Genomic DNA, 115,343 nt, shown 5'->3' with positions numbered 1-115,343 from the left:
ATTGATCTTCAGGAATAACCCCAACCAATGGGATGCGCAGGATTTCCAGTACATCTTCCATGCTTAGCATGTCGCCACGGTTTACACGGCCCGGGTTGTAGCGAGTTAACAGCAGGTGTTCTTTAATTGGCGCTTCACCGTTTTCGGCACGGCGAGATTTTGAAGAAAGAATGCCGAGAATGCGGTCTGAATCGCGTACCGATGAAACTTCAGGGTTAGTCGTAATAATCGCTTCATCAGCAAAATAGAGCGCCATTAATGCGCCTGTTTCGATGCCCGCAGGTGAGTCGCAAACGATAAACTCAAAGTCCATATTTTTCAGATCTTCGAGTACTTTCGCCACACCTTCGCGGGTAAGCGCATCTTTATCGCGGGTCTGCGATGCCGGAAGAATATAGAGTTGCTCGGTGCGCTTATCTCTAATCAACGCCTGGTTTAATGTGGCATCGCCCTGAATAACGTTAACGAAGTCATAAACTACACGGCGCTCACAACCCATGATTAAATCCAGGTTACGCAGGCCAATATCAAAATCGATAACGACGGTTTTTCTTCCCTTTTGGGCCAAACCCGTAGCGATGGCCGCGCTGGACGTGGTCTTACCGACGCCCCCTTTACCCGACGTAACAACAATAATGCGTGCCATAAAGGAATTCCTTGTTAAAAGGGCTTAATTCAAAGATTGAACGGAGAGAGCACCACTTGCCAAACTCAGGCGCGCCGCTTTCCCATAATAATCGGCTGGTATTTGTTCACTCAGCCAGTATTCACCCGCTATTGAAACCAGCTCAGCAGCAAGATTAGTACAGAATATTTGTGCATCACGATCGCCACTGGCGCCCGCCAGCGCGCGGCCACGCATCATGCCGTAAACATGTATATTACCATCTGCTATAAGTTCTGCACCGGCACTGACGTGATTGGTGATAATCAAATCACAGTTTGGCGCATAAATGCGCTGACCGGAACGAACCGGGGCATCAATCAAACGCGTTTTTGTGATCGGGCTAACAATTGGTTCAACTGGTGCCGCAACCTCTGCGGGAGCGGCGCTGGAACGCGAACTCTTTTCTTTCCCTTCAGTCAGCAGTGGCAAGCCTGCGCGTTCAATTTCTCTCTTCAACGCTTCGTCTTTACAACCACTGATACCGACTACTCGCAAACCGGAAGAAACTACCGCTTGCTGGACCTTCTTCCAGTTAACTGAACCATCGAGGTTGGCAACATTCACCACCACTGGCGCATTTTTCAGAAAGGCCGGAGCCTGGGATACTTTGTCCTGAAGGGCCTGGAGAATGACTTCGGGTTGTGCATCATGTAAATGAAGCACTGATAAGGTAAAACTGCTGCCTTTTAACTCGATTGGCGTGTTTGACATCCTGGCCTTACTCAATTCAGTTTTATTCCCCACCTGTGTGGGACGATATTCCGAAGTACATCTGGCATGTTATAGTCACAGATATATTCAGGCAAGCCACCATCTGGCGAAAATAGAGTAAAAAAAATGTTTTGTGTGATCTACAGAAGTAGCAAACGTGACCAAACTTATCTTTATGTCGAAAAAAAAGACGATTTCTCACGCGTACCTGAAGAATTGATGAAAGGTTTTGGCACCCCACAATTGGCAATGGTATTACCACTTGATGGGAGTAAAAAACTGGCTAATGCGGATTTTGATAAAGTAAAACAGGCTCTCAAAGATGTTGGCTATTATTTACAATTGCCACCGCCGCCTGAAAGTTTGTTAAAAATGCATCTCGAAAACAGTCCAAAAAAATAAGTTTCAGACTACTGCCGAATCTTTTCTGGGCATAAAGGTAGATGATATTTAGAACAAATAACCGCGGGGAAAAAGATGAATACTCCAGCAATTTGTTTAACCGTCATCACCTTTATGTTGACCAGTTTTAGCGCTGTATCTTCTGATGTACAGACGCAATCCGTTGTTAATCCCTCAGTTGTAAAGCAGCCTGAGACTTCGCCTGCGCCAACAACGCTTGCGCAGCAAGGGCGAAACCCTGCCGAGTTTCCGGCCTTTGTTGAGACACTCAAAGAACAAGCCCGCCTGCAGGGGATTAACGCCAGCACTATCAGCAACGCATTCGCGAATATTCATTTTGTTGATCGGGTCATAAAATCCGATCAGAGCCAGCTCGAAAAAAAAATCATGCTCGATGAGTATCTCTCTCGGGTCATTACACCAGAAAAGATTGAGCAAGCGCGCAAACTGTATCAGCAGCACCGAAATGAATTAGATACTATTAGCACTCGTACTGGTGTACAAAGTCAGTACATCGTTGCTTTGTGGGCGATGGAGAGTCATTTTGGCGAAATTCAGGGTAAAGAGGATATTGTTTCTGCGCTGGCAACGCTGGCATTTGAAGGACGGCGTGAAGCGTTCTTTACCAAAGAGTTGATGGCCGCATTAAAAATACTCGATCAGGGTCATATCACCGTACAAGAGCTTACAGGTTCATGGGCCGGGGCAATGGGCCAGAGCCAGTTTATGCCAAGTTCCTATTTGCGCTATGGTGCGGATGGCGATGGTGATGGAAAAATCGATATCTGGACTAACACCAGTGATGTTTTTGCTTCAACCGCTAATTATCTGGAGACTGAAGGCTGGAAGGCGGGCGGAGAATGGGGGAGAGAAGTCATGCTTCCCGAAGGTTTCGATAGCACACTTGCCGGAACCAAAACAGATCAGGGCAAAACATTCAGCCAATGGCAAGAATTGGGGATCACGTTAAAAGATACAACCACGCCACCTCCATCTACACAAAAAGCCTGGATTATCACGCCTGATGACAACCTGGGGCGCTCGTTCCTTGTCTACAATAATTTTCGTACCATCATGCACTGGAACCGCTCTTATTACTTTGCAATAAGCATCGGCACCATGGCGGATGCGATTGCACAATAACGCTCACTCTTAGGTATTCAGTCGCGATTTTTTTCTCTAGTATCAAAGGTAATTGACACAACGAACGCAGAGGAAAGGCATGTATCAGCATCATAACTGGCAAGGTGCGCTGCTGGATTTTCCGGTCAGCAAAGTAGTGTGTGTAGGTAGTAACTACGCAAAACATATCAAAGAGATGGGTAGTGCAACGCCGGAAGAGCCGGTGTTGTTCATTAAACCCGAAAGCGCATTGTGCGATATCCGCCAGCCGCTGGTTCTGCCACAAGGTTTGGGGTCGGTACATCACGAGGTTGAGCTTGCGATTCTGATTGGTTCTACCCTAAGACAGGCTACAGAAGAGCATGTTACTAAGGCCATTGCCGGATATGGTATAGCGCTTGATCTCACGCTGCGTGACTTGCAGGGAAAATTAAAGAAAGCGGGCCAACCGTGGGAAAAAGCAAAAGGATTTGATAATTCTTGCCCGATTTCAGGGTTTATTCCTGCCAGTGAGTTTAATTGCGATGCGCAAAATACGCCTATTGCATTAAAGATCAACGGCGAAGTTCGCCAGCAGGGCAGTACATCTGACATGATCCATAAGATCGTGCCGTTGATTGCTTATATGAGCCGCTTTTTCACCTTACGAGCCGGTGATGTCATCCTGACCGGGACACCGGAAGGTGTAGGGCCGCTAGTGAGTGGCGATGAACTGGAAGTGTGCTTTGCAGACCGCAGCTTAACCACCCGGGTTCTATAATCAATTTGCCGCCTGAGGGCGGCAATACTTGCATCTGTGGCTCAGACTGTTTATAAGGTGCGCTTGTTTTTTTATTACCGGACAAACATCATGACTACAGCACCGTTCTGGCAGTGCAAAACGCTTGACGAAATGAGTGACGCAGAGTGGGAATCTCTCTGTGACGGTTGCGGCCAGTGCTGTCTGCATAAATTGATGGATGAAGACACGGATGAAATCTACTTCACCAATGTCGCCTGTAAGCAATTAAACATCAAAACTTGTCAGTGTAAAAACTACGAACGACGCTTTGAGTTTGAGCCAGACTGTATCAAGTTGACTCGTGATAACTTGCCAACTTTTGAGTGGTTACCGCATTCATGCGCGTACCGCCTCTTGGCTGAAGGCAAGGATTTACCGCAATGGCATCCCTTGTTAACGGGCTCTAAAGCAGCAATGCACGGCGAACGTATTTCTGTACGCCATATCGCGGTTAAAGAGTCTGAAGTGCAAGACTGGCAGGATCATATTTTAAACAAGCCTGAGTGGGCAGACTAAACCACCAGTCTCATGAGAGAACACAAAAATAAATCGTACAAAACGAAATCTTTATGATAGGGTGTTCTTTCAATAACAAATAAAAGTAGGTTTTTATCCAGTATTTAACATTTAAGTGTCCGTCTTGTGGCGGTTCACAGTATCGCACCTCCCCTTACGATGTTCGAGAAACAAATCCCCATGGCGCTGTTTGTATCTTCTGTAAATCAGGGATGCACCTTCTTCATCGTCCGATGAGTGCGATTCATCAATATAGTGTATCTGCTCGCTAAGAGCATATACCGCTGGTTTTGCTTTCCCCACTTCTGCACTGTTAATATTCTGCCTTCATCACGGAGGAATAATGAAAAAAATAACATTACTAATTGGGGCACTCATTCTAAGCGGCTGTTCATCGCCTGAACCTGTAGCACCCAAACCGCCGCAAGTTATCGGCATGCCGAACCCGGCGTCAGTTTACTGCAAAGACAAAGGCGGTGAATTGAGAACGGTGAAAACCGATCTGGGTGAGCGGGGCGATTGTATTTTGCCCAGTGGCGAGCGAATAGATCAGTGGACGCTTTATCGTCGCGATCACTAATAATAAAAAACCCGCCAAGGCGGGTTTTTGTGTATCTGAATTTTAAACCTTACGGCCGAATAGATCGCGACGTTTTGGTTTGAAAGGTTGAGCAACTAGTACCAACACGGCAATGATGAGGAATATGGCAAAAATTCCCACTAACCACTGCACCATATCCAGCGATAAAAACTCCCACTGACGCACAGAGCAGTCACCCGTTGCCACAAATACTGACGGTAACCACTTATCTAGTGGCAGCCAGCTTGGGAAACGTGCGGCAAAGTCACAAGTCACAAACGGAGAAGGGTGAAGCTGAAGCATGGTATGTTCCCATGCTAATTGCAGACCCTTACCCGCGCTGTAGATCCAAAGTGCAATTCCGGCATAACGCAACGGTGTCTTTGGCGCAATGGCACCGACAATGCCTGCACCCATAACGCCAAATAGTGCGCAACGCTCGTAAATACACATAACACAAGGTTTCAGCATCATGACGTGCTGAAACCACAATGCCACCATTTCCAGGGCAAAGGCTGTTAATGCCAGAAGAAGCCAGGCACCACGCCCACGGGAGCATTGGTTTAAATATCGCAACATAATCAGTATCCCTGCAACATGCGTTGAGTCGGCAGTGTAAACGAATTCGACCCCTGCACCAGTATGCACATCAAAATAACATGCTAATTGAATGTTATTCAGACAAATAAGGTAAACGGGCGTTATACCGCCCGTTAGAATAACTTAATGTGGTATGGCATTCATCAACGGTGATGAAATCCAGCCGGCATGCAGCATCCATTCGGTTGCTGGCACCAGAGTAAATTCAACACCTAACAACCCAACAATGGTCAATACCAGCGTATACGGTAGAGCCATTAGCACCATACGACCATAAGAAAGACGAATCAGTGGAGCCAGTGCAGATGTGAGCAGGAATAAGAAGGCGGCCTGGCCATTTGGTGTGGCAACCGATGGCAAATTAGTTCCGGTGTTAATTGCTACGGCCAGTAACTCAAACTGCTTAAGGTCAATAATACCGCTGGTGAGTGCCGTTTTCGCTTCGTTGATATACACGGTGCCGACAAACACGTTATCGGAAATCGATGAAAGAATACCGTTAAACAAATAAAACAGCGCCAGTTGCGAATGTGGTTCGGCCTGCAATACAAACTGAATAACAGGTGTAAACAAATGCTGGTCAATTATCACGGCGACGACCGCAAAGAATACGGTAAGCAGGGCGGTAAATGGCAGCGCTTCGGTAAAGGCTTTACCTATCTGATGTTCATCAGTCACACCACATAATGCCGTGGCGAAAATAATCACCGAGAGGCCAATTAACCCTACTTCTGCTAAATGGAGTGCCAGTGCAATCACCAGCCAGATACCGATCAATGCCTGAACGATCAGTTTTACACGATCCTGACGTGTGCGCTTTTGCGCACTTTTCGTGTCGTAGTCTTGCAAAATGCCACGCACTTTTTCTGGCAGTTTCTCACCGTAACCGAGTATTTTAGTGGATTCCAATAATACGCAGGTAAGTAAGCCGCAGATAAGAACCGGAATGGTCACCGGGGCCATGCGCAGGAAGAAATCACCAAAGTGCCAACCAGCATTTTTGGCAATAATCAGGTTTTGTGGCTCGCCGACCATCGTCATCACACCGCCCAGCGCCGTGCCTACACCGGCATGCATCATCAGGCTGCGTAGGAACGCGCGAAATTGCTCGAGCGTACTGCGATTATCGGAATCAAGATGGGTGTCATCCTGAATATCACCTTCAAGATCGCCAGTCGACGCGACGCGGTGGTAGATATCATAAAATCCAACCGCCACGCTGATGACCACCGCTACCACGGTAAGAGCATCGAGGAATGCCGATAAGAATGCGGCTGCGATACAAAAAGCGAGAGATAGTAATATCTTTGAACGAATGCCGAGCAAGAGTTTGGTAAACACCAGCAGCAGAAGCTGCTTCATGAAATAGATGCCCGCCACCATAAATATTAGTAGCAGCAGCACTTCAAGATTTGATGCAACTTCTGCACGCACATGGTCTGTTGTTGTCATTCCAATGAACACCGCTTCAATAGCCAGTAGCCCACCAGGAAGTAGCGGATAACATTTCAGAGCCATTGCCAGAGTAAATATAAACTCGGCAACCAACATCCAGCCTGCAATAAATGGACTGATGAACCAAAATATTAAAGGATTAATAACTAAAAAAGCCAGTAAAGTCAGCTTATACCAATTAGGTGACTGACCTAAAAAGTTGCGAAAAAGCGCACGCCCGGTTGACATTTCCATCGTAGAATTTTCATGCTCCAGTTATCCGTAATATGTCAAAGTGCAGGAGAGATGATACTTTCTCCCAACACTAAAACAGGAATATTGCGGATAAAGATAAAGTTGCGTCAATTGAGTTGTTTCAGGTTACTCGTGCATAAGTTATCAATCAAGGTATAGGAATATTCTTTGGTTGTGCGATACCCTGCAAAATTAAACCATGATTCCAAATTTGGCATACCTCGCTGCTACCTGCGCCGCATGGCATCTGGTATGATGAGTCTCTTTAGCAAAACCTGTGTAATGGAAAGCATACTATGGTCATTAAGGCGCAGAGCCCGGCGGGTTTCGCGGAAGAATACATCATCGAAAGTATCTGGAATAACCGCTTTGCCCCGGGAACAATTCTTCCTGCTGAGCGTGAGTTATCCGAACTAATCGGTGTGACCCGTACCACATTGCGCGAGGTGCTTCAGCGCCTGGCGCGTGATGGCTGGTTAACGATTCAGCATGGTAAGCCGACCAAAGTGAATAACTTCTGGGAAACCTCCGGTTTAAACATTCTGGAAACTTTGGCGCGTCTTGATCATGACAGCGTGCCGCAGTTGATCGATAACCTGCTGTCAGTGCGAACTAACATTGCGACCATCTTTATTCGTACTGCTGTTCGTCAGCATCCGGATCAAGCGCAAGAAGTGTTGGCAACCGCAAACAGCGTTGAAGATCACGCTGATGCGTTCGCTAAGCTTGATTACAACATTTTCCGTGGTCTGGCTTTTGCTTCCGGTAACCCGATTTACGGGCTAATCCTCAATGGAATGAAAGGGTTGTATACCCGCATCGGGCGTCACTATTTCTCAAGTCCGGAAGCCCGCAGTCTGGCGTTAGGTTTCTACCATCGTCTGGCAGAAATTTGCCAACAAGGGTTGCACGATCAGGTATTTGATACTGTTCGTACCTATGGGCGTGAAAGTGGTGAAATCTGGCATCGGATGCAGAAAAACCTACCGGGTGATTTGGCAATGCACAGCCGTTAATCTGGCCTTGTCATCACTATCTGTAAAATGAAAAACGCTTCCTTCGGGAAGCGTTTTTTTATGCTTACAAACTATTGAGTCGCGGTGGGCAACGTTCCAGTAACTCAACGCTGCCATCTTCGTTTTGCTGTTCAAGCGTTACATCAAAGCCCCACAAACGATGTACATGCTTGAGAACCTCGCGACGCCCTTTATCTAGCGGAGCACGGTTATGCGGGATATAACGCAACGTCAGCGAACGGTCGCCGCGTAAATCAACGTTCCAGACCTGAATATTGGGCTCAAGGTTACTCAGATTGTACTGCGCAGAAAGCTCAGCACGAATCTTGCGATAACCTTCTTCGTTGTGAATCGCCGCAATTTCCAGATAGTTATTGCGGTCGTCATCCAGCACCGTAAACAGGCGGAAATCGCGCATCAGTTTCGGGGACAGGAACTGGCTGATAAAGCTCTCATCTTTGAAATCACGCATCGCGAAATGCAACGTTTCCAGCCAATCCTTGCCGGCAATATCCGGGAACCAGTAGCGGTCCTCTTCAGTTGGCGACTGGCAAATTCGCTTGATGTCCTGGAACATGGCAAAACCGAGTGCATACGGGTTGATACCACTGTACCAAGGGCTGTTATACGGTGGCTGGAATACCACGTTAGTATGGCTATGCAGGAACTCCAGCATAAAGCGGTCAGTCACTTTTCCTTCATCATACAGATGGTTAAGGATAGTGTAGTGCCAGAATGTCGCCCAGCCTTCGTTCATGACCTGAGTCTGTTTTTGTGGATAGAAATACTGGCTGACCTTACGCACAATGCGCAAAATCTCACGCTGCCAGGATTCCAACAACGGGGCATTCTTCTCCATAAAATAGAGCAGGTTTTCTTGTGGTTCAGAAGGGTAACGACGCGCTTCGGCAATCGTTTTTTCTTCTTCTCGACGTGGAAGGGTACGCCACAACGTATTCACCTGGCTTTGCAGGTACTCCTCACGGCTTTTCTGCCGCGCAGTCTCTTCCTGCAACGAAATCTTTTGTGGTCGTTTATAACGGTCAACGCCATAGTTCATCAGTGCATGGCAGGAGTCGAGTAGGCGCTCCACTTCGTCCACACCATAACGCTCTTCGCATTCGGTAATGTATTTACGAGCAAATATCAGGTAATCGATAATCGAACTGGCATCGGTCCAACTGCGGAACAGATAGTTGTTTTTGAAGAATGAGTTATGCCCATAACAGGCATGGGCTATCACCAGAGCCTGCATCGTAATGGTGTTTTCTTCCATCAGATAGGCGATGCACGGGTTGGAGTTGATCACTATCTCGTAGGCCAGTCCCTGTTGCCCATGTTTGTACAGCCGCTCCGTTTCAATGAATTTCTTACCAAACGACCAATGTGGATAGTTAATCGGCATCCCAACGCTCGAATAGGCATCCATCATTTGTTCGGAGGTAATCACTTCAATTTGATGAGGATAGGTGTCCAGCCGATAGAGTTTAGCAACACGGTCTATCTCAGCGAGGTAGACATCAAGCAGCTCGAACGTCCAGTCAGGTCCATCACTTAGACGTTTAGAATCCTTTGTGGCGGAATCGGTAACAATAGCCATCAGCGCGCCCTCATTGTTGGCGGCTCTCTCTGGATGGAAAGCCTCACTTTCAAGAATAGACAACTCCTGAAACTTAGCTGCCGCAAGCAAAATATTTATGCTTGTCATAATTCAAGTTGCAGGGGTTGCACTCATTCACCCCCGTCACTGACTTAAGTAAGCTCCTGAGGGGCCTAGTTTGCCACCCATCTGCAACTTGAATTATTAAAGTATATTTTCATGTATATCCCGTTAAATTTATAAAAATAAGCATTTTATACTGCTGAAAATATCTTCACGGGTAGGAGATTCTAATTATCACTGTCCTGCTATAACAGGCCACGATGTGAGGAAAGTCACTATAACAAAGCCATATGTTGAATAACATTTTCATCTGAGTTATCAATTTGTAATCAGAAGATTATTCTTTTAGCTAAATGGTGGAATGAATATGCGAGTTGTGGTGCTGGGTAGTGGTGTAGTTGGTGTCAGCAGCGCCTGGTATTTACGCCAGGCAGGGCATGATGTCACTGTTATCGACAGGGAGCCGGGTCCTGCTCAGGAAACCAGCGCGGCGAATGCCGGGCAAATTTCACCGGGCTATGCTGCGCCATGGGCGGCTCCCGGTGTGCCACTTAAAGCGATTAAATGGATGTTCCAGCGTCATGCACCACTGGCGATAAGCCTTGATGGCACACAGTTTCAGCTAAAGTGGATGCTGCAAATGCTGCGCAATTGCGATATGCGCCACTATATGGAAAACAAAGGTCGCATGGTGCGCCTTGCTGAATACAGCCGTGATTGCCTGAAGGAATTGCGCCACACTACCAATATCCAGTACGAAGGTCGTCAGGGGGGCACGTTACAACTGTTTCGCACAGCCCAACAGTATGAAAATGCTGCCAAAGATATTGCAGTACTTGAAGATGCGGGGGTGCCATATCAATTGCTGGAAGCAGGCCGTTTAGCCGAAGTTGAACCCGCGCTGGCTGATGTTGCTCATAAGCTTACGGGCGGTTTGCGCTTGCCGAATGATGAAACTGGTGACTGCCAACTGTTTACGCAAAACCTGGCTCAGATGGCGGCAGAGGCGGGTGTTGAGTTCCGATTTAATACTTCGGTTGATCGTCTGTTATATGAAGGCCAAAGTATTTATGGTGTCCAGTGCGGCAAAGAAGTGGTGAAGGCCGATGCCTACGTGGTTGCTTTCGGTTCCTATTCCACCGGTCTGCTGAAAAACATCGTTGATATTCCTGTCTATCCTCTCAAAGGTTATTCGCTGACTATCCCCATTGCTGATGAGCAAGGTGCACCGGTTTCGACTATTCTCGATGAGACATACAAAATTGCTATCACGCGTTTTGATAAGCGTATTCGCGTAGGTGGTATGGCAGAAATTGTTGGTTTCAATACGGAGTTGCTGCAACCACGCCGCGAAACCCTGGAAATGGTGGTTTGTGATTTGTACCCGCGTGGAGGGCATGTTGAGCAAGCCACATTCTGGACGGGCCTGCGCCCAATGACGCCAGATGGTACGCCAATTGTTGGGCGTACGCCGTTCAAAAATCTATGGCTTAACACCGGACATGGTACGTTAGGCTGGACGATGGCCTGCGGTTCCGGCCAGATGTTAAGTGATTTGATTTCCGGAAGAACGCCTGCGATTCCATTTGACGATCTCTCGGTTGCACGCTACTCCCCTGGGTTCAGGCCAACAGGCTCACAGCGTCTGCATAACGCTCATAATTAAATTCTAACAAGGAGAGGACAATGTCCCGTCCTGTTGTTGCGACGTTGAATCTCAGCGCGCTACGTAACAATTTAAATGTTGTTCGCCAGGCCGCTCCTCATTCGCGAGTCTGGTCGGTGGTTAAAGCGAATGCTTACGGTCATGGGATTGAACGTATCTGGTCATCGTTAAGGGAAACCGATGGTTTCGCGATGCTTAATATTGAAGAAGCCATCCTGCTGCGTGAACAAGGCTGGAAAGGGCCGATTTTAATGCTGGAGGGCTTCTTCCACGCCGATGAGTTGCCGCTGTTTGACCAGTATCGTTTGACCACCAGCCTGCACAGTAACTGGCAGGTAAAAGCTTTAGCTAATGCCAAACTTAATGCGCCGCTCGATGTTTACCTGAAGATGAATAGTGGGATGAACCGTCTCGGGTTTAGCCCTGACCGGGTGCATTCTATATGGCAGCAACTACGTGTTATTCCGAATGTCGGTCAACTTACTTTGATGGCACACTTTGCCGATGCAGAACAACCTGATGGCATAGTTGAACCAATGAAGCGCATAGAGCAGGCGGCTGAAGGTTTAGAGTGCCCGCGTTCGCTCTCTAATTCGGCGGCAACACTCTGGCACCCGGAAGCGCATTTCGACTGGGTGCGGCCAGGGATTGTTCTGTATGGCGCATCTCCGAGTGGGCAATGGTGCGATGTTGCCACCAGCGGCTTGCAGCCAGTAATGAGCCTGCAAAGTGAAATTATTGGTGTACAGAGTCTTAAACCGGGCGATGCCGTGGGCTATGGCAGTCGTTACCGTACAAATACCGAGCAGCGTATTGGTATTGTTGCCTGCGGCTACGCTGATGGTTACCCGCGCCATGCGCCAGATGGTACGCCAGTGCGTGTTGATGGGGTGCTAACGCATACCGTAGGGGCTATTTCCATGGATATGTTGGCGGTGGATCTCACCCCATGTCCGCACACTGGTATTGGTAGCCCGGTCGAATTATGGGGCAATGAAGTGAAAATTGATGATGTGGCCCATGCAGCTGGTACGGTGGGGTATGAATTGATGTGTGCCCTGGCGCCACGAGTACCGGTAGTGACGCAGTTTTAATTGCTTAAATCTCATAAGGGCGGTTTCCCGCCCTTTATCCTGCTTACTCAGTTTCTTCACTCTCGACGCGCACACCAATCTTACGCACCTGGTTATCTTCTTTCTCAGCGACAGTCCAAATCATGCCAGCGAACTCCACCTGGTCACCCACTACCGGCGCGCCGCCTAACATGCTCACCACAAACTCACCCAATGTTTGTTGAGTATCGACGTTATCATCAAGTTCCAGCCCGTAAATGGTCGCGACATCACCAAACTGGGCGCTGGCTTCGAGAATAAAATCACCGAAGAAGCGTTGGTCGAGTGCGACGGGTGGCGACTGGCTAAACATCTTACCCAGAGCGGGTAGATCGCGCTCACGACCAATGACGCAGAGCACATCACCCACTTGCAAACGCGTACGGTCGCCGGGTTGCATCAGAACATTGTCACGGAATAGCGCGGCAATGCGCGTGTCTTTCGGCATTTTCAGATCCCGCAAGGAGGCACCGATGCACCATTTATCTTCGCTAAGCTGATAAACGAACTGCTCCCAAGGATTTTCCGGATGAATATCCAGGCCAACGCGGGATACAGGCCAGCCGACGGGCGGAACCACAACTTTAGCTTTTTTTGCCGCCCAACCGAGCGACGTGCCTTGTAATAACAGCGACACCAGCACCACGAAGAAGGCGACATTAAAGAACAGGCGCGCATTTTCAAGGCCCGCCATCATCGGGAATACAGCAAGGATGATTGGCACCGCGCCGCGCAGGCCGACCCAACTGATAAACACACGCTCGCGCAGGTTAAAACCACGGAACGGAAGCAGGCCGAGAAAAACAGATAACGGGCGAGCAAAGAAAATCATCCAGATAGACAGCAGCAGCGCCGGAATAGCAATCGGCAACAGGTCGGTTGGATTGACCAGCAAGCCCAGTACCAGAAACATGCCAATTTGCGCAAACCATGCCAGCCCATCAAAGTTTTGCAAGATGCCAAAGCGGCTGCGAATAGGGCGGTTGCCGAGCAGGAAACCACAGAGGTAGACCGCCAGAATACCGCTGCCGTTTAGCGCGGTAGTGATACCAAACACCATAATCCCACCGCTTAATGCCAGCAGCGGATACAACCCTTGTGGCAGCGTAATGCGGTTGATCATTTGCAGCAGCAGATAACCGCCGCCGAGGCCAAGCAAAATCCCCAGACCAAACTGCTGGATAATATCCACCAGGAATATCCAGCTTAGGCCGCTTTGCCCTTTCTGAATCATCTCAATGAGCGTGATGGTCAGAAACACAGCCATCGGGTCGTTACTGCCCGATTCAATTTCAAGCGTTGCGCCAACACGTTCGTTCAGCCCTTTGCCGCCCAGAAGGGAAAATACGGCTGCCGCATCCGTTGAACCGACTATCGCGCCAATCAGCAAACCTTCGATGAGATTGAGATTAAACAGCCAGGCTGCGGCCATGCCAGTCAAGCCTGAGGTGATAAGCACACCGACGGTCGCAAGTGATAGTGCGGGGCCCAGGGCTACGCGAAAGGAGCTTGCCTGGGTGCGCATACCGCCATCAAGCAGAATCACCGCCAGAGCCAGGTTACTGATTAAATAAGCGAAAGGATAATTATCAAACGGAATGCCACCAATGCCATCAATCCCCGCCAACATACCAATAGCGAGGAATATAACCAGGATGGGGATACCAAGACGCGAGGAAAAGGAACTCAATAAGATGCTACAAGTTACCAGTACGGAACCTAAAATAAACAGACTGACTATTGCCCCTGCGTCCAAAATTATCTTTCTCCTTTGCGCCTGTATCTATTCGTGTGGAAAATATTAACACGGAAACTATTGATTCATCGTGCTATCTGAGGGGTTGAAACGAATTTTTTTACCTGATTACCGGATGGCCACTGACGGTGAGGCTGGCGGTTTGCCCGTCATGCTGTAGTTCGCCAAAAGCGCCCAATGGCAGAGTGACGGTTTCGGGTTCATGACCAAATGGTAAACCGCGCAGCACGGGAATGGATAACCGCTGCTCTAACATGCGACACATTTCATCGAAATCATAACCGCCGTCGTAGTCACTTAACGTTGCGCCGTTGAAACTACCGAGAATCAGGGCTTTTTGACGCGCTAAAATTCCGGCGTGGTGGAGTTGCAATAACAGGCGTTCCACGCGGAAAGGGTGCTCGTTAATATCTTCGACCACTAAAATGCCACCATCAATCACGTTGAGCCACGGCGAGCCCAACATTGAAACCAGCATGGCGAGATTTCCTCCCCATAGCGTGCCACTTGCCGAACATGCAGGTGTTGGACTCTGCCAGGTTAGGGTAAATTGCGGCTCAGTAATCGCCTGCCAGAAATGCTGCCAGGTAAAGCTGTTTAACTCATCGGCACCAAAATTACCGGCAAGCATTGGTCCGCTAAAGGTAATGGCACCGGTCTGGGATAAGAGGGCTAACTGAATTGCGGTAAAATCGCTATGCCCGCAAATAATCGGTGTACGTTCGTGGAACGCGTGTCCCAGGCTCGAATATTCAATATTTTCAAGCAAACGGGATGCACCATAGCCACCGCGCACCGCCAGAACGATATCGCATTCATTCGGGAGTGCGGATAAATCCTGAATATCAGCAAGTCGTTGGTCGTCAGTTCCGGCGAAACGCTGAAAGCGTCGGGTCACAACGGATTGGTTTTCCACTCGATGGCCTGCGGCTTTCAGGCGTTCGATCCCGCGCGCAGCAGCAGCCTGATTAACACAGAAACCTGAAGGGGCAATCAAACGAATCGTGGACATGGCATTTCCTTGCTGAAAGTGAATTGGTTATCATGCCGTTATCAAAGGTGGTTGTCATCCGCCAGGCGGCGATGAATCAATGTTGTTTACCCCACAGATTTCAATATTCCGGGTAATTTTATAAGGATAGATGCGTGAATATCAGATGGCTCATTGTATTGGTTTTGTTTTTAGCAGGTTGTTCAAGTCATACCACCAAACAGCCCGAGTGGGACCCTACAAAACCGGTACAACGTGCATTAACCTGGATGCCAATAACCGATCAGGCCGCAAAAGAGTGGGGAGTAAGTCCTCGGGTGGTTACGGCGATTATTGCAGTGGAGTCAGGCGGTAATCCTACGCTTGTCAGCAAGTCCAACGCGGTTGGTTTGATGCAGATTAAAGCCTCAACCGCTGGCCGTGATGTATATCGCCATCTGGGATGGGGCGGCGAGCCGTCAACCAGCGAGCTTAAAGATCCGGCGCGAAACATTTCGATTGGCACAGCTTACTTAAGCATTCTGGAACATGGCATTCTGGCTGGTATTGAAGATCCGCAAACGATGCAATATGCGTTGCTGGCTTCTTATGCCAACGGTGCGGGCGCTTTGCTCAGAACCTTCTCATCGGATCGCAAAAAGGCCATTAACGAGATTAATGACCTGAGCCCTGACGAGTTTTACGATTACATCGCGAAGAACCATCCGGCACCTCAGGCACCACGTTATCTGTATAAGGTGTCGCGGGCTTTAAACGCCATGTAACACTTAAAGCGCAGCCGCAAATCCCTGTCACATTTTTCTATGCTTCCGGGGTTTGCGGCTTTGTGGTCTTGATGCAACTCGAATTTTTTAGTCTCAGCCTTAAACTGTCTACTTCACTCGTTCTGCTTTTTCACGCGCCGATCGTTCCAGCGAAAAGATAATGCGCTGCAGCTCGCGCTCAACGGCCGGGTTCACATTCAGGAAGCGGAAACTCAGGCGAGGAGTGCTGATGGTCTGATTTTTGTTGTCGATCACTTTTCGTTCAGAAAGCGTTATCAACTGCATATCAAAATGAAATTTACCCCACTGCACTAAATCTATTTCCACTTGTGAAAAACGCATTCCGGCGCTCAACCCTTCAGGCAGAGGCCCGTCAACTAATGCGCCCATTCCCCCTAATGACAAATCACATAGCCTGAACTGGAATGGAGAACCATTAGAGAGCGTGGTATTGCAAAGGTAATAGGGCTGAAGCGGGGCACTGATGCGAAAATATTCCCGGCGTTGCACAAACCACAAAGCGGGAGGTAGCGGGGCGTGGAATGCGGGTAAGTTCAGGTAATCTATAACTTGCATTTTAGGCATTATAAACTCTACCTTCGCCCCTTCCGTCTCAGCGATGAACTGTATGTTGGTCGCTTTTTGCGCCGACTGATTTTCATGCCCCTGGCTTCCAAAATCCACGATCAAACCATTTGCCGTGACCTCAAGGATCTTGCTGATAAATTGCCCCGATGGCCAGCTCAGACGAACCGGCACTTGGTTTTTATGGAGATCACGTAACACGCCTAATACTGCCAGAGGACTTTGTTTCAGAAACTGCTCGTTATAGTTACTCAAGGCCAGGTCCATGTTGTGGTGTTTTGAAAGCGGTAAGCAAACTTATCGGCAATAATGTAAAAAACTTAAGATAAATCTCAAGGCGTGAAGCGGATAAATTCAATAGCTTAGTGATGCTAGTCACATTTTCCTAACATTTGATTATACTTAGCGTACCGACAGACAGAACTCGCGGCCAAACTGATGCGGATTCTGGCTTGTTACCACACACAATAATGAAGAGGATGTTCAACATGGGTATTCTGGCCTGGATTATTTTCGGTTTGATAGCTGGTGTTATCGCAAAACTAATTATGCCTGGTAAAGACGGCGGCGGTTTTATCGTGACCTGTATTTTAGGGATTATTGGTGCTGTCGTTGGTGGATGGATTGCAACATTTCTTCATATCGGCGGCAGTGTCACGGGCTTTAACTTGCCAAGTTTCCTTGTCGCAGTAGCCGGTGCGATTATTGTTCTGGTTATTTACCGCATGGTTCGACGCTAACTATTCTAGCCATGCCTGACGTTGCCTCGGCGTTTGCTGTACTCACTCCAGTCACTTACTCGAGTAAGTAACTGGAGATTCCTGAGTTTGCTGCCTTGATGCAATGCCAGGTATTCAGAGGATAGGTTTTTAGGTATTTTGTAACGGCCCCATTTCTGGGGCCGTTTTACGTTGACTACTTTTGCGTGAAGAAATCGTTGTACAGCATGTAGAGATGCGCAGCACTCCAGGAGAAATTCGGTGCCCCCTGTTGTGCGCCATTAAGCGGATTATAGTTCTCGCGAATTGGACCATCGCTCATCAGGCCATTGGCGTGGGCAAAGAAACGATTAGCCATCTCCACGGCATCGGCGCGATAGCCATAACGTTCCATTCCTTTTAGCCCAAAGTAGAATTGATCCACCCACACTCGTCCACGCCAATAAATATCAGCACCAAATGCCGGATTCGTCAGTGCGGCAGTCCCCAGTGGCACGTAGGTATTAAACTCTTTCGGATCTTTCATGACCTTCACGACGGCATCCGCATGTGATTGAGTGGCGGCGCCATTAAATAACGGTGACCATCCTTCCGGTCCCTTGCCCCGCGCAACTATTGGTTTGCCTGCACAGCCATTGGCTAAAGGTTTATCTTCAATCCGAATGTCGTAATAGAAACCAGTGGCATCGTCGAACATACAGGTGTTGATATAACTGGCCAGTTTCTTAGCATGTTGACTAAAACGTTGTTCATCTTCCGGTTTGCCGAGAATTTTTGCCATTTCAGCCAGATAGCTGCTGTCACTGTACATATAGCTGGCCTGATCAACAGACTCCTGCAAAAGTGAAAAACCGACAAGGCTCCCACTCGAATCGCGGTTTTCAGCAAACAGCACTTGCCAGTCTTCACGCTTGCCGCCTTTATCCAGATAACGTTGCAACTGGTCAGGGTCGATAAAGCCAAATACGGAAGCATCATCACGTCCGGACTCCCACGAAGCAGCAACCTGAGCCGGAATATCAATGCTGTCATATTTCCCGCTACGCAAAACCCGGTTGTAGTTATCAAGCCCTACCATTTTTTGCTCTTTGCTACCGCGCTTGACGGTAAAGATCATTTCACCTTTTGCAGTGTTATGGGCTTTGTCACGCGTGGCGCCATACTCCGGTACACCATTTCTGTTGTGGTCACGATTACGTAGCCACCAGTCGTGATAGGCCGCCAGATGCGGATACATTTCCTCAAGCCAGCTTTTATCACCCGTAGCTTTGTAGACTTCCATCACAGACCATGCAGCAAGGCTAGGCTTGGTATTGCGTTCATTCCAGTTGCTGCCATCACCGCCACGCTCCGGGCTGGTGTTATAGGCAATTAAATCTGGAACAAAGCCTGCATCCCATGGGCGTAACGGGTCGTCTGTTGGAATCTGCCAGGCGAAGACTGCGCGGATGTTATCTTTTGCTACGTCAGGATTGAAATGTGCCATAGCGTAAGCCTGCTTCCAGGTATCCCACGGCCAGGTCTGGTTGCCGGAAAACCAGCGTCCAGTTACAGATGGTGTGACGGAGTCAAACTTCATCGCACCTGCCACGCCACGCCAGTTTCCATTCAGCGTTTCGATAGCTTTTACTGCCACACGGGTTTGCGCCGCCGTCGCGGCAGGGTTTTTTAGCCCTGATTTCAAATAACCTTCCCACCGCTGTTCGGATGCCGTCAGATATGGCTGAGGATGTTTGAGAATATCGGCGATTTTACTTTGTTCTTTTTGTACTTCAGCAGCTGTCAACAAATGAGAATAAGTGGTGTAGAGGGTGGTTGAGCCTTCAATATTAGCTTTTGCAATAAAGCGGTGGCCGTCAATTTGGGTGCGCATCGGCAGCGTTTTATGGATTTGGTACTGTGATTGGCCAGATGTCATCAGGTTTGAGTCGGCACGTACTTTGCCAAAAGTGACATTCAGACCATCTGATGTGGCATGCAGCGTGCGGGTGTAGCCCGGAAACGCCTGCTCAATGGTTTCATCAGACTGAGATTTTTGCTCCTGAAGATGGTACTTCTCCAGTAACTCGCCATCCCAAACCAGCTCCAGTGGCGCGTCAGTCGTGATTTCTGTTTCCAGCAATGAAGTGCGTGATGTAACAAAGCGCAGCGTCATTTTCACTGTGACACCAGGGGAGGTGAGTGTCTGTATCAATGCCCCTGGAATGCTATATGCCTTCATAGTAAATGCGATTTTCTTGCCATTCTGATACACACTCAGACGGTCGAAATTATTCGCCATAAAGTTGATGTACTCTTCGGTCAGCAAAGCTGGGCCTGGAAAACCACCCATGCCTTCGCTACTTGCTGGCAGCAAATGCCCATGCCAGGCGCCATCATCAAAAAGCGGATTAAAGCGTTGATGTTCGTCGAAATCGTAATCAAGCATCGCGTGCGGCGCACCGGTGCGGTCTATAACGTTCTGGAAATCATAGGCCTTTAACGTGGTGGTGCCGTGTTTTGTTGAATGGCAACCCGCAAGTACAAGCAGCATCGCGAGCGGGGCAAGACGGAAAATTGTTTTCATGATGTATCCTTACCAGTAGAAATATTGCATCACGAATATCGAGTTGCTGGCGTTCGTGGTGTCGTTATGAAGATAAAAACGGCTGTCGAGTGCAGTGGCGAATTTTCCACCGAAGTATTCGTACCAGATACCAAACTGTGCGTAAGAGGTGACCTGGTCTTCGGCGTTATCCATCAGATGCCGCGCATAACTCCAGGCGGTTGAAAGATAAAGTCCTTTAGCCGGTTCAACCATGCCGCTGACCATCATGCCGCTTTCACTGCCAGGGTTGTAACCATCGCCTTTGCCAGTGTGGTGCCAGACTCGCCCAGCGAGGTGTTTACCCTGCAAACCCAGCAAATACATTTGCCCGGTGCCGTCGGTCAGTTCCAACCCGCTCAGCATGGTTAAATCATCAAGAATGTCGTATTGAAGGTAACCGTTGATCATAGCCTGATAGGTATATTTATCTGAATAGCGGTCATATTTACCGAAGTGCAACCACGCTTTGCTTTCGTCGACACGGCTCTCTGGAGCGACTGTGACACTGTAACGTAGCTTGCCAGTCAGGTTTTGTATCTTAGCGGCGTAGGTTAAATCACGGGTATTGGGGATGACATAGCCATATTCCGGTGTGAAATCTCCCCACCATTGCAAATCATCCAGCGATGAATCGTTACGAGCACTTAAAATAAACTCGGTGCCCTTATCGGTGCGGTAACCACCATAAAAACGATTAACCCCACCTTCGAAGCCGCCCCAACTATGATCTGGCACCCAGGCATTACCATGGTTGTCTGCCTGAACCGTCCATCCTTCACCATACAGCAGACCAAACCAGTTACCGTGTTTGACCTCAAGGCCACCTTCGATATAAGTCCCGTCGCTGTACTTATGCTTGTCGTCGCCATTCAGGTAAACACTGCCACCCAAGCCCAATTCACCGTAAAAACGAAAGGCGGTTTTGCTATTATCTGCTGTAAGCAAAGGTGCTTGTGGAGTCTGGCGTTCAGCTGGAACAACACCTTCCGCTGCCAGCAACGCCCCGAACGGCGCGAGCAGTAATAGCAACGGTGCCATAGAGAAAATCTTAACCATGAAATCTATTCCTTGTTGTTATTAAGGTTATCAATCCGTGGGACGCTGATTATATTAGTTAATATTTTACTAAAATATACACTTAAAATGGTAAAGCGATAAGTGGATCACAATGCGAGTAGGGCTATACACGTAGTCGCAATGCCATTAAGCTATTGTTTTCACCTGTTGATTATTGGGATCTTATGGCTACATTGAAGGAAATAGCTCATGCGGCTCAGGTATCTGTGGCTACGGTTTCACGGGTCCTGAATGACGATCCCACACTGAGCGTGAAGAGTCAGACTCGCCAGAAAATCCTCGAAGCGGCAGAGCGGCTGGAGTACAAAGTCCCCAGCGCCAAACGTCAGGCCGGCCAGCGTCTTACCTTTGCTGCCCTTTATACCCATGGGCAAGAGCTGGAAATCAACGACCCCTATTACCTGGCTATGCGCTATGGCATTGAAACTCAATGTGAAAAGTTAGGTATCACGTTGGTTTCCTGTTACGACTTCAAAGGCGATCGCCCGTTGGTTGCAGCCGACGGTTTACTGGTCATTGGTAAACCCCAGCCTGCAACACAGGCGGTGCTTGAGCAGCAGGATTTACCGTTGGTGTATCTCGATGGGGTCACTAACGATCCGCGGTTTGACTGCGTGAGCGTTGATTTAGCAAAAATTAGCCAGAAGGTGATCGATTTCTTTATTTCACGTGGCTATCTGCGTATCGGTTTTATCGGTGGTCGGGATGACCCTGAATATGCCGATCAGCGCGAACAGGCGTTTGTTGATTATGGGCGGAGTAAAAAAGTCGTTCAGCCGCAGGATGTTTACTACGGGGATTTTAGTAGCCAGGCCGGGTACCAATGTGCGATGAAAATGCTTGCCTCATCAGGTGATTATCCACCAGCATTATTTGTCGCGACCGACTCCATTGCGATTGGTGTTTTGCGCGCTCTGCACGAACACGGTATTAAAGTGCCGGAGCAACTGGCTCTGATAAGCGTCAACGATATCCCTACCGCGCGCTTTGTTTACCCGGCACTTTCAACGGTAAGAATTCATTCCGAAACCATCGGTGCGCAGGGCGTTAACCTGCTGATGGAGCGCCTGCGCGATGATCGCACCATCCCGCTGTCGGTATTTGTCCCCAGCTCTTTGCAATTGCGTGACACGGCTACATCTGAATAAAATCAATAATTAATCTCATAAGCCCTGCTGGTTTCTTACATCAGCAGGGCTTTTTATTTATATCGCATGTTGATTTATTGTGATCGCTACGTCATTTAGTAAACTTTAATTTTTAGTTTTACTAAATATTTACTATTGTTTGCCCATACCCACGTAATGAGGATGTTGGCGTGAACAATTGGGAAAACATAGAAAAACAATCTGAGAACCGACTGCCACCGCGCGCCTGGTTCCATGGCTATGACAGTGTTGAAAAAGCAAAAGAGCTAAACCGCGAGCAAAGCCTGGGCTTTGTGTTGCTAAGCGGGAAATGGACGTTTAACTATTTCGACCACCCGCAAAAAGTCCCTGACGCGTTTTACCACCAGCCTATGGTGGAGTGGGGGGAGATCACTGTTCCAGGTATGTGGCAGATGGAAGGCTACGGTAAACTGCAATATACCGACGAAGGTTATCCGTTCCCTATCGATGTGCCTTTTGTTCCCACCAACAACCCAACCGGTGCCTATCAGCGCCAGTTTTCGCTACCGTCCGACTGGTTACAACGCCAGGTCATTATTAAATTCGACGGTGTAGAAACCTATTTTGAAGTTTACGTAAATGGCCACTATGTAGGCTTTAGCAAAGGCAGTCGTCTGAGCGCCGAGTTTGATCTCAGCCCGTATGTGAAGGCTGGAGAGAACTTGCTGAGCGTGCGGGTGATGCAATGGGCTGATTCTACTTATATCGAAGATCAGGATATGTGGTGGATGGCCGGAATTTTCCGCGATGTTTACCTCATTGGTCAGCCACAAGTTCACGTCCATGACTTAACCGTGGTGACGGAATTTGATGAAAACTATTGTGATGCTGAGCTTCAGGTATCGTGCGACTTAAACAATATATCGGCCACACCTGTCGTGGGCTTACAGCTGCATACACAATTGTTTGATGGCGAAAAATGTATTGCTGAACAACGCCTTGATGCACTTAGCGTACAAAACAGTGCCAACTGCCAGTTCTTGATACCGGTAAAACAACCGAAGCAGTGGAATGCTGAGCACCCCAATCTTTATTTACTGCTGCTTACGCTGCGTGATAGCCACGGTGAAATCATCGAAGTGGTGCCACAGCAAGTCGGGTTCCGCGACATCAAAGTGCGCGATGGCCTGTTTTACGTTAATGGTCGTTACCTGAAGTTGCATGGTGTGAACCGCCACGATCACGATTGCCTGAAAGGTCGCGCAGTCGATATGGCGCGTGTTGAGCGTGACATCATCCTGATGAAGCAGCACAACATCAACTCAGTACGCACAGCCCATTACCCGAACGACCCGCGTTTCTATGCATTGTGCGACCAGTACGGCCTGTTTGTAATGGCAGAAACTGATGTCGAGAGTCACGGTTTTGCAAACGTCGGCAATATTAGCCGTATCACCGACGATCCAGCCTGGGAGCAAGCCTACGTTGAGCGTATTGAACGCCACGTTCTGGCGCAGAAAAACCATCCTTCTATCATCATCTGGTCATTGGGTAATGAGTCAGGCTACGGCTGCAATATACGTGCGATGGCTGCTCGCTGTAAGCAACTCGATCCCACTCGTCTTGTGCACTATGAAGAAGATCGCGACGCCGAAGTCGTGGACGTGATTAGCACCATGTATTCACGTGTCTCAATGATGAATGCCTTTGGTGAATATCCGCATCCGAAACCACGCATTATCTGTGAATACGCCCATGCAATGGGCAACGGACCCGGCGGGTTAGCACAATACCAGGCCGTATTTAATCAACACAAAAGTTTGCAAGGGCATTACGTCTGGGAGTGGTGCGACCATGGTTTGCTGGTGCATGACGAGCAGGGACGTGAGCGCTATCAGTACGGCGGTGATTACGGCGACTACCCAAACAACTATAACTTCTGCATGGATGGGCTTATCTATCCGGATCAACGCCCAGGCCCTGGCTTACGTGAATACAAGCAAGTGATCTGCCCGGTCAATATTCGCCCTACGCAGCAGGGTGATGTGCTGCTGGTGGAGAACCGTTACTGGTTCAGCGCACTTGGAGACATCGAGTTCAAGGTTGCGTATCAGGTTGATGGCCAAACCATCGCGCAGCAAATATTGTCACTGCCGCACTTGCTACCAGGTGAAGCCGAAGAGCTGCAACTGACCACACCTGTGTTGCCAGCAGGTGAAGTATTTATCAATGTTGAAATTGTTAAGCGCAGTGCGACAAGCTGGAGTGATGCGATGCACTCGCTTGGTCAGTTCCAAATCTTGCGTCAGCAGGCGGTTTCTCGCGAGTCATTACCACTCAATCAACACAGCGCAATACACTGTGAAACGCAGCAACACAGCCTGGTTATCAGCGGCAATCAATTTGCTCTGACTTTCTGTCGCCTGAGCGGTGAGCTGGTTTCATGGTTGGTAGACGGTGAGGAGATTGTTGGACGTGCACCGCATCTGACCTTCTTTAAACCAACTATCGATAACCACAAACAGGAATTTGAAGGTTTGTGGCAGCCGTATCACGTACACCTGATGCAGCATAATTTCCGCACCATGCGTCATTTCCCGCAAGGTGAAGATATTGTCGTTGAGATTACCAGCACGATTGCACCACCGGTGTTTGATTTCGGTATGCGCTGCACTTATCAGTGGCGCATAACTCCGGCAGGCCATGTCAGCCTGGATTTGTCAGGTACACCATATGGAAATTATCAGGCCATTATTCCAAAAATCGGCCTCGATTTCGGCATCAGCACACGCTTTAAACAGGTGGAATATTATGGCCGTGGACCGGGTGAAAACTACGCTGACAGCTGCCAGAGCAATCTGATTGGCCATTACCGCCAGCCAGTAGAAAGCCTGTTTGAAAACTATCCGTTCCCGCAGGATAACGGTAATCGCCAGGATGTGCGTTGGTTGAGTGTTGAAGATGAAAAGGGTAACGGTATTTTCATCCAGCCACGTAAGCCGATTAACTTTAGCCTCTGGCCATATAGCGCAGAAATGTTGCAACAGGCACAGCACATTAATGAGCTGGAAAAGGGCGATTACCTGACATTAAACCTCGATGACCAAATCCTCGGGCTGGGCTCCAACTCATGGGGTTCTGAGGTGCTCGATTCATTCCGCGTTTACCTCAAACCATTCCACTACGGTTTCACGATGGTGCCGTTCAGTAAAGCGCAGGTGGAGACGGTTGATCTCGCGAAATACGATTTCCAACCGCAAACCAACCGCGTACTTTCTTGATAGGGCAAACGTAATGATTATTTTAAATACCTTAGAAGATTTTAAGCAGATTTATCATGCGGGGAAAAAATGGCAGCGTTGTATCGAAGCCATTAATAACCTCGAAAATATTAAGCCTGATATTTTTTATTCGATCGGTGATTCATTGGTTTATCGCCTTGCAGAAGGCCCAATAAATAATATGGATTTATTTGAAGGGAATCGCCGTTATTTCGATGTTCATTATTACATTGCGGGACAAGAAACAGTTGAGGTTGCAGCGAAAAACGAGTTAACCCCTGAAATGGCCTACAGCGATGAAACTGACCGTGAATATTTTTGCGGGCAGGGCGTTAAACATCAGCTTAAAGCAGGAAACATTATCATCTGCGAAAACCATGGAGCATACCGGTTCTCGCAGGGGAAAGGCGTCAAAAAAATGATTTTAAAAGTCACGATTGAAGAAACGTATTTTCTAAATAAATAGGGTGTTAAACGCCTGACTGGTGTCGGATGGCGCAAGCGTCATCCGACCTACGAAAAAATTATTAAAACTTACCCTACAGTGTGGAGTTCGTATGGCTTCAACAAACAGAAATACTATTGGCAAGTTCGGGTTATTAGCGATGACATTTGCAGCGGTGTTTAGCTTCAATAACGTCATTAATAACAATATTCAGTTAGGTATCGCATCGGCACCGGTTTTCCTGGTGGCAACACTAATTTATTTTATTCCGTTCTGTTTAATTATCGCGGAATTCGTCTCGCTGAACCGTAATTCCGAAGCGGGAGTTTATGCCTGGGTGAAGAGTGCGTTAGGAGGCCGCTGGGCATTTATCACCGCTTATACCTACTGGTTTGTTAACCTGTTTTTCTTTACCTCGTTACTCCCGCGAGTCATTGCCTACGCCTCGTATGCTTTCCTTGGCTATGACTATATTTTCACGCCGTTAACGACGGCAATAATCAGCATTTGCCTGTTTGCTTTCTCCACCTGGATTTCAAACCATGGGGCAAAATTGTTGGGGCCGATGACCTCTGTCACCTCGACGCTGATGCTTTTACTTACGTTCTCCTACATCATTCTTGCAGGGGCCGCTGTGATTGGAGGTGTCGAACCGGCTGACCCAATCAACGTGCAGGCGATTACACCGCAGTTCAGTTGGGCATTCCTCGGTATTATCGCGTGGATTTTCCAGGCTGCGGGTGGCGCTGAGTCGGTAGCGGTATACGTCAATGACGTAAAAGGCGGCAGCAAAGCCTTTGTCAAAGTGATCATTTTGTCTGGTTTATTCATCGGTGGCCTGTATACCGTCTCCTCACTGCTGATTAACGTCTTTGTTCACAAAGCCGATTTGCACTATACCGGCGGTACGGTACAGGTGTTTGAAGGGTTGGCGAATCACTTTGGCTTGCCTACGTCGCTGATGAACCGCTTTGTCGGGATTGTCTCCTTCACCGCGATGTTTGGCTCATTGCTCATGTGGACTGCTGCTCCGGTGAAAATCTTCTTCACCGAAATTCCAAAAGGTATCTTTGGCGAGAAAACCGTGCGCCTTAACGCCCATGGCGTACCGACGCGTGCCGCGTGGATACAGTTCCTGATTGTTATCCCATTGATGCTTATCCCAACCGTGGGTTCCGGTAGCGTACAGGAGTTGATGAATACCCTTATTAACATGACTGCTGCTGCGTCAATGTTACCGCCGCTGTTTATCATGCTGGCGTATCTGAATCTGCGTATGAAATACGATGAGGTCAATCGTGATTTCCGTATGGGCACTCGGATGCAGGGGATCACCATTGTCAGCGTGTTGATTGTTATTTTTACCGTCGGGTTTATCGCCTCCACATTCCCAACCGGTGCCAGCATTATGACTATCGTGTTTTATAACGTCGGCGGGTTAGTTATTTTCCTGGGCTACGCCTGGTGGAAATACAACAAATACGAGAAAGGCCTGGATGCCAGGGCGCGTTATGAAGCGGATACGCCGCTTGCACAAATTGCACTTGAGCGGCAGCAAGAAGGGCGTGTTGAAGTGAGTAACGCAAGTCACGTTGGGTTGTGATTGAAAAAGCCAGCAGCGCTAAGCTGCTGGCTTCATTTATTCGCCGGGGCTAAAACTCCAGCGGATAGATCATTAGCCCGAGGCCCATCAGACAACCACCGGCAATAAACAGATGTAGACGAGGATTGCGGCCACCAAATGCCAGCCCCAGGTTAACAAAGCTTATCGCAAGTAATGTCATTAAAACTGCCATTGGCAACCTCCCGTCTGTTGATTACAAGGATTTTTCCACCACCACCGGAACACTTTTATACGCAGGGGTGGCGCTTTGTTTATCGTGATGGTCAAGGTCGATAAGAATATTGGTTTCCGGGTAATAAGCCCCAACCGCACCCGCAGCCATTTCGTGAATCACTACCGTTAACCCTTCGACCACTCGCTCGTGGCGCACGCCTTCGTGGTTGACGGCTTTAAGATTCACCTTGTCTCCGGCAGCAATGCCAAGCTCTTTTGCCTGTTGCGCATTAATAAACATGACGTCACGACGCCCGGTGATGCCGCGGTAGCGGTCGTTCATTCCGTAAATGGTTGTGTTGTACTGATCGTGGCTACGCATTGTGGTGAGCATCAAGGTGTTTTCTGGCAACAGCGCCTGCTGTGTGTCAGGCGTGTTGAATACGATGAAATTTGCCTTCTCATTTTCGGTGAGCCAGATTCTGTTCGATGCGCCATTCCACATTCTGAACCCCCCTGGCTGCTCAATACGCCAGTTGTAATCGGTAAACCCAGGCACCACTTGTTCGATGGCATCACGAATCAGGCTATAGTCGCCAATCATCTCCTGCCAGTTAACTTTGCTGTGTGGCAGTGTCGCCATCGCCATTCCCGCGACAATGGCCGGTTCGGAACGTAGATGCGGGGAGGCAGGCTTCAGCGCGCCGCAGGAAGCGTGCACCATCGACATGGAATCTTCCACGGTGACGCTTTGCACACCTTTTGCCTGAACATCGCGTTCGGTTCGGCCCAATACCGGCAGGATATAACTGTGTTTTGCCAGCAGCAGATGTGAGCGATTGAGTTTGGTGGTCATATGCACCGCCAAATCAAGTTTGCGCATCGCCGGGAAGGTCACCAGCGGGTCAGGCATTGCCACCGCCATGTTGCCACCCAGGCAAATAAGCGCTTTGGATTGCCCGTCGCGAATCGCTTTCACACTCTCCACGGCGGAGTGGCCGTGTTTACGTGGTGCAGTGAAGCCAAAACGTTGCTCCAGCGCCTGGAGAAAGGTTTCGCCTGGTGCTTCGTTGATGCCTACGGAGCGGTCGCCCTGCACGTTGGAGTGGCCGCGCAGAGGGCAAATGCCCGCGCCGGGGCGGCCCATATTGCCTTTTAGCAACAACAGATTTGCCAGTTGCTGAATATTTTCCGAACCGTTTTCATGCTGGGTGATACCCAGGCCGTAGCTGATAATGGTGGCTTTGGATTGTTCATAGCAGTGCGTCAGTTCGCTGATTTGCGCAAAACTTAGCCCGGACTCTTTGAGGATTCTACTCCAGCTCGTTTTCGCTAAATCTTCTACCAGCTCTTTGAAACCGGCAGTGTGCTCGGCAATAAATGCATTATCGATAATATCCGGCTTGCCGTGCATCTCTGCGCTACGCTGGTGTTCCAGCATCAGTTTCATCATGCCTTTAAGCAGGGCAATATCGCCACCAACGCGCACGTTATACAACCCGCTGCTAAGCGGTGTTGAACCATTGGTAAGCATATCGCCTGGGCTTTGCGGGAAACTAAACTTCTCAAGACCGCGCTCACGCAGAGGGTTTATCGTGATAATTTTTCCGCCGCGCAGTGAAACCTCTCGCAGGGTACTCAGCATGCGGGGGTGGTTGGTTGCCGGGTTGTGGCCGACACAAATGACCAGCTCGCAAGATTCAAAATCCTGGAGAGTGACCGTACCTTTGCCGATACCAATGGACTGTGGCAGGCCAACACTTGTTGGGCCATGGCACATATTTGAGCAGTCAGGGAAGTTATTGGTGCCGTATTCACGGGCAAAAAGCTGATACAGGAATGCTGCTTCGTTCGAGGCACGCCCGGAAGTGTAAAACTCTACACAGTCAGGATCGTTGTAACTACGCAGTTGCGCGCCAATTTCTTCGAATGCCTTCTCCCAGCTAATGGGCTGATAAGTATCGCTTTGGGCATCATATTTAACGGGGTGGGTTAAACGTCCGGCATCTTCAAGATCAAAATCACTCCAGTTCCACAGTTCGCTGACCGGATGTGCGGCGAGAAATTCAGGGGACACACGTTTAGTCGTGGCTTCCCAGGATACGGCTTTTACGCCGTTTTCGCACAGTTCCATTGGCGAGCGGTGATCGGGGTCAGGCCAGGCACATCCTGGACAATCAAACCCTTTTACCTGATTCATCCTGAATATTGCAATCACGCCGCGACGCAGGGCTTTTTGCCCATGAACCGCCAGTGCGCTGCCTTTGACTGCGCCCCAGCCGCCCGCGGCACCGTTGTAACTGCGAATACTTTCAGCGTTCTGTTTCATTTATCTGCTGCCTAAAACGTACCTTCAATTATGCGGGCACCATAGCAAAAAAATGACGCACAACCGGGACGGCTAAGGGGTACGCGGGGGTAAGAGAACTACTACCTGATAGAAAGGGTGAGGGCCGTTTGGGGTTGAAAATCGTGTTTGATTGTTAAAATAAACGGATTAAATATTCCTCTGGAATAATATTGCCACTAAAAAGCACTCCTAAAGTGTTAGTTCCGGGGCGTGCCGATTTGCCATCGGACTTACTCCTTAATTTATTAGCGTGGTGAATGAATTTAACCCATAAAAAAGCCGGTTAGTCTGCACTAACCGGCTTGAGTGACTCAAAATGGTTTAGAAATCGTAACCTACGGTGGCAATCACAGAACGCTCTGCACCCCAGTAGCAATAACCCGTACCGTAACAGCCAGCAACGTAGTCACGGCCTGTCAGGTTGGTGGCGTTAACCTGCACGAAAGCGCCTTTCAAAGATGGCGTCCACGCACCCATATCGGCACGCACCATTGCATCCAGCAGCGTGACAGAAGGCACGCGCAGAGTATTTTCGTTATCCGCCCATTGCTTGCCAATATAGCGTACGCCCGCCCCCAGACTGATACCTAAGTCGGCTTTGAACATTCCCCACAGGCTTGCCATTTGGTCAGGTGTCACATACGGCGTATTGCCGTCGTTACCGTCGATTGCATCCTTAAAGCGCACTTTGTTGTAAGTGTAGCCAGCAATGGTTGAGAAACGCTGATTCCACTGTGAACGCGCTTCCAGCTCAACGCCCTGTGAGTGAACCTTACCTGCTGGCTCAAAGTAACTACCCTGAACCACACGGTTACCGACATCTTTCTGCGTCAGGTCGTATAGCGCAACGGTATACATATCTACTGTGCCAACCGGCTGATATTTCACACCCGCTTCGTACTGCTCGGCAGTGGTCGGCTTGAGCAATTTGCCATCAGCATCAGGCAGAACCTGCGGTGTAATTGCCTGGCTGTAACTGACGTAAGGAGAAACCCCATTGTTAAACGCATACAGCAGGGAGGCACGTCCGCTGAAATGATCATCGGTGCGGTTATCTGTCACGTCACTGTCAATGGCTTCAGCCACGATATGGCTTTTGGTCACCATATGGTCGTAACGACCAGACAGTGTCATATGCCACTGATTCCACTTCATATCATCTTGTAAATAGACGCCAGTCTGTTCGTACTGACGCTTACCTGCTTTGGTCAACAGACCCTGGTTAATAGTGGAGTAAGTCGGGTCGCGTGGATCGTAATAGTAGAAACCGCCAGGGCCGCCAGATTCGCCCGTCCATGGATTCAGGTTAGTGGTGTAAGCGGAATCATCAGAGAGGTTATTGGTGTATTTATGGAATTCACCGCCGAGTACCACTTTGTGGTCCAGTTCGCCGGTTGCAAAATCCGCTTCCAGTTGGTTATCGATGGCGTAAGCGTCGAGCGATGAGGTTTCACCGCTGTAATAACGCATCAGTTCATCGTGCGCTGCATCAGCCCAGCCAATTTGGTAAGCCTGCTTCAGGCCCACATTTGAGTGAGTGTAGCTGGCGTTGGAGCGGAAGGCCCACACGTCATTAAAGCTATGAGCGAACTCGTAACTGTAAATTTGCTGGTGGCGTTTGAATTCGTCATTACCCGGTTCGACATCAGAGAAACCGGTATCAAGTTTGCGTCCGGTAGAAGAATAGAGACTGCCGTCAGACGGAACAGAACCGTGGAAGCCGCCCGATGGATCTTTTTCCAGATAAGCGCGCAGCAACAACGAGGTATTTTCGCTCGGTTGCCACAACACTGACGGGGAGATGGCATAGCGTTCTTCACGCGTTTTCTCATACTGGGTATCGGTATTCTTTGTCATACCGATCAGGCGCCAGGCCCATTCATCATTGATCGCATTGGTATAGTCGAATGCGGTGCCGTTGGTATTGTTGTTACCATACATAGCCCGGACGTGGCCTTCCTCAATGAACTGCGGGCGTTTTGAGGTTTCCATTACCAGTCCGCCAGGAATGGTTTGCCCGTAAAGTGCGGAAGATGGCCCTTTGATAACGTCAATACGCTCAAGGAACCATGGGTCAACCTGCACCACATTGTAACTGCCGCCGTCACTCATCAGGCGCAGGCCGTCAAGGAAGGTGTTATTCACATCACCGCCGTGAAAACCGCGCAGTGCAACTGTGTCATAACGCGTCGCACCGCCAGCAAAACCGGTGAAAGCGCCAGGTGTGTAGTTAAGCGCGCTATTTACCGATAATGCACCCTGATCATCAATTTGTTGACGAGTCACGACAGACACCGACTGACCGGTAGTGATTAACGGCTCATCCGTTTTGGTGGCGCCACGACTGACCGTCGCGCTGTAACCCTGGGTTGGGCTGGTGGAGGTTTCTGTCAGTGTGTCGGTGACAATGACGGTATCTTCCGCCATCGCGTAGGTTGGAGCAGCAAGAGCAAGCGCGCAGAGTAAAGCGGAACGCTTTACGGTAAATGCCAGTTTCATTTAATTATTTTCCCGAGAAGGTCTTTTTGTTATCACCTGAAGAGCCGATCTGTGTCGGAGGGTTTGATATAAATTCAGGCGATCTTATAACGAATAGGAATGCGAATTATTATTGTTATTGTTTGTGTAGGCAAGTGCAAATATTGGCAGGTAGAGAATTAAAACCCATGAAAAGACAGGTGTTTTACAGAAGAGTGCCGACTTTACCAAACCCCCTCCCTGGAGAGGGGGCTGACAAGGTCGGTTGTGGGAGAGTTTTTTCTCCTTCTCCTTGAGAAAAGGAGAAGGTCAGGTTGAAACTATATTATTGGGCTGATGCGGCTTCAATCTTCGTTGTTTCAGTGACAGGCCCCGGTGTCGCAGAAGGCAATTTATCCGGTGTGGAATCGCAGGGCTTCTCTTTACCGCATAACAAATCGAGCATTTTCAGCGTCACGCCGTTGGTCCAGCCAAAACCATCCTGGAGAGGATATTCACCGCCACCACCGCCTGTGCCCGTGCTGGATACATCATACTTTTCTACCAGTTTCTGCTCGCGGTTGTAGGTATGCTGCACATTGGTCATGAAGCGCCAGGTGACTTCCATGGCTAAATCTTTATGCCCGTAATTCTGCAACCCTTCGGTGGCCACCCATTGCAATGGAGCCCAGCCATTGGGTGCATCCCACTGCTGACCCGTTTTCAGATTGGTTGTCGCAAGCCCACCGGCTTTAAGCAGTTGCGCGCGGGTGATGGTTGCCATTTTGTCCGCACGCTCTTTCGAGGCCACATGCACATAAAGCGGGAACAGTGCGGCGGCGGTCAACTGAGAGCGAACAGCGTTAGTTTTGAGATCGTAATCGGCATACCAGCCCTGTTTGCTATTCCACAAATGCGCTTCCAGAGCTTTCTGACGAGCATCTGCCAGTTGCTGGTATTGCGTTGTAGCACTGGTGTCTTTCGCAACAGTGCTGGCGTGCGCCAGCGTTTTTTCCATCTGGAATAACAGGGCGTTTAAATCGACCGGTACGATTGAAGTTGTGCGAATCGAACCAAGTTGTTCTGGGTTATCCATCCAACGAGAGCTGAAATCCCAGCCCGAGGCGGCAGCGGCACGCAAATCACGATAGATTTCTGTCGCCGGCCGATTCGGGTTGTTTTTCGCGGTAGTCACATCATCCAGATAAGATTCAGTACGCGGCGTATCTCTGTCATCCCAGTAGCGGTTGAGGACTGAGCCATCTTTAAGTTTCACTACGCGCAGGTTTTCAGAACCCGGTTGCAATGCATCGCTACCCTGCATCCAGTAGGCGTACTCTTTTCTCAATTGCGGCAGATAAGTGGTGTAGATTTCATCGCCGTTATGGCTGGCCAGCAGTTCAACCATAAAAGCAAAGAACGGTGGTTGCGAACGGCTCAGATAATAACTCCGGTTGCCATTGGGAATATGCCCCCAGGCATCAATTTCGTGGGCAAAGTTATCCACCATATCCTGCACTTTGTCCCAGTGGCCGCTTTCTGCAAGCCCCAGCATGGTGAAATAACTGTCCCAATAATAGACTTCGCGAAAACGCCCGCCGGGTACGACATACGGCTTAGGTAACGGTAGCAACGAGTCCCATTTATCAACGCTGTCTGTGGTGCGCGTTAGCACCGGCCACAGGCTATCGATATGTTCACGCAGCGTCTGTCCTTCAGGGGGAACATATTTTTCACCCTCGCGCGGCAGGGTGAAGTTCACATTCACAAAATGGCGTAAATCGAAGCCAGATTGATTGCGCTGCATGCGGTAGTCCGCAAGGATCATTAACGGATCGTTATTAGGAACCGCATCTGCAAAGGTCTTTTGATCAGGGAATAATTTTGCAGTCTGGACATCAGTAAATAGCGGGCCAAGGAGCACATCTGGTGGTTGGGGCTGCGGTTGTTGTTCGTCAGCCGCCGAAGCGGGCAAGGTAAAAGCGACGAACGCACAACCGATAGCTATTTGAATCGCAAGCAATAAACTACGAGGACGGCGCAAAGCAGGATTTATCATCTATTGTTCTCCTTTTCATGATCGCGTGAAGTTTTAGCGATCAACCCTATGAAAACCTTAGACGAATTTGCGGGCAGTACCAGGTGCCATGTCGCATATTAAAGGAAAGCAGATAATTTACCTGCGGCACTGGTGCTTACCCTTGCGGATTAATTAACCACGTTCCGGCTTTTTCCACAGACAACGTCATGTTCCGCGTCTTATTATTGCCACGCAACGTGATCTGATATTTCCCGGCAGGCAGTTGCAAGAAACCATAACCATTGGCCCCTGGCGTGATTTTTTCTGTTTTGCCATTCACATCCAACTCTTCACCCTCATTCATGCGGACATATACGCGTGCCAGCATACCGTCAGTGGCGGGTACAACAGTTTGAGTTGCCACCGGTTGGACTTTTTGCGCCGCGGGCGTCTCAAGTTTTGCCGTCTCGGCAGTTGGCGTTGCCGAGAAATACCCACCAAAAATGACCGCGCCTATCGCCACGCCAGCCAATAAACTGGCCGCTATCTGCAGTGGCAATTTGTAGCGTTTGCGCAAAGGAGACAGCGGAGTCATCTCGGCATCTTCCAGAGCAACCAACATGGTGCCCGGTTGTTTTAGTGATGTGGAGCCATTGAGGCCGCTCATCGGAATTTCGGCAAGGGCCGCAAATTCAGCAATAGATTGCGGGCGGTCTTCAGGTTTTAGCGCCAGCGCGTGATCTACGGCCTGCAACAAACTGTGGGAATAGCCTTCAGGGCGATTCTTCGCGAGTTTAACGCAAGGGTCCTGAATCGTGCGGGTGACACTGGCTGGAGGGCAGGTACCGGTTATCAACGTATAAAGAATGGCACCGAGCGCATAGATATCAGTCCATGGCCCTAATTGGTTTTCGAGATCGTCAGCGTACTGTTCCAGTGGGGCAAAACCAGGATTAAGCGGCGTTTTAATCTCGTCGCTGTTTTCTGCGTTGGCGCGCAGTGGAGCACCTGCGTTAAGTAGCAGCGGTGCTCCGTTGTCCTGAATCTGAATACTACGCAGGGACAAATCACGATGAATAAATCCTTCGTCGTGCAATGTGGCCAGCGCCCCGCACAACATCGGCAAAATCCTGCGTAACCAGGCATCGTTGATAATTTCGGGATGTTGTTGATGCAAATCTGCAAGCGTCATGCCGCTGGAGTAACGTGTTGCCGCATAGGCGGTTTCGTTTTGCGTCCAGAAACTTAAAACCTGAAGCAGGTTAGGGTGGTTGAATTGCGCAAGCTGACGAGCTGACTGCACAAAGCGACTCATACCGGAGTTGAACGCCTGGCTATCTTGTTTACTGCGCAAAACCAGCTGCATATTATCGCTACGAATGGTCAGCGCACGCGGCATAAACTCATTGATTGTTACCGGTCGTTCAAGTTGATGATCCCACGCTTTATAAACCACGTTGGTATTGGTGGACTCAGTCACTTGCTGAATTTCAAATTCGTCGAAACGGAAACCTGGCGGCAGAGCGTCGGGAAGTTCTTGTTCGTAATCTTTATCAGTCATGATGGCCTTTCTCTACACGAAATCGACGAATATTCACAGGTTATTTCTGGGCGCGCCATGCGCCGACCGCCGGATCACGCAATTGCGGACGCAGGGAGTCAATCAACAGCAAGGTAATAGGTGTATCTGGCGCAAGCCATGCCGACCATACTTTGCGTACTTGGTTTAAACGCGTCTGAATTCCTGCCTCATCAACGGTCATTTCACGCGGAACCTCAACGGCCACAGTACCGGTGGCTTGCCAGCCATTTAGCTCGGCGTTGTAGGGTAAAATCATCCAGCTCTGTGGCGCGTGTTCATTACTGACCACCATGCGCTCATTATTCAGGCTAGTGATAAGCAGGCTGTCAGAATTTGCATCTGAGCTCAGTCCGCTGACAGGGAAACCATGCACGAAGGTCATCACATTACGTTTTTCGCCGTGATTGCCGCTTTGAATGATTTCACTACGTCCATTCAGCCAGCCGCCTTTTTCACATTTCCCGTTGGGGATAAACATTGCCGAAGCGTTGGCGTCACCTTGCCAGAAGGTGCGCAGATGGCAGCCATCCTGCAGCGTAAACTCTTGCCATGGCGTGCGGTCAGCTAACGGTGAATTTTCATCGGAATGCGGCAGTGCGTTTGGTTCACCTGAAACTACCGGCGCAACTATGACTGCCCAATCACTGCTTTTGGTCGCCGTGCCGACGGCCAGCGTCTGGCCTTGTGGATCTTCCAGTTTCCAGCTCACCAGTTGAACAGAGCTACACTGGCTTTCTAGCAGGGTGCCAAGACGCGGCATAAAAACGTTAAGTACAGACGGATTTTTATCGCCATTGGCTACGATTCGTAAGGGGATTTCGGCAGCACACCAGTTCTGTGGCGTGTTGTTTTGCACATCATCTATCCAGACATCGAGCTTTTGCGAAGGAGACTGAACGATACGGTAGTTCCCAGCCCAAACGGTTGTAGAAGCCAGCAACAGCGCCAGACCCGAAAGCCAGAGTTTCATAGAAATCCTTGTTAGCCGAGCAATATTAAATAAAAGGTCATGACACAAAACACTGTGGATTAATCAATAATCCAGGTGCCGCTGTTGGCATTCTGACAGGCTTTGCTGGCATCATCGACGGCAACACAGGTCGTTTTCTTTGAAGCTTTACGTGGGCGTGGACGATCTTTTTTCAGCGTCTGGGCATAAAGTTCACTTTTGACCAGTGCGCGTGCAGGAACATAGCCCAACATTTCTTGTTTATCTTGCTGCGCAATCGCGAGCCATTTGTTCTCGACCTCGCCAAGCACGGTGTAAGTTTGCCCGTTTTCAAGGGTACTTATCACTTTCCCACCAAAATCAGGTTTGCTCAAAATAGAGCCCGGATAGAGTGCCCGATAACTGGCGTTGACCGGAGTGAACTCTTTTGGCGCGGCTACAGCGTAACGGTGTGTGAGGGTGACGCCATTGATTTCACTGGTCACGATAGTATCGTCCGTCATTTTTGGCGGCGGTGCTTTACAACCCACTACAGTGGCAACAACAGCAATGATCAACAGGCTTCGCAATTTCATCGTAACTTTCCCTGAAAATATGATTCAAACCTGGTCGCCGGCAGGAGGTAATGGCGATGAAGAAATCCAGGAATCTGAAGAATTATTCACACTGCTTATACATAGTAACGTTAATTTTACATCGCTTGATTAACAATTCAATGGCGATGTAACTGATTGACATCATTAAGTGTTCAGTATGTCTGGAACTGGCACAGAAGTGACGATTCACAAGCTGAATGTTATATCCTACCGTTAACCAGTGGCATATATTATAAAACATGATTTCAATTTTAGGAGTGAGTACGACGATGGAACCGTTATTGCCTAATATCTGCGATTTTATTGCACATGTTTCGCCACTTAACACGCTCCCGGTGGAGGCGCAAAATGAAATCGCGCGTTCTATCAGCATTAGCTATCTGGCGGTTGGCGAGACACTGCCTTTCGATATTGCGGCTGCTGAACGCTATCTCTATATCGTACGTACCGGCTCGCTTGAGCAGCGCTGGAGTGATGGGGTGCTACGTGCCCGTCTGGGGCCAGAAGACTTGTTTGGATTCACCTTCCTTGAAGGGATTCCCGGTAACCCTGAAGATTGTTACAACGTCACGGCCATTGAAAACACACTGCTATACCAGATCCCACACAGCGTGCTGGAATCGATGCTGCAAAAATATCCCCAATACGCGACACACTTTTCGATTAACGCTCATGAACGCCTGAATTGCGCGATGGGCGTTGTGTGGAGCGATGAAGATAAAGGCATGTTTGTGCGCAAAGTTGCCGATCTGGCGAGTGGTACGGTTTCCGTCGTTGATGCGACAACATCGATACAAGAAACAGCCAGGCAGATGCGCTGGGTCGACCGCTGCTCAACGGCGGTGATCATCGAAGATGATAAAATTATTGGCATCATCAGTGACCGGGATATGACGCGGCGCGTAGTGGCTGAGGGTTTTGATATCTCGCGCCCGGTTAAAGAAGTGATGACCGCAGCGCCTATAACCGTTTCCTCGGGGGATCTGGTTATGCATGCGGTCGCACTGATGATGCGCCATGGTGTCAGTAGCTTGCCGGTAGTGGATTGCCAAAAACCCGTCGGCCTACTAACGGCTTCACATCTGGTGCAGCATCATCGCGTGCAGGCTATTTTCCTGATTGAGCGTATTAACCATTGCCAGTCCGTCGCTGAATTAGCCGTTCTTAAAGTTGAACGCCAGGCAATATTCGAAGCTCTGGTGGAGGGGAATTTACGCAGCGGCGTGGTTGAAATGGTAATGTCGATGCTGATGGATGCCTTCACTCGCAGGTTAATTGAACTTGCCCTTAGCGAGTTTGGCGAGCCACCTTGTGAATTCTCATGGATAGTTGCAGGCTCGCACGCCCGAAATGAAGTTCATGTTCATTCCGATCAGGATAGCGCGATTATTTTGCCCGATAGTGCCGGGCCTGAAGAGCAACAGTGGTTTTTGCGTTTCGCTGAATTTGTCTGCTTCGGTCTTGATGAATGCGGTTATCCATTATGCACAGGCCATTTTATGGCTTCTGAGAGCCGTTGGTGCCAGCCGCTGTCGATATGGCAGGCCTGTATTCGCAAATGGGTCACTAACCCGGAATATACGCAGCTATTGAATGCCACCGTATTTCTGGAAACGCGAGCATTTTACGGCAACACCTGGCTACATGACGCATTCCAGCAGTCGTTGCTAAACGATATTGCGGCTCATCCTGGCTTCTTACGTTCACTGACACGCGACTCAGCCAATACTTCGCCACCGCTTGGTATTTTTAACAATCTGGTGCTGGAAAAAAGTGGCAACGACAGCAAGACACTCAATATCAAACGCTTTGCATTAACGCTAATCATCGACCTGTCGCGTATTTCCGCGCTGGCAGCAGGGTGTAGTGAAACCAGCACCGAAGCGCGTTTCCGGGCCGCACGCGACAAAGGATTAATGTCCCCCGGCGGGTGTACTGACATCATTGATGCTTTTCACTTTTTAACCCGGCTGCGGTTTAATCACCAGTTATCGCAGTTGCGTAAAGGGATAACCCCCGATAACCAGATTGATCCGCGCGAGTTTGGCAGTTTTGAACGCAAGCATCTGAAAGATGCCTTTCGGATTATTGCCCGCCAACAAGAGCTGGCCCGTATGCTGTTTGTGAAGGGGTAATAATGAGTTTTCTGTCGCGTATTTTTCCGCCTTCTCGAATCACCCGTTTGCAGACCGAGCGTGAGCAGTGGCTGCGTGTGCCAGGCCTGAGTTATGCATTAAAACAGCTATTAGAAGCCCCATTACCGGATTTCAACGCGACCGTAACTCATCTTCCCTGGCTGGTGTTTGATTTTGAAACCAGCGGCCTTGATGCCAATACGGATTGTATTTTGTCGATTGGCAGTGTGGTTGCCGAAAACGGGCAAATCGGGCTTGCGAGCGCGCAGCACCACTATATTTCCAGCGGTAATCCGGTGAATGCGCGTAGCGCGATTATCAATCACATCACCCCGGAGATGCTGCGTGATGGTGTAACGCTGGATAAAGCCATGGAGGCATTGTTCACAAGTCTAACGGGGCGAGTGGCAGTAGTTCATGGCCGAATGGTTGAACGGGCATTTATTAACGCATGGATTTTTAAACGTTACGGACGGGAAGGGTTACCCTTATTGTGGATTGATACGCTGGAGCTGGAGCGGCGTCATCAGCAGGCGGCAAGACGTATACAGAATGATTTGCGGCTATCCAGCATTCGCCGCGATTACAATCTTCCCGATTATCCGGCGCATCACGCATTGTGCGACGCTGTGGCAACAGCAGAAGTGCTACTGGCACAAATTGGTGCTCGTTCGCATGGCCATGATTTGCTGTTGAATGCGTTTCTTTGTGATTAATGAAAAACCTGACCTGCTACGCGAGTTATTTGCGAGGTTACATTACTGTTATAATTTAAACCTCAGTCACTTTAATTTCTATTTAATAAAGTTGCAGGTATTTGAGCAGTCGAAACGGGTTCATTCTTACTGGACTGAGACCCTAAAACTGGTAAGCAATTATCTTGCCCGTCAGAACTGGTGCGTTTAACCATTACGCGGGCAGCCAACCAATACTAAATCTTCTCCATAATCCGATATATCATCCAGCGCTTCGCATCTTAGGTTAGTGGAATATTCTTGAGATGGTTTTTTCTCAATTATATATCGCTAATTTATCTGTTTCACCATTCCAAATTCATATTAATTTTAAGCAGAAACAGTTAAGCATATCTGCTATAACAATTGACGAATATTGTTTGCAGACGGTAAAAGTTATCACCTCTGAGGCAATATTAGTCGTTGTTGAATAACTCATTAGTCGCATAACTCAGCTTGCAGATATTCTGAGGTGTGTAACGAGAAGGTTGTATTTACTGAAATAACGACGGGTTTGTTTGTTTTAATAATTAACATCAAATAACAAGTTCTACCGCAACAGGTAGATAATAAGTGCAAAACATAAGCGGAAATAGACCGCGCAACACAATATGAAGGCTTTTATGGGCAAGACAATCATTACTCAATTTTCTTATCAGTTTGCAGCGACGAATGAAGCCGTTGCTCGGGCGGTGGACGGGGATACGTTAACCTTCAAAACACAAGACTGCTTTTCAGGACGAATTGTTGATCAGTCTGATTTAACGACCTCCTTTAACTACGACACAGCCAACCCGGCAACGGGGCCAGTATTCGTCGAAACCGCACAGCCAGGCGATATTCTGGTGGTCGAAATTCTCGATATCCGGGTAGCTGCGCGGGGTGTAGTCACCACCTTACCAGGCTGTGGCCCGCTTAGCGATACCCAGGAAATCCGCACAAAGCCTGTCCAAATCATTGACGGTAAAGCGCTGTTCAATGACCTGCAAATACCTATCGACCCAATGGTTGGTGTGATTGGTGTTGCCCCGGCGAAGGGAGAAGTCCGTTGTGGCTTCCCTGGAAATCACGGCGGGAATATGGACTGCAAACAGATTAAGAAGGGTGCGGTGCTCTATTTACCGGTTCAGGTGGAAGGTGCGTTATTTGCGCTCGGCGATCTCCATGCGGTGATGGGCGATGGTGAGCTATGTGGTACGGGGCTGGAAATCTGTGGGGAAGTGGACGTACGTCTAACGGTTCTTAAAGGTCAGTCTATTCAATGGCCGGTGCTGGAAACGCCAGAAAAATGGTACGCCATCGCCAGTGCTGAACAATATCCTGATGCGCTGAAACTAGCCGCTGAACAAATGCAGGCGCTAATCTGCAAAGCGTACGGCTGGGATCTGACCGACGCCTATCTATATATGAGTTTGCAAAGTGATACTGAAATTTGCCAGGCCTGCAAACCTTGTCTGGTCGATTTGATTGTGCGCATTGGCACACCAAAAAGAAGCGATAAGCCGTTAATTTCCCGGAGTGAAGCATGAAGAACGCATCCGCTGAACCAACGTTGAAAGTCGCTCTGAGTTATAAAGATTTGGTTATCTATGGCCTTGTCTTTATGGTCATTATTGCGCCGATGTCCATTTTTGGTTTTGTCAGTAAAGAAAGTCACGGCATGGCACCGCTGGTGTATGTAGTGGGCGTCGCATGTATGATTTTTACCGCGTTAAGCTATCGTAAAATGTCCCGCCGTTATCCGATTGCGGGTTCTGTTTATGCCTACGTTAATAAAGCCACTAACCCGCATATCGGTTTCCTTGCAGGCTGGCTGATTATGATGGATTACCTGTTCGCACCGGCACTGTTGTACGCAATGACTGCGACCTGGTGCACCGATTTGCTGCCGTTTATTCCAGGTTGGGTATGGGTTGCATTCTTTATGCTGACTAACTGCTGGGTAAATATTCGCGGCATTGAAAATACGGCAAAGGCAGATATTTTCATTTTCAGTATTTCTGCTCTGGCGCTAATTGTCTTCCTGGTTGTCGGCATCAATTATATTGCGCATGGCGGTGGCGTGGGCGAATTTACGATGACGCCGTTCTATCAGCCCAATGTCATTAACCCGCAATTCATTGGTACAGCAGTCACAATTGCAGCGCTCTCCTTCCTCGGTTTTGACGGAATCAGTACGCTTGCTGAAGAGGCTAAAAATCCGACGAAAGATATTGGTAAGGCGATTATTGCCGCGCTATTTATCGTCGGTGGGTTATTTATTCTCCAGTGCTACATCGCAACGCTTATCCAGCCGGACTTTATGAAGATGGATGCGGATAGTGCCTTCTTTGATGCAGCATTCCTTGCGGGTGGCGCGCCACTGAAGATTTTCCTGCTGATCGTTAACATCCTCGCGGTGGGTATTGCCAACACGTTAGCAGCACAGGCTGCGGCTTCACGTATTGTCTTTGGCATGGCGCGTGACCACTTCCTGCCTTCTATGTTTGCCAAAATCCATCCAACCTACCGTACGCCATGGATCAGTACCATTGCTATTGGTGCACTGTCGTTGGTTCTCGGGTTATCGCTGTCGATAGATTTTCTGGCGAAGCTGATTAATTTCGGCGCGATGAGCTCGTTTATCATTTTAAATATCAGCGTAATCTGGATGTTCTTTATCAAAGAGAAACGTCGCAATAGCGTGCGTGAAATTATCTCCAACCTGTTATTCCCGCTGATAGGGACGGCCATTCTGATGTATGTCTGGGTGAATTTCGACTCAGCCACCATGAAGATTGGCTTTACCTGGCTTGTGATTGGTATCGTGATTGGAATGGTTAAGACGCGATTCTATAAGCGTTTACCGAAGCCGGTTGTTCTTTCCTGATATATCCTGTTGCGGTCAGCCCACTGCTGACCGCAGCTTTTAGCGTTACTTCTGAGTGTTAATGACTCCCGCCCGATTAAGAATATTTTCTATCTCAACCTTCATCTCTTCAGTTAACGGCGTAGCCGGTGGCAGTGAATATACCGGGATATTCAAACCGACAAGGCGCAAGGCATATTTCACTGCGTTGTAAAACGGCAAATCCATACTATAAAGCGGCGGTATCCAGGAGAGGGATTGTTGTAATTCAATAGCCCGAGGCAGATCTTGTTTGCGCCATGCATCAAGGATCCCACAGGTCAGTTGCGGGGCGAAGTTCGCGCTGGCGGGGATGCAGCCATCACCACCGAGGATCAATGTTCCCAGCAGGTATTCATCATAACCGGCGAATATCGCAAAATCAGGCCTGTCCGGTTTCACTGCGTGGATGGTTTCACGAATATGGGACAAGGTATCAACGGTATCTTTCAGCCCGACAATATTTGGGCAGCTTAGTGCCAGTTCACGAATAACAGGTACCGGGATAGCCTGGCCTGTCAGGGCGGGGAAGTTATACAGAAGAATCGGCAACTCAAGTGCGCTGGCAATGGTTTTGTAATGTGCGAGCAGATTTGCATCACTTAACGGGTTGTACCACGGGTTGACCACTACCACGCCGCTGGCACCCAGCTTTTGGGCATGAAGCCCGGCATCAATGGTCTGTTGTGTGCCACAGTGGGCAATCCCTATCAAAACGGGCTTTCTACCTGCAACCTTCTTTATACAAAACTCTACAACCTGTGCCCGCTGTGCTTCAGACATATGGGCAAATTCCCCGGCGCTTCCGAGAAAGAACAGGCCATTAATAGGCGATGAGACGAGGTGTTCAATTAAAATTGCCTGTGCGACACCATCAAATTCACCATGGGCATCAAACAATGTGGGAACCGGGGGAATGACACCACTAAAACGAGGTTGCTTCATTAGCTACTCCTGCAGGTTATTGAGTTTATTGTCCGTGAAAAGCTCGTTGGTTTAATGTGCGAATGGCATTAATTGTAGCGGAATGAGAGAATGTGAAAGCCGATCATGTCGCATTACTGAACTGTTGTTTCAAATACGTACATTAATCGTTCGGGGAAAAGGCTTACGGCCATCGGGTGATGATGGCCGTAGGTAAATCGATATGCGCGGTGGTGGGAATGGGTGAACAATCAGTGCTCAAGCATCTCATGGACAACTTGTTCTTTGGACAAATTGTATTGGTAAAACGTCGGCCAGTTATCCATCTCATTTAGTAAGGATTGCTGTGAATCATTACCCATGAATATATGGAAATGTTCGGATTTACGCGGCGAGATAATATGGTCACTAAACTGCACGTATTTAGGTGCTTTTGACTGGCTGTCTTTGCATTCAAACAGATAGCGCACGCCTTTTTTCCCTGAAGTGTAATTCAGGATTTTATGACCAGCGTAAGTGTACTGGCAGGAACTTACGGTGTCACCGCGATGGAATTCAATGACGTTATTCTCAATGCCAATCATATCAATATCCGTGGCATAGCCTTTCTTGTAATACTCTTTATATTGCGCCGCTGTTTTGCTGCTATCTTTGCGCGCTTTTTTCTCCATCACGACATCTAAATCGCCGTTTAACAGATAGGGATTGACTGACTGCCATACGCCGTCCCAATCGCTTAATGCGCGGTCTTTCACCTGTTTATTTTCAAATACGCCTTCGCTGGCTTTGCGCTCTGCTTCAGATAGCGGTGCGCCATGCGAATGGCTGTGTGCCATTGCGCTCGCGCTACTCAGTAACATGCCCATGCCAAGAACCATGGTGGTAATCCGTGCGGTCATCAGTCTCTCCGTTGGTGTTTCAGATAATGAATTGATGTTATAACATAACAATATCGACATTCAATATCTTTGCACATCAAACCGCAGTGGCAGGTCAGTACTTATGCTTAATGATATTTGCCAGACGTATAAATGACGGGAGCATATCGCTATCTTTGATACTGGCAAATCCAACTAATAACCCTTTGGATTTGTGTTGATTAAAGTAATAGCGGGACAACGGCCTGACTAAAATACCCTCTGCATTCGCCTGTTTTACAATCTGCATATCATCTGCGTCAGGCGGGAGTTGAATAATCAGATGCAGTCCGGCATTGCTGTTGAAATAGCCCAGATACTCTTCACCTAAATGCTGCTTAATGAGCTCAACCAGTTGGTTGCGACGTTTGCTATATAGCTGGCGCATTTTGCGAATATGCGCGGCGTAATATCCTTCTTTGATAAATTCAGCAAGGGCTGCCTGAATGACCTGATGGCCGCTACGGTATAGCTCGTTATGCACCTTTTTCAGCGGGGCGGCTAAGGGTTTGGGCAACACCACATAACCCAGTCGTAGCGCGGGATAGAGAGTTTTACTGAAGGTGCCGATATAAATAACCGGGCTGTCTTCTTCAAGGCCCTGTAGAGAAGGAATGGGCTGGCCTGAAAAACGAAACTCGCTGTCATAATCGTCTTCTACAATCCAGCTGTGGAACTCCCGTGCCTGGGAAAGTAATAACTGGCGGCGCGGTAAACTCATTACTGAGCCCAGTGGATATTGATGTGATGGGGTGACGAAAATCAATTTCGGCTTTTCAACCGGAGATGTTTGCGGAACCAGCCCCTGGTCATCGACGTCAAGTGCTGAAATACTCACGGCGTTCATGCGTAAGATATTTTTAATTCCCCAATAACCGGGTTCTTCAATCCATGCATGGTCACCAGGGTTACACAACGTGCGGGTGACTAAATCCAGTGCCTGATGAATACCTTCGGTTATCAATATTTGATCGGTTGAGCATTTTACACCGCGCGCGGTACGCAGATAATCTGATAGCGCCGCCTTTAAATCTTCCAGTCCTCCTACCGCGTCATAAGTCAGAAACTCGGGATTCAAACGCCTGGAAATACGGTCATAAATCTTCTTAAAAGTCCGGTGCGGGAAGCTGTTTACATCGGGTACGCCAGGAATAAAATCCCCCCATTGCGCAGGGCTGGCACTGGCGTTCTCAAGTATTTCAAGGCCGCGAACAGACAGGCTGGAGCGATCTTCAGGCTGGGCGGTTTGGGTTGTTCTTGCAACTTGCGTATTGAGGTTATCAAGCACGCTTTCGGTGACAAAAGTGCCGCTGCTGGTGCGCGTCGAGATATATCCTTCAGCCTGCAACTGCTCATAGACCCGTAAAACCGTATTACGCGACAACACCAGCTCGCTGGCCAAATCCCGCGAAGGAGGCATTCGCGTGGCTGGACGTAGACTCCCCTCAAGAATGCAATTACATATCGCAACATAAAGTTTCTTATGAAGTTTCTCGGCAGGTGTCTGGCTAAATGCCTGCTTAATCACATCTACGGCAAGTGAACGCATTTGGATCCTAATAATAAAACGATTTGGCACTCGATTCAGGTACCAGATACTGTCTAAATGGATCTCGTAATTCAACCTGTAAATCTATTTTGTGTGCGAGGGATAAAAAAATGAGTAATAACGAACTCCATCAACGTCGTCTGGCTGCTACTCCGCGTGGGGTAGGTGTAATGTGTAATTTCTTTGCCCAGACGGCAGAAAATAGCACCATCACGGATGTAGAAGGTAAGCAATATATCGATTTTGCAGCAGGCATCGCCGTGTTAAACACCGGCCATCGCCACCCACGCCTGGTGCAAGCCATTGAGCAGCAACTCCATTCCTTTACGCATACCGCTTTTCAGATTGTCCCTTACGAAAGTTATGTGTCACTGGCGGAAAAAATTAACAAAGTGGCGCCGATTTTTGGGCCAAAGAAAACGACATTTTTCACCACCGGCGCTGAAGCTGTTGAGAACGCGGTGAAAATCGCCCGTGCCCATACTGGCCGCCCTGGCGTGATTGCCTTTAGCGGTGGATTCCATGGTCGTACGTACATGACAATGGCGTTAACCGGCAAAGTGGCTCCCTATAAAATTGGTTTCGGGCCATTCCCAGGCTCCATTTACCATGTGCCGTACCCGTCAGAGCTAAACGGTACTTCGACTGATGATGCGGTGAAAGCCATTGAGCGCCTATTTAAGTCTGATATTGAAGCGACCCAGGTTGCCGCGATTATCTTTGAACCAGTTCAGGGCGAGGGCGGATTTAATGTAGCGCCTCCTGAATTTGTGGCTGCTATTCGCAAGATTTGTAATACCCATGGCATCGTGATGATTGCTGATGAAGTGCAAAGCGGGTTTGCCCGTACGGGTAAAATGTTTGCCATGGATCATTACGAGCATCAACCTGACCTTATGACTATGGCGAAAAGTCTGGCAGGCGGCATGCCACTATCAGGTGTGGTGGGAAGAGCGGAAATCATGGATGCGCCAGCACCTGGCGGCCTGGGCGGTACTTACGCAGGTAACCCGCTCGCGATTGCTTCGGCTCATGCGGTGCTGGATGTGATTGCGGAAGAAAAGCTGTGCCAACGCGCACAAACATTAGGTGAACGTCTGACGAAAACGTTGCTTGATATTAAAGAAAGTTGTCCGGCATTAGCTGAAATTCGCGGGTTGGGTTCGATGATTGCCGCAGAGTTTTATGACCCGGCAACGGGTGAACCTTCCGCTGCTATTGCCCAGCAGATTCAAAAACGAGCTTTAGAGCAGGGATTACTGCTACTGACCTGCGGCCAAAATGGCAACGTGATTCGTTTCCTCTACCCGCTTACTATTCCGGATGCTCAGTTTGACCAGGCATTAAATATTATTAAGAACGCGACGCAATTGTGAGACTACAGATGATTGAATTAAATAATGCAGACTTGCTGCTAACAACTTGTCCGCTTGATGGAGAGTGGAGTCATGCACTGTCTGGTAAAACAGCTCCAGTTTTGAATGCTGCGACAGGTGAGAAGATCGCTGAGGTTCCTTTTATGGCGCAGGCAGAAACTCAGCAGGCAATTACTGCGGCTGAAGTCGCGCAAAAAGAGTGGAAAAAACAGACTGCGGCAAGTCGGGCCAAAATCCTGCACAGCTGGGTGAGCCTGATTCACGAAAATAGCGAAGATCTCGCCCGATTGATAACCCTCGAAGGTGGCAAACCGCTTGCTGAGGCGCGAGGTGAAATTAACTATGCTGCTTCGTTTATTACCTGGTTTGCTGAAGAGGCCAAAAGAGTGGATGGCGTCTTGTTACAGCCTACCAGCGCCGACCAGCGTTTTATCGTCTCCAAACAGCCAATTGGCGTTTGTGCAGCCATTACGCCATGGAACTTCCCGGCGGCGATGATTACCCGCAAAGTAGCACCGGCATTAGCCGCGGGTTGTGCCATTATCGTCAAACCGGCCGAGCAAACACCATTAACCGCACTGGCATTGGCAAAACTGGCTGAAACGGCGGGACTTCCAACGGGGTTGTTGCAGGTCATCACTGGTGATGCAAAAGAGATTGGTGGCGAGCTTTGCCGCAATGCTACGGTTCGTAAACTCAGCTTCACGGGTTCAACCGAGACTGGACGCTTATTGATGGCGCAATGTGCGCCAACGATTAAGAAACTGTCACTGGAACTGGGGGGTAACGCACCGGTTATCATTTTCGATGATGCTGATATCGATCTCGCGGTTAAAGGTATTATGGCGTCCAAATTCCGCAATAGCGGCCAGACCTGCGTTTGCGCTAACCGTATCTACGTACAAAGCGGTATTTATCAGGCGCTGAGCGTTGAGTTGGTCAAAGCAGTTGAGGCGCTGAAAGTCGGTAACGGCATGGATGATGGGGTCACTCAAGGGCCGCTGATTAACGCTAAAGCGATAGAGAAGGTTGAGCTTCACATTAGCGATGCTTTGGATAAAGGGGCCACGTTGTTAACAGGTGGGCAAAAACATGCGTCAGGTGGGAATTTCTTCTCGCCAACGGTCGTGGCAAATGTCACGCAAGAAATGCGCTTTGCCAGAGAAGAGACATTCGGCCCGGTTGCGCCGCTATTTAAATTTGAAACTGATGAAGAAGCTGTGAATTACGCCAATGACACGGAATTTGGCCTCGCAGCTTATATCTTCACCCGTGATGCGAAGCGCCAGTGGCAAATTCCGGAAGCACTGGAATATGGCATGGTAGGCGTCAATACCGGGCTGATTTCCAATGAAGTTGCGCCATTTGGCGGGATTAAACAATCGGGCCTTGGCCGCGAGGGTTCCCGCTTCGGAATTGATGAATACTTAGAGATGAAATACGTCTGCGTGAAACTCTAAACCCTTCAAACTTCGCGCCGCAGCCTTGCTGCAACACGAATTATTTCGCACATCAGGTCGGATTAGCGCAAGCGACATCCGACTTTTCCTCTGATCTTTTCACTCCAGATTGACCCAAAAAACTGCCCATCTGCGAATGTTGCAATCACGCTCACGATCTTAACAATTATGTGACATTAAGCGTATACATATAACATATTATGTTTTATAAAATACGAACACTGCCTGCCCTTATGCCACATAAAGAGAAAAGATATGGAACAGACGACAGACAAAGAAAATCTGCAACATCAGCCAGTTAAAGGCGAGCAATTCAACCGCTCGATAGGGCTGATGTCTAACTTCGCACTGGGATTTACCTACCTATCACCGTTGACAGCGGTTTACTCGCTGTTTGCGCTGGCGGTAACGCTTGCCGGGCCACCGGCAATCTGGTGGATTCTTATCGTGGCTTGCGGCCAGCTGCTGGTGGCACTGGTATTCGGTGAAGTGGCATCTCAATACCCCATTACCGGCGGGTTATACCCATGGGCAAGAAGGTTATGGGGGAAAAAATATGCATGGATTGCAGCATGGATTTACCTGTGGGCTTTAGTCGTCACCATTACCTCTATCGCTGAATACACCTCCACCTTTGTTGCGTCGTTATTTCACTACGCAACCAGCGCAGGCAACATGATGCTCACATCAGTCGTGCTGCTGTTGATAATGATGGGCGTGAATATGTCCGGGACGAAAAATTTAGCCCGTGTCGCCAAAATTGGTTTCTGGTGTGAAATTGTCAGCGTCATTGCGTTAGGTATCTATCTGTTAATATTCCACCGTTCACAGCCATTCTCTGTGGTATTCGACTCGATGGGTGTTTTGGCATCCGATGGTAATTACACCACTGCGTTTATGTCTGCATCACTGATGGGTTTGTTTATGTTCTTTGGCTTTGAAGCCTGCGGTAACGTAGCTGAAGAGGTTAAAAATCCAGGTAAGAAGATTCCAGTCGCCATGATTCTGAGTATTGTCTTCGGTGCAATTTCCGCGGTGATTTCGATTCTGGGTTATCTGCTGTCTTCCCCGGACTTGATTAATATTGTTAACGGTAAAATCGCTGACCCAATCCCAACGATTCTGAACCAGGCGCTGGGTGAGACAGGTGCAACCATCTTTATTGTGGTCGCTATTATCGCCATGCTCTCTTGTATTCTGTCACTGCAGGCTGCTTTGAGCCGTCTGATATTCTCCTTCTCCCGCGATAAGATGCTGCCGGGTAGCGAGTGGATGTCCAAAATCTCTAAACATAGCGTGCCGGATAACGCCATGATTGTGAGTTGTTTATTACCAGTGATTATCTGTGTCTGGGTCTATTTCCAGCCGGATAGTCTGGCGCGTATCACGGCCTTCGCGGTTATTGGAATCTATATTTCATTCCAGATGGTCGTACTGGCAGCGCTGCGCCAACGCCTGAAAGGCTGGAAGCCAGCAGGTGAGTGGACTGTGGGTTCATGGGGGTTAATCGTAAACGTACTGGCATTAGCCTATGGCCTGTGTGGTATTTGGTTGCTGGCACAACCGGCCGCAGGCGAAAGCTTTGTTGACCGTTGGACGGTATTAGTCGGACTGGCAATTGTCATTGTTTCAGGCCTGCTTTACATGTTTATCACTAAGCCGTTTGGCCGTTCGAACGCACCAGAAAACGATGCGATTGAATATGCGCGAAAACTAAACACTGAGCAGAGTTGATATTTAATTTTTGTAGGGTGGATTAATGCTAATCCACCCTACATTTATTTAGCCTGATACAAATTAAAGTAATCGTTCTCAAAAACAATCTTCGCCACACCGGTATCGAGCAAATCACCCACCCGGAAGCGAGGATGCGATGAAAAGACAATTCGGCTGTCTTTATTGGTAAGAATAACTTTATTATCGGCAGCGAAAGGTAATAACTCATCCTCAACACGACTGACCAATAAATCTATTGCAGCCACCCCTAAGAATTGCTTATTAAAATAAACCGGTACGGCACTGGTGATGGTGTAAGAAGTATTACAGATATAGTCGACGTAGGGACCATGAATAAACGCGTTGCCGACAGCGGGAGCTTGCTTAAACCATTCAAAGGTTCTGAAATCCAGACGCTGTTGCGTGGCCTGGTCCAAATCAAGATTCACCTGCTTTACACCATCCGCTTTCTTATACCACCACTCAAGTAGCCAAAACTCTTTATTACTTCCTGAGCCTTCGATATGGCTGGCAAAGCCTGCGCCAGAGCAGTAAATATTACTGTTTAAGGTCGCTTTAATGTGATCCTGAATGGTTTTTCTGACGGAGGGCTCAAGCAAATGCTCCAGATTAACATCCTCAATTTCTGCCAGCGAAGTTTCAATATTGCGGGCAAGCAAACCGGTAGATTCGATGGTGGAGTTAATGATGCTATCAATTTTTTTGGTAAGGGCATGGAGTGTTGTTGTTAATAGCATATTTATGCCTATTTTTATAGTTTGTCAGTTTGCACTGTATTTCAATTTATTTTCTATCAGATAGAAAGTAAACGTATCGATTAGCTTTTTGGCGATGTTAACTGACTCGGATTCATTGTGTGAAGACAGCGTGTTAATTAACGTGGTGTATAGCTCAACAATCTCACGGTGGATATTTTCTGAACGGAACAAAATAGCCACCAGTGACGACCATTCGGACTGCAAAATTAGCTCCTGGTTAGCGAGGCGCGCTGACTGAGAACAGGCGGCTATGGCTAACAAACAACGCATATCAGCCTGAGTGCGTGCTTCAGGTGATGTTGCCAAATTGAGCACTTCAACAAATTCACGCAGGCGAGTGATATCTGCGTTCGTCATACGACGTGATGCCAGACGTGTGCTGTGGCTAATAATAGCGCAATGCATTTCACCTAAATCCGACAAATAATCGGTACTCAGGGTCTTAAATGGATTAAGGGTATTACTGAATTCCCAGACCTGCTCACAAACAAAACTGCCGCCATTACGCCCACGCACGGTGTGAATTAAGTTGTTGGCGCGCAGCGTATTTAGTGCTTCACGAATGGTGATGTGTGAAACCCCCATCATTTTAGCGAGGTCGGCTTCGTTCGGTAATTGCTCATTTGCCTCAAGCAACCCGGTAATAATGGCATTCGAGAGACGCTGAACTATCTGATCGGAACGGCTGGCCTGGCCTATTGGCGCGAATATCACCGCATGAGTAATCATAATTTTCCCTGGTGAGATAATCCTTTAAATAATCCACAGAACATAGCATATAACCCCTTGTTAATGAAGGAAGGCTTAAGTGTTCATGCTGGTTCACTTCAACGGGTGTCGCCTGGTTGAACCCATCCATAGCGCTTGATACTTGCTGCGCAATTGCACATTAAAATATCACGTCGAAATGGGATGTATATCATATTGTTAGTAAAATGTTATTGAACTCGCGCCACATAAAACATATTACATAATATAGTTTATGTTTTAACGAGCGGAGAGCGTGATGAACATCCTGAAGCATTTTATCAATGGGCAATATGTCGCAGGTTCAGAGGATAACCTCTTTGAACTGGTAAGCCCGGTCAACGGAGAGACCTACGCGCTGTCGCCAAGTGCTGGCCGTAGCGAAGTAGAACAGGCTTATAGCGCCGCGAAAAGCGCGTTTGCCGTCTGGAAACATTCCACCCCGTCCCAAAGACAGCTGGCACTGTTAAAACTGGCCGACGCGATTGAACACAATGTGGACCGACTCGCGCAAGCGCAAAGCCAGGAAACAGGGCAGTTACGCCACTTTATTGAAAAGGAAGAGATCGCCGCATCCTGCGATGCGCTGCGTTTCTTTGCGGGTGCGGCGCGATGTCTTGAAGGCAAAGCCTCATACGAATATACCCCCGGTTTAACTTCAACGATTCGCCGTGAGCCGTTAGGGATTGTCGGCCAGGTCACGCCGTGGAACTACCCGTTTATGATGGCGGTGTGGAAAATTGCTCCGGCGTTGGCTGCGGGGAACACCGTGGTGCTTAAACCTAGCGATACAACGCCTATCAGTACCTTAATTCTGGCGGAACTTGCTGCCCCCATTTTCCCACAGGGCGCGTTTAACGTGCTGCTTGGCAAAGCAGAAACCGGCTCTCTGGTGGTATCGAGCCCTGAGGCATCGTTGGTGTCCATTACCGGCTCGGTTCGTGCAGGTTTACAGGTAGCGGCATCGGCTGCGGCTAACCTCACCAAAGCTCACCTCGAACTTGGTGGCAAAGCACCGGTTATCGTTTTTGCTGATGCCGACATTAATAAAGCGGTAGATATCATCACCACCGCAGGCTTCTTCAACGCAGGCCAGGATTGCACATCGGCGACGCGTATTTTGATTGAAGATTCCATTTATGAATCATTCCTCGAGAAGCTGGTAAGCAAAACTCGCGAAATCAAATTCGGTGTGCCTGAAGATGAGAATGCCTTGTACGGCGCACTTAACAGTCGCAATCAGTTAGAGCAGGTTAAAGGCTTTATTAGCCGATTACCGGCGCACGCCAAAATCGAAACCGGCGGTAAGCCTGGCGCAGGCCCTGGTTTTTATTTTGAACCGACGATTATTTCCGGGCTTGAACAACGCGATGAGGCGATTCAGCACGAAGTCTTTGGCCCGGTGATGACCGTGCAGAAATTCTCCTCAGAAGAAGAGGCGTTAGATAAGGCCAACGATGTGGAATATGGCCTGGCATCCAGCATCTGGACCAGCAATCACGGCCGCGCGCAACGGTTCAGTATGCGTCTTGATTTTGGCACGGTGTGGATTAACAACCATATCCCTCTGTGCGCTGAAATGCCTCACGGCGGTTTCAAGAAGTCCGGTTACGGGAAGGACTTGTCATCCTATTCGCTCGATGAGTACACCCGTGTGAAACACATCATGTGCGATACCTCTGATTCTTAATATTAAGGTGATGAAATGAAAGCAATAAAAATTGCCGTGCTCTCCTTTGCTCTATTCTCAAATCTGGCGTTGGCGGATGTCTCTCCGTTAACGGTGGTTAAAGATTATATGTCCGCATGGAACGCCCATGACTCGGCAAAAGCTGCACAATATTTAGCCTCAGACGTGGTTTATTACGATGCAGCAAATGGCACGCCGGTTAACGGGAAGGCAAATGCAGAAAAAGACGTGATAGGCGCTTTTATTAAAGCCGTGCCGGACCTGACATGGAAAATGACCAGTAAGCCAGTCTATGACCACGACACCATCGCCTTCCGCTGGGAGTTTAGCGGCAAAAATAGCGGTGAGTGGGGTGGCAGTCCGGCAACGAACAACCCGATTAAATTTGAAGGCGTCAGTTACATCACCGTCAATAACGGGAAAATTACATGGCAAGGCGATTATTACGACTCTAAGAAATTGGATGAAGAACTAAAACCACAGGCTAAATAAGTAAGGTCTTTTATGTCCATAACCAGACGTGATTTTCTCAACGGAGTTGCCATCACTATTGCTGCAGGGTTAACACCTCTTGACCTTGCCAAAGCTGCCGGTAATGCCCGCGCGGTTATCGGGGAGGATTACTATCCACCACAACTTACCGGGTTACGCGGTAACCATCCCGGCTCATTCGAGATGGCGCACGCAATTGGCCGTGACCATGAAAAATTCAGTACTGACCACCTTCCGATTGAAGAAGAGTACGATCTGGTTATTGTCGGCGGCGGGTTAAGTGGCCTTGCGGCAGCCAGTTTCTGGCACGACCTGATGGGTAAAGAGAGCAAAGTGCTGGTGCTTGATAACCATGATGATTTTGGCGGCCACGCAAAGCGCAATGAGTTTAACGCCGGCGGCAAAAAAATTATTGGCTACGGTGGTAGCGAAGCCTTTCAGTCGCCAACGCGTAACTTTAGTCCGGTGGTAAATGGCCTGATGTCTACGGTTGGCGTCAGTGTTGCGCGCATGAAGCAGAGTTTTGAGGTCAATTTTTACCCGGACTTAAATCTGAGCCGTGGGGTTTTCTTCGATAAAAAGAACTTCGGTGAGACGAAAATTGTCAGCGGTGATCCTGGGCGCGCAGTAGCCGATGATATTCCGCCAGACAGACTCAATGGCCGCAGTCTTGAGGCATTTATCAATGATTTCCCGTTAAGTGAGAGCGACCGCAAAGCGATTCTGGATTTGTACGTCAATCCGCAGGATTACCTGAAAGGGATGTCGGTAGACGAGAAAACCGAATGGATGGACACCCACAGCTACCGGGATTTCCTGGTGGAAAAAGTGGGTCTGAGCAAAATGGCCATCATGTATTTCCAACAACGCACCAATGACTTCTTTGCTATCGGCATCGAAGGCGTGAGTTGTGGTGACGCGCGGACCTGCGCATTGCCGGGAATGGACAAGATGGGCTTGCCTCCGCTTGATGAAGAGTCCCTTGCCGATCTGGAAGAGCCGTATGTCTATCATTTACCTGATGGCAATGCGGGTCTTGCGCGTTTGATAGTCAGGCACCTGGTGCCCGAAGCGCTACCTGGCAACACAATGGAAGACTCCATCACCTCCAGGCTGAATTATCAAAAACTTGATCACAAAGACAACAGCACCCGCATTCGCCTGAGCAGCATTGTGATTAATGCGGCCAATACCGATGATGGCGTGGTTGTGACCTACGTTAACGATGGCAAAGCACATCGCGTCAAAGGGCGTAAGGCCATCATGGCGGGCTACAACATGATGATCCCCTATCTGGTGCCTGAAACCCCGGAAGAGCAAAAGGCTGACTTGCGCCTGAACGTCAAAGCACCGCTGGTATACACCAATGTGGTGGTCAAGAACTGGCATGCATTTACTAAACTCGGTATCCACGAATTCTATTCACCTGCGGCCCCATATAGCCGCGTGAAGCTCGACTATCCGGTGAGCATGGGAAGTTATCACCACCCGCAAAATCCGGATGAACCTATGTGCCTGCACATGGTTTATGTGCCCACATACCCGGGCAGCAAAATGAGTGCCCGCGAACAGTTCCGTCAGGGGCGAGCTTATTTGCTCGGCACCACTTTTGATGCACATGAAAAGATGATCCGCGAACAGCTTCAGGAAATGCTTGGGCAAACCGGGTTTGACCATGAACGGGATATCACTGCGATCACCGTGAACCGCTGGGCTCACGGTTACGCTTATTACGCCAGCGCGTTGTTCGATGACATGGATAAAATGCCGGAAATTATTGAACGGGCGCGTAAGCCTATCGGGCGAATCGCGATTGCTAACTCTGATTCAGACTGGGACGCCTATGCGCATACTGCGATTGACCAGGCGTGGCGCGCGGTCAATGAACTCAAGGCGATGGGATGAGCTGACATGAAACAGACTTTATTAGCTATCGGATGCATTTTATATACTGGTCATGCAGCGGCCATCTCCGCAGGTGAATACATGGCAAAGGTTTCAGACTGTGCGGCTTGCCATACCGCTGAAGGTGGCAAACCGATGGCGGGAGGGAAAGCATTTGCCACGCCGCTTGGGAATATTTACGCCACCAACATTACGCCAGATAAAACTTCCGGCATTGGTCAGTACTCTTATGAAGATTTTGAGAAGGCCGTAAGGCAGGGTATTGCGAAAGATGGCCATCCACTCTATCCCGCAATGCCTTATCCGTCGTATGCCAGAATGTCCGATAAGGATATTCACGATCTCTATGACTATTTCATGAAAGAGGTTCCCGCCGCTGATGTGAAAAATAAAGAGAATGATATTCCCTGGTTACTCTCAGCCAGATGGCCGCTGCATATCTGGAATTGGCTATATGTTGAGGATGCTCATCCCGATAATAGAGCGCTAAAAACTACGGCGCAGGATAAAGAATTACTGGCCCGTGGTGCTTATTTGGTTGAAGGTCCAGGCCATTGTGGTGCCTGTCATACGCCAAGAGGCGTATCAATGCAGGAAAAAGCCTATGATGGAAACAGCGATATTTATCTTAGTGGTGCAACGATTGATGGCTGGTATGCACCATCATTACGAAATATCTCGATGTCATCTGAGGAATTAAAAGATCTCCTGCAGATGGGAAGAAGCCAGCATGGGGCAATATCAGGGCCAATGAGTGAAGTCGTTACGCAAAGTACGCAATATCTTACCGATGGTGATTTAGACGCGATTTCATTTTATTTGCTGAGCTTCAATCACAAAAACTCAACGCCGGTTGCTAAAGATGGTTCAATCAGTTATTCACCGACGGATGGGAAAACACTGTACTCGATGTATTGCTCGACCTGCCATGGTGATGACGGTAAAGGGAAAGATTTTACCGTACCTTCTTTAGTCAATAACTCCATAGTCATGGCGAAAGATCCTGCATCACTGATCTCGGTTATTTATCAAGGTGCGCAAACACCGCAAACCAAGGGTAATATTTCCTTCAGAATGCCAGCATATAAAGATTCAATGTCGGCTGATGAAATAACTAATGTGGTTAATTATGTGAGAGGGAATTGGGGGGATGGTGCGCCACCAATGAGTAAGGATGATGTTACGAAATATAAAAAAGCACAGGAATAATTATTTATTGCCAGAGTGGATAAACTGTTCGCTTATCCACTCTGGCAACCAGAACATTATAGCAACCAAATATTAACGAATTACCTTCCTGCCCTTAACCAATAGCAGGGAAGATATTGACATCTACATCAGTTAAAGTTTTATTTATGGATAATTCTTTAATATCACTGGCTTGTGTGTCATCTTTGGCGTGCATAAGGTTGTGTGGCTCACCATCGATGATGGCAGGGTTCAAGGTATTGGGTGTATAGGCTATAGATTGGCATTTTTTATGAAAAAGTATTTATCGCTGTTTTTTATTATCTGCGCATTGCCAGCATTTTGCATTCATGCCGATGATAGTCTTACGAATATAAAAAAGAATCATCAAATAACATTAAGCTATTCTTATAATGATTTCCCTTTTTCATATGCAGACAATGGCCAACCAATTGGCATGGCGATTGATATATGCCGTGATGTTGTAGACCAGTTAGAAAAAGAGTTAAACATTCCTCATATTAAGATCAATTGGGTTGGGGAAAAGCAGAGTGTAACTTTACAAAAAGTAAAGCAGCATACTGTTGATATGACATGTTCAGCCATTACCCGCACGGATGCCCGCCTTAAAATTTATAATTTCTCTGTTCCCTATTTTATTACCTCTACTGCATTGCTTTCTAAGAAAAGTGAATCTGTTCAGGACGTAAGCCAGTTGCGTGGTAAAACCATTGTGGCTATTTCTGGTGATTCCGCCATTGAACGAATTAATAAACTGAATCGTAAACTGGATTATTCGCTTCTGATGGTGACACAGCCAGATCTGGCATCGGCGTTAGAACTCCTTAAGTCTAAAACCGTTAAGATGTTAGCTACCGATGAGGTTTTACTCGCCGCGTTTAAAGCCAGTGATCCTGAAGGTTACGAAATCAGTCATGTTGATATGGATGATATGGATGTTTATGGCTTAATGATGGCTAAAGACTCTGTTCAGTTAACGAGTCTGGTTAATAAATCATTAGGCGAAATCATCAACAGTGGTAAATACATAGAGCTGTATAACAAATGGTTTATGTCTCCGGTCCCGCCATTACAGCAAAATTTGCATATGCCGATGAGTAAAGTATTACAGCACTATGTGAAAGCAAGCGCGCCAGGCGCGACTTACCGCGCGTTGTCACCTGAGAAGCTGTAGTGTTCGCAGCCTAAATATTAAGTTGTGAGAAACAAAAAATAACCTGCAGAAAGAGTGAGCCAGGGGCCAAAGGCTACTGGCTGGTTTAGCTTTTGGCGTTTTACTACATGCATAATAACCGCCGCCAATAAGCCACTAATAGCCGCAATCATGACTAATTGTGGCAAAACTTCCCATCCTAACCAGGCACCAATAGCCGCCAATAATTTAGCATCGCCACCGCCAAGTGCGGCTTTCCCGGTCAATTTCGCAAAAATGACTGACAACAAGGCAAACGCCAGATAACCGCAGATAGCACCCGCCACGGCATCCTGTAGCGAGACAAAACAATCATTAAAATTGACCAGTAAACCACACCAGATTAAGGGTAGGGTCAGGACATCGGGTAATAACATCGTCCGCGTGTCAATAATGGCAAGTGTTAATAATACGGAGATAAAAAACAAACTCGCCGCAAGCTGTAATCCTGGCGGCCATAGCACGCCTGCAAAGATAAATAACGCCGCGCAGGTTAATTCGACCAGCGGGTAGCGCACGGAAATGGGTTGCTGGCAGCAACGGCTTTTCCCGCGCAACAGGCACCAACTCACGACCGGAAACAAATCACGGCGCAATATCGGATGCTGGCAACAACAACACGCTGAAAGTGGCCAGCACAAATTATAGGTCGGCCGGGAAGGGGCAGGGATATTGAGGGTAAGCAAGGCCTCATCCTGCCATTGGTCGGTGAGCATTTTCGGTAAACGCCAGGTCACGACATTTAAAAAACTACCAATCAGCAACCCCAGAACACCCAACATTGCACTCCAGGCCATGGGGTAGAAAGAAGCCAACTCAAGTAACATCATCACATTCACCAGTCCGACAGTGCCGTTACGCGGAACGTTTGCCCTTCAAACGAGAAAATACTGTCATCAGGTTCAATTTTCATCAGTTTTACTCCCGCACCTACAGCGGCTCCTTCGTGGTAATCGTTGCCGTTAAGATTGATAACGCTTTTACCTGTTTCACTGGAATACACGTGGGCGTTGTATTTGATGGAGGGCATTCGCCGCCGCGCATCTTCGGATAACTGCTCAAGGCCTGGATAGGTATCGTCATTCGCCATTTTTTCATCCGACACGGCGCTGCCCGGTTCTTCAACCTCTGATGATTCTTCCTCTGGAATTGCTTCCGATTCTTCCTCTGGTTCCGCAGGCACAGGTTGTGTCTTAAACGCCAGCGTGTTGCTGACAATACGCCAGGGGAGTGGGGCCTGGTGAGGGACTTCAACTCTTTTGACAGTGGGCAGATTATGCAGGCTGTACCAGCCGTAGCAGGCCGCAGCCCCTGAGAATGCCGCAAAGGTTAGCCCTGAACACCAGGTTAAAATCAGAAACCCTTTGGCTGACAACCTCGAGTGTGGTTTGAGAGTGAGTGACAGGTTCATGGTTTCTCCTGCTCTGTTGTGTTGTTTGCCGTCTGGTCACGGGCAGGAATGGTGCCGTCAAGGGTGGGAATATCCATGCCTGGCTGGTTGCTCAGACGCAATAGTGTTTGCTCTCCTGCAATCCCATCAGCAGGGAGGTGCTGCAATTTTTGATATGCGAGGATCCCCGCCTGAATTTTTGCACTCTTTTCACTCACCGGCGTTTTCAATGCTGTCGTAAGTCTTTGGGCTACCCACTCTATATCTTCTGCCGGGCTATGATTGGTCACATGAGTCGCGCCGCTGGCAGGCATTTGCCAGATTAACGTGGCATCTTTTTGAAAGCGCTGATTAAGCCAGTCCGTTGAAACCTCCCATTCCTGGTTGGCGAAAAGAAGTGATGCCTTGCTACCGTTAATGTGGCCGAGCACCGCAAACCAGTGGCCGTAAGTCTTATCTTTAAGATGCACGACGGCGGGATAATTCAGGGAAACTAACTCACTTAACTCGCCAAAAGTGCGAAAACAGCGCAGCCCTGCGGGGGATATTATCTCGCATGGCGATAGCTCATCCGCACTGTCATAACCCCATGTTGCGCTCAACAACGAAAATGCAGCGCTCTGATTACGGGCCTTATTCACAGACGCTGCAAACGACGCCTGAACCTTTGGGTCCGGGGCAATACTCACCGGAATGTTAACAGTGCGTACTTCCGGTTGCGGCAACCATCCCCACTGTTTCCAGACAAACCCACCAACAACAAACGCAAACATGCAGCCTGCGATAAGGCTGATAATTCCGGGCATTCCACCAATATCTACCCGCCCTGTGACCTTGTGAGCAGCCTGCACGGCATGCGAGGAGGTTATGCGCCAGCGTCTTTCCAGCGCGGCATCCACTAACATTTGTTCACAAAGCCGATTGATAATGCGTGGAATCCCTTTACTGATACGGGTAATGACACTGATGGCACCGCGCGAAAAGATAGGGTGCAAACAGCCCGCTTTTTGCAGGCGAAACCGCACTGCCGCATCCACATCTTCTGTTGACAGCGGTGTGAGGAAATAGCGTGCTGTCACACGCTGCTTTACCTGAACCAGGCGCGAACCGTTAAGGTTATCTTCGAGTTCCGGTTGGCCAATAAGTACAATCGACAGCAATTTTTTGTCGTCAGTTTCAATATTGGTCAATGCGCCTAGTGCTTCAAGCTGGGCCTCGCTGAGATGCTGTGCTTCATCAATGAGCAGTACCGCTTGCTTTCGGCCCCAGTGGTTATGACGTAAAAAGGTCTCCAGATCGGTTTCATCGGGCAAATGAAACGCACGGCAAATTTGCGTCGTGAGGGCGGTAGGGGAATTTAACGGCGCAATCAAATATGCCGTTTCGGTTTCCACGCCCGCATGCAGACAGATATGGCGGGTCAGGGTGGTTTTCCCGGTGCCGGGTGAACCCACAAGAGTCATAAAACCGCCTGATGCAACGGTGCGATGCAGCAGACTCAACGCTTCCCGATGCGCCGGGCCAAGATAGAGATAATCGGGATCGGGTGAAAGCGTAAAGGGTGCCGCATTCAGCGCGAAAAAATCCTGGTACATGGTTCATGTTCCTTTTACGGGCGCTTACCAACGCCCTGATGTTTCGAATGTATAACGGCCCTGTGATTCATGGCCGGCACTTTGCGCCAGTAGCATCAATAATGCGGGGGGGAAAGTCGCGCCGGGCGTGACCTCTCCTTGCAAACGATACTGTTGTTCTCCCTGTAACCTGAGCTGCCCTTTGCTATGGAGTTGTTCGGATGTTTGCGTGATATCGGCAAGCCATTGCTGGTTCACACACTTGATGCGCAGATGGGTATCGCCGGTATTCACCGTCGCGGCGATATCCACCAGGTTCCCATTGCTCCAGCGCACATCGGCCAGCGCCTCAATACAGTTGCGAGGGGTAAAACGAAGCTGGGTCAGATGAGCGCTGACCTCACCACCAAGTTTGGCTGAAAGGCTCATGGCATTGCCCAAAACCGCCGCCGGAAAACGCAGCGTAGCCTCCTGGATACTCCATTCGCCGTTCCAGCCAATAATCCCGCGTCCGTTAACTATGCGAGGATCGGCCAGTGCAATATCTGCCGCGATCTTTCCCTCGAGCAATGCTGTGCTACGCCAGTTCCAGCTAATCGGGCCAACTTGTTGCTTGCCCAACGCTAAGGTTTGCACCTGGCCTTGCCAGAGGGTGCCGCTGACACCCTGTAATGAGACTCCTGATGACAAAGGCAACCAGTCGATAACAAATCGGGCGGGTATCATCAACAGCAGTCCCAGCAGATAACCCAGCACCAATGGCAGCAGCAGATATTGTCTTTTCATGAGTGGCTACGCCCGGATAGCACTAAACGTTCCACTTGCACATTACCCTGGCCTTTATCGGTCAGCTCAACCTGCTGCGCGACAATGCCATACTGGACTTCAAGGGTTTGTAGCCAGTTTGCCAGTGAGGCAAAAGGCAGTGGCGTGGCGTATTTGATCTCCAGCTCGTTGTCGTTTTGCGCCACGGGAGTGGCAGGCAGATGAGCCTGGGTACTGGTGCGAGTTATGACATCGGCCATATTAGTGACTGGCTGTGAAATCGCCGGTTTTTGTCCAATCTCACTTTGCATTTGGGCCAGTTGTGCCTTCATTTGCTCAAGACGTGGCATTGCCGGTTGATGCTCTTTTTGGCGTGTTGGCTTACGGTTGAGATAGACCGTAACCATGCCAGCTCTGGTGTGCTCCTCACCGATGCGTAGTGAGAAACCAGCTGGAATTCGTTGTTCTATAGCCTGTAATGCAATGGCTGATGTGCCGGAGAGTTGTGCCTGCAACTCCTTTTCTGCGGCATTAAATTGTAATGTTTGCACGCGAACAGTAGAGGGAAGCACGCTATCAAGTGTTCGGGCAAAAGGCAGGAATTGGCTGTTTCGCCCCTCCATCTTCTTTTTAAATGCAAACCACGGGTCACTCACCGGTTTACTACCGGGGAAGGCCTGGCGGTAGACAGCTGCCATCTGCTCCTGAATCTGTGATTGCTGGTGGTTCAGGCTAAGGCTCTCGACCCCGCGGACTGCAAGTATCAAAACCAGGCTTGCGGCCAGCAAAAATACCGGCGTTCGCCATACGCCGAAGCTGCCGGTTTTTTTCTTCTGTGGGCAATATGTGCCTTGCAACAGGGTGACGGGCGGAAGATGGACCGCGCGCAGCGGCAGGGCCTGGGTTGAAGTTTGCCACCCGGAAACTTGCGTTGGGGGTAAACAGGCTATCAATTCCTCTTCAAGCACCATGCCTTGCCAGCGCGATTCACGAATCAGATGCTGTTCATTGAGTGGCCAGCGACACCCGCCTACAGTTTGCGGCAGCGCCAAAACATCAGGCAGCATCCGGTTGGCTTGCAAGCCAGCTTCATCCAGCCAACGCAGCCACTCCTGCATTAAGGTGTGTTCCACCGCAGCCAGATGGACTGATGGTGATTCGTGGGCAAGTACTGCCACATGCAATCGGGACGGTTCTTCAACCACCTCATCTTCGAGTAGAAAAGGCAGCGCGTTGCGCGTTTTGCTCGTCAGTCTCCCCGGCAAATTCACGGAACGCAGCACCAAATCGCAGGCTGGCACCAACGCCACCACCTGATTGCCAATGGTGTATTCCTGCAAGCTTGCGAGCGCTGCGGCATCGGTTACTTCGCCGGAAAACAACAACCGATCGTCTGCGGAGAATAGCCACCAGAACATGGGTTGATGTGCATGGCTTGCGAGGCGGATTAATAACGTTTCACTCATGGCCACACTCCTATTTCACGGCTGCGAACGCTAACCTTGCGGTCGCTTGTGCGATAAAAATGGCTGATCATTCGGCTGTGCTGTTGTGGGTTTTCGATGGTGAGTGACGAGACAAAATAGTCACTGTTTACCGTGAGTGAACGGGAGATTTCAGGCCCGGCAATTCGCTCATCGCTACCAGGAATAAGGGCTAAAAATTCATCGACACTTGTCCAGCCCTCCACCGGGCGACGCTTAATCAGCTCGCGGGCTGATTGCACGGACAGGATATTCAGAAACAGAGCTGACAACAGCGGGGCCTGTGGCTCCTCAAGCGTGTTGATATTCACCGCAAGAGAGCGTTCAGGAAGTGCGCAAACTAATGGAGTGAGCATTTGATATAACTCGCCATTTATACCTTTAACGGCACGTAATTCACTCAGGTGTCTCATTGGTTGGTTAGCGGGCAAATAGGGCGGATTAAGCGCCATGTAGTCATGGTCTTCTGCCCCTGATAGCTGCGGGTCACTGTTGGCATCCAACCAGTCTTCTACAGTGGCTGCGAGCTGCCGGGCGCGCAGGTTGTCTACCTCAAGACTCTGTAGTAGTGAGACAAATACGTGTTCGCGATACTGGGCCATGTTGTCCGGGTTATTCTCGTCATGGTTTTGCAGGCTGTTGAGATTAAAGCAGGCTTGCTCATCACGGATCTCAGCACGCAGCGCAACCTCGTTAATCGGCCAGACCTCTTGCTGTGTCGCCCAATACTGCGCGCGGGAGGTTTTTTGTGGGCTATCTAACATGTCCTGATAGAGCACTCGGGCAACGAATGCTTCACCTCCCAGAAGATACTCATGCATCTGTAATTGGCTCAGTAGCGTATGGCTGCGCTGCCACATCTGCCGGTAACGAACCGTCATTTGCGAAGCCAGCAGAGCCATAACAGAAAGCAAAAGTAGGACGACGAGCAAAGCCATACCTCTTTGATATTTCATCGGCCATTCTCACTTGCGGCCAGTAGAAAGCGCCGCGTAACGACCCCGTAATCGGGCAAGTCCAGCGTGACTTCCACCGCTTGTGGCAGTTCGCGTGTCGCCGTCCATTGTGTTAACCAGCGGCCATCGCGGTAATAACGCAGTCGAAATTGTCGCACCGATTTCAGCACCACCGTTTGATTAGGCTCGGTGCCCGGTAGGTTATCCGGGTAACGCCATGTCACTCTTACAAGCTGCGCATCCTGTAAACGCCAGCCCAATTTTTGCAGTTCGCTGCGGCGCAAACGGGCATCGGGGTTAAACCAACCGCTACGGGTAAACATCACACCATCACCTTTACTTTGCAGTAGGCCATCGGCTGCGCTAAACATTGTGCTCCCCGGCGCTCCCGCCTCACGCACGGTACGTGGGAAGCTCTGAGTAAAGTCATTTTCCAATTGCTGCATGGCAAAACTGAGCTCGGTCAGGCGCGAGATTTTCGCCTGGGTCACGGCGTTGTTACGTAATACTCCCTGGAACACCGCCTGAGCCGTGAGGCTTAGCAGGGCGAAAATCACCAATGCGACCAGCACTTCCAGTAGCGTAAAACCACGCTGATTGCCGTTCATGGCTGCCGGAAAAAATAGCTGCGCAATTGAATGCGCGGATCGTCGTTCGGTTTGCTTCGCACCTGGATTTCAACGGCGCGTAACAATGGATCTCGTGTTGTCTCACCCAGACGTTGCCAATACCAGTTACGCCCGGCGAACTGCTCTTTGCCAGAAACCTTTTCCAGTGCTGGCCACCCCCCCGCGAGGCGCAGATCGACCATCTGATTTTCTGCCACCCAACTGCCAAACACGCTCTCTTCCATCGATTGCAGCGCCATCATCTGGCTACTGAGGCTGTTCATTAATGCAAGACTGGCACCGGCAAAAATGACCATTGCCACCATCACTTCCAGTAGCGTCATTCCATGTTGCTTCATGGTGTGGTGTCCGTAGCATCGACCAGCTGCACTTCACCCGCTTCGCTGACAATTAATGTCGCAATGGCTTTTTTTTGCGCGAAGGCGCGCAGTTCAAAAGGGGTGACTTCACCGCCGGGAAACAACAGCAGCTGGGGCTTATCGTCTCGTTCATCTACTGGTGATTCATCAAGCAGTAGATCCTGTTGTGTCAGTTGCAATGTGATAGTTTCGCCATCAGGTTGCTGCATCGTTGATATAGCCCGCCAGCCGCGAGAACGGCTGGAGTCCTGCACCATAAACTGATAGCCGTGAGCCTTGATGCTCAGGCCCAATAACGACCCCTGAGCCATGGCTTCCATGCGTTGTGCAGGAATGGCATCGGCAAGCCGGGCCAGCATTTCACACCCCTGCTTTTGAGGGGAGTTTGCCGGTAACGCCATCACAACCAGACTTGATGCCGTAGCGATGATTGCCACTACCAGCATCATTTCGATAAGCGTAAATCCCCGGTTGCTCGTAGCCAGGGTCATTAGCTTTTGGCTCCGTTCATATCCCAGTTGCCAATATCGTCATCATTACCCGCTTGCCCATCAGGGCCTGCGGAAAAGATATCAACCGAGCCATGCTCGCCGGGGCTGATCAGCTGATAAGCGTTTTGCCATGGATCTTCCGGAAGGCGTTTGATGTAGCCATTCTGTTTGTAATTTTTCGGTACGGGCGCGGCTTCTGGTTTGTTGAGTAGCGCATCTAAACCTTGCTCGGTGGTGGGGTAACGCCCATTGTCGAGGGTGTACATATCCAGCGCATTTTCGAGTGCCACAATATCGGTGACCGCTTTTTGTCGGTCGGCCTGATTTTTATTCCCCATCAGATTCGGCACCACAATGCTGGCAAGAATGCCGAGGATGACGATCACCACCATAATTTCCAGCAAGGTAAAACCTTGCTGCTGAGGCTTATGCATAACGACTCCTTTTCAATGACTGATCATGTTATTTAGTTGCAGAATGGGTTCGAGAATCGCCAGCACGATAAACAGCACCACGCTTGCCATGCTGACCACCAGAAGCGGTTCGAACAGGCTCAACGCGAGAGTCATTTCCTGCTGCAATGCGTTGTCCTGATTGTCAGCGGCGCGAGACAACATGCTATCCAGGGTGCCGCTTCGTTCGCCGGAGGCAATCATATGCAGCATCATCGGTGGGAACAGGCGTGTCTGTTCTAAGGCTGCGCGCAAGGTGCTGCCTTCGCGTACTCGTTGTTGGGCGAGTGTGATGCGTAGGCGGGCTTCCGCGTTTTGCAGCACTTCGCCACTGATCTGCATGGCATCCAGTAGCGGCACAGTGCTGGCATTGAGAATGCTGAGCGTGCTGGCGAAACGGGCGGTATTGGTGGCCCGGCAAAGCCTTCCGGCTATCGGTAAACGCAGCACTAAATTGTGGTAACGCAGACGATTTGCCGGGGTTTTTAACCAGCGACGCCAGTAAAGGGCCGCACAGGTTATGGTGGCCAGGAAAAGCGCGCCGAAACGTTGCAACATCTCGCTGCATCCCATCAGCAGCCGGGTGCTTAGCGGCAGTTCCTGTTTCATGTGGACAAACTGCGCGACCACATTAGGGACGACCGTCACCAGTAAGATGGCGATGACTCCCACGGCTACCAGGGTAAGAACACAGGGGTAAACCATTGCCTGGCGCAGCTTGTTTTGCATTTGCTGGCGCTGCTCGGTGTAATTTGCCAGCCGCATTAATACATCATCGAGATGGGACGACTTTTCACCGGCCGCCACCATGGCACAGTAAAGATCATCAAAGGCGGCAGGGCTTGCAGCCATGCTTTTCGCCAGCGTTTGCCCTTCAAGAACTCGACTACGCACGCTATTAATTACGCGCTGAACCCGGTTTTTTTCCGTCTGATGCGAAACTACATTCAGCGCTTCTTCCAGTGGAATTGCCGACGCCAGGAGCGTGGCAAGTTGGCGGGTAAAAAGGGTTAATTCACTTTTACGCATTCCCGGCGTACGGCGGAATGAAAAATGACGTGAAGTGCTTGCTGATGCGTTAACTTCGCTAATTGAGACAGGCAGTAATTGTCTTTCGCGCAGTTGTTGACGAGCGTGACGGACGGAGTCTGCCTCAAGCGAACCTTGTTTTGACTTGCCTTTACTGTCCAGCGCCTGCCAGCGGAAATCAGCCATGATTATTCTTCCCGGCTCACGCGGAGCACTTCTTCAAGTGACGTCACGCCTTGCCGCACCTTTTCCAGCCCGTCATCGCGTAAGGCCGGGGTACGGGTACGAATAAGCGCTTCCAGCTCATCTTCCGTCGCATCGTGGTTAAGTGCTTTGCGAACGGCTTCATCGATAACGACCAATTCGTGCAGCGCGGTGCGCCCGCGATAGCCTGTGTGGTTGCAGCACTCACCGCCGACCGGTTGCCATAGGTGGGTAATGTCGCGCCCAAAGCCGTAGCGCAGGCGCTGTTGTTCATCCAACAACTGAGGGGTTTTGCAGTGAGGGCAGAGTGTGCGCACCAGGCGTTGGGCAAGCACCGCCGTCAGTGAAGATGCGAGCAAAAACGGCTCCACGCCCATATCCCGCAAGCGGGCAATGGCACCAATGGCGCTGTTGGTATGCAGCGTTGAGAAAACTAAATGCCCGGTCAACGAGGCCTGAACGGCAATCTTCGCGGTTTCGGTATCGCGGATTTCGCCGATCATCACTACATCCGGGTCCTGACGAAGAATCGCGCGTAGCCCTCTGGCAAAAGTCATATCGACTTTGTTATTGACCTGCGTCTGGCCGATGCCATCAAGGTCATATTCGATGGGGTCTTCCACCGTCAAAATATTGCGCTCGTGGTTATTAATTTCAGATAGCGCGGCATAAAGGGTGGTGGACTTGCCCGAACCCGTTGGGCCAGTAACCAGAATGATGCCATAGGGCTTACGCACCAGAGTCGACATGGTTTGCTGCAAACCCGCTGACATGCCCAGATGAGAAAGCGCCAGATGGACAGTGTTTTTATCCAGAAGGCGCAGTACCACTCTTTCCCCGTGGCTGGATGGTAGCGTTGAGACACGGACATCAACGGCCCGACCACCGATGCGCAGGCTAATACGCCCATCCTGCGGAACACGTTTCTCGGCAATATCGAGGCGAGCCATAATTTTGATGCGCGAGATAAATACCGCCGCCAGCTGGCGCTGTGGCTGGATAACCTCACGTAAAACACCATCAATACGAAAGCGAATCGCAAGCCGGGACTCATAGGTTTCAATATGAATGTCAGATGCGCCCAGTTTTATCGCTTCGCCCAGCATGGCGTTGATCAGGCGAATTATCGGCGCGTCATCCTCCATATCGAGCAGGTCCTGCGTACCAGGCAGCTGTCCGGCGAGATCGCTGAAACTCAGGTCATTGCCCAAATCCTCCATTAACTGGCGCGCTTCGCTGCCATCGCGTTGATACTCTTTGATCAGGAGTTGCTCAAACTGCGCGGCGGCGACGGTATTGACGGAAAATGACTGGCGCATTACACGACGTATTTCCAACAGGATTTGCGGCCTGAGTTCGCCATGATGTACCAGCACTGGCGCCTCATCTTGCCACTGCACCAGCACGCCGTGATCGCGGGCAAAGCTAAAAGGGAGCTTTACCCATTTTTTTTCCTCACTCATTGAAGAACCCTCCGCGTGGGCGGGCACCCGGTGTTGCTGGCAGAGTCAGGTCAGGAGAGGGAAGGGCAAGAGGATCGCGATTGAGACGATCGGACTTTTGTTCGTCGCGGAACTGGCGGTATTTTTCATTGGAAACGCCGTTATAACTGGCGCCATCGCGCAGGATGACCGGATGAATGAACACCATCAGGTTTTGCTTACTGGTACTGGTGCTGTTGTAGCGGAACAGATAACCAAGTAGCGGAATATCTCCGAGGATAGGCACTTTGCTGACGCTCTCGGTGGTCTGGTTGTTCAGCAGACCACCGAGCACCACCGTTTCTCCGCTTCTGACCATTACCGCATTGTTGATGGTGCGAGTGTTAAACGTGGCGCCCAGATCGCTTCCGGCTGAAGATGAGTCGACGGAACTGGCAGAGGCAACGCTTGAAACTTCCTGCTCAATATTAAGCAGCACACTTTCACCATCGTTAATCTGCGGAATGACTTTGAGCTTTGTACCTACCGTTTTACGCTCGACGGTGTTGTACACGCTGCCGGTCGTGCTGGCCTGGCTGCCGGTAATAACCGGGACTTCCTGGCCCACGTTTATGGCGGCTTCTTTGTTATCAAGCGTCACGATGCTTGGTGTGGCGAGAATATTGCTGCGTGAGTTGTTGGCAAGTGCGGTGACCAGCCCGCCCCAATTGCCGTTATAAAAACCGGCGGCGATACCGTTAAAACTGCTCAGTAAGGCAGCACTGCCTGAAGACCCGTTTTTTCTATTTTCAGCCGCCACTACCGCGCTTATCGGCAGCCCGGTGCTGGTAAATTGGGTAGCACCGCCGTTTTCGTTAAACCACTGCACGCCGAAATTAAGCGCGTCGCCATCCTGCATCTCTACAATGACCGCCTCAATCAACACCTGGGCGCGGCGAATATCGAGACGATTGATGATTTGTTCCAGCGCCTGCATGGCATCAGGCTGGGTGGTGATAACCAGCGAGTTGGTTTGTTCATCGGCAACAATGGTGACCTCTTTGCCGTTAAAGGTAGTGCTGCTGGCACCGGCACCCGTACTGGCAGGTGCGGTTTCCCCTTTGGCGGGTTGGGATGGCGATGAGTTTGTACCGCTCAGTACCGAAACCAGGTTTTTCGCCTGAGCGTATTTAAGATAAAAAACGCGTGTGTTCCCCTGGTTTTGCTCTTCACGGTCTAGCTGGCGGGCGATAGTGATTAAGTGCTGGCGGCCCTGTGCACTTCCAGAAATAACCACGCTGTTGGTGCGTTCATCAGCCACCACGTTCGGTACCAGACCGCTGCCTTTACGATCGTTTTTATTTAAGCCATTAAGGATTAAACCCATCTCACGTGCAGAGGCGTACTTTAATTTAATGATGTCAGATTGCTGATTACCGGCTGAGTCTACGCGGCGCACAATTTCTGCCAGACGATTCACTACCGCTGCCCGCCCGGTCACCAGCAGCACATTGGAGGACTCGTAATGCACCACATTTCCGGCCCCGGCGTTATCGTTAAGCTGGCGCAACAGTGGCGCGAGTTCTTTCACATCGACGTTTGACGCCGGAATAACGCGCGTCACCACTTCGTCTCCGACTCCTGCATGGTAATCATCCGCCAGCGGAATGGCGGCGGTTTTCGCATTGACGGATTTCACCACCTTCAGCACACCACTGGCCCCAGGCACCACAGCGAAACCGTACACATCCAGCACGCTCAGGAAGAACTGGTAATATTGCTCATCATTGAGCGAGTCATAGCTGCGGACGTTAACGACACCGCGCACGGCGGGATCGATAATGATGGTTTTATGCAGGTTTTTACTGACGATATTAATAAATTCCTGAATATCGGTACTTTTGAAACTGGCGCTGTAATTGGCTCCCCAGGCAGCAGGCAAAAGAGCCATCAGCAGAGTGAGGCTCTGGGCAATTCTTGTTATTTGTAATGACATACCCAACCTTACTTTATTGATAAATCTACAAAAATATTCTTCTCAGCATCATCACGCACAACGGTGATATCAAGCTGCGTTAATTCACTGAGCTGGGCCATAAACTTTGCGGCCTCTTGCGGCGCGCGTAGGTCAAAGCCATTGATGGCGATTGCCAAATCGTTGGGCTGTAATCCACTTTGCTCAAAAAGCGTGGCCTCTTTGCCGGGATTAAGGCGATACCCCTGCATCACGCCGTCTTTATTCACCGGTGTGATTGCCACCATCTCCAGCAATTTTTTCGGCTCTTTCAGTAACTGATTTCTGGCGGTGGCAAGTGCGTCAGGTGCGCTTGTCACAGCGTCGTCATACATCCGCAGAATTTCATGCTGCCCCCCGTTAAGCAGTTCAACATGGTCATCTTTAATAGCGATGATGCTTGCCTGTGTTCCGTCGATAACATCATGAATACCGTAACTATTTTGATGGCCGCTTTGCTCAATTATCACCAGTGAATTTTCAGGTGAGCTACTGACTATCACCCCGGCCAGCCGCACTTTTAGCGAGGAGAGAGTTGCCCCTGGCGCGATCTCTTTATCCCTGGCTGGGAATAGCGTACTGAACCTGATTTCAGCAGGTGCGGCCTGCGGGTTACCGTTGTGTGCCTGAGCCGGGAGCGGTGCTTGCGGAAAAAGCATTTCACCTATGCACCATGTCAGCACAGCCAGCTGATAGCCGAGGCCGCAGAGCAATATCACTGTCACCATCTGCGCTAAAAATGGCTGAGAAAAACTCAGCCTGAACACCGGTTTACTCATTAACACTTATTGCCTTATTGACCAGGGCGAGAACGAACTCGCCCTGGATGGACTTACTGGCTCACGGTGACAAAATCAGCGGCATTCACACCCGACGGGAGTGCAAGTGCACCCGGAGTGGTGTTGCTAACCACAATTTCTTCGCTAACGTTGAAGGTGACAGGTTCACGGCCCGTTACGTCGGAAGAAGGAGACACCCAGGCCTTGTAGGTGCCAGGCTCAACAATCCACTGGTTCTTTTGCGGATCGAAGCTTGCCAGCGTTTTGGCAGGGATAGTGAAGGTCAGCTTCTGGCTTGCGCCTGGTTGCAGGCTGTCTGTTTTGCTGAAGGATTTAAGCTCGAGAGCCGGTTTTTTCAGCTTCACTTCTGGTGCGCTGATATAGACCTGAGCGGCTTCTTTCCCGGCAACGTTGCCGGTATTGGTCACCGAAACGCTGAGCGTGACGCCACCTTTTGCGCCATTACTCAGGGTGTTCGACTCAACTGCCGCACCGTCATAACCAAAGGTGGTGTAGGAAAGTCCGTAGCCGAACGGCCAGGCAACCGGTTTGCTGAAGGTGCTGTAGTAGCGGTAGCCGACGTAGATGTCATCGTTATAAGAGATTTCATCCGGTGTGCCGTCGCCGTTGGTGTCTTTACCCGGGAAGGTGGTTGCGGAAGGGACATCGGCATAAGACTGCGGAATGGTTTGTGCCAGTTTGCCCCCAGGGTTGACGACGCCTGAGAGGACATCGGTAATAGCAAAGCCTGCTTCCTGGCCTGGCAGATATGACAGCAAAATGGCATCCACTTTATCGGCCCACTCGCTGGTATCGACGATGGCAGAGACATCCAACACGACAACCACTTTCTTGCCTGCGGCATGGAATGCTTCAGACGTATTCTGAATCAAACTGAGTTCATTTTCGGTTAGCAGGTAGTCGCCGCGAGTATTGGTGCGATCCACACCTTCACCCGCGATTCGCCCGATGGTAATCAGTGCTGCATCATTGTTCTGGGCAGCACTTTTAACCACTGCCGGGTCAATTGCCGGGTCGTCACAGGTAAAGTAGGTGCCAATTGAGGCCACAAAGCCCGGATGCTCAACTTTATTTTGCGCATAGTAGTCACGGTAGAATGAGGTTAGCGATTCATCGACGGTGTACTGCTGTTGCAACCCTTCTGACAGCATAACGGTCGCTTCATTGTTAACCTGGCCGCTACCGGTGCCGCCTTTAATGGTTTCAATCTGGCTAACCCCAAAGCTTGCCAGCTTCAAGCGCGGTGTTAGTGGCAGCGCCTGGTTGTCATTCTTCAACAACACCATGCTCTCTGCCGCAGCCTGGCGTGCTAACACTCGGTGCTGCTCGAGGTCAGGTTTATTGGACGCGGCGTAGTTGTTATAAGAAGGGGACTGGAAGACTTGCGAGAGAATATGTTCCACGTTAACCGTGACATCCGCTTCGCTAATATCCCCCTTTTTATAAGAATCTTTCAGTGCGGCCAGCACACCAGTATTGTTGAAAGCACCGGTTACCGGGTCGGTAAATCCACCTGGTTCAATCAGGTCATTACCGGCTTTTAGCTGTTTCCAGCCTGTTAATTGTGGGGTTCCTGCCAGCCAGTCGGACATGACCAGCCCTTTAAAATCCCACTCATTACGCAAAATATCAGTCAGCAGGTCGCGGCGTTCGTTGGTGTAAGTGCCGTTGAGTTTGTTATACGACGACATCACCGCCCACGGCTGCGCTTCTTCTACCGCTATCTGGAAACCTCGCAGGTAAATCTCACGCATGGCGCGCGGCGACACGATGGTATCAATGGCGTTACGGTTGGTTTCTGAGTTGTTGGCAACAAAGTGTTTAATGGTTGTGCCGACCTGATTTGACTCCACACCGTCAACCATGGCGGCGGCAATTTTCCCGCTCAGCAGTGGGTCTTCAGAGTAATATTCAAAGTTACGTCCGTTAAGCGGGTTACGTTGAATATTCATACCCGGTGCAAGAATAAAATCGACACCATATTCTTTAATTTCTTCGCCCATCGCTTTACCCACCTGAGCCACTAATTTTGTGTCCCAGGATGAAGCCAGCAAAGAACCAATTGGCCAGGCGGTGGCATAGAAAGTTTCAGAACTGCCGCTACGAGTACTATTAATACGCAACCCGGCCGGGCCATCGGCTAATTTTGCCGCAGGAATATCCAGCTTGTCGCTTTTTACGCCATTTATATAACCGGCAACGCCGGATACATCATTTTTATTATTGGTTGCCGGGAATTCTCCATTCCCCATATCCATTCCTGGCCCAACAACCATATTAAGTTTTTCTTCAACGCTCATTTTACCTGCGGCTTCTTTGGCCATTTTTTGGTAATACGCAGCGTCCTTTACTTGTGAGACAGGCGGTTCTTCCTGGTTGTCGTCATCATCGTCGTCATTACAACCAGAAACCATTCCGGCTAATGCCAGAGTGAGGCAGATTGTCAGGGTATTCAATTTTGATTTAACGCTTAAGGATTCCATTGTTATTGGCCTTATTTATGTAGGGTATATATCCAGGGTTCGCAAAGGTAAGTACATCAACAACTGCGGAATAATAACCAGATAAATAGCGGGCGACTTTGCAATGGAAAGCTAATTCTGTGCTCCTGGGAGCAGGGCTTTTTTTTGTGAGCGGTATCTCAAAATAATGCAGGGTGCTACAATACATTAACATTACAAAAACAATATTAACGTTCAACTTTGTGCAAGGTCCACATGCTTACCAGAAGCGTATCTAATTCAATTTATAGGACAAGTCTTAATAATTTACGTCAAAAAGGAATTGACACAAATAACTTGTTAGGGGCGTTGGGATTGTCAACTCATGAAATAGACAAACCCTACGGACGTATTACTGAACATAACCATTATCAATTAATGGCTAAAATTAGTGGGCTTAATAAAACGCTTTATGGGAGTGCTATCCCGGAAACTATTTACATTAATAGCGTTGAACATTCCCATGCTATTTTTCCAGAGTTAATAGGCCTGTGTCTGAATGAAAAAACACTGGAGTCAGCATTATGGAGTTTTTCCGATAACCGGTTCTTGATTGGTAATTGTGACGATCTTTTTATAGAAAAAGGGCAGTCACATACCCGTATAAGATATAAAAACCGGGCGCCGCACTCTGTTAATAATCCTTCAGCCATCTTTAATCTGGTGTTGCTTGGCAGCATATTGAAGAGTTATTCCCCCGGCCTCAGTATGCAAATAGAGCTGACGGATTCAGCGGTGCATCATCATGCACTGGTGAACGATCTGTTTAACAAAACCTGTTTGCTGCGCCAGGAGCACGACGCCATTATTCTGGAAAACGGCTATCTGGATTGCGAAAACGCATCCTTTAACCCTCTGTTGAACCGCTTACAAAAGAGCCATGTCAGTGCACTCAAAAAACAAATTTTCAAAGAGCCACCGCTGACAGCGGCGGTGAATACGTTGATTGAGCAATGTTACTTGTCAGGGCAGGAAACATCAGCAAATTCAATACTGGAAAAAGTATGCCAGGAGCTGCGAATGAGTCGTTGGACGCTGAACCGTCGCCTGCAACTTGAGTCTGCAACCTTCACTCAACTGCTACATCAGCAACAGTTGCTACTGTCGATGCGTATGCTGCGTGAATCGACGCTCTCAATTCAGGAGATCAGCGACTGCCTGGGGTTCTCTTCGCATTCCGTTTACTCGCGTTTTTTTAAGAGCCATGTACAGCTTTCTCCATTGCAGTTTCGGGATAAAGGCCGGGGCTGTGAGCGCGGCTGTTGATGCGTGCCCTTGAGGGCGTTAAATTGCATTAAACCCCTCGGATATATGGAAATGTAATGGCTGAAATTAAACTCAATGTGGGCGAGAAAGAGGACATCAGGCAAAAGCTGGTGGATTACTGTGAAGCGAATTTTGACCTGACGCTTGAACAGTTTGATGCGGATTTTTTCACGGATTTTGTCATTAAAGAGCTTGGGCCAGCGTTGTATAACGCGGGAATTGATGAAGCTATCAAAACACATGCGACCTATTGTGAACGTATTCAGGAAGAGATGGATCTGAAGAAAATCCTGTAAAAGACCCTGGTTAAAGTATGGAGCATGGAAGCTCCCGTTTAAACACCCTCGATTTAGCCGTTTGTTCTTAAGGTTTTTTTAATCTTCGCTCCCACCTCAACGCCCAACCAGGATTTTTATCTTAGTAAAGTTGCCTTCTGCCATATTTTTCACCTTTGTTTAAAAATGATAACCATTTTCATTAGCATTCACATTTTGCTGTGGTTTAATCCGCCTCGCTATGCAATCTGGTGTTATGTACTCATTATTATGAAGGATTAACTTATGAAATTTGGCGTATCGTCCCTGTGCTCAATCGCAATGGTGACTACCTCGGTTTTGATGACCCCGTTCGCCGGTGCGGCCGATAACAACGAAGGGATTGTGGTTTATAACGCACAGCATGAAAACCTGGTTCAGTCGTGGGTTGACGGTTTCACGAAAGAAACCGGCATTAAAGTCACATTGCGTAATGGTGGTGATAGCGAACTGGGTAATCAACTGGTTCAGGAAGGCAGCAAGTCTCCGGCAGACGTATTTCTGACTGAAAACTCCCCGGCGATGGTGCTGGTTGATAACGCTAAATTGTTCGCGCCTCTGGATAAAAGCACGCTGGAACAGGTTGCGCCAGCTTATCGCCCTGAGCATGGACGTTGGATTGGCATTGCCGCACGTAGCACTGTATTCGTCTATAACCCGGCAAAACTGAGCGAAGCGCAGTTGCCGAAATCCTTAATGGATCTGGCTAAACCTGAGTGGAAAGGGCGCTGGGCTGCTTCTCCGTCAGGCGCTGATTTCCAGGCTATTGTCAGTGCTGTTCTGGCATTGAAAGGTGAAAAGGCGACGCTTGAGTGGCTCAAAGCGATGAAAACCAATTTCGTGGCCTATAAAGGCAACAGCACCGTGATGAAAGCGGTCAACGCGGGTCAGATCGACGGCGGGGTTATCTACCACTATTACCGTTTTGTTGACCAGGCTAAAACTGGTGAAAACAGCAAAAACACCGAACTCCACTATTTTAAACACCAGGATCCGGGCGCATTTGTCAGCATCTCTGGTGGCGGCGTGCTGGCTTCAAGCAAACACCAGCAGCAGGCTCAGGCATTCATGAAGTGGATCACGGGTAAATCTGGTCAGGACACTTTGCGCACTAACAATGCGTTTGAATATGCAGTTGGCGTAAATGCTGCTTCTAACCCGAAACTGGTTCCACTCAAAGATCTGGATGCACCTAAAGTAGAAGCATCTTCGCTCAACAGCAAAAAAGTCATTGATTTAATGACTGAAGCTGGCCTTCTTTGATTCTTTAATATAGCGATGAGTGCCTGATGTCAGCAGTCAATATTACCGATAGTCTCAATGTTAGCAGCCGTACAGCACAACGCCGGCCCGCGTTTGTGATGGTGTTGTTGGCGATTTTCTTCTCGATGCTTGCGCTGATACCGCCTGCTTTTGTTGTGTTTATCGGTTTTGATACTGGCTGGGAAACGGTTAAGGCACTCATATTTCGCCCGCGTGTTGCTGAACTTCTCAGCAACACGTTGCTGCTGGTGGTTATTACCGTGCCATTGTCTGTGGCGGTGGGGACGTTACTTGCCTGGATGACCGAACGAACCACGCTTGCGGGCAGGCGCATCTGGTCGATGCTTGCCGTCGCACCGCTGGCGATTCCTGCATTTGTGCAAAGTTATGCCTGGGTCAGCGCTGTGCCATCAATACACGGCTTATCAGCAGGCGTATTTTTGTCTGTGTTGGCGTATTACCCCTTTATTTATCTCCCCGTTGCGGCTGTTTTACGCCGCCTTGACCCGACGCTGGAAGACGTTGCCGCCTCGTTGGGTACACCGCCCTGGGCGGTCTTTTTCCGTATTGTTCTGCCACAACTAAAGCTCGCGATTTGGGGCGGGGCGTTGCTGGTCACGCTGCATTTGCTGGCGGAGTATGGACTGTATGCGATGATCCGTTTCGATACGTTCACCACGGCTATCTATGACCAGTTCCAGTCCACCTTCAGCGGACCTGCGGCGAATATGCTGGCAGGCGTACTGGCACTATGTTGCCTGGTATTCCTGACACTTGAAGGTGTGACGCGGGGTAAAGCACGCTATGCCCGCGTGGGGGCCGGATCGCCACGCGAACAAAATCGCCTGCATCTGAATGTGCCGTTACGTGTATTGGGCCAGCTATTTTCTCTTACTGTGATATTGCTTGCGTTAGCTGTCCCGCTCGCAGTGTTGTGCCGCTGGCTGTGGTTGGGCGGTATAGAAAACTGGAATCATGCCGATCTCTGGCTTTCACTGCGCCAGACCCTGCTGCTGGCAGCAGGCGGTGCGCTGCTTATTATTCTCGCCGGGGTCCCTATTGCCTGGCTGTCAGTGCGTCACCCGCGCCCGCTGTTTCGTGTGCTTGAAGCCTGTAATTACTTTACAAGTTCGCTGCCGGGGATTGTTGTTGCCCTGGCGTTAGTAACGGTGACTATTCATTACATGCGTCCTATCTATCAGACGGAAATCACGTTGTTTCTGGCTTATTTGCTGATGTTTACGCCCAGGGCGTTAATCAACCTGCGGGCTGGTATTGCTCAAGCCCCCGTGGAGCTGGAAAACGTAGCCCGCAGCTTAGGTAAAACTCAGGCTCAGGCCATTAGCAGTATCACTTTGCGGCTTGCGGCACCAGGCGCTGCTGCCGGGGCGGCACTGGTTTTTCTTGGTATAACCAACGAACTCACCGCAACGCTTTTATTGTCGCCATTGGGCACACGTACGCTCTCGACCGGCTTCTGGGCACTGACCAGCGAAATAGATTATGTTGCCGCCGCACCTTATGCGTTGCTGATGATTCTTATCTCGCTGCCGCTGACGGGAATTCTTTACGTGCAGTCTCAAAAACTAGCGGGTCTGTAAGATGATTGAACTTGCGAATATTTCTAAAAAATTTGGTCAGACATCGGTACTGGAACATCTGAGTTTGTCAGTGCTGCCTTCAAGTCGTACGGTGATTGTTGGGCCATCAGGCTCGGGAAAAACCACGTTACTGCGGATTCTCGCCGGTTTTGAAACACCGGATAGCGGGCGAATCACGCTATCCGGGAAAACGCTTTTTGACGAAAATACTTTCATTCCAGCACATCAGCGTGGAATTGGTTTTGTGCCGCAGGAAGGCGCGCTTTTTCCACATATGAAAGTGGGTGATAACATTGCCTATGGTTTGAATGGCTCAAAACATGAGAACCGCAGACGCGTGGCGGAACTGATGGAGCTGGTGTCACTCGACAGCCGACTTCAACACCACTGGCCGCATGAGATTTCTGGCGGGCAGCAGCAGCGTGTGGCGCTGGCTCGGGCACTGGCGCAAGAGCCAGTGTTGATGCTGTTGGATGAGCCTTTTTCGGCCCTCGATACCGGGCTGCGGGCTGCGACCCGCAAAGCCACGGCTGAATTACTGACCCATGCCGGCGTCGCCTCTATTCTGGTCACGCACGATCAACATGAAGCACTCTCTTTTGCCAGCCAGATTGCAGTGATTCGTGATGGGCGCTTTACGCAGGTGGGTTCACCTGTTGAGGTCTATTCGCAGCCCGTAGATGAGGCCACCGCTCTGTTTCTTGGTGATGCGTTGATTTTTAACGCGCAGATCAGCAATGGTTTTGCTCGTTGTGAGCTGGGGAATATCCCGGCGGATAACCCTCAATTTAGCGGCGAGAGGCGTATTATGCTGCGCCCGGAACAAGTCGTTATTTCGCCACTTAAGGCAGATTCGGAACCTCAGCCTGTAGTGACGATCGTTGATGTGGATTTTACCGGTTACCTGTCAACGCTGACGCTGGCATCACCCGGTTGGCCGATGCCTTTGCAGGTGAAAACCATCAGCCAACAAAACTGGCGAGCGGGGATGGTGGTGAAACTGGCCGTCAATGGCCATGCTTGTGTGCTGGCGGATTAGGGTTGGCAATTACCGTGTAAAACCGCCGTCACCCACCTGGGCTTGCGCGCACCATTTCATTAATTGAGCGGTGCCCGCTTCACCTTCGGCGGGTGCCCAGTTGGCCGCGTCTTGTTCGGCAATGGGTTGATAGCCACCGTGTTTCACTTCAAAAATCACACCGCCTTTATCCAGCGACAACACGGTATGCCAGGTTCCTGCATCCATCTCCAGCGCCTTGCACTCTTCACCTAAAACAACGCGGCGAGTCACTGTACCGGAATCATCAAAATTCAAGACCAGAAAACGTCCACTGAGCGCTATCAACAGTTCAAACGTGTGTGGATGGCGGTGAGGGCGCACATAGGTTCCTGGCTCCATAGCAACAGCCAGTCGCTGCACCGGGTCGTTCAATTCGGGATGAAAATTACGGTGAGCGCGTAAACGAGGGGAGTTTGCAGCAAGCTCACTTTGCTGTTGCATATCACTGAAAGTAATCTGTTTCATATAAGCCTTTATAAAGTGATGCGGCAACCGTGACAGGTTGCCGCAAAGCGTTATGCCTCTGAGTGCAGTGAGTTAACTCCGGCATCCACGGAATATGTCGCTTTCCGGGTGGTACACGCTGGTGCTAATGTCCCAAAGGCCAAGTACTGACGAGAACAGATTGTCGTGAGAGTATTGGTTTTTAGCCGCGTTATTTTTCAGGCACGTCATATCAATATGTTTTTCGGCAATAAAACCTGGTGACATCCACACTTGCATTGGGATATGCGTTTGCTGCTCCGGCGCCAGTTTGTACGGCGTGCCATGCAGGTACAGGCCATTTTCACCTAGCGACTCCCCATGATCGGAAACATACAGCAGCACGGTATTGTAACGGTCACTATATTGCTTCAACTTTTCAATCATTTGCGCCAGCACATGGTCCGTATGGCGAATGGTATTGTCGTAGGTATTAACCAACTGATCTTGAGTACAGTTTTCAATATCACTGCGCGCACATTCAGGCATGTAGTGGCGATGTTCAGCCGGGTAACGCTGGAAATAAGTTGGGCCATGGCTGCCAATCATATGGAAGGCGATCAGTTTGTCGCCGGCCATTTTAGCCACTTCAGTATCAAGATTTTCCAGCATCACATCGTCATAACACGTTTCGCCGTCACACAGTTTCGGGTTATCGGTTGGCTTAATCTCAATGGTAGGGATGCGTTTGCACGCGCCTTTACAGCCACCATCGTTCTCTTTCCAGAGCAGTGAAACCCCTGTTTTCTGTACGACATCAAGCAAGCCTTCACTGTTTGCGGCTTTGTTGCTGTCATAATCAGTGCGATTCATATTCGAGAACATACACGGCACAGAAACCGCGGTGGCTGTACCGCAAGAATGCACATTAGCAAATGAGATAACGCCGCCAGATTGACTGGTAAAAGCGTTCGTGTCGCGCGAATAACCGTTCATTGAGAAGTTCTGGCTGCGGGCAGTTTCACCAATAACCAGGAACATCAGCGTTGGCTTTTCTTTATTGGCAACGCGTATGGCATCGTCGCCCAACGTCTGGAAGGGTTCTTTGGTCGTAAAGTACGTATCCTTCAGATAACGAACGGTGCTGTAGACGTAGTTCGCCGGAATAATCTCTTTGTTAAGCGTTGAGTTGTTACGCCCGACAGAGGCGTAATCCTGGTAGTAAAGTGCCGCCACACCTGCAACAAGCGCCAGCGATGCCAGCATAGATAGCAGACGGTATGCAATGCCTTTATACCATTTAGATGGGTATTCAATTTTAATCAAAAACAACAAGATAGCAGGCAGTACGCCGGTTAGCAGAATCCACAAAATAATGGAACCATTCAGATAGGAATGCGCTTCTTGCGGGTTTGTTTCAATGATGTTTTGGATCATTGATTGGTCAAACATCACTTTATATTTCAGCGTGGAATAACTGACCATTGAGCCTGTAATTAACAGCAGTGCAAAAAATGGCTTCAACAGAAAGCGAATAGAGAAGGGCATAAAGACGAAATTAAGAGCCGCCACCAACACGAAGGGTATGGAGATAACGAAACCGATTTTTACATGCTCAAGATGGGTCAAAATATTGTAAAAATGCAGTAATACGGGCCAGTTGAGTAAGAAGGCAAAGACCACCGCCAAGAGTAAAATCAGCGGGATGACCTTCATCCTGAAAAGTACGGGCATTAACATCTCCAATAGGTTCATTATTATACTATTGATACACAGGCAAGCGGGATGGGTTTGCCATCGGAGTTTCTCCCGAAGGCCACCAGCGGTGTATGTGTGAGTGTGATTATTAACGACCAACCTTAATTTAACCTTAATATATTGCGTGAGGAAAAAATTAAACGGTAATTAAATGAATGCATATAAAGGAGAAAAAGTGGGGAACCTTTTGGTTTTTTGATTTTCATGACAATCTGATGAACTTAATTATCCGCTGTTTGTCACGAATTATTTATTTAAATTATTTATATCTTAATATTGGCCTAAGAAATCTCTGCTAAGTTGGTTTTAATTTAAGAGTGGTTTAGATAGCAGCATTATGAATCATTCATGTTGTTCTTTTATTTAATTAACCTGTTTCATGATTAATAAAGTTTCTACTTAATTACAGGGATATCCAATGAGTGAATTTCTGCCCTTCTCGCGTCCCGCTATGGGACAAGAAGAACTCGCTGCTGTGAGTGAAGTTTTGCAGTCCGGTTGGATAACAACAGGTCCCAAAAATCTGGCGCTCGAACAGGCATTTTGCGAGTTAACTGGCAATAAACACGCCATTGCAGTTAGCTCCGCCACTGCGGGTATGCATGTGGCATTAATGGCGTTGGGAATCCAGGCCGGTGATGAAGTGATCACCCCTTCTTTAACCTGGGTTTCCACACTAAACATGATTGTGTTGCTAGGCGCCGAACCGGTGATGATTGATGTTGACCGCGACACCCTGATGGTGACGCCCGAAAGCATTGAGGCAGCCATTACACCACGCACTCGCGCCATTATTCCTGTGCACTACGCGGGGGTGCCAGCTGATATCGACGCTATCCGCGCGATAGGTGAACGCCACGGAATCCCTGTAATTGAAGATGCCGCGCATGCCGCTGGAACCCACTATAAAGGCAAGCATGTCGGCGACCGTGGGACGGCAATTTTCTCCTTTCATGCCATTAAAAACATGACTTGTGCTGAAGGTGGGTTAATCGTTACCGATGACGAGCCGTTTGCAAACCGGATGCGTAGTCTGAAGTTTCACGGGCTCGGTGTTGATGCTTTTGACCGCCAGACTTTAGGGCGTGCGCCACAAGCAGAAGTTATCACCCCAGGGTACAAATACAATCTCGCTGATATTAATGCCGCCATCGCTCTGGTGCAGTTAAACAAACTTGAACAACATAATGCGCGGCGTACTGAAATAGCTGAACGTTATTTGGCTGAGTTGGTCAACACGCCTTATTTACCCCTTATTCATCCTCAATGGGCACATAAACATGCCTGGCATCTTTTTATTTTACGTATTGATGAATCGCGTTGCGGCATTTCCCGTAATGAATTTATGGCGGCTTTAAAAGAGAAGGGCATTGGCACTGGGTTACATTTCCGGGCCGCTCATACCCAAAAATACTACCGCGAACGCTACCTAACACTCTCTTTGCCTGATACCGAATGGAACAGCGATCGTATTTGTTCCATTCCGTTATTTCCAACGATGTCAGATGACGACGTCTCACGCGTAATCAATGCATTACGCGAAGTTGCAGGAAAATAATATGACAACCCCTTTACCGATCCACAAAGTCTCAGTGGTCATCCCGGTTTATAACGAACAAGAAAGCTTACCCGAGCTTATCAGGCGCACGACGGCTGCCTGTGAAACCCTGGGTAAAGATTACGAAATTTTGCTGGTCGATGATGGCAGCAGCGATGAATCCGCATCCATGTTGACGGATGCTGCTGAGTTGCCGGGTAGCCATATTGTTGCGGTGTTACTCAACCGTAATTATGGCCAACACAACGCGATAATGGCTGGGTTTAGCCATGTCACCGGGGATTTGATTGTCACCCTCGACGCAGATTTGCAAAACCCGCCGGAAGAGATCCCGCGTCTGGTGGCAAAAGCTGATGAAGGCTACGACGTGGTGGGGACAGTACGCCAGAATCGCCAGGATACCTGGTTTCGTAAGCGTGCCTCGCGTCTGATTAATCGCCTGATTCAAAGCACTACCGGCAAAGCGATGGGGGATTATGGCTGCATGTTGCGCGCCTATCGCCGCCATATCATCGACGCGATGCTTAATTGCCATGAACGCAGCACTTTTATTCCCATTCTGGCAAACACCTTTGCCCGTAAAGCGACCGAGATTCCGGTGCATCACGCCGAGCGTGAGTTTGGTGATTCCAAATACAGCTTTATGCGTTTAATTAACCTGATGTACGACCTGGTGACCTGCCTGACCACCACGCCGCTGCGCATGCTGAGTGTATTTGGCAGCATTATTGCGGTACTCGGCTTCACCCTTTCAGTGCTTTTGGTTGTGTTACGTCTTGCCTTCGGGCCGCAATGGGCGGCGGAAGGGGTATTCATGCTGTTTGCGGTGCTATTTATGTTCATCGGCGCGCAGTTCGTTGGCATGGGACTGCTGGGTGAATACATCGGTCGTATCTATACCGATGTCCGAGCCCGACCACGTTATTTTATTCAGCGCGTAGTTAGCCGCGACTCAGTTTCAACTTCAGAGGAAAATCATCAATGAAAGCTGTTGTATTTGCTTATCACGACATTGGGTGTGCAGGCATTAATGCACTGGTAGCTGCCGGTTATGACATTACAGCCATTTACACCCACCCTGATTCACCTTCTGAAAACCATTTTTTTGGGTCAGTGGCTCGCACTGCCGCAGAACATGGCATTCCGGTTTATGCGCCAGATGATGTGAATCACCCTTTGTGGGTTGATCGTATTCAATCCGCTCAACCTGATGTGATTTTCTCGTTTTACTATCGCAATTTGCTATGCGATGAAATTCTCAACAGCGCGACGGTCGGAGCTTTTAACCTGCATGGCTCGCTGTTGCCACATTACCGTGGCCGCGCCCCGTTAAACTGGGTGCTGGTGAAAGGCGAAACTGAAACGGGTGTTACGCTACATCGTATGGTTAGCCGTGCAGATGCTGGTGCCATTGTGGCGCAACATCGTGTGGCTATTGCCCCAGCGGAAACGGCTTTAACTCTGCATCATAAATTAACTAAAGCGGCGTCTGACCTGCTGGAAGATATTCTCCCGGTTATCAAAACCGGCCATTTCCCTCAGGTTGAGCAAGATCACAGCAAAGCCAGCATTTTTGGCCGCCGTACGCCACAGGATGGCTGCATCAATTGGCATTCTCCGGCCCATGAAATTGACAACCTGATTCGTGCAGTGACCGATCCATGGCCGGGCGCATTTAGCTATGTGGGCGGCGCTAAATTTGTTGTCTGGAAAGGGCGCGTGCTCCAAGGCCTCCAGTCTGCGAAAGCAGGAACGGTGTTATCCGTGAGCCCGTTGATTATTGCCACCGGTGGCGGTGCACTGGAAATTGTTACCGGGCAAACTGAAAACGGCGTCTACATGCAGGGTTCACAACTGGCGCAGACCCTTGGCCTGGTGCCAGGAGCATTACTCAGTAACCAACCGGTATCTGCCATAAAACGCCGTACTCGCGTGTTGATCCTTGGAGTGAATGGTTTTATCGGCAACCACCTGACCGAACGCCTACTGCAAGATGATAACTTCGAAGTTTACGGCCTGGATATCGGTTCTGATGCTATCAGCCGCTTCATCGGCAACGAGCGTTTCCACTTTGTGGAAGGTGATATCAGTATTCACTCCGAATGGATTGAGTATCACATTAAAAAATGTGATGTGGTGTTGCCACTGGTGGCGATTGCCACTCCGATTGAGTACACCCGAAACCCGCTGCGCGTATTCGAACTGGATTTTGAAGAAAACCTGAAAATCATACGCGACTGTGTGAAATACCAAAAACGCATCATCTTCCCGTCAACGTCCGAAGTGTACGGCATGTGTACCGACAAAGTGTTCGATGAAGATAACTCGAACCTGATTGTTGGGCCTATCAATAAACAACGCTGGATTTACTCGGTTTCTAAGCAGCTTCTTGACCGTGTTATCTGGGCATATGGCGAAAAAGAGGGCTTACGTTTCACGCTGTTCCGTCCGTTTAACTGGATGGGGCCGCGGCTGGATAACCTTAATGCCGCACGTATCGGTAGCTCGCGCGCAATTACCCAATTGATTCTTAACCTGGTGGAAGGCTCGCCGATTAAGCTGATTGATGGTGGTAAACAAAAACGCTGCTTTACTGATATCAGCGATGGCATTGAAGCGTTGTTCCGCATTATCGAGAACAAAAATAGTAACTGTGACGGGCAAATCATCAACATTGGCAACCCGGATAACGAAGCGAGCATTAAAGAACTGGCGCAAATGTTACTGGAGAGCTTTGAAAATCATCCGTTGCGTAGCCACTTCCCTCCGTTTGCCGGTTTCCGTGAAGTGGAAAGCAGTACTTATTACGGCAAGGGTTATCAGGACGTGGAACACCGCAAGCCAAGTATTCGCAACGCGCATCGTCTGCTTAATTGGGAACCCAGGGTTGAAATGGAACGAACCGTTGATGAAACCCTGGATTTCTTCCTGAAAACAGTTGAACTGACGGAACCTCAGGCATGAGAAAAGTTGGCCTGCGCATTGATGTAGATACATGGCGGGGCACCCAGCAAGGGGTTCCGCATCTTCTTGAGATCTTAAGTTTGCACGGTATTCAGGCCACATTTTTCATGAGCGTTGGCCCGGATAACATGGGCCGCCATTTATGGCGGCTGGTGAAACCGCAATTTCTGTGGAAGATGCTGCGATCGAAAGCGGCATCGCTCTATGGCTGGGATATTTTGCTGGCAGGTACGGCGTGGCCGGGCAGGCAAATTGGCGCGGGTAACGCTGAGATAATTTCGGCGGCAGCGGATCATCATGAAGTCGGTCTGCATGCCTGGGATCACTTCGCGTGGCAAACCTGGGCGGGAGTCTGGGACGCAAAGCAGCTCGATAAACAGATCCGTCTGGGGCTGGATGCGCTTAGCCAAATTATCGAACAACCTGTGACATGTTCGGCGGTTGCAGGCTGGCGAGCAGACCAACGGGTTGTGCAGGCGAAAGAGTCTTTCGGCTTCACCTACAACAGCGATTGCCGTGGAACAGCCCCCTTTTTACCGTTACTTCCTGATGGCAGTACGGGGACGGTGCAGATTCCGGTAACGCTCCCAACCTGGGATGAGGTGATTGGCGATGGCGTCAGTCGTGAAGGCTATAACCGTTTTATCCTTGATCGCATGAAGCAGGATACCGGGACCCCGGTGTATACCATTCACGCTGAAGTGGAAGGGATTGTAATGCGCAAGGATTTTAGTGAATTGCTCACCATGGCAGCGGAGGAAGGTATCAAGTTTTGCCCGTTGAGCGAGCTGTTACCTGAAGATTTATCGACTTTGCCAGTAGGTAAAGTAGTGCGTGGTGTTATTCCAGGCCGCGAAGGCTGGCTGGGTTGCCAACAATTTACCGGGTGATAAACCCGTCATACTTCACGCTGTGGGGGTGTTGGCTGCACTCCCTTGTCGGCTACCCACAACTCGAATTATTTAGGGTTTAAAACGGATGAAATCAGTCAAATATTCGCTTCTTCTGATGCTGGGTTTTGCACTTTTTTACCTGCTGCCATTGGAATTTCGCGCGCTCTGGCAACCGGATGAAACGCGCTATGCGGAGATAAGCCGGGAAATGGTGGCTGCGGGCAACTGGATTGTCCCGCATTTTCTCGATGTGCGTTATTTTGAGAAACCTGTTGCCGGGTACTGGATCAATAACCTCAGCCAACTTATCTTCGGCCATAACAACTTTGCGGTACGTTTTGGGTCCGTTTTCTCCATTATGCTCAGTGCGCTAATGGTTGCCTGGCTGGCGTTTCGTTTATGGCGTGATAAGACAGTCGCGGTGCTCTCTGGTGTCATATTCCTGACCTGCCTGCTGGTTTACGGCGTCGGTACCTATGCGGTTCTTGACCCGATGATCACGCTCTGGCTGGTGGCTGCTATGTGCAGTTTCTGGTTGGCGGTGAATGCGCAAACTACGGCGGCAAAAGCAGGAGGCTATCTGTTGCTTGGCCTCGTTTGCGGTATGGGAGTTATGACAAAAGGTTTTCTGGCGCTTGCCGTCCCTGTATTAGGCGTGTTGCCGTGGGTGATTGCACAAAAACGCTGGAAAGAAGTGTTGCTGTTTGGGCCACTTGCGGTATTGAGCGCCATTGCCATTACCTTGCCATGGGCACTGGCTATCGCTAAAGCCGAACCCACTTTCTGGCACTATTTCTTCTGGGTTGAGCATATCCAGCGCTTTGCTGAGAAAGATGCACAGCATAAAGCACCATTCTGGTATTACATCCCATTCCTCATTGCCGGTTGTTTGCCATGGGTTGCTTTGTTGCCAGGCGCGCTAAAGCGTGGCTGGCAGGAGCGCAAAATAGAAAGCGGAACGCTTTATGTCCTGGGTTGGGTGGTCATGCCGCTGCTGTTTTTCAGTATCGCAAAAGGCAAGCTACCAACCTATATTCTGCCGTGTTTTGCACCGCTGGCAATCTTGCTTGCACGCCATGCGACACAACTGGCTGCATCTTCAAAAATCCTAAAAGTGAATGGCTGGATCAACACTGTTTTTGGTGGGATTTGTACGTTGGTTATCCTGTTGGTGCTGGCACCATGGGGACTTGCGAAACATCCGGTCTATGCCAGTAATGAACTGCTGAAAGTCATTCAGGCCAGCATCGCGTTTCTGGTTTGGGCACTGGTGGGGTATTTCACCACGCGTAACCACGCAAAACGTTGGCAGTGGGCCGCGCTGTGTCCACTTGGCCTGGCACTGCTGGTGGGTGGGGTTATCCCGGACAAAGTTATCGATTCTAAAAATCCGCAGGCCTTTATTGATGTGGTACGGCCGGAGCTTGAGAGCAGCCGCTATATTCTTGCCGACAGTGTTGGCGTGGGTGCTGGAGTTGCCTGGGAATTAAAGCGTGACGACATTACGATGTATGCAAAACCAGGTGAGCTGAACTATGGCCTGACAAACTTCGCTGATGCAAAAGATAAATTTGTCTCTCGCGAAGACTTTGCCGGCTGGCTGGCAACTCGCCGTAAAGAGGGGAATGTTTCTTTGGTTATGTTGCTATCGAAAAATAAAGTGCCAGAAGATAATGATGTGCCCACGCCAGATCATCTCTATCGCAAAGGGCGCTTTGTGCTCTTCTTCTACGAAAAAATGCCATGAGTTATCTGCTCATTGTGCTGGCCAGCCTGTTGAGTTGTGGCGGCCAGCTTTGCCAAAAACAGGCGGCCTGGCGGCCAGGGCGGCGCCACTTATTCGGCTGGCTGGCATTAAGCGTTACGTTGCTCGGTTGCGCGATGCTGTTGTGGTTGCTGGTATTACAGCGCATTCCCGTCAGCGTGGCCTACCCGATGTTAAGCCTGAATTTTATCTTTATTACCCTGGCGGCGCGCTTTATCTGGCATGAGACGGTTTCGCTGCGGCATTGGTTGGGGATTTTGTTGATTATCGCCGGAATCTCCATACTGGGAGGTGCTGCCTGATGGGCTACTTCTGGGCTTTCATGAGCGTGTTGTTGGTCAGTTGCGCGCAGCTCATTATGAAATGGGCGATGATGGCATTGCCACCGATTGAAAAGTACGACGAACTGCTTGCCGCTTTTATGAGTGCAACCCCTGGCGCGCAAGCGTTGATCGCCGGGTTACTTGCCTATGTCTTTTCAATGGCCTGTTGGTTTTTTGCATTGCGGCAAATAGCGCTGAGTAAAGCTTATCCGCTACTGAGTCTAAGTTATGTTCTGGTGTGGGCTGCGGCCATCTGGGTTCCGTGGCTGGGCGAGAGTTTCAGTGTGGGAAAACTTGTCGGCGTGAGCGTGATTTTCCTCGGGTTGTTGTTGGTTTGTCTGCCAGAAAAGCACTGATTATGCGTATATGCTTTTTCCTTCTAATTGATACCTTTTAGGTTTTATAAACCACAACAGGCATCCTGCTATAGTCGTTTCATTACACATTGGCAGTTATTTTTTAAGGAAAAAGCGTGCGATTAACAAAACCTCACTTACGGATTGGGGCAGTGTTGCTGGCAGGTTTATTGCTGGCGGGCTGTGACCAACAAAGCAGTAATGCAAAACATATTAAAGTTGGTGTGATTAACGGTGCCGAGCAGGATGTGGCGGAAGTCGCGAAAAAAGTCGCTAAAGAGAAGTATGGCCTGGACGTGGAACTGGTCGGGTTTAGCGGTTCATTACTGCCCAATGATTCCACTAACCATGGAGAGTTAGATGCTAACGTTTTCCAGCATCGCCCATTCCTCGAACAAGATAACAAAGCCCATAACTACAAATTAGTGGCCGTGGGTAATACGTTCGTGTTCCCGATGGCCGGTTATTCGAAAAAAATTAAAACGGTAGATCAACTGCAAGACGGTGCCACGGTTGCAATCCCGAATGACCCAACCAATCTGGGGCGAGCTCTTCTGCTGCTGCAAAAAGAGAAGCTTATCACCCTGAAAGAGGGTAAAGGGCTGTTGCCGACCGCGTTGGATATTACGCAAAACCCGCGCCATCTGAATATTATGGAGCTGGAAGGGGCACAGTTACCGCGTGTGTTAGACGATGCGAAAGTTGATGTGGCGATTATTAGTACCACTTACATCCAGCAAACAGGCCTGTCGCCGGTGCATGATAGCGTGTTTATCGAAGACAAAAACTCGCCTTATGTGAACATCCTGGTTGCACGTGAAGACAACAAAGATGCTGAAAATGTGAAAGAGTTCCTGCAATCGTATCAGTCACCGGAGGTTGCGAAAGCGGCTGAAACTATCTTTAACGGTGGGGCAGTTCCTGGCTGGTAATCACTGAAATTTTTGCAAAAAATAGAAGGTTGATGGGCTGTTGCTAACAGCCCATTATCTTATTTACGGCCCAGCAAGAAGCCAAATACCACACCAACGGCTGCGGCAATCGCTAAACCCGCTATCGGGTTGGTTGATACCTGATCCCGCACACTATCTGTTGCATCTCTTACCGCGTAACTGGCTTGTGACGCATACTTTTTGGCCGCACCCTTAAATTGGTCATCAGGGTTTTGGGTATGTTTGCCATATAACTCCCTGGCAGTGCCTGCGGCTTCGTTGAGTTTGTCTGTTGTTTTGTCAAACATATTGAGCTCCTTAGATTTGATTGCGCAACTAAGTGTAGTTGAGAGAACCAGAGAGAATTGTTTTAAACCGAGAATTCAGACAATGAGAGAAAAAGCGTTATTTTGATTGGGCGTAACATTCGGCAAGGAGGTGAACGTGTCAAATTCTGAAGAGCTACAACAGCTTTATACCCGAACCAGTGAGAAAACTCTCGCTAAGTGGGCAGTGCATCCCGACATCGGGCGGGTGCGTGAAGAGGCTTTTTATGAACCACATAAGCTTGCGATGACGAGCGGGATACAGCCTGCATTGACTGCGCCGTTAAGCCAACTTCTGCGTGAACTACATGAGCTTGCACATAACGACCCGCTCGCCGATGTGATGCCTTACACCGGGCTGCATTTTACTTTTTTTGCTATCACAATGCCGCTTTACCAGCGTTGCGATATATCGATGCTCGATCAGCAATTGTCGACCATTTTTGCCGAGCACGCGGAGAACCTGGTGACCACTATTAGCAATCTGCGGCTGGTGGCGTTACCTAATCAATTGCTGATTGCAGGAACACCAGACATCAAAAGTCAGTCGTCTAAAGCAGCATTTGCTCACCAACTGTGTGATTCCCCCTGGCGCGAGAAGCTGCGCGAACGGCATGGAGACATCTCATTACCCCGTCCGTTCTGGCACAGCACACTGTTACGCTATCAGGCAGAGTTTATTCCTCAGCACTTCAGAGCGTATTTTCTCGCTCATCAATCCCAAAATTACGGTGATGTGACCGCGCAAGTACAGTTGGCTTTGACCAATTACAACTGGACGGAAGTTCACAGAATTAGCGGTGATTAATCAAAAGGTGGATAACTGGCAGCCGCGACCTCCTGCAGATGCCAGTTATCAGATGTAGAACAAACAGATCAGATTAACTCGGGCAGCCCTTTCAGGAGTTTATCGAGCGTAACAGGGTAATCTCTCACCCGCACTCCGGTTGCGTTATAGACAGCATTGACGATGGCTGCGCTCACGCCACACAACCCCAGTTCCCCTACGCCTTTGGCTTTCATTGGCGAGGAAACAGGATCGCTATCGTCGAGGAAAATCACCTCCTGCACTGGAATATCGGCATGTACCGGTACTTCGTAGCCTGCAAGATCGTGGTTAACGAAATAACCTAATCTGGTATCGACAGCTAACTCCTCCATGAGTGCAGCGCCAACACCCATCGTCATGGCACCAATAACCTGGCTGCGGGCTGTTTTAGGGTTAAGTATCCGGCCAGCAGCGCACACGGCTAACATCCGGCGAACGCGCGTTTCACCGGTTGCAATATCCACTCCGACTTCAACGAAATGTGCCGCGAAAGTGGATTGCTGGTACTGCTTATCGAGCTCACCAAATTCGATATCATCCTCAACCGTTATTGTCCCGGTTGCGGCGGCCTCCTTCAGAGGGGCCGAACGGTCACCTGTGCGTATTTGTTCATTACTAAACAACGCCTGTTGCGGATCAAAGCCCAGTTTGTTTGCCACGACCTCGCGCAATTTCACGCAAGCGGCATAAACGCCCGCCGTTGAACTATTGGCACCCCATTGGCCACCTGAACCGGCAGAAACCGGGAAATCAGAATCCCCTAACCGCACCACGACTTTTTCCAGCGGCACGCCTAACATTTCAGCCGCTGTCTGGGCAATGATGGTGTAACTGCCGGTGCCGATATCCGTCATATCAGTTTCAACAGTGATGATGCCCTGTGCATCAAGATGAACTCGTGCACCGGACTTCATCACCAGGTTGTTACGAAAGCCTGCCGCAACACCCATGCCGACCAGCCAGCGCCCATCGCGTATTTGTGCAGGCTTAGCGTTCCGCTGTTTCCAGTCAAAGTGGTCGGCTCCGGTACGCAGGCATTCAACCAACTGGCGGCGGGAAAAGAATCGCTCAGGGTTTGCAGGGTCAACCTGGGTATCGTTGAGAATGCGAAACTCAACCGGGTCGATGCCCACTTTTGCGGCCACTTCATCAATAGCGATTTCCAGCGCCATCAATCCCGGTGCCTCTCCTGGCGCACGCATGGCATTGCCTTCTGGCAGGTCAAGTTTGGCGAGACGCAGCCCGGTATGGCGGTTAGCACCTGCATATAACAACTCAGTTTGCTGAACGGCTGTTTCCGATGGGCCGCCAGCAAGATTACCAGACCAACTTTCATGTGAGATGGCGCTAATCCGCCCGGTGTTATCCGTGCCGATGCGAATATGCTGAATAGTTGCCGGGCGGTGAGTGGTGTTATTGGCAATCAAGGGCCTTTGCAACGCAATTTTGACGGGGCGTTTTGCCACACGAGCGCCAAGGGCGGCCAGTAACGCATCGCTACGTAAGAACAGCTTGCCGCCAAAACCACCGCCAATATAGGGCGAAAACACTCGTATATTTTCTTTGGCGAGCTTCAGGGTTTTAGCCAGGTCACTACGACACCAGTCAATCATCTGATTGGAGGTCCATAGGGTAAGTTTAGGTCCCTCCCACGAAGCCAATGAAGCATGTGGTTCCATCGCCATATGGCTTTGATCCGGGGTGGTGTAGGTGGCATCAAACTGCACCGCAGAAGCGGCAAAGGCACTGGCAAAATCACCGGTTGATTTGTCCGGCTCCTCTTCAGTTGCGGTGGTGACGGCGGGTTTTTCCTCGGCAAGATTGTATACCCCCTGTTCGCGGCGGTAATCGACCTTAATCAGTTCTGCCGCCGCACGAGCTTGCTCGAAGGTTTCTGCGACCACCACGGCAATAGCCTGGTGATAGTGTTCAATCGTTGGGCCTGCAAGTAGCTTTGCCGGGTTTTTTTCACCTTTCCCAAGCGGGCCTGCATTCTCCGCCGTCACAATAGTCAGTACGCCCGGGGCATTGCGGGCTGCTTGTAAATCAATCGAGTTGATATGCCCTTTAGCAATCGCGGAACCCAACACATAGCCATATGCCACATTAGCCACTTCGTTATGCCATTCGTAGGCATAGTGAGCAGTGCCTGTCGTTTTCAGGCGGCCATCAATACGATCATGTGGTTGCCCAACGACGTTGAGCTGGTCTATTGGGTTATCTTTTGCCGGAGTATCAAATTTCATTGGTTTATCCCCGTGCTTGCGTCAATACCGAGGCGAGCGTGCGCTGCGCCAGTATCAGTTTGAACTCATTTTCAGGAGTAGGGCGCGCATCAGCGAACAGCCTTTCATAAACCTGCTGGCTACCATTGCTTAATTGCCGGTCAGCCTCTTCAAGCCGCCATGGTTTGTGCGCAACTCCACCGAGAGCCACACGTCCGGTTCCATCGGGTTGCACAATGGCGGCAACAGAAACCAGAGCAAACGCGTAGGAGGCGCGGTCCCGAATTTTGCGATAGATATGTGTGCCACCCAGCGGTGGAGACAGGGTAATGGCGGTAATCAGTTCACCTGAAGTGAGCGCTGTTTCCAGATGCGGTGTGTTGCCCGGTGCGCGATAGAAATCTGCCAACGGGATTTTGCGCTGCTGGCCGTTGGGGTTGACCGTCTCTATTACCGCATCGAGCAGGCGCATGGCGACGGCCATATCGCTGGGGTGGGTTGCGATACAAGTTCGACTGGCTCCCACCACTGCATGTTGGCGGCTAAATCCTTCAAGCGCCGCGCAGCCACTGCCGGGAAGGCGCTTATTACAGGGTTGGTTGGTATCATAAAAGTAGGGACAGCGCGTGCGCTGGAGCAGGTTCCCGGCGGTGGTAGCCTGATTGCGCAACTGGCCTGATGCTCCCGCGAGCAGCGCTCTGGAAAGTACCGCATAGTCGCGACGAATACGTGAATCTGCCGCAAGGTCTGTATTGCGCACCAGCGCACCAATACGTAGACCACCTTCGTCCGTCGATTCAATTTTGTTCAGTGCAAGCGTATTTACGTCAATCAGATGGGATGGTGTCTCGATTTCAAGCTTCATCAGATCAAGAAGATTCGTCCCCCCGGCAATAAATTTAGCGCCAGGATTTCGTTGGGCGCTCTCTGCTGCTTCGGCCGGGGTTTTCACGCGCTCAAAAGTAAACGCTTTCATAATTTTTGCCCCCCGGCGACATCTTCAATGGCCGCAAGAATATTGGAGTAAGCGCCGCAACGGCAGATGTTGCCGCTCATACGCTCACGTATTTCGTCGGCGGTTGCCTGAGGCGGTGAAGTCAAATCGGAAGTTACGTGGCTTGGAATGCCCATTTCGATCTCTTTGAGAACTGCAACAGAGGAACAAATTTGCCCGGGTGTGCAGTACCCGCACTGAAAGCCGTCGTGTTTGATAAAGGCGGCCTGCATAGGGTGCAAGTTATCCGGAGTGCCGAGGCCTTCAATGGTGGTGATCTCGGCATCCTGCTGCATCACGGCAAGCGTCAGGCAGGCGTTGATCCGGCGGCCATCGACGATGACGGTACATGCGCCACACTGACCGTGATCACACCCTTTTTTAGTCCCGGTAAGATGCAGGTTTTCACGCAGCGCATCCAACAGTGTGGTTCGTGTATCAACTTCCAGTGGGTGGGATTCGCCGTTAACGTTTAATGTCACGCGCGCCAATTCAGCCGCAGATGTGGTGGCGTTCGCGCTGGCGCCAAATGCGTGAGATGGCGTCATCGCTACTGTGGCGACCGAAGCCACGCCAACCTTGAGAAGCTCCCGCCTTGTCAGGCGAAAGCCATAGTACTCAATATGAAGGTAGTGATTACCACCCCTGTTACAGCTTGCTCTATGCAAGTGCCTTTTATCCGCTTCATGGTCATGGTTGCTCATACCGCCTCCAGTGTTCGAAAGATTGAACCAGGAAAAGGGAAGTCTCTACGAAGGTTAAATTCTTATAACGAACTATTAATCATAGTCGGCATAAGCGTTGGGATTATTCCTGAATGCTGTAAAGGTGGGTTACAAGCGGCGTATCCACTATCAACTGCGTACTCTGCCAGATATGGCATGCATGTTGTGCCCTACAAAGGTGATGCGGCTGCCATGGTTTAATGCTGAAGTGAAAGGAATTAACATAAAACGCTTTCAATATTTACTGAATCACAACAAATAAACAGTCATGTTCTGTATCAAAATCATACCACCCATATAAAATATATATACCAAAGCTATGCGTCATATCATTGCTTGAGGAAATGGGGGTATATATATTCAGCTCATCGCTTACCGGTGTGATAAATACGCGGTTTTAACTATATTACGCAGATGTAACGAGGTTAATTTTCATGATTAAAAATGCATTCGTGGAAAGAAATAGTGAAGGAAATATTGTCGTGCGCGTAGAAGATAAACAGTTGTCAACATTTGATGATTATAATTCCGCATTAGAATGGGCGTTTTCAATTGGTTATCGTGTTTATAAAAAAGAACCTACTAACGATATGCACGAAGAGTGTTGGGTTAAATATATGCCCAAGAGCCATCTATAATCTTGTGTCACTAACGCTGCCATCCTCTGGTTGCAAAAGATTCGTTAAGTATCTGATCTGTTTTAATTAATATTGATTTAATAGGCATGCGAATGGAGTTAAGACATATTCGTTATTTTCTGGCCGTTGCCGATGCCAAAAGTTTCACCTATGCAGCAGAAATGCTCGGTATTGGCCAACCGCCTCTCAGTATACAAATACGAGATCTGGAAAATGAAATTGGTACCAAATTGTTTCATCGCATCGCCCGAGGCGTTGAATTAACCTCCGCGGGTACTGCATTCTATGATGCGGTAAAAGTGTTGCCGGGTTTGGTAGAAGAAGCAAAATCATCAGCACTTCTCGCTTCGCGTGGCGAACTGGGTGTGCTTAAGGTTGGCTTTACTTCATCTTCGGCATTTAATTCCGTGGTTACGCGTAGTATTAAAAAATTTAAAAGCGATTATAAAAACGTCAGCCTGCAATTAGATGAGGCACACACTGATAATCTCATTAAAGCCGTCGAAAATGGCGCTATAGATGTGGCTTTTGTTCGTACTGACCATCTTTATAGTGAATTACTGGAGCTGCATTTAATTCTCCAGGAGCCTTTGACAATTGTATTACCTGAGCAGAACCCGTATATCGCGCAAAGCCATATCACATTGAATCAGTTGGCAAATGAAGAGATGATTCTGTGTCCGCGAGATTATAGTGTGCACCTGCACGACACTATCGTTGCGTTGTTTGAAAAAGCAGGTTGTGTGCCAACGGTGAAGCAAACTGCACCACAATTATCATCCATTATTAATCTGGTTTCTGCAGGCATTGGGGTCTCGATTGTCCCCTCATCAATGAAAGCCATGAGCCACGCATCCTCCGGTGTTGCATTTTATGATATCGCGGAAGAGGGTGCTTATATTCCATTGTCGATAGTCAGTCGGGTACATGAACGTTCACCAATTGTGAAAAAATTTATTAATAATGTCGCTGCAACACAGGCTGAAATAATGGCTGTAGAATAAAACCTCAACTTAAAATATAAACCATTAAAAACGGTATCTGTCATATCTGACAGGTATCGTTCAGTCTGTGAAATATAAAACAATAGCTTAAATGCAGGGTAACTCGATGTGCTTGTCAATTTTTATAGCCTGTACACTGTTTATCCAGAGTAAAGAGTGAATGAAAAAATCTATCTTTTCAGTACGTCGTGACAGGCCCTTATCTCCTCGTGAATTATATATCCATCGCAATTACCGCATAATTCATGGCATCCGCATCGCTGTAGCATTCGTACTGACATTCTTGATAATCAGGATGGCGAATTTACCAGATCATTCCTGGCCACTTATTACACTCGTGGTGGTGATGGGCCCGATAAGCTTTTGGGGGAATGTCATTCCTCGTGCATTTGAACGCATGGCAGGTACGTTAACCGGTGCGTTGTTGGGTATCATCGCCTTGCGTATTGAGATGTACTCCTTGCCTTTAATGATGGCATGGTGTGGTTGTGCACTCTTTATATGTGGTTATTTAACAATGAGTAAGCGCCCGTATGCCGCCTTGCTCATTGGCATCACAATGGCGGTGGTGAGTAGTGCTCCGGCTGGTGATTTTCAAACTGCATTGTGGCGTAGTACCAATATTATTCTTGGCTGTATTCTGGCGATGGCTTTTACAAGTACCTACCCACAGCGGGCCTTTATTCACTGGCGTATCCAGTTAGCGGACTTTTTGACTGATTTTGCGAAAATAAATGCTACGGGTTTCTCGTGCAATGTTCTGAGCCGCCCAAACCTGAAGAAAATGGACTCACGAATACTCGGGAATGTGGTGAAAATGCGTAGCCTGATTATGCCGGCGAGTCGAGAAACTGGAATATCCAGGACGCTGTTAAATGAGATTCAGTCCATTGCCCGGGATATGATTGCTACGCAAGGATTACAGGCTAATGCTCATTGGGCCTCGCGCAGCAGCCGCTTTCTTATTTTGAATTCGCGTACTCTTGCACAAGTGCAGCAGATGACTCAGAAAACGTTGCAAACACTGGCTGTGGCGCTGCATGAGGGAAATCCATCACCCGCAGCGGCAAATAGTGAGCGTTTGACTGACATAACGAAGGAATTGCATGAGTTGTTAGTCGCCCATGCCGGGGATGAGGTTGTTGAAAATGCTATCCACGGGTATGTCTGGTTGAGTCTTCAACTTGCTCTCAAGCTTGAAAAACTCTCAACTTTAATCACTCATGCTTTAACGGAGCAGAGAAGCTAAACATTATGAACAGGGCTTTCGTTTATATATTCAGATGACGAACTAAAGCTGAATGCGGCGAATTTCAGTCTGTTTTAGACGATCACGGATGAGTGTCATCACCCGTTCTGTGACTGGTGGCAGAACCCTGTCTGTAAGCCGAAGGATCCCGAGCGTCAATGTCAGAGAAAGTGGTGGAGTGACATGGAGTTTCACTACTTTTCCTGCCTCCACGTCATTAATCATAGAGATATCCGTGGCGGCGAGGATAGCGTTACTTGAACTCAGCAAATATTTAACGATTTGGAAATCGTTACTTTGCACATCGAAATTGTCGTAAAGCCCCGATGATAAGCCGTATAGCTCTTCCATATGTTCAACTACCGCAGGGTCAAAATATCCCGATGCAATCACCATTGGCCAGCACTTGAGTTGGGCGATATCAATGTTTTTGTGCAGCGCGATAGGATGTTGGCGACTGGCGTACCATGCAAAACCGCAGGTAAAAAGAGCTTCTACGGCGAGGTCTTGTTGATGGCGCGCAATACTTGTATCCCCCACGAAGAAGTCAATTTGTCGGTCACGTAGCAAATTTAGCAGCGGGCCTGAGGTTTCCACACTGACTTTAACCTGCACTTCCGGAAGCGTCTTGAGCATTGTCTCGATAAGTGGGCCAAGCAATTCATCTATCAGTGACGAGCCCATTCCCAGCGCAACGCGCCCGGTTTCCCCTGATTGCATCATCTGCAATAAACGATTGCCTTCCTTCTCATTCATTAGCATCCGCCGGGCGGTCGCTTCCCACGCTTGCGCATACGGTGTTGGTCGCAGGCGGCGGTCACTACGGATAAAAAGCGGCACGTTTAGCTGCTCTTCCAGGGCCTTGATACTGCGTGATAGTGCGGGTTGACTTAGATGTACAGTCTCCGCTGCGGCACTGAGTGATATGTTCTCCATCAGAGCAATAAAGTGCTGTAGCTGGCGAGTATTCATCCTTCCTCCACTTGCAGTTTATGCATGGAAACCATCCTGAATCTGCATTTCACGCAATCAAAACAAACCATTAACATTTAATTAATCTTTGTTCAATGGGAATCCCCTATGCAAACGGTCAAACCCGCATTACCCCGTCCTGTGGTGGCAGTGATCTGCGATCGAATTAGCTACTTTCAGCACAACGTTCATGCTGTACCTGAAACCTACTTGCGTGCTTTGCATGAAGCAGCAGGTGTGATGCCTGTGCTTATTCCAGCCTGTCCCGAGTTGTTGGATTTATCAACACTGCTGGCCACAGTGGACGGTGTATTGCTGCCGGGAAGTCCCTCGAACGTGGCGGCGGAACGCTATAAAGCTGAGCCGCTTCCCAAGGAAACATTGATGGATCTGCATCGCGATGAGACGGTCTTCTCACTCCTGCCGTCAGTGACTGCACAGGGCATTCCCCTGATGGCGATTTGCCGAGGGTTTCAGGAGGTGAATGTCTTTTATGGTGGGACTTTGCACCGAGCCGTTCATGAGAGGGCAGATGCTATAGATCACAGGGAGGGAGATCACGCGCGAGCCATTGAGGAATGGTACGAAGATAGTCATCTGGTCAGTGTTACACCGGGTGGGTTGCTGGCAACGCTATCAGGAACGCAGGCCGTCAGGGTGAATTCGCTGCATCACCAGGGTGTTGATCGCCTGGGGAAAGGATTGCGTATCGAGGCTTTTGCGCTTGATGGACTGATAGAAGCTTTTACCGCACCTGACGCACCAGGCCTTGTGCTCGGATTACAGTGGCATCCTGAAATGTCGCTCGGACACAGTCCACTTGCACAACAACTCTTCACCACATTTGGCGACTCATGTCGCCGCCGTCAGCAATCCAGACTTTGCACCAAATCGACAGGAGGCAATGATGAGTTCATTAGCGCATACGCTGTTTAGCCGGAACTATGCGATGTCACGGCAGGCATTCCTTGCTGCAGCCCAGGCCAGAGGACTGTCCGTTGATAGCTACATTTTAGACTTGCCCGGTGTTGAGGGAGAAACGCTGGCGACAGATGTGGTGCTTGATGGCCCGGAAGATGCGGCGAATATGATTATTACCATCAGTGGTGTTCATGGTGTGGAGGGATATCCTGGGTCGGCGATCCAAAAAGGGTTGTTGGAGATGGGGCCATTAAACGAGCGTAATACCGCTGTTTTGCATGTTCATGCCATCAATCCCTGGGGATTTTCCTGGTCGCATCGTACCACTCAGGAAAACGTCGATTTGAACCGCAATTTTGTCGATTTCAATCAAAAGCTACCCACTAACGAACGCTACAGTGAGATTCACGATTTGTTGCTACCTTCAAGTTGGCCACCACCGGTAGATAGCGAAGATAAACTTCGTGAATTGGCAAAACTGTGGGGCGCTAAGGGTTTTCAGTGTGCGGTAAGTCTTGGGCAATATCGTTTTGCCGATGGTCTTCACTATGGCGGAGATAAACCGACCTGGAGCAATGATACCTTCCGTGCGATTTTGCGTCGCTATGCAACGCGCTGCCGTCGGATAGGCTCACTGGATATTCATACCGGACTTGGCCCTTATGGCTATGGTGAGCGGATTTTTGGTTGTGAAGATGAAGGGATTTCTATTAAACGGGCCCGAGACTGGTGGGGGGACACTATTACTTCGGTGAATACCGGTAGTTCTACCAGCGTTCCTCTAACGGGGCCAATTCAGGCTGCTTTGTTTCGTGAGTGCGAGCAGGCACAGCAGACCAACATTTGTCTGGAGTATGGCACTTACCCGCAATCACAAACGGTGTTGGCAATGCGCGGTGCGCACTGGCTAACACGTTATGGCAGCGACGACCCGCGACAATGTGCCGCTATCCGTCAGACCCTAAAAGATGCTTTTAACCCGCAAGATCCCTGGTGGCAGGAGGCTATCTGGACCCAGGGAAAACTCGTATTCCAACAAGCAGTAGCGGGTATTAATCGTAATCAAGACTGACATATTCCCGGAGAGTCGCATGAATCACAATACCGATCGTTTGGCGCAGAGTGGTGGAGTAGCACCAGCACAGCCAGTTCATTGGCGGGTGATTGTTGCCGCCGTCGCAGGCAATGCTTTTGAAGTTTATGATTTTGTTATTTATGCCTATTTTGCTGTTTATATTGGACAGACATTTTTCCCGATTACTGGGGAATACGGCAGTCTGCTGGTGGCAACGGCGACCTTTGGGGTAGGATTTTTTACGCGCCCTTTGGGCGCACTACTGATTGGTAGCTATGCTGACCGTGTAGGGCGTAAACCCGCGATGATTCTTACCGTTTCGCTGATTACGCTTGGCACGATGGGAATTGCACTTACCCCCAGTTACGCCAGTATCGGTATGATTGCTCCGGTGATTGTTGTGTGCTGCCGTCTGTTGCAGGGGATTGCTCTGGGTGGCGAAATTGGCCCTGCGACATCTTTGCTAATCGAATCAGCCCCGGCAGACAAACGTGGGCGCTACGCCTGTTGGCAAATAGCAAGCCAGGGTATTGCGGTCACTACCGGGGGGCTGATTGGCGTGATTATTACGCTTACGATGTCACCTGAGAATTTGCAAAGTTATGGCTGGCGCATTCCGTTTATCTTTAGTTTGCTGATGGTGCCACTCACCATTTATATCCGTCGCAATGTTCCCGAGACGCTGCATGCAGAGGATAAAAAAGAAGATAAAACCGTTGATATGCTCAAGGGCATGTGGCGTGACCATCGCCGTTTTCTGCTTATCGGGTTGTGTATCATGATCGTCGTCAACGTCACATCACAGTTGATAAACTACATGACCTCCTATGCCATCAAAACGCTCCATCTTGATCCGAGCATTGCCCAAACCAGTATTCTTATAGCCGGGTTAGTGTCATTTTTTGGGGCGTTGGCTGCGGGAAGGTTGAGTGATAAATATGGGCGTAAGAAGGTGCTAATCTTGCCGGTAATCGTGCTGTGTATCGTGGTCGTGCCGCTGTTTTCATGGCTGCATGAAGCACCTGATGCGACACGTTTGCTGACGGTTACCTTCGTCATATCCGCTATGATTGTTTTCCCGACTACCGCCGTGTTGGTTATTGTGCCGGAGATTTTGCCTGCCGGTTATCGCAGCACTGGCACATCGCTTATCTATGCGCTGGGGTCGGCACTATTTGGCGGAACAACACATTTTATTCTGACTGCACTTCTGGCGTGGACTAATCACCCCGTGGCACCTGCCTATTATGTGTTGTTTGCTGCAGCTGTCAGCTTGTGTGCGATGTCATTGCTGCCGGAAACGCGTGACCTCGGCGTAACGGCAAATAAGACGCAGCAAAAGAGAGTGGCAAGCCTGCCTCTTCCAAAGCGTGAATAGCATCAATAAACCGTATACCTATTGATCCAGTTTATAATTGCGCAGAATGCTTAAATGCATAATACCGGCCGACCTCCGCAGGTGCGGGGTTAAGCGCCAGCTTTTTCTGGCGACCAAAGGTACATTTAATGGAAAGGCGTCACTTTCTGAAAAGCGTTGCAGCACTATCAACGATTGGTTTGGTTCGTCCGGCATTTTCCGGGACCAAAAGTGTTGCTACCCCGGCTATTGCCTCTTCTGATACCTCCCGCCGTTTTGTGATGACGCAAACCTACAACCTTAAAGCGCCAGCAGGTTCCCGGGGCCAGGTGAAGTTGTGGATACCTGTGCCAGAAGAGACCGCCTTTCAGACACTGCTCGACCTTTCTTTCAGCGGTAATTACCAGAAAGCCAGCCTGACTGCGAATAATCGTTATGGCGCCAGAATGCTCTTTGTCACCTGGCCGGAATCGACTGGCCCGCTGGAAATTCGCGTTGAGATGACCATCGAAACTCGCGACTGGGAAGTGTTAAAAGACAATCAACTGGCTGACTGGTTGCTGCCAGAGCAAGACGCAGTCATCCCGGAGGAAATTAAACCTTTCTTGCTGGCGACTCCCCATATTCCCGTCGACGGTCTTGTAAAAGAAACCGCGCTCAAAATTGTTGCGAATGAAAAAGCGCCGCTCAAACAAGCTCGTTTGATTCACGACTGGGTGAGTACGCATATGCATCGCGATGATGCTGTGATTGGTTGCGGTACTGGCGATGTGGGCGAAATACTTAAAGCGGGCAAATTGGGTGGTAAATGCACCGACATTAACTCTGTTTTTGTTGCCCTGTGTCGTGCAGTAGGTATCCCTGCGCGCGAAATGTTCGGTATTCGTCTTGGTGCCAGCCGCAAGCTTAGTGAGTATTCAAAGAAAGCCTTCGGTAGCGCTGATGAGAAAGGGATTGCAAAAATAAGCGGTGGTCAACATTGCCGCGCGATGTTCTGGTTGGCGGGTTTTGGCTGGGTTCCAGCTGACCCGGCAGATGTCACCAAAATGCGTCTGACTGAGAAGAAAGAGAATGGTGACCCGGCTGTGAAAGCGGTTAACGATTATCTCTTTGGCAACTGGGAAATGAACTGGGTAGGCTTTAATCACGCGCGTGATTTCGCACTATTCCCGGCGGCAGAACAAGGTGATGTAAACAACCTGGGTTATCCGTATGCCGAAGTAGATGGCGATCCTTTAAACTTCTACGATCCGGCAGCATTTAGCTATGACTACGTCAGCACCGAACAGCATTAAGGGCCATTTAATCGCGTTGCTGGCGGCATTGATTGCCGCTGGCGCGTCAACACTGTGCTGCATTGGGCCATTGTTGTATCTGGTATTTGGTATTTCAGCAGCAGGGCTGACAGGTATCCCGACGCTACCCTGGCTACAAGTCCCCATGGTCATTGTCTCCCTGGGGTTAATGGCACGTGGATTCTGGCGACTCTATTTGTCCCCAAAACCGGTATGTACCAGTGTGGTGAGCCGCCGGATGTTGGTGTGGTTATATTGGTTGTCAGTCCCGCTGGTGCTGTTCCTGACTACCTATCCGTATCTCTTACCCTGGATTTGGGAAAGTATGGAATGAAGAGATTTTTATGCCTGGGGCTGCTTTTGTTGACGCCCCTGAGTTGGGCGGCCAATAAAATGGTCACTATAGATATAGGGCAGATGAACTGCCCACTGTGTGTTATTTCGATAAATCAGGCATTGCGCAGTACCGATGGGGTGATTAAAGCGAAGGCGTCATTAAAAACGCATCAGGCACAAGTCATTGTTCCGGACAATTTTGATAACCAGCAACTGTTGTCAGCGATTGCTAAAACAGGATTCACGGGCCAAATTCACGCGGTGGCTGAGGCGCAATAAATCCTGTTATCCCGGCGGTTGTAGTAGCCGGAAACTCATTGGCGAATCACCACCTCCCGCGGAGGTGGTGATTGTTTATCTGGTGGAACGCCCCATTAACCGAATAAGCAGTCCGCAAAGAGCTGCAATTGTTGCCAGCCCAACCATTCCCGTCCAGCCGAAGGTTTCCAGAGCTTTACTACCCAGTGTTGCACCTGCTGCCATGCCGATAAACACGACGGTAAACATAATGGCGTTCAGGCGACTGCGGGCGGCCGGATTTAACGCGTAGATGATGGTCTGATGTGCAACCAGTGAGGCCTGAATACCCAGATCAAACCCGATAGCACTAATGGCGATAATAGCCAGTTGCACAGGAACGGGAACAAACGGCATCACAAACATCAGCGCAAAGGAGATGACAACCAACGCGGCTGCAATTTTAGTGACAAAATCAGGGCCGCGACGGTCAGCGAGTGAACCTGCCAGCGGCGCGGCGAGCGCTCCTGCGGCACCTGCCAGGCCAAAAGTACCGGCTACGGCGGAGCCCATATGGAAGCGCTCTGCCAGCATAATCGCAAGCGTTGACCAAAAAGCACTAAATGCAATCGACAACAGCCCTTGTGCCAGAGCGGCACGACGTAAAGCCGAATACTCCATCCACAGTTTGCCCAATGAACGCAATAGCGCGGGATAGCGTAATGTGGTTTCAGGCTTGAAAGAGGGGAGTACGTACCAGAGTGTCAGCGTGACGACCCAGACACCTACCGCCGCAATAGTATAAACACTACGCCAGCCCCACAGTTGTGCCACGATGCCGCTAAATACGCGTGAAAGCAGAATGCCCGCTAAAAGTCCGGTCATCACCATTCCCACGGTTTTACCCCGATTGCTGTCAGAGGCCAGTGTGGCGGCGGCAGGGATAATATCTTGTGCTACGGTCGCAACCAGCCCAATTGCCAGGCTGCTGAGCAATAGCACATGCCAGGAAGAGGCGAACCCACACAGCAGTAACGTCAACGAAAGCAGGGTGCCTTTAATCAAAATGATACGGCGGCGGTCAAAGCGGTCCCCCAATGGGGCGAGCAACAAAATCCCAAGCGCATAACCAATTTGCGTCAGCGTGGGTACCAGGCCGACATCGCCGACACGGGCATGAAACGTGCTGCCGATAATTCCCAGCATTGGCTGGCTGTAATAAATTGAGGCAACACTCAGGCCAGCGCCAAGGGCGAGAAGAAAAACAATTTTGCCCGACAGCATGGTGTTGGACGTTGATGTGGTCATTGTGGAAAGCTGGCTCATGGCTCGCTCCAGTGGGTTAATGTGCGGCCATTCTTGTCGTTTTTTGCATTCGGCTGTAGTCCCCGCAGAGGTAAAACTGTTATACACTTAGCGTATGAACAAAAACATTAATCCTGCTGGCGATCGTATAGCCATTTTGCAAACTTTTGTGCGAATCGTTGAGAGCGGTAGCCTTTCAGCCGCAGCCGCACAAATGGATACTACCCAGCCAACAATAAGCCGACGCTTGCAAAGCCTTGAACAAATGCTTGGCGTTAAGTTAATTCAACGTACGACCCACACCATGAAGCTGACTGATGACGGCGAACGTTGTTATCAGCATGCACGCCGGTTGATTGAAAATTGGCAGATTCTGGAAGATGAAGTCAGTGGTGTACAGGACGAGCCTGCTGGAGTGTTGCGTGTACGCGCACCGCACGCCTTCGGGCAAGATCAGCTCATTGGGCCGCTTGGCGATTACCTGCTGCGCTATCCGCAAATCAATATTGAGTGGATCCTCAACGATCGGTCACCGGATTTTATCCCCGAAGGGATTGATTGCGCGATTCATGTTGGAGCCATAACAGACCCTTCAGTGGTTGCCATTTTACTGGCGGAAGTCCCGCGCATTGTGGTGGCCGCCCCATCGTTGTTGGCACACTATGGGCCTGTGAATGAAGCTGAAGATTTGTTGAAACTCCCTTGGGTGGCGCTGAGTAGTTTTTATCGCAATGAAGTGACGTTAAGCGATATAACTACTGGCGATCCTTTCCGCTTCGACATTACGCCAAGACTGAGCACTGATAGTTTGTACGCGGTGCGTAAGGCAGCTTTAAACGGATTGGGAGTAGGGATGGTTTCCGCATGGGTTGTGAAAGAGGATTTGGAAGAAGGAACCTTGCAGCATGTTCTACCTGGTTGGCAGGTTGCACCTTTGCCCATCTATCTGCTCTATCCTTACGCGAGTTACTACCCGGCCCGCCTGCGCAAATTTATTGAGCTGATGAAGGAAGTCATGCCTGGCCTAACGGGCACTCAATCTGCGCGTTAGTCATTGAGCCATTTAGTACGTCACATTAATGGTGACGGTATCGGCGTAATTATCCGGGGCGTAGTTTGCACTGGGTACGGTTGCGTAAACGGTATAGGCAGTGGTCGATCCGCTACCGGTGCCATTGACGCTGTTTGCTGTAATGCTTCCCCATGGCGTCCCGCTTTGGCCTGACGTTGAACGCAGTTGATACGGGACTGTATCGGTATTGCTCCCGCTGCCGGTGGTTTTCATTTGCCCGCTGCCTGTGGTACTGCCATTCGATGGACTCAGTCCTATCGAATAAGGGGTGTTATTTGAGCATGCGACACCAAGAGTATTACTCGAAGCGAGATTGGTTTGGTTCATGGTAGCCGGGGGAAGACTTATATTATTGACGAAGCTGATGTTGCATTGCTTGGTCACGACCGCGGTCACGTTAAAAGGAAAACTCGGGCCGGTTCCATTACCGCAATCGGCGGGAGGGACCGCCAGGCCTGTATTTGTGGTGACGCTTGCGGTGGCTGTATTAAAACTGTCTAAATAGCTACCGGGAGCCGCGGTGATTTGGGGTGTCGTAAGCTTTGCATAAACTGTCAGACTACCCGTTACTGGCGTGAGATTGAGGAGTGTTATTTGGGCCATAGGCGGAGTGGTTCCGGCCTGGTTCTGATTTCCCCAAACCACAGTATGAGCCTGGTTTTGATAGAGTTGGTAGTTTAATGTGCTGGCTGGAGGGCCAGCAAAAGCCATGCTGTGAGGGTTTACCTGACCATTGCTTGAAGCGCCGATATTAAAGCACAGAGTAATAGCACTAAGCACATCGGTAAGTACTTTGCTGCACGAATAGCTGAACGTCATGGACGTTTCAGCACCTGTACTGGACAGTGGATTTACATTCCCAAAATTAATGGGTTGCACGCCACTTATTGAGCAACTCAGCGCGTGGCTAACACCAGGAGACAAACTTAAGGCTGCAAAGAAAAATAACTCTCTAAAACGCATATAGGTTTCCTTTCTCTTAAGAAGTCCAGTTCATCTCACCATTAGTGACAAACAAGTGGGCCAAGTTGCGCAATGCTGGCAGCCTTCTGCGGGTAATCGAACTGCACGGAGCAAGTGCCTTTGGCGGCCATCACTTTTAATGTGTTATGCAGTTCCAGCGTATCGAAATAGACCAGGCCATCAAAACCAACAATGGTTTGTTGGTTTTGCTTAGCATTCAGCTCTACCGATGTCCCTTCTTCAATCGGTGTTCCTTGGGCATCAACCACGATTATTTGCGCGGCGCGAACCGGAGTAATACCAAATTTGACTAGCGAGCCAGAACGGTCGGCAGGTGTGGCGTAAGCATTAACCTGGTCGATACGTGTATTAGCGGGTAAGTTCATTGGGTCGATGCTTAACAGGTTATTTTCATAGCTTTTGATTGGCGTCACTAACAGCAAGCCCTGGCTGTTGCTGGTGCCGATGAGATTGTTTTGCAGTTTGATTGGCAAGTCAGGAATACCGTCGGTGGAGACAACAGCAAAGCCATCATCAATTGTGCGCGCGGCAAACAAACCGCCACCCATCATCACCAGGGAGCCGCTACCACCGGCATAGGCATACTGTGTATCGGCGGTGCGATTAAAACCGCTGTAAACTTTGCCATAGCGGCCCAGGTAACCCAGTTCTCCCTGGCCGTTTTGTTGTGAAGATTGTTGGCTTGCAGCAAGATTCCAGCCCCAACCCCCATCTGAAGGTTGGGTACGGCTGGCATTAAGCATATAACCGTTTTCATCATTCGTGCGCTGTACGGTGCTACTGGCGGTAAGGTTATTGCTAAGGATAAATGTGGCCGTCAGGTAGAGGTTACGATCCCGGCTGTCGTCTACGTTCTGATTCACACCAGCCGTGAGATAAATATGACTTGTTAGTGCGCCATACCAGTTTGCTCCTGCATAACGCACTGAGTTTTCATCGGGATAGCGATATTGCAGGTAGCTCAGACTGACATTTCCATACGAAGGGGTGTTGTACCCAACGACGACATTGCTATTGAGTGACGGCGGCGCTGAACCATAGCGGCTGGCGATATCACGGTAATCACCTGCGGTGGCAATCGTCGAGGTGCTGAAGTTAAAATTGCTGCCAATCCAGCGATAACCCAGGCTATACAACATCCCGTTCTCACCCGCATCTGTGCTCATGGCAAGAGACGTTGAAAGGGTGCCAATACGGCCGCCAGGTATCCAGTCCATACTGAATCCAGAATTGAGCAACTGTTTGCTTACCTCAGAATGAACACCACCTGTAAAACTGTTACTGATACCCCGCCGCCAGGTTCCACTAAAGGAAGGTGTACTGGCGTAATCAAATGAAGAGATACCGTAATTTTCGCGCACCACCCCCAGTTCTGCTGACCACTGCGTCAGCCCTTCACGTAATAGCTGCTGATCCTGATAAAAGGAGAAGCTCTGGGTCGTTGTTCGACCCAACGCATCAGTCATATTCACTTGCGCGTAGCCAGCACCGCTGATATTTGGCTGGGTGTTGATTTCAAAATTACCCGCAGGTACTTCACCGTTGTAATATTTCATGCCATTGATAAATAATTCAACATTTGAGGGTACCGTTGCCGAACCTAAAAAAGAGGGCAGAGGTGTCGTCGGCATATTAGGTTGCAGGTTGAAATCAGTGCCTATTTGAATACCCGCGATACGTGTCGGGCGCGACCATGTAAGACTGCTAGTGAGAGTATCACCGAGGGTTAAGCTAATCAGGCGGTCTGGGAACGATGACCGCCACTGTGTATCAAGACGACTAAAATTGTTTTCTGCCGTAACACCATTTTCCTGCGTGGAGTATTGAGTTAATTGGGTCGAACTCAGCACACCTGCGGAGTTAAATGCGCGCAATTCAGTAAAGCTGCTGGCGTTACTTCCATCGCCTTGTGCTGCGTAAACATCATAATTAAGTAACATCCCCCGTGATGTGGATACGACTGGCGGAGGAGTATCAACTTGATTGATTTTGGTGGTATTTAAATTCAAAGTGCTAAGAGGGGCTGTCAATTTCAGTGTTTGTAATGAAACATCATAATCAAATTGTAATTGGCTTAAACTCTCCAGACGAATCGATTGGGGCGATTCATTAGGCAACTTAAACCCTATTTTTTGTAATGTTTCTTTGCTGGTATATAATTTCCCCTCTGACTCACTAAAATGCTCTATGCCGACATGATTACCATTCAGGGTGATATCAAGATACAAGTCTATTGCGCCAGAATGCTCGTTATTATTACTCATCACCGGACTGATGGAATTATTATCATTGGCCGAGGCTACTCCTGGCATTAACATTCCACCGAGAAAAAAGGTCATTATTACGCTAATGATTTTATTAAAGTTCTTGCACCTTTTTTTGTCCATTTATAGTGACTTCTAATTTGCTTCCGGGGGCGGTGTCGGCGGCAGTAAAAGGCAATTTCCAGCGCATGGTTGCGCCCGGGAGAACATATCCCAATAGCCCCTGTGTTATTTCTTTTTTTCTACCTTGTGTATTGATATATGAAGCAGCAGATAACTGGGCATGGCTATTCCCCTGATTGCTCACCTCAAGAAATGCTTCATCACCAATACGTTGAATTCCCCATTGCAATTTTGCTGAATGATCGCTGGTACCCTTTGGTTGAATGAAAACGGGAACTGAATAATGCAGAACAAACTGTATTTTATTTTTTTGTAGTTCTGGCGGTGGCAGCTCATTGATTGACAGTCTATAAGCTTCTTCCACAGTATTTGAGGCTGGGCCCATATGAATCACGCGAATCAGCTGTTTCTCACCGGGTGCCAGCTTAAGCATCGGCGGGCTAATAACCAGATTCTGAGAAGAGTTGAGCTGGTCTTCAAAACTTTGCTGGTTCCATCTATAAACACGAACTTGCGCATTTATGGTGTCTTCACCCTGGTTCATCAACCAGATGCCATCGGCATTTTGTATACTTTGCAGGGTCAGTGACACAGGCGAAACTTGCAGGCCACTTGCCACTATATTTTGTGAAAACACTGCTGCTGTTAATAGGCATAACGCCGCCATAGCCGTTCGTGTCTGTGACTTCATATTATATAATAGTCCTTTATATTAATAATTTACGTTAACGGTTACCGTATCTGCGTAGCTATCAGGTGCAAAGTTTGCGCTGGCAGCAACGGCATAGACCGTATAGGTTTGCGCCAAACCTGAGCCTGTCCCCCCAACACCGTTACCCACGGCTATGGTGGTGGCCGTATTACCCCAGACGGGACCTGTGCCTGACGTTTGATGTAACTGATAAGGGACTTTATCGTTGTTTGTCCCACTGTTAGCGACTGATGACATAGCACCAGCACCTGTGGTATTGCCACCATTAACAGTGGATGGCGCTAGGCCGATGAAATAAGGAGTGGTTCTTGAGCACTGGACGGTAAACGAACTGTTTCCCGTTGTATTTGTTGCATTACTACCGACAGAGCCCAGATTAATATTTGCTCCAGCGCCTGTGGTGACAATGCATGAAGCAGTAATAGTGATCTGTACTTGAAATGTGTTGGTTGCCACTACGGCATTTGCAGATGGAACAAAAGCAAAAATCATGAAAGGAAAAAATATGCGCATTTTAATGATTGATTTCATATCTTTGTACCTATTCAGATACCTGCGGTTTGTCAATAATGCATACGGATGAAAATTGCATGACTATTAAAACCATAGGATCAGGTACATTTTTATGCCAATTTCAGTATGTATTAAATTTTTTAATATGATCACATTCGCACTTTAAGTTTTATCAGGTGAGTTTGAAAATTGTATTTGGAAAAGTCTGCTATAAGTCATTTCAACATGAATATTGGATGCAAAAATATAATAATTTCATATGTAAACAATTTCAAAGGTAAAGAAAGTGCTACTGCTTAACGTTATAATTCAGAAAGATATTAATTATTCAGATAACGTAATAACCCAATGTTGGCGTTATTGAAAACGTGAATACGTAACGTATTTTAGGGCAGATTGTTCACATTGTTGAGGCATAATATATGCTGATGCCACCGAAATTATTCGGTGGTTAGAAATGGAAATAAAGCTAAAACGTCGCTATAGACATTAAATTCCACTCTTTAAAATAATCAAGTTTTGGTCGAAAACATTAAGCCTGTTACAGGGTAGGGACGTTACTACTGGATGTTTGTTCAATAGTTATCAAACAACCAGGACCTGCTCATGCCGTTATAAATATGTAACAAAACCTTCTTACACTGCTCACTTCTGATAACAATATCGAAAGGAAGCTATGATGAGCAGACCTCTTAAGCCGTTGTTTAAACAGGAACACAACGACGAAATCAGTAACAGCAGCATCAACCCTGTTTTTTCAGAGGTTGCCCGCGCGTATTTAAGCCGCCGCCGATTCCTGCAAATGGGGGCAGTTGCTGGTGCCGCTGTAGCGTTCCCGACGTTGCTAAAATCTCCGGCTGCATGGGCGGTAGAGACAGCCCTGGCACGTCCATCTTCCCTTGGTTTTACCAGTATTGAAGTTTCCACGGATGACACCGTGCGTGTGCCGGAGGGCTACATCGCTCGGCCATTTTACCGTTGGGGGGATGCGGTCGGCTTAAAGGGTAACTTGCCAGAATTTAAAACTGATGGCAGTAACACCACTGATGAACAGGCTGCTCAAGCAGGAATGCACCACGACGGTATGGCGTGGTTTAGTTTGCCGCCGGGAGGTACCGATCCGAATCACGGTTTGCTGGCGATGAACCATGAATACATCGACAACGGTTTGTTGTTTAAAGATGGCGTCGCGAACTGGAGTCTGGATAAAGTGCGCAAGGGCCAAAATGCCATGGGTATTTCGGTTATTGAAGTAAAAAAAGAGGGCGATAATTGGAGCGTGGTTCGTCCTTCTGAATTTGCGCGCCGTATTACAGTTAATACGCCGATGATCCTTACAGGGCCCGCCAAAAATCATGCATTAATGAAAACAGCTGACGATCCGCAGGGTGAGAGAGTGCTTGGTACGATGCAAAATTGTGCCAATGGTCTTACACCGTGGGGCACGTACCTTACCTGCGAAGAGAACTGGTCGGATATTTTCGTTAAAAAAACGGCACCGAATGCTCTGGAAAAACGCTATGGCATCAGCGACAGCGATGATTCCTACCGCTGGAATGAAGTCGATGCGCGCTTTAGCGTGGATGCCACACCTAATGAACCTAACCGTTTCGGCTGGGTGGTAGAAATTGACCCTTATAATCCGTCTTCGACTCCACGCAAACACACGGCATTAGGCCGCTTTAAGCATGAAGGGGCTGCGATTACCCTGGCGGCGGATAAGCGCGTAGTGGCTTACATGGGTGATGATCAGAAATTCGAATACATTTATAAGTTCATTTCCAAAAATCAATATGATGCCAGTCTGCGAGATGCTGCCATGGACTTGCTCTCTGAAGGCACGCTATATGTGGCGAAATTCAATGATGATGGTAGTGGCACCTGGCTGCCCCTGATATACGGGCAATCCGGCCTTGATGAAACGAAAGGATTTACCAGTCAGGGCGAGTTGTTGATTAAAACCCGCCTCGCAGCTGACGTTGTTGGTGCTACAAAAATGGACCGCCCTGAGTGGATTGCGGTCGATTCGCACGCCACGGGCAGTGTTTATTGTACCTTGACCAACAATAGTGACCGAGGCAAGGAGGGTAAAGCACCTGTCGATGCTGCCAACCCGCGCGCTAATAACGTATATGGCCACATCATGCACTGGACGGAAGAGAACGGTGACCCTGCATCAACCGCATTCACATGGAATATTTTGGTGCTAGGCGGTAATCCATCTAGTCTGGATGAGAAAACCAAAGGCTCTATGAAGGGGGCGGAATTTGGCAGTGCAGATGGGTTATCGTTCGACCATCGCGGTGTACTGTGGATTCAGACCGATGTTTCTTCCGGTACTATGACTAGTCCTGATATAA

At 49.3% G+C, this 115,343-nt stretch carries 101 protein-coding genes (1 of these 101 running past the window's edge); 52 read left to right on the top strand and 49 right to left on the bottom strand.

The features are described 5' to 3' along the window. On the bottom strand, nucleotides 1-646 hold the 5' portion of the coding sequence (gene minD, locus M979_RS08015; RefSeq protein WP_034455226.1) for a septum site-determining protein MinD. 167 nt of this gene lie to the left of the window's left edge; only the first 646 of its 813 coding nucleotides appear in the window; it begins with the start codon at nucleotides 644-646; its stop codon lies off the left edge, out of view. A gap of 24 nt (nucleotides 647-670) precedes the next feature. Further along, complete coding sequence (gene minC / locus M979_RS08010) at nucleotides 671-1,378, bottom strand: septum site-determining protein MinC (RefSeq protein WP_064554385.1); 708 nt, start codon at nucleotides 1,376-1,378, stop codon at nucleotides 671-673. 126 nt (nucleotides 1,379-1,504) lie between these two features. On the opposite strand from minC, the gene M979_RS08005 reads away from it, so the two are divergent. From M979_RS08005 to M979_RS07985, 6 genes are all read left to right on the top strand, one after another. Next, a complete protein-coding gene (locus M979_RS08005) occupies nucleotides 1,505-1,780 on the top strand; it encodes a YcgL domain-containing protein (protein WP_034455230.1) in 276 nt (91 codons plus the stop codon). A 75-nt stretch (nucleotides 1,781-1,855) separates the two neighbouring features. Then, a complete protein-coding gene (locus tag M979_RS08000) occupies nucleotides 1,856-2,923 on the top strand; it encodes a lytic murein transglycosylase (protein WP_034455232.1) in 1,068 nt (355 codons plus the stop codon). A gap of 79 nt (nucleotides 2,924-3,002) precedes the next feature. Beyond that, on the top strand, nucleotides 3,003-3,662 hold the full coding sequence (locus M979_RS07995; RefSeq protein WP_034455233.1) for a fumarylacetoacetate hydrolase family protein: 660 nt from the start codon (nucleotides 3,003-3,005) through the stop codon (nucleotides 3,660-3,662). Nucleotides 3,663-3,752: 90 nt separating this feature from the next. Then, nucleotides 3,753-4,199, top strand: a complete 447-nt coding sequence (locus M979_RS07990; RefSeq protein WP_064554384.1) for a YcgN family cysteine cluster protein — start codon at nucleotides 3,753-3,755, stop codon at nucleotides 4,197-4,199. Between the two features lie 95 nt (nucleotides 4,200-4,294). Then, nucleotides 4,295-4,471: a cold shock small protein YmcF gene (ymcF, locus tag M979_RS23770; RefSeq protein ID WP_122973997.1), complete on the top strand. Its 177-nt coding sequence runs from the start codon at nucleotides 4,295-4,297 to the stop codon at nucleotides 4,469-4,471. A gap of 71 nt (nucleotides 4,472-4,542) precedes the next feature. Next, nucleotides 4,543-4,779 (top strand): putative hemolysin, encoded by a 237-nt coding sequence (locus M979_RS07985; RefSeq protein ID WP_034455237.1) that lies wholly within the window; start codon nucleotides 4,543-4,545, stop codon nucleotides 4,777-4,779. Between the two features lie 42 nt (nucleotides 4,780-4,821). Here M979_RS07985 and dsbB read toward each other — a convergent pair whose 3' ends face one another. Further along, a complete protein-coding gene (gene dsbB / locus M979_RS07980) occupies nucleotides 4,822-5,358 on the bottom strand; it encodes a disulfide bond formation protein DsbB (RefSeq protein ID WP_034455238.1) in 537 nt (178 codons plus the stop codon). A 144-nt stretch (nucleotides 5,359-5,502) separates the two neighbouring features. Further along, nucleotides 5,503-7,068 carry a Na(+)/H(+) antiporter NhaB gene (nhaB, locus tag M979_RS07975; protein WP_064554383.1) on the bottom strand — a complete coding sequence of 522 codons (1,566 nt, stop codon included), beginning with the start codon at nucleotides 7,066-7,068 and terminating at the stop codon, nucleotides 5,503-5,505. 296 nt (nucleotides 7,069-7,364) lie between these two features. Here nhaB and fadR point away from each other — a divergent pair, with 296 nt between their 5' ends. Then, on the top strand, nucleotides 7,365-8,084 hold the full coding sequence (gene fadR, locus M979_RS07970) for a fatty acid metabolism transcriptional regulator FadR (RefSeq protein WP_034455241.1): 720 nt from the start codon (nucleotides 7,365-7,367) through the stop codon (nucleotides 8,082-8,084). A 64-nt stretch (nucleotides 8,085-8,148) separates the two neighbouring features. Here fadR and M979_RS07965 read toward each other — a convergent pair whose 3' ends face one another. Next, nucleotides 8,149-9,684 carry a SpoVR family protein gene (locus tag M979_RS07965; protein WP_064554651.1) on the bottom strand — a complete coding sequence of 512 codons (1,536 nt, stop codon included), beginning with the start codon at nucleotides 9,682-9,684 and terminating at the stop codon, nucleotides 8,149-8,151. A 430-nt stretch (nucleotides 9,685-10,114) separates the two neighbouring features. On the opposite strand from M979_RS07965, the gene M979_RS07960 reads away from it, so the two are divergent. Then, the gene (locus M979_RS07960) at nucleotides 10,115-11,413 is read left to right on the top strand and encodes a D-amino acid dehydrogenase (protein ID WP_064554382.1); all 1,299 of its coding nucleotides are present in this window, start codon (nucleotides 10,115-10,117) and stop codon (nucleotides 11,411-11,413) included. 20 nt (nucleotides 11,414-11,433) lie between these two features. Continuing rightward, entirely contained in the window at nucleotides 11,434-12,507 is a 1,074-nt protein-coding gene (gene dadX / locus M979_RS07955) for a catabolic alanine racemase DadX (RefSeq protein WP_064554381.1), read from the top strand. A gap of 43 nt (nucleotides 12,508-12,550) precedes the next feature. On the opposite strand, the gene M979_RS07950 is transcribed toward dadX, so the two are convergent. Together M979_RS07950 and ldcA are read right to left on the bottom strand one after the other, a co-directional pair. After that, on the bottom strand, nucleotides 12,551-14,281 hold the full coding sequence (locus M979_RS07950) for a potassium/proton antiporter (protein ID WP_064554380.1): 1,731 nt from the start codon (nucleotides 14,279-14,281) through the stop codon (nucleotides 12,551-12,553). 100 nt (nucleotides 14,282-14,381) lie between these two features. After that, on the bottom strand, nucleotides 14,382-15,293 hold the full coding sequence (gene ldcA, locus M979_RS07945; protein ID WP_064554379.1) for a muramoyltetrapeptide carboxypeptidase: 912 nt from the start codon (nucleotides 15,291-15,293) through the stop codon (nucleotides 14,382-14,384). 134 nt (nucleotides 15,294-15,427) lie between these two features. Here ldcA and emtA point away from each other — a divergent pair, with 134 nt between their 5' ends. Then, a complete protein-coding gene (gene emtA, locus M979_RS07940) occupies nucleotides 15,428-16,036 on the top strand; it encodes a membrane-bound lytic murein transglycosylase EmtA (protein ID WP_034455250.1) in 609 nt (202 codons plus the stop codon). Nucleotides 16,037-16,144: 108 nt separating this feature from the next. On the opposite strand, the gene ycgR is transcribed toward emtA, so the two are convergent. Beyond that, nucleotides 16,145-16,876, bottom strand: coding sequence for a flagellar brake protein YcgR (gene ycgR / locus M979_RS07935; RefSeq protein ID WP_034457028.1), 732 nt, complete (start codon nucleotides 16,874-16,876; stop codon nucleotides 16,145-16,147). A 233-nt stretch (nucleotides 16,877-17,109) separates the two neighbouring features. Here ycgR and M979_RS07930 point away from each other — a divergent pair, with 233 nt between their 5' ends. Further along, nucleotides 17,110-17,361, top strand: coding sequence for a GlsB/YeaQ/YmgE family stress response membrane protein (locus M979_RS07930; RefSeq protein ID WP_034455252.1), 252 nt, complete (start codon nucleotides 17,110-17,112; stop codon nucleotides 17,359-17,361). A gap of 175 nt (nucleotides 17,362-17,536) precedes the next feature. On the opposite strand, the gene ygjK is transcribed toward M979_RS07930, so the two are convergent. Then, nucleotides 17,537-19,906: an alpha-glucosidase gene (gene ygjK / locus M979_RS07925; RefSeq protein ID WP_064554378.1), complete on the bottom strand. Its 2,370-nt coding sequence runs from the start codon at nucleotides 19,904-19,906 to the stop codon at nucleotides 17,537-17,539. A gap of 9 nt (nucleotides 19,907-19,915) precedes the next feature. Beyond that, on the bottom strand, nucleotides 19,916-20,956 hold the full coding sequence (gene ygjJ / locus M979_RS07920; protein ID WP_425338130.1) for a protein YgjJ: 1,041 nt from the start codon (nucleotides 20,954-20,956) through the stop codon (nucleotides 19,916-19,918). 212 nt (nucleotides 20,957-21,168) lie between these two features. Between ygjJ and ebgR the strand changes: the two genes are divergently transcribed. The 4 genes from ebgR to M979_RS07900 all read left to right on the top strand — a co-directional run bounded on the left by ebgR (nucleotide 21,169) and on the right by M979_RS07900 (nucleotide 27,442). After that, entirely contained in the window at nucleotides 21,169-22,152 is a 984-nt protein-coding gene (gene ebgR / locus M979_RS07915) for a transcriptional regulator EbgR (RefSeq protein WP_064554376.1), read from the top strand. Nucleotides 22,153-22,322: 170 nt separating this feature from the next. Continuing rightward, a complete protein-coding gene (gene ebgA / locus M979_RS07910; RefSeq protein ID WP_064554375.1) occupies nucleotides 22,323-25,394 on the top strand; it encodes a beta-galactosidase subunit alpha in 3,072 nt (1,023 codons plus the stop codon). 13 nt (nucleotides 25,395-25,407) lie between these two features. Beyond that, nucleotides 25,408-25,860, top strand: a complete 453-nt coding sequence (locus tag M979_RS07905; RefSeq protein WP_064554374.1) for a beta-galactosidase subunit beta — start codon at nucleotides 25,408-25,410, stop codon at nucleotides 25,858-25,860. Between the two features lie 91 nt (nucleotides 25,861-25,951). After that, complete coding sequence (locus M979_RS07900) at nucleotides 25,952-27,442, top strand: amino acid permease (RefSeq protein WP_064554373.1); 1,491 nt, start codon at nucleotides 25,952-25,954, stop codon at nucleotides 27,440-27,442. A gap of 49 nt (nucleotides 27,443-27,491) precedes the next feature. On the opposite strand, the gene M979_RS23275 is transcribed toward M979_RS07900, so the two are convergent. The 7 genes from M979_RS23275 to M979_RS07870 all read right to left on the bottom strand — a co-directional run bounded on the left by M979_RS23275 (nucleotide 27,492) and on the right by M979_RS07870 (nucleotide 37,549). Beyond that, a complete protein-coding gene (locus tag M979_RS23275) occupies nucleotides 27,492-27,635 on the bottom strand; it encodes a hypothetical protein (protein ID WP_157093216.1) in 144 nt (47 codons plus the stop codon). A gap of 21 nt (nucleotides 27,636-27,656) precedes the next feature. Beyond that, entirely contained in the window at nucleotides 27,657-29,945 is a 2,289-nt protein-coding gene (locus tag M979_RS07895; RefSeq protein ID WP_064554372.1) for an FdhF/YdeP family oxidoreductase, read from the bottom strand. A gap of 342 nt (nucleotides 29,946-30,287) precedes the next feature. Then, entirely contained in the window at nucleotides 30,288-32,465 is a 2,178-nt protein-coding gene (locus M979_RS07890; protein ID WP_064554371.1) for a TonB-dependent siderophore receptor, read from the bottom strand. A 304-nt stretch (nucleotides 32,466-32,769) separates the two neighbouring features. Then, nucleotides 32,770-34,482, bottom strand: a complete 1,713-nt coding sequence (locus M979_RS07885) for an alpha,alpha-trehalase (protein WP_064554370.1) — start codon at nucleotides 34,480-34,482, stop codon at nucleotides 32,770-32,772. A gap of 136 nt (nucleotides 34,483-34,618) precedes the next feature. Next, entirely contained in the window at nucleotides 34,619-36,004 is a 1,386-nt protein-coding gene (locus M979_RS07880; protein WP_064554369.1) for a serine/threonine protein kinase, read from the bottom strand. Between the two features lie 40 nt (nucleotides 36,005-36,044). After that, a complete protein-coding gene (locus tag M979_RS07875; RefSeq protein WP_064554368.1) occupies nucleotides 36,045-36,995 on the bottom strand; it encodes a hypothetical protein in 951 nt (316 codons plus the stop codon). Between the two features lie 59 nt (nucleotides 36,996-37,054). Continuing rightward, nucleotides 37,055-37,549: an SH3 domain-containing protein gene (locus M979_RS07870; RefSeq protein WP_034455273.1), complete on the bottom strand. Its 495-nt coding sequence runs from the start codon at nucleotides 37,547-37,549 to the stop codon at nucleotides 37,055-37,057. 290 nt (nucleotides 37,550-37,839) lie between these two features. Between M979_RS07870 and M979_RS07865 the strand changes: the two genes are divergently transcribed. The 4 genes from M979_RS07865 (at nucleotide 37,840) to M979_RS07850 (ending at nucleotide 43,308) form a co-directional block, all read left to right on the top strand. Continuing rightward, nucleotides 37,840-39,705 (top strand): DUF294 nucleotidyltransferase-like domain-containing protein, encoded by a 1,866-nt coding sequence (locus tag M979_RS07865; protein ID WP_064554367.1) that lies wholly within the window; start codon nucleotides 37,840-37,842, stop codon nucleotides 39,703-39,705. Between the two features lie 2 nt (nucleotides 39,706-39,707). Next, nucleotides 39,708-40,421: an exonuclease domain-containing protein gene (locus tag M979_RS07860; protein ID WP_083963902.1), complete on the top strand. Its 714-nt coding sequence runs from the start codon at nucleotides 39,708-39,710 to the stop codon at nucleotides 40,419-40,421. 641 nt (nucleotides 40,422-41,062) lie between these two features. Further along, nucleotides 41,063-41,968 carry an acetamidase/formamidase family protein gene (locus M979_RS07855; protein WP_034455278.1) on the top strand — a complete coding sequence of 302 codons (906 nt, stop codon included), beginning with the start codon at nucleotides 41,063-41,065 and terminating at the stop codon, nucleotides 41,966-41,968. After that, a complete protein-coding gene (locus M979_RS07850; protein WP_064554365.1) occupies nucleotides 41,965-43,308 on the top strand; it encodes an APC family permease in 1,344 nt (447 codons plus the stop codon). The genes M979_RS07855 and M979_RS07850 overlap by 4 nt, the downstream gene beginning before the upstream one ends. A 45-nt stretch (nucleotides 43,309-43,353) precedes the next feature. Here the strand turns inward: M979_RS07850 and M979_RS07845 are convergent, their stop codons facing one another. The 3 genes from M979_RS07845 to pdxR form a co-directional block, all read right to left on the bottom strand. Continuing rightward, nucleotides 43,354-44,271 (bottom strand): dihydrodipicolinate synthase family protein, encoded by a 918-nt coding sequence (locus M979_RS07845; protein ID WP_064554364.1) that lies wholly within the window; start codon nucleotides 44,269-44,271, stop codon nucleotides 43,354-43,356. A gap of 230 nt (nucleotides 44,272-44,501) precedes the next feature. Continuing rightward, nucleotides 44,502-45,149 (bottom strand): metal-binding protein ZinT, encoded by a 648-nt coding sequence (zinT, locus tag M979_RS07840; RefSeq protein WP_064554363.1) that lies wholly within the window; start codon nucleotides 45,147-45,149, stop codon nucleotides 44,502-44,504. 94 nt (nucleotides 45,150-45,243) lie between these two features. Further along, nucleotides 45,244-46,716, bottom strand: a complete 1,473-nt coding sequence (gene pdxR, locus M979_RS07835) for a MocR-like pyridoxine biosynthesis transcription factor PdxR (RefSeq protein WP_064554362.1) — start codon at nucleotides 46,714-46,716, stop codon at nucleotides 45,244-45,246. Between the two features lie 110 nt (nucleotides 46,717-46,826). Between pdxR and puuE the strand changes: the two genes are divergently transcribed. The 3 genes from puuE (at nucleotide 46,827) to M979_RS07820 (ending at nucleotide 51,286) form a co-directional block, all read left to right on the top strand. After that, a complete protein-coding gene (gene puuE, locus M979_RS07830) occupies nucleotides 46,827-48,092 on the top strand; it encodes a 4-aminobutyrate transaminase (RefSeq protein ID WP_064554361.1) in 1,266 nt (421 codons plus the stop codon). An 11-nt stretch (nucleotides 48,093-48,103) separates the two neighbouring features. Further along, a complete protein-coding gene (locus M979_RS07825; RefSeq protein ID WP_064554649.1) occupies nucleotides 48,104-49,552 on the top strand; it encodes an NAD-dependent succinate-semialdehyde dehydrogenase in 1,449 nt (482 codons plus the stop codon). Nucleotides 49,553-49,807: 255 nt separating this feature from the next. Beyond that, on the top strand, nucleotides 49,808-51,286 hold the full coding sequence (locus M979_RS07820; protein ID WP_064554360.1) for an APC family permease: 1,479 nt from the start codon (nucleotides 49,808-49,810) through the stop codon (nucleotides 51,284-51,286). 44 nt (nucleotides 51,287-51,330) lie between these two features. Here M979_RS07820 and M979_RS07815 read toward each other — a convergent pair whose 3' ends face one another. Together M979_RS07815 and M979_RS07810 are read right to left on the bottom strand one after the other, a co-directional pair. Next, complete coding sequence (locus M979_RS07815) at nucleotides 51,331-52,026, bottom strand: cache domain-containing protein (protein ID WP_064554359.1); 696 nt, start codon at nucleotides 52,024-52,026, stop codon at nucleotides 51,331-51,333. 24 nt (nucleotides 52,027-52,050) lie between these two features. Beyond that, nucleotides 52,051-52,776 carry a FadR/GntR family transcriptional regulator gene (locus M979_RS07810; protein WP_034455292.1) on the bottom strand — a complete coding sequence of 242 codons (726 nt, stop codon included), beginning with the start codon at nucleotides 52,774-52,776 and terminating at the stop codon, nucleotides 52,051-52,053. A 277-nt stretch (nucleotides 52,777-53,053) separates the two neighbouring features. Here M979_RS07810 and M979_RS07805 point away from each other — a divergent pair, with 277 nt between their 5' ends. The 5 genes from M979_RS07805 to M979_RS07785 all read left to right on the top strand — a co-directional run bounded on the left by M979_RS07805 (nucleotide 53,054) and on the right by M979_RS07785 (nucleotide 59,264). Continuing rightward, nucleotides 53,054-54,484 carry a gamma-aminobutyraldehyde dehydrogenase gene (locus M979_RS07805; RefSeq protein ID WP_064554358.1) on the top strand — a complete coding sequence of 477 codons (1,431 nt, stop codon included), beginning with the start codon at nucleotides 53,054-53,056 and terminating at the stop codon, nucleotides 54,482-54,484. Nucleotides 54,485-54,499: 15 nt separating this feature from the next. After that, nucleotides 54,500-54,976, top strand: a complete 477-nt coding sequence (locus M979_RS07800) for an ester cyclase (protein ID WP_064554357.1) — start codon at nucleotides 54,500-54,502, stop codon at nucleotides 54,974-54,976. 12 nt (nucleotides 54,977-54,988) lie between these two features. Beyond that, complete coding sequence (locus M979_RS07795) at nucleotides 54,989-56,881, top strand: NAD(P)/FAD-dependent oxidoreductase (protein WP_064554356.1); 1,893 nt, start codon at nucleotides 54,989-54,991, stop codon at nucleotides 56,879-56,881. A 6-nt stretch (nucleotides 56,882-56,887) separates the two neighbouring features. Further along, a complete protein-coding gene (locus M979_RS07790) occupies nucleotides 56,888-58,090 on the top strand; it encodes a cytochrome c (RefSeq protein WP_064554355.1) in 1,203 nt (400 codons plus the stop codon). A gap of 271 nt (nucleotides 58,091-58,361) precedes the next feature. Continuing rightward, the gene (locus M979_RS07785) at nucleotides 58,362-59,264 is read left to right on the top strand and encodes a transporter substrate-binding domain-containing protein (RefSeq protein WP_064554354.1); all 903 of its coding nucleotides are present in this window, start codon (nucleotides 58,362-58,364) and stop codon (nucleotides 59,262-59,264) included. 17 nt (nucleotides 59,265-59,281) lie between these two features. On the opposite strand, the gene M979_RS07780 is transcribed toward M979_RS07785, so the two are convergent. Genes M979_RS07780 through M979_RS07710 form a run of 15 tightly spaced genes read right to left on the bottom strand, consistent with a single transcriptional unit; the run spans nucleotide 59,282 to nucleotide 75,333 of the window. After that, complete coding sequence (locus tag M979_RS07780; RefSeq protein ID WP_064554353.1) at nucleotides 59,282-60,112, bottom strand: prepilin peptidase; 831 nt, start codon at nucleotides 60,110-60,112, stop codon at nucleotides 59,282-59,284. Between the two features lie 5 nt (nucleotides 60,113-60,117). Next, nucleotides 60,118-60,693 carry a general secretion pathway protein GspB gene (locus tag M979_RS07775; protein WP_064554352.1) on the bottom strand — a complete coding sequence of 192 codons (576 nt, stop codon included), beginning with the start codon at nucleotides 60,691-60,693 and terminating at the stop codon, nucleotides 60,118-60,120. After that, entirely contained in the window at nucleotides 60,690-62,267 is a 1,578-nt protein-coding gene (locus tag M979_RS07770) for an ExeA family protein (protein ID WP_064554351.1), read from the bottom strand. Before M979_RS07770 ends, M979_RS07775 begins: the two co-directional genes overlap by 4 nt. A gap of 24 nt (nucleotides 62,268-62,291) precedes the next feature. Beyond that, nucleotides 62,292-63,032: a type II secretion system protein N gene (locus tag M979_RS07765; RefSeq protein WP_064554350.1), complete on the bottom strand. Its 741-nt coding sequence runs from the start codon at nucleotides 63,030-63,032 to the stop codon at nucleotides 62,292-62,294. Next, nucleotides 63,029-64,477: a type II secretion system protein GspL gene (gspL, locus tag M979_RS07760; protein ID WP_064554349.1), complete on the bottom strand. Its 1,449-nt coding sequence runs from the start codon at nucleotides 64,475-64,477 to the stop codon at nucleotides 63,029-63,031. Before gspL ends, M979_RS07765 begins: the two co-directional genes overlap by 4 nt. After that, nucleotides 64,474-65,451 (bottom strand): type II secretion system minor pseudopilin GspK, encoded by a 978-nt coding sequence (gene gspK / locus M979_RS07755; protein ID WP_083963901.1) that lies wholly within the window; start codon nucleotides 65,449-65,451, stop codon nucleotides 64,474-64,476. The genes gspL and gspK overlap by 4 nt, the downstream gene beginning before the upstream one ends. Continuing rightward, nucleotides 65,448-66,059, bottom strand: coding sequence for a type II secretion system minor pseudopilin GspJ (gene gspJ, locus M979_RS07750; RefSeq protein WP_064554348.1), 612 nt, complete (start codon nucleotides 66,057-66,059; stop codon nucleotides 65,448-65,450). Before gspJ ends, gspK begins: the two co-directional genes overlap by 4 nt. Next, on the bottom strand, nucleotides 66,056-66,418 hold the full coding sequence (gspI, locus tag M979_RS07745; RefSeq protein WP_034455313.1) for a type II secretion system minor pseudopilin GspI: 363 nt from the start codon (nucleotides 66,416-66,418) through the stop codon (nucleotides 66,056-66,058). Before gspI ends, gspJ begins: the two co-directional genes overlap by 4 nt. Then, nucleotides 66,415-66,930 carry a type II secretion system minor pseudopilin GspH gene (gspH, locus tag M979_RS07740; protein WP_064554347.1) on the bottom strand — a complete coding sequence of 172 codons (516 nt, stop codon included), beginning with the start codon at nucleotides 66,928-66,930 and terminating at the stop codon, nucleotides 66,415-66,417. The genes gspI and gspH overlap by 4 nt, the downstream gene beginning before the upstream one ends. Then, complete coding sequence (gene gspG, locus M979_RS07735; RefSeq protein WP_064554346.1) at nucleotides 66,930-67,364, bottom strand: type II secretion system major pseudopilin GspG; 435 nt, start codon at nucleotides 67,362-67,364, stop codon at nucleotides 66,930-66,932. The genes gspH and gspG overlap by 1 nt, the downstream gene beginning before the upstream one ends. A gap of 12 nt (nucleotides 67,365-67,376) precedes the next feature. Beyond that, complete coding sequence (gene gspF, locus M979_RS07730) at nucleotides 67,377-68,597, bottom strand: type II secretion system inner membrane protein GspF (protein WP_064554345.1); 1,221 nt, start codon at nucleotides 68,595-68,597, stop codon at nucleotides 67,377-67,379. Nucleotides 68,598-68,599: 2 nt separating this feature from the next. After that, nucleotides 68,600-70,078: a type II secretion system ATPase GspE gene (gspE, locus tag M979_RS07725; RefSeq protein ID WP_064554344.1), complete on the bottom strand. Its 1,479-nt coding sequence runs from the start codon at nucleotides 70,076-70,078 to the stop codon at nucleotides 68,600-68,602. Continuing rightward, on the bottom strand, nucleotides 70,071-72,032 hold the full coding sequence (gspD, locus tag M979_RS07720; RefSeq protein WP_064554343.1) for a type II secretion system secretin GspD: 1,962 nt from the start codon (nucleotides 72,030-72,032) through the stop codon (nucleotides 70,071-70,073). Before gspD ends, gspE begins: the two co-directional genes overlap by 8 nt. 8 nt (nucleotides 72,033-72,040) lie before the next feature. After that, nucleotides 72,041-72,829 (bottom strand): type II secretion system protein GspC, encoded by a 789-nt coding sequence (gene gspC / locus M979_RS07715; RefSeq protein WP_064554342.1) that lies wholly within the window; start codon nucleotides 72,827-72,829, stop codon nucleotides 72,041-72,043. Nucleotides 72,830-72,882: 53 nt separating this feature from the next. Then, a complete protein-coding gene (locus M979_RS07710; RefSeq protein ID WP_064554341.1) occupies nucleotides 72,883-75,333 on the bottom strand; it encodes a beta-glucosidase in 2,451 nt (816 codons plus the stop codon). Between the two features lie 726 nt (nucleotides 75,334-76,059). On the opposite strand from M979_RS07710, the gene M979_RS23515 reads away from it, so the two are divergent. The 5 genes from M979_RS23515 (at nucleotide 76,060) to M979_RS07685 (ending at nucleotide 80,834) form a co-directional block, all read left to right on the top strand. Further along, nucleotides 76,060-76,617 carry a helix-turn-helix transcriptional regulator gene (locus M979_RS23515; RefSeq protein WP_167350269.1) on the top strand — a complete coding sequence of 186 codons (558 nt, stop codon included), beginning with the start codon at nucleotides 76,060-76,062 and terminating at the stop codon, nucleotides 76,615-76,617. 56 nt (nucleotides 76,618-76,673) lie between these two features. Continuing rightward, nucleotides 76,674-76,913: a DUF2164 domain-containing protein gene (locus tag M979_RS07700; RefSeq protein ID WP_034455323.1), complete on the top strand. Its 240-nt coding sequence runs from the start codon at nucleotides 76,674-76,676 to the stop codon at nucleotides 76,911-76,913. A gap of 264 nt (nucleotides 76,914-77,177) precedes the next feature. Continuing rightward, complete coding sequence (locus M979_RS07695; RefSeq protein ID WP_034455324.1) at nucleotides 77,178-78,194, top strand: iron ABC transporter substrate-binding protein; 1,017 nt, start codon at nucleotides 77,178-77,180, stop codon at nucleotides 78,192-78,194. A gap of 98 nt (nucleotides 78,195-78,292) precedes the next feature. Continuing rightward, nucleotides 78,293-79,795, top strand: a complete 1,503-nt coding sequence (locus M979_RS07690) for an ABC transporter permease (protein WP_157093221.1) — start codon at nucleotides 78,293-78,295, stop codon at nucleotides 79,793-79,795. A 1-nt stretch (nucleotide 79,796) separates the two neighbouring features. Further along, the gene (locus M979_RS07685) at nucleotides 79,797-80,834 is read left to right on the top strand and encodes an ABC transporter ATP-binding protein (protein ID WP_064554338.1); all 1,038 of its coding nucleotides are present in this window, start codon (nucleotides 79,797-79,799) and stop codon (nucleotides 80,832-80,834) included. A 9-nt stretch (nucleotides 80,835-80,843) separates the two neighbouring features. On the opposite strand, the gene M979_RS07680 is transcribed toward M979_RS07685, so the two are convergent. Both M979_RS07680 and M979_RS07675 read right to left on the bottom strand, forming a co-directional pair. Beyond that, nucleotides 80,844-81,320, bottom strand: coding sequence for a WbuC family cupin fold metalloprotein (locus tag M979_RS07680; RefSeq protein WP_064554337.1), 477 nt, complete (start codon nucleotides 81,318-81,320; stop codon nucleotides 80,844-80,846). 72 nt (nucleotides 81,321-81,392) lie between these two features. Then, the gene (locus M979_RS07675; protein WP_064554336.1) at nucleotides 81,393-83,012 is read right to left on the bottom strand and encodes a phosphoethanolamine transferase; all 1,620 of its coding nucleotides are present in this window, start codon (nucleotides 83,010-83,012) and stop codon (nucleotides 81,393-81,395) included. Nucleotides 83,013-83,454: 442 nt separating this feature from the next. Between M979_RS07675 and arnB the strand changes: the two genes are divergently transcribed. The 8 genes from arnB (at nucleotide 83,455) to nlpA (ending at nucleotide 91,827) form a co-directional block, all read left to right on the top strand. Then, nucleotides 83,455-84,594 carry a UDP-4-amino-4-deoxy-L-arabinose aminotransferase gene (gene arnB, locus M979_RS07670; protein ID WP_064554335.1) on the top strand — a complete coding sequence of 380 codons (1,140 nt, stop codon included), beginning with the start codon at nucleotides 83,455-83,457 and terminating at the stop codon, nucleotides 84,592-84,594. 1 nt (nucleotide 84,595) lies between these two features. Next, a complete protein-coding gene (gene arnC, locus M979_RS07665; protein ID WP_034455330.1) occupies nucleotides 84,596-85,579 on the top strand; it encodes an undecaprenyl-phosphate 4-deoxy-4-formamido-L-arabinose transferase in 984 nt (327 codons plus the stop codon). Beyond that, nucleotides 85,576-87,558, top strand: a complete 1,983-nt coding sequence (arnA, locus tag M979_RS07660) for a bifunctional UDP-4-amino-4-deoxy-L-arabinose formyltransferase/UDP-glucuronic acid oxidase ArnA (RefSeq protein WP_064554334.1) — start codon at nucleotides 85,576-85,578, stop codon at nucleotides 87,556-87,558. The genes arnC and arnA overlap by 4 nt, the downstream gene beginning before the upstream one ends. Continuing rightward, nucleotides 87,555-88,448 (top strand): 4-deoxy-4-formamido-L-arabinose-phosphoundecaprenol deformylase, encoded by an 894-nt coding sequence (arnD, locus tag M979_RS07655; protein ID WP_064554333.1) that lies wholly within the window; start codon nucleotides 87,555-87,557, stop codon nucleotides 88,446-88,448. The genes arnA and arnD overlap by 4 nt, the downstream gene beginning before the upstream one ends. A gap of 88 nt (nucleotides 88,449-88,536) precedes the next feature. Continuing rightward, nucleotides 88,537-90,198, top strand: coding sequence for a lipid IV(A) 4-amino-4-deoxy-L-arabinosyltransferase (gene arnT / locus M979_RS07650; protein WP_064554332.1), 1,662 nt, complete (start codon nucleotides 88,537-88,539; stop codon nucleotides 90,196-90,198). Further along, nucleotides 90,195-90,518, top strand: coding sequence for a 4-amino-4-deoxy-L-arabinose-phosphoundecaprenol flippase subunit ArnE (gene arnE / locus M979_RS07645; protein ID WP_064554331.1), 324 nt, complete (start codon nucleotides 90,195-90,197; stop codon nucleotides 90,516-90,518). Before arnT ends, arnE begins: the two co-directional genes overlap by 4 nt. Next, nucleotides 90,518-90,895 carry a 4-amino-4-deoxy-L-arabinose-phosphoundecaprenol flippase subunit ArnF gene (gene arnF, locus M979_RS07640; protein WP_064554330.1) on the top strand — a complete coding sequence of 126 codons (378 nt, stop codon included), beginning with the start codon at nucleotides 90,518-90,520 and terminating at the stop codon, nucleotides 90,893-90,895. Before arnE ends, arnF begins: the two co-directional genes overlap by 1 nt. A 116-nt stretch (nucleotides 90,896-91,011) precedes the next feature. Continuing rightward, a complete protein-coding gene (gene nlpA, locus M979_RS07635; RefSeq protein ID WP_064554329.1) occupies nucleotides 91,012-91,827 on the top strand; it encodes a lipoprotein NlpA in 816 nt (271 codons plus the stop codon). A 59-nt stretch (nucleotides 91,828-91,886) separates the two neighbouring features. Here nlpA and M979_RS07630 read toward each other — a convergent pair whose 3' ends face one another. Beyond that, nucleotides 91,887-92,135, bottom strand: a complete 249-nt coding sequence (locus tag M979_RS07630; protein WP_034455339.1) for an ElaB/YgaM/YqjD family protein — start codon at nucleotides 92,133-92,135, stop codon at nucleotides 91,887-91,889. A gap of 136 nt (nucleotides 92,136-92,271) precedes the next feature. Between M979_RS07630 and M979_RS07625 the strand changes: the two genes are divergently transcribed. Then, complete coding sequence (locus tag M979_RS07625; protein WP_064554328.1) at nucleotides 92,272-92,961, top strand: hypothetical protein; 690 nt, start codon at nucleotides 92,272-92,274, stop codon at nucleotides 92,959-92,961. Nucleotides 92,962-93,029: 68 nt separating this feature from the next. Here M979_RS07625 and paoC read toward each other — a convergent pair whose 3' ends face one another. The 3 genes from paoC to paoA are packed head-to-tail and all read right to left on the bottom strand — an operon-like array spanning nucleotide 93,030 to nucleotide 96,905. Further along, nucleotides 93,030-95,228, bottom strand: a complete 2,199-nt coding sequence (gene paoC / locus M979_RS07620) for an aldehyde oxidoreductase molybdenum-binding subunit PaoC (RefSeq protein ID WP_064554327.1) — start codon at nucleotides 95,226-95,228, stop codon at nucleotides 93,030-93,032. Nucleotides 95,229-95,232: 4 nt separating this feature from the next. Next, entirely contained in the window at nucleotides 95,233-96,183 is a 951-nt protein-coding gene (locus M979_RS07615; protein WP_064554326.1) for an FAD binding domain-containing protein, read from the bottom strand. Beyond that, nucleotides 96,180-96,905 (bottom strand): aldehyde dehydrogenase iron-sulfur subunit PaoA, encoded by a 726-nt coding sequence (gene paoA / locus M979_RS07610; protein ID WP_083963899.1) that lies wholly within the window; start codon nucleotides 96,903-96,905, stop codon nucleotides 96,180-96,182. Before paoA ends, M979_RS07615 begins: the two co-directional genes overlap by 4 nt. A gap of 455 nt (nucleotides 96,906-97,360) precedes the next feature. Here paoA and M979_RS07605 point away from each other — a divergent pair, with 455 nt between their 5' ends. The 3 genes from M979_RS07605 (at nucleotide 97,361) to M979_RS07595 (ending at nucleotide 99,817) form a co-directional block, all read left to right on the top strand. Beyond that, entirely contained in the window at nucleotides 97,361-97,564 is a 204-nt protein-coding gene (locus M979_RS07605) for a hypothetical protein (protein ID WP_064554325.1), read from the top strand. A 92-nt stretch (nucleotides 97,565-97,656) separates the two neighbouring features. After that, nucleotides 97,657-98,568, top strand: a complete 912-nt coding sequence (locus tag M979_RS07600) for a LysR family transcriptional regulator (RefSeq protein ID WP_064554324.1) — start codon at nucleotides 97,657-97,659, stop codon at nucleotides 98,566-98,568. Nucleotides 98,569-98,728: 160 nt separating this feature from the next. Continuing rightward, the gene (locus M979_RS07595; protein ID WP_064554323.1) at nucleotides 98,729-99,817 is read left to right on the top strand and encodes an FUSC family protein; all 1,089 of its coding nucleotides are present in this window, start codon (nucleotides 98,729-98,731) and stop codon (nucleotides 99,815-99,817) included. Nucleotides 99,818-99,859: 42 nt separating this feature from the next. On the opposite strand, the gene M979_RS07590 is transcribed toward M979_RS07595, so the two are convergent. Beyond that, on the bottom strand, nucleotides 99,860-100,789 hold the full coding sequence (locus M979_RS07590; protein WP_064554322.1) for a LysR family transcriptional regulator: 930 nt from the start codon (nucleotides 100,787-100,789) through the stop codon (nucleotides 99,860-99,862). 108 nt (nucleotides 100,790-100,897) lie between these two features. Between M979_RS07590 and M979_RS07585 the strand changes: the two genes are divergently transcribed. The 6 genes from M979_RS07585 to M979_RS07560 all read left to right on the top strand — a co-directional run bounded on the left by M979_RS07585 (nucleotide 100,898) and on the right by M979_RS07560 (nucleotide 106,052). After that, nucleotides 100,898-101,725 (top strand): gamma-glutamyl-gamma-aminobutyrate hydrolase family protein, encoded by an 828-nt coding sequence (locus M979_RS07585; protein WP_064554321.1) that lies wholly within the window; start codon nucleotides 100,898-100,900, stop codon nucleotides 101,723-101,725. Continuing rightward, the gene (locus tag M979_RS07580; protein ID WP_209439630.1) at nucleotides 101,697-102,782 is read left to right on the top strand and encodes a M14 family metallopeptidase; all 1,086 of its coding nucleotides are present in this window, start codon (nucleotides 101,697-101,699) and stop codon (nucleotides 102,780-102,782) included. Before M979_RS07585 ends, M979_RS07580 begins: the two co-directional genes overlap by 29 nt. 19 nt (nucleotides 102,783-102,801) lie before the next feature. After that, nucleotides 102,802-104,163: an MFS transporter gene (locus M979_RS07575; RefSeq protein ID WP_064554319.1), complete on the top strand. Its 1,362-nt coding sequence runs from the start codon at nucleotides 102,802-102,804 to the stop codon at nucleotides 104,161-104,163. A gap of 128 nt (nucleotides 104,164-104,291) precedes the next feature. Continuing rightward, the gene (locus M979_RS07570; RefSeq protein WP_064554318.1) at nucleotides 104,292-105,437 is read left to right on the top strand and encodes a transglutaminase-like domain-containing protein; all 1,146 of its coding nucleotides are present in this window, start codon (nucleotides 104,292-104,294) and stop codon (nucleotides 105,435-105,437) included. Then, a complete protein-coding gene (locus tag M979_RS07565) occupies nucleotides 105,409-105,771 on the top strand; it encodes a mercuric transporter MerT family protein (protein ID WP_157093215.1) in 363 nt (120 codons plus the stop codon). The genes M979_RS07570 and M979_RS07565 overlap by 29 nt, the downstream gene beginning before the upstream one ends. Continuing rightward, nucleotides 105,768-106,052, top strand: a complete 285-nt coding sequence (locus tag M979_RS07560) for a heavy-metal-associated domain-containing protein (protein ID WP_034455344.1) — start codon at nucleotides 105,768-105,770, stop codon at nucleotides 106,050-106,052. Before M979_RS07565 ends, M979_RS07560 begins: the two co-directional genes overlap by 4 nt. A gap of 75 nt (nucleotides 106,053-106,127) precedes the next feature. Here the strand turns inward: M979_RS07560 and M979_RS07555 are convergent, their stop codons facing one another. Next, a complete protein-coding gene (locus M979_RS07555) occupies nucleotides 106,128-107,336 on the bottom strand; it encodes an MFS transporter (protein ID WP_064554317.1) in 1,209 nt (402 codons plus the stop codon). Nucleotides 107,337-107,430: 94 nt separating this feature from the next. Here M979_RS07555 and M979_RS07550 point away from each other — a divergent pair, with 94 nt between their 5' ends. Beyond that, nucleotides 107,431-108,366, top strand: coding sequence for a LysR family transcriptional regulator (locus tag M979_RS07550; protein ID WP_064554316.1), 936 nt, complete (start codon nucleotides 107,431-107,433; stop codon nucleotides 108,364-108,366). Nucleotides 108,367-108,378: 12 nt separating this feature from the next. Here M979_RS07550 and M979_RS07545 read toward each other — a convergent pair whose 3' ends face one another. Genes M979_RS07545 through M979_RS07530 form a run of 4 tightly spaced genes read right to left on the bottom strand, consistent with a single transcriptional unit; the run spans nucleotide 108,379 to nucleotide 113,001 of the window. Next, the gene (locus M979_RS07545; RefSeq protein ID WP_064554315.1) at nucleotides 108,379-109,350 is read right to left on the bottom strand and encodes a Csu type fimbrial protein; all 972 of its coding nucleotides are present in this window, start codon (nucleotides 109,348-109,350) and stop codon (nucleotides 108,379-108,381) included. Between the two features lie 41 nt (nucleotides 109,351-109,391). Continuing rightward, nucleotides 109,392-111,710 carry a fimbria/pilus outer membrane usher protein gene (locus M979_RS07540; RefSeq protein WP_245164684.1) on the bottom strand — a complete coding sequence of 773 codons (2,319 nt, stop codon included), beginning with the start codon at nucleotides 111,708-111,710 and terminating at the stop codon, nucleotides 109,392-109,394. A 19-nt stretch (nucleotides 111,711-111,729) separates the two neighbouring features. Then, entirely contained in the window at nucleotides 111,730-112,449 is a 720-nt protein-coding gene (locus tag M979_RS07535) for a fimbrial biogenesis chaperone (protein WP_064554313.1), read from the bottom strand. 21 nt (nucleotides 112,450-112,470) lie between these two features. After that, nucleotides 112,471-113,001: a Csu type fimbrial protein gene (locus tag M979_RS07530; protein WP_051880464.1), complete on the bottom strand. Its 531-nt coding sequence runs from the start codon at nucleotides 112,999-113,001 to the stop codon at nucleotides 112,471-112,473. A gap of 661 nt (nucleotides 113,002-113,662) precedes the next feature. On the opposite strand from M979_RS07530, the gene M979_RS07525 reads away from it, so the two are divergent. Beyond that, a partial coding sequence (locus tag M979_RS07525) for a PhoX family protein (RefSeq protein WP_064554312.1) occupies nucleotides 113,663-115,343 on the top strand: 1,681 nt, incomplete at its 3' end.

The sequence above is a fragment of the Buttiauxella noackiae ATCC 51607 genome (assembly GCF_001654865.1).
Lineage (GTDB): Bacteria > Pseudomonadota > Gammaproteobacteria > Enterobacterales > Enterobacteriaceae > Buttiauxella > Buttiauxella noackiae.
This window is presented reverse-complemented; position numbering and strand designations above follow the sequence as displayed.

What these genes read in the sequence shown, in the direction of transcription:
- gspL (WP_064554349.1), bottom strand. Translation starts at nt 64,477, where the DNA reads ATGAGTGAAACGTTATTAATCCGCCTCGCAAGCCATGCACATCAACCC.
- ebgR (WP_064554376.1), top strand. Translation starts at nt 21,169, where the DNA reads ATGGCTACATTGAAGGAAATAGCTCATGCGGCTCAGGTATCTGTGGCT.
- M979_RS07845 (WP_064554364.1), bottom strand. Translation starts at nt 44,271, where the DNA reads ATGAAGCAACCTCGTTTTAGTGGTGTCATTCCCCCGGTTCCCACATTG.
- M979_RS07880 (WP_064554369.1), bottom strand. Translation starts at nt 36,004, where the DNA reads ATGACTGATAAAGATTACGAACAAGAACTTCCCGACGCTCTGCCGCCA.
- M979_RS07675 (WP_064554336.1), bottom strand. Translation starts at nt 83,012, where the DNA reads ATGCCCGTACTTTTCAGGATGAAGGTCATCCCGCTGATTTTACTCTTG.
- M979_RS07630 (WP_034455339.1), bottom strand. Translation starts at nt 92,135, where the DNA reads ATGTTTGACAAAACAACAGACAAACTCAACGAAGCCGCAGGCACTGCC.
- M979_RS07990 (WP_064554384.1), top strand. Translation starts at nt 3,753, where the DNA reads ATGACTACAGCACCGTTCTGGCAGTGCAAAACGCTTGACGAAATGAGT.
- M979_RS07960 (WP_064554382.1), top strand. Translation starts at nt 10,115, where the DNA reads ATGCGAGTTGTGGTGCTGGGTAGTGGTGTAGTTGGTGTCAGCAGCGCC.
- gspI (WP_034455313.1), bottom strand. Translation starts at nt 66,418, where the DNA reads ATGAAGCAACATGGAATGACGCTACTGGAAGTGATGGTGGCAATGGTC.
- M979_RS07595 (WP_064554323.1), top strand. Translation starts at nt 98,729, where the DNA reads ATGAAAAAATCTATCTTTTCAGTACGTCGTGACAGGCCCTTATCTCCT.
- M979_RS07685 (WP_064554338.1), top strand. Translation starts at nt 79,797, where the DNA reads ATGATTGAACTTGCGAATATTTCTAAAAAATTTGGTCAGACATCGGTA.
- M979_RS07810 (WP_034455292.1), bottom strand. Translation starts at nt 52,776, where the DNA reads ATGATTACTCATGCGGTGATATTCGCGCCAATAGGCCAGGCCAGCCGT.
- arnC (WP_034455330.1), top strand. Translation starts at nt 84,596, where the DNA reads ATGACAACCCCTTTACCGATCCACAAAGTCTCAGTGGTCATCCCGGTT.
- M979_RS07855 (WP_034455278.1), top strand. Translation starts at nt 41,063, where the DNA reads ATGGGCAAGACAATCATTACTCAATTTTCTTATCAGTTTGCAGCGACG.
- M979_RS07860 (WP_083963902.1), top strand. Translation starts at nt 39,708, where the DNA reads ATGAGTTTTCTGTCGCGTATTTTTCCGCCTTCTCGAATCACCCGTTTG.
- M979_RS07815 (WP_064554359.1), bottom strand. Translation starts at nt 52,026, where the DNA reads ATGCTATTAACAACAACACTCCATGCCCTTACCAAAAAAATTGATAGC.
- M979_RS07535 (WP_064554313.1), bottom strand. Translation starts at nt 112,449, where the DNA reads ATGAAGTCACAGACACGAACGGCTATGGCGGCGTTATGCCTATTAACA.
- M979_RS07545 (WP_064554315.1), bottom strand. Translation starts at nt 109,350, where the DNA reads ATGCGTTTTAGAGAGTTATTTTTCTTTGCAGCCTTAAGTTTGTCTCCT.
- M979_RS07695 (WP_034455324.1), top strand. Translation starts at nt 77,178, where the DNA reads ATGAAATTTGGCGTATCGTCCCTGTGCTCAATCGCAATGGTGACTACC.
- arnB (WP_064554335.1), top strand. Translation starts at nt 83,455, where the DNA reads ATGAGTGAATTTCTGCCCTTCTCGCGTCCCGCTATGGGACAAGAAGAA.
- M979_RS07560 (WP_034455344.1), top strand. Translation starts at nt 105,768, where the DNA reads ATGAAGAGATTTTTATGCCTGGGGCTGCTTTTGTTGACGCCCCTGAGT.
- gspG (WP_064554346.1), bottom strand. Translation starts at nt 67,364, where the DNA reads ATGCATAAGCCTCAGCAGCAAGGTTTTACCTTGCTGGAAATTATGGTG.
- M979_RS07850 (WP_064554365.1), top strand. Translation starts at nt 41,965, where the DNA reads ATGAAGAACGCATCCGCTGAACCAACGTTGAAAGTCGCTCTGAGTTAT.
- M979_RS08005 (WP_034455230.1), top strand. Translation starts at nt 1,505, where the DNA reads ATGTTTTGTGTGATCTACAGAAGTAGCAAACGTGACCAAACTTATCTT.
- M979_RS23515 (WP_167350269.1), top strand. Translation starts at nt 76,060, where the DNA reads ATGCAAATAGAGCTGACGGATTCAGCGGTGCATCATCATGCACTGGTG.
- M979_RS07565 (WP_157093215.1), top strand. Translation starts at nt 105,409, where the DNA reads ATGACTACGTCAGCACCGAACAGCATTAAGGGCCATTTAATCGCGTTG.
- nhaB (WP_064554383.1), bottom strand. Translation starts at nt 7,068, where the DNA reads ATGGAAATGTCAACCGGGCGTGCGCTTTTTCGCAACTTTTTAGGTCAG.
- arnF (WP_064554330.1), top strand. Translation starts at nt 90,518, where the DNA reads ATGGGCTACTTCTGGGCTTTCATGAGCGTGTTGTTGGTCAGTTGCGCG.
- arnE (WP_064554331.1), top strand. Translation starts at nt 90,195, where the DNA reads ATGAGTTATCTGCTCATTGTGCTGGCCAGCCTGTTGAGTTGTGGCGGC.
- M979_RS07615 (WP_064554326.1), bottom strand. Translation starts at nt 96,183, where the DNA reads ATGAAAGCGTTTACTTTTGAGCGCGTGAAAACCCCGGCCGAAGCAGCA.
- M979_RS07775 (WP_064554352.1), bottom strand. Translation starts at nt 60,693, where the DNA reads ATGAACCTGTCACTCACTCTCAAACCACACTCGAGGTTGTCAGCCAAA.
- M979_RS07875 (WP_064554368.1), bottom strand. Translation starts at nt 36,995, where the DNA reads ATGAAACTCTGGCTTTCGGGTCTGGCGCTGTTGCTGGCTTCTACAACC.
- M979_RS07790 (WP_064554355.1), top strand. Translation starts at nt 56,888, where the DNA reads ATGAAACAGACTTTATTAGCTATCGGATGCATTTTATATACTGGTCAT.
- gspF (WP_064554345.1), bottom strand. Translation starts at nt 68,597, where the DNA reads ATGGCTGATTTCCGCTGGCAGGCGCTGGACAGTAAAGGCAAGTCAAAA.
- M979_RS07700 (WP_034455323.1), top strand. Translation starts at nt 76,674, where the DNA reads ATGGCTGAAATTAAACTCAATGTGGGCGAGAAAGAGGACATCAGGCAA.
- M979_RS07570 (WP_064554318.1), top strand. Translation starts at nt 104,292, where the DNA reads ATGGAAAGGCGTCACTTTCTGAAAAGCGTTGCAGCACTATCAACGATT.
- ldcA (WP_064554379.1), bottom strand. Translation starts at nt 15,293, where the DNA reads ATGTCCACGATTCGTTTGATTGCCCCTTCAGGTTTCTGTGTTAATCAG.
- zinT (WP_064554363.1), bottom strand. Translation starts at nt 45,149, where the DNA reads ATGACCGCACGGATTACCACCATGGTTCTTGGCATGGGCATGTTACTG.
- puuE (WP_064554361.1), top strand. Translation starts at nt 46,827, where the DNA reads ATGAGTAATAACGAACTCCATCAACGTCGTCTGGCTGCTACTCCGCGT.
- M979_RS07585 (WP_064554321.1), top strand. Translation starts at nt 100,898, where the DNA reads ATGCAAACGGTCAAACCCGCATTACCCCGTCCTGTGGTGGCAGTGATC.
- M979_RS07575 (WP_064554319.1), top strand. Translation starts at nt 102,802, where the DNA reads ATGAATCACAATACCGATCGTTTGGCGCAGAGTGGTGGAGTAGCACCA.
- dadX (WP_064554381.1), top strand. Translation starts at nt 11,434, where the DNA reads ATGTCCCGTCCTGTTGTTGCGACGTTGAATCTCAGCGCGCTACGTAAC.
- M979_RS07770 (WP_064554351.1), bottom strand. Translation starts at nt 62,267, where the DNA reads ATGTACCAGGATTTTTTCGCGCTGAATGCGGCACCCTTTACGCTTTCA.
- M979_RS07605 (WP_064554325.1), top strand. Translation starts at nt 97,361, where the DNA reads ATGATTAAAAATGCATTCGTGGAAAGAAATAGTGAAGGAAATATTGTC.
- M979_RS07895 (WP_064554372.1), bottom strand. Translation starts at nt 29,945, where the DNA reads ATGAAACAGAACGCTGAAAGTATTCGCAGTTACAACGGTGCCGCGGGC.
- gspE (WP_064554344.1), bottom strand. Translation starts at nt 70,078, where the DNA reads ATGAGTGAGGAAAAAAAATGGGTAAAGCTCCCTTTTAGCTTTGCCCGC.
- M979_RS23275 (WP_157093216.1), bottom strand. Translation starts at nt 27,635, where the DNA reads ATGGCAGTTTTAATGACATTACTTGCGATAAGCTTTGTTAACCTGGGG.
- M979_RS07785 (WP_064554354.1), top strand. Translation starts at nt 58,362, where the DNA reads ATGAAAAAGTATTTATCGCTGTTTTTTATTATCTGCGCATTGCCAGCA.
- M979_RS07995 (WP_034455233.1), top strand. Translation starts at nt 3,003, where the DNA reads ATGTATCAGCATCATAACTGGCAAGGTGCGCTGCTGGATTTTCCGGTC.
- fadR (WP_034455241.1), top strand. Translation starts at nt 7,365, where the DNA reads ATGGTCATTAAGGCGCAGAGCCCGGCGGGTTTCGCGGAAGAATACATC.
- M979_RS07900 (WP_064554373.1), top strand. Translation starts at nt 25,952, where the DNA reads ATGGCTTCAACAAACAGAAATACTATTGGCAAGTTCGGGTTATTAGCG.
- M979_RS07690 (WP_157093221.1), top strand. Translation starts at nt 78,293, where the DNA reads ATGGTGTTGTTGGCGATTTTCTTCTCGATGCTTGCGCTGATACCGCCT.
- M979_RS07780 (WP_064554353.1), bottom strand. Translation starts at nt 60,112, where the DNA reads ATGATGTTACTTGAGTTGGCTTCTTTCTACCCCATGGCCTGGAGTGCA.
- M979_RS07820 (WP_064554360.1), top strand. Translation starts at nt 49,808, where the DNA reads ATGGAACAGACGACAGACAAAGAAAATCTGCAACATCAGCCAGTTAAA.
- M979_RS07905 (WP_064554374.1), top strand. Translation starts at nt 25,408, where the DNA reads ATGATTATTTTAAATACCTTAGAAGATTTTAAGCAGATTTATCATGCG.
- M979_RS07800 (WP_064554357.1), top strand. Translation starts at nt 54,500, where the DNA reads ATGAAAGCAATAAAAATTGCCGTGCTCTCCTTTGCTCTATTCTCAAAT.
- M979_RS07795 (WP_064554356.1), top strand. Translation starts at nt 54,989, where the DNA reads ATGTCCATAACCAGACGTGATTTTCTCAACGGAGTTGCCATCACTATT.
- gspD (WP_064554343.1), bottom strand. Translation starts at nt 72,032, where the DNA reads ATGTCATTACAAATAACAAGAATTGCCCAGAGCCTCACTCTGCTGATG.
- M979_RS07965 (WP_064554651.1), bottom strand. Translation starts at nt 9,684, where the DNA reads ATGGCTATTGTTACCGATTCCGCCACAAAGGATTCTAAACGTCTAAGT.
- gspH (WP_064554347.1), bottom strand. Translation starts at nt 66,930, where the DNA reads ATGACCCTGGCTACGAGCAACCGGGGATTTACGCTTATCGAAATGATG.
- M979_RS07710 (WP_064554341.1), bottom strand. Translation starts at nt 75,333, where the DNA reads ATGGAATCCTTAAGCGTTAAATCAAAATTGAATACCCTGACAATCTGC.
- M979_RS07870 (WP_034455273.1), bottom strand. Translation starts at nt 37,549, where the DNA reads ATGAAATTGCGAAGCCTGTTGATCATTGCTGTTGTTGCCACTGTAGTG.
- minC (WP_064554385.1), bottom strand. Translation starts at nt 1,378, where the DNA reads ATGTCAAACACGCCAATCGAGTTAAAAGGCAGCAGTTTTACCTTATCA.
- M979_RS08000 (WP_034455232.1), top strand. Translation starts at nt 1,856, where the DNA reads ATGAATACTCCAGCAATTTGTTTAACCGTCATCACCTTTATGTTGACC.
- M979_RS07555 (WP_064554317.1), bottom strand. Translation starts at nt 107,336, where the DNA reads ATGAGCCAGCTTTCCACAATGACCACATCAACGTCCAACACCATGCTG.
- M979_RS07865 (WP_064554367.1), top strand. Translation starts at nt 37,840, where the DNA reads ATGGAACCGTTATTGCCTAATATCTGCGATTTTATTGCACATGTTTCG.
- M979_RS07930 (WP_034455252.1), top strand. Translation starts at nt 17,110, where the DNA reads ATGGGTATTCTGGCCTGGATTATTTTCGGTTTGATAGCTGGTGTTATC.
- gspC (WP_064554342.1), bottom strand. Translation starts at nt 72,829, where the DNA reads ATGAGTAAACCGGTGTTCAGGCTGAGTTTTTCTCAGCCATTTTTAGCG.
- arnA (WP_064554334.1), top strand. Translation starts at nt 85,576, where the DNA reads ATGAAAGCTGTTGTATTTGCTTATCACGACATTGGGTGTGCAGGCATT.
- M979_RS07890 (WP_064554371.1), bottom strand. Translation starts at nt 32,465, where the DNA reads ATGAAACTGGCATTTACCGTAAAGCGTTCCGCTTTACTCTGCGCGCTT.
- dsbB (WP_034455238.1), bottom strand. Translation starts at nt 5,358, where the DNA reads ATGTTGCGATATTTAAACCAATGCTCCCGTGGGCGTGGTGCCTGGCTT.
- M979_RS07985 (WP_034455237.1), top strand. Translation starts at nt 4,543, where the DNA reads ATGAAAAAAATAACATTACTAATTGGGGCACTCATTCTAAGCGGCTGT.
- M979_RS07540 (WP_245164684.1), bottom strand. Translation starts at nt 111,710, where the DNA reads ATGACCTTTTTTCTCGGTGGAATGTTAATGCCAGGAGTAGCCTCGGCC.
- M979_RS07550 (WP_064554316.1), top strand. Translation starts at nt 107,431, where the DNA reads ATGAACAAAAACATTAATCCTGCTGGCGATCGTATAGCCATTTTGCAA.
- arnT (WP_064554332.1), top strand. Translation starts at nt 88,537, where the DNA reads ATGAAATCAGTCAAATATTCGCTTCTTCTGATGCTGGGTTTTGCACTT.
- M979_RS07805 (WP_064554358.1), top strand. Translation starts at nt 53,054, where the DNA reads ATGAACATCCTGAAGCATTTTATCAATGGGCAATATGTCGCAGGTTCA.
- pdxR (WP_064554362.1), bottom strand. Translation starts at nt 46,716, where the DNA reads ATGCGTTCACTTGCCGTAGATGTGATTAAGCAGGCATTTAGCCAGACA.
- M979_RS07590 (WP_064554322.1), bottom strand. Translation starts at nt 100,789, where the DNA reads ATGAATACTCGCCAGCTACAGCACTTTATTGCTCTGATGGAGAACATA.
- M979_RS07765 (WP_064554350.1), bottom strand. Translation starts at nt 63,032, where the DNA reads ATGAAAAGACAATATCTGCTGCTGCCATTGGTGCTGGGTTATCTGCTG.
- M979_RS07580 (WP_209439630.1), top strand. Translation starts at nt 101,697, where the DNA reads ATGAGTTCATTAGCGCATACGCTGTTTAGCCGGAACTATGCGATGTCA.
- arnD (WP_064554333.1), top strand. Translation starts at nt 87,555, where the DNA reads ATGAGAAAAGTTGGCCTGCGCATTGATGTAGATACATGGCGGGGCACC.
- gspJ (WP_064554348.1), bottom strand. Translation starts at nt 66,059, where the DNA reads ATGAACGGCAATCAGCGTGGTTTTACGCTACTGGAAGTGCTGGTCGCA.
- gspK (WP_083963901.1), bottom strand. Translation starts at nt 65,451, where the DNA reads ATGAAATATCAAAGAGGTATGGCTTTGCTCGTCGTCCTACTTTTGCTT.
- M979_RS07530 (WP_051880464.1), bottom strand. Translation starts at nt 113,001, where the DNA reads ATGAAATCAATCATTAAAATGCGCATATTTTTTCCTTTCATGATTTTT.
- ygjK (WP_064554378.1), bottom strand. Translation starts at nt 19,906, where the DNA reads ATGAAAACAATTTTCCGTCTTGCCCCGCTCGCGATGCTGCTTGTACTT.
- M979_RS07680 (WP_064554337.1), bottom strand. Translation starts at nt 81,320, where the DNA reads ATGAAACAGATTACTTTCAGTGATATGCAACAGCAAAGTGAGCTTGCT.
- paoC (WP_064554327.1), bottom strand. Translation starts at nt 95,228, where the DNA reads ATGAAATTTGATACTCCGGCAAAAGATAACCCAATAGACCAGCTCAAC.
- paoA (WP_083963899.1), bottom strand. Translation starts at nt 96,905, where the DNA reads ATGAGCAACCATGACCATGAAGCGGATAAAAGGCACTTGCATAGAGCA.
- M979_RS07600 (WP_064554324.1), top strand. Translation starts at nt 97,657, where the DNA reads ATGGAGTTAAGACATATTCGTTATTTTCTGGCCGTTGCCGATGCCAAA.
- M979_RS07885 (WP_064554370.1), bottom strand. Translation starts at nt 34,482, where the DNA reads ATGATAAATCCTGCTTTGCGCCGTCCTCGTAGTTTATTGCTTGCGATT.